The sequence below is a fragment of the Enterococcus sp. AZ048 genome (assembly GCF_051715125.1).
In the GTDB taxonomy this organism is placed as follows: domain Bacteria; phylum Bacillota; class Bacilli; order Lactobacillales; family Enterococcaceae; genus Enterococcus_A; species Enterococcus_A gilvus.
The window spans coordinates 57,672-173,014 of record NZ_JBIOTD010000001.1 but is presented as its reverse complement, the minus strand read 5'-3'; the positions used below and the strand labels follow the sequence as shown (position 1 = coordinate 173,014).

General features: G+C 44.9%; 117 protein-coding genes and 1 other annotated feature (1 of these 118 only partly in view). Of the genes, 17 read left to right on the top strand and 100 right to left on the bottom strand.

Annotation, left to right across the window (positions count from 1 at the left end; genetic code table 11):
* Nucleotides 1-812: 812 nt before the first annotated feature.
* From IGI66_RS00850 to ispE, 9 genes are all read right to left on the bottom strand, one after another.
* Complete coding sequence (locus IGI66_RS00850) at nucleotides 813-1,532, bottom strand: ABC transporter ATP-binding protein (protein WP_438847048.1); 720 nt, start codon at nucleotides 1,530-1,532, stop codon at nucleotides 813-815.
* A 4-nt stretch (nucleotides 1,533-1,536) separates the two neighbouring features.
* Entirely contained in the window at nucleotides 1,537-3,963 is a 2,427-nt protein-coding gene (locus IGI66_RS00845) for a hypothetical protein (protein WP_438847047.1), read from the bottom strand.
* 168 nt (nucleotides 3,964-4,131) lie between these two features.
* Nucleotides 4,132-5,103, bottom strand: a complete 972-nt coding sequence (locus tag IGI66_RS00840; RefSeq protein ID WP_010782088.1) for a ribose-phosphate diphosphokinase — start codon at nucleotides 5,101-5,103, stop codon at nucleotides 4,132-4,134.
* A 97-nt stretch (nucleotides 5,104-5,200) separates the two neighbouring features.
* Entirely contained in the window at nucleotides 5,201-6,568 is a 1,368-nt protein-coding gene (gene glmU, locus IGI66_RS00835; protein WP_086305901.1) for a bifunctional UDP-N-acetylglucosamine diphosphorylase/glucosamine-1-phosphate N-acetyltransferase GlmU, read from the bottom strand.
* 233 nt (nucleotides 6,569-6,801) lie between these two features.
* Nucleotides 6,802-7,620: a pur operon repressor gene (purR, locus tag IGI66_RS00830; RefSeq protein ID WP_010782090.1), complete on the bottom strand. Its 819-nt coding sequence runs from the start codon at nucleotides 7,618-7,620 to the stop codon at nucleotides 6,802-6,804.
* Between the two features lie 239 nt (nucleotides 7,621-7,859).
* Nucleotides 7,860-8,690: a metal ABC transporter permease gene (locus tag IGI66_RS00825; protein ID WP_010782091.1), complete on the bottom strand. Its 831-nt coding sequence runs from the start codon at nucleotides 8,688-8,690 to the stop codon at nucleotides 7,860-7,862.
* A complete protein-coding gene (locus IGI66_RS00820) occupies nucleotides 8,663-9,343 on the bottom strand; it encodes a metal ABC transporter ATP-binding protein (protein ID WP_010782092.1) in 681 nt (226 codons plus the stop codon). The genes IGI66_RS00825 and IGI66_RS00820 overlap by 28 nt, the downstream gene beginning before the upstream one ends.
* A gap of 55 nt (nucleotides 9,344-9,398) precedes the next feature.
* Entirely contained in the window at nucleotides 9,399-10,364 is a 966-nt protein-coding gene (locus IGI66_RS00815) for a metal ABC transporter substrate-binding protein (protein WP_438847043.1), read from the bottom strand.
* Nucleotides 10,365-10,602: 238 nt separating this feature from the next.
* Entirely contained in the window at nucleotides 10,603-11,454 is an 852-nt protein-coding gene (ispE, locus tag IGI66_RS00810; RefSeq protein ID WP_044925958.1) for a 4-(cytidine 5'-diphospho)-2-C-methyl-D-erythritol kinase, read from the bottom strand.
* A 242-nt stretch (nucleotides 11,455-11,696) separates the two neighbouring features.
* On the opposite strand from ispE, the gene IGI66_RS00805 reads away from it, so the two are divergent.
* Nucleotides 11,697-12,101 (top strand): Hsp20/alpha crystallin family protein, encoded by a 405-nt coding sequence (locus tag IGI66_RS00805; RefSeq protein ID WP_010782095.1) that lies wholly within the window; start codon nucleotides 11,697-11,699, stop codon nucleotides 12,099-12,101.
* Nucleotides 12,102-12,146: 45 nt separating this feature from the next.
* Here the strand turns inward: IGI66_RS00805 and mprF are convergent, their stop codons facing one another.
* The 9 genes from mprF to yfmF all read right to left on the bottom strand — a co-directional run bounded on the left by mprF (nucleotide 12,147) and on the right by yfmF (nucleotide 24,305).
* Nucleotides 12,147-14,708 (bottom strand): bifunctional lysylphosphatidylglycerol flippase/synthetase MprF, encoded by a 2,562-nt coding sequence (mprF, locus tag IGI66_RS00800; protein WP_438847041.1) that lies wholly within the window; start codon nucleotides 14,706-14,708, stop codon nucleotides 12,147-12,149.
* Nucleotides 14,709-14,928: 220 nt separating this feature from the next.
* Nucleotides 14,929-16,485: a ribonuclease Y gene (gene rny / locus IGI66_RS00795; RefSeq protein WP_010782097.1), complete on the bottom strand. Its 1,557-nt coding sequence runs from the start codon at nucleotides 16,483-16,485 to the stop codon at nucleotides 14,929-14,931.
* A gap of 258 nt (nucleotides 16,486-16,743) precedes the next feature.
* Nucleotides 16,744-17,790 (bottom strand): recombinase RecA, encoded by a 1,047-nt coding sequence (recA, locus tag IGI66_RS00790; RefSeq protein WP_010782098.1) that lies wholly within the window; start codon nucleotides 17,788-17,790, stop codon nucleotides 16,744-16,746.
* 262 nt (nucleotides 17,791-18,052) lie between these two features.
* Nucleotides 18,053-19,300 carry a competence/damage-inducible protein A gene (locus IGI66_RS00785; RefSeq protein ID WP_114525267.1) on the bottom strand — a complete coding sequence of 416 codons (1,248 nt, stop codon included), beginning with the start codon at nucleotides 19,298-19,300 and terminating at the stop codon, nucleotides 18,053-18,055.
* A gap of 96 nt (nucleotides 19,301-19,396) precedes the next feature.
* On the bottom strand, nucleotides 19,397-19,978 hold the full coding sequence (gene pgsA / locus IGI66_RS00780) for a CDP-diacylglycerol--glycerol-3-phosphate 3-phosphatidyltransferase (protein ID WP_010782100.1): 582 nt from the start codon (nucleotides 19,976-19,978) through the stop codon (nucleotides 19,397-19,399).
* A gap of 34 nt (nucleotides 19,979-20,012) precedes the next feature.
* Complete coding sequence (locus IGI66_RS00775) at nucleotides 20,013-20,879, bottom strand: RodZ domain-containing protein (RefSeq protein WP_010782101.1); 867 nt, start codon at nucleotides 20,877-20,879, stop codon at nucleotides 20,013-20,015.
* A gap of 151 nt (nucleotides 20,880-21,030) precedes the next feature.
* The gene (gene ymfI, locus IGI66_RS00770; protein WP_086305905.1) at nucleotides 21,031-21,756 is read right to left on the bottom strand and encodes an elongation factor P 5-aminopentanone reductase; all 726 of its coding nucleotides are present in this window, start codon (nucleotides 21,754-21,756) and stop codon (nucleotides 21,031-21,033) included.
* Between the two features lies 1 nt (nucleotide 21,757).
* Entirely contained in the window at nucleotides 21,758-23,050 is a 1,293-nt protein-coding gene (gene yfmH, locus IGI66_RS00765) for an EF-P 5-aminopentanol modification-associated protein YfmH (RefSeq protein ID WP_438847037.1), read from the bottom strand.
* Nucleotides 23,043-24,305 carry an EF-P 5-aminopentanol modification-associated protein YfmF gene (yfmF, locus tag IGI66_RS00760; RefSeq protein WP_086305907.1) on the bottom strand — a complete coding sequence of 421 codons (1,263 nt, stop codon included), beginning with the start codon at nucleotides 24,303-24,305 and terminating at the stop codon, nucleotides 23,043-23,045. The genes yfmH and yfmF overlap by 8 nt, the downstream gene beginning before the upstream one ends.
* Nucleotides 24,306-24,749: 444 nt before the next feature.
* Here yfmF and mscL point away from each other — a divergent pair, with 444 nt between their 5' ends.
* Complete coding sequence (gene mscL / locus IGI66_RS00755; protein ID WP_438847035.1) at nucleotides 24,750-25,202, top strand: large conductance mechanosensitive channel protein MscL; 453 nt, start codon at nucleotides 24,750-24,752, stop codon at nucleotides 25,200-25,202.
* 28 nt (nucleotides 25,203-25,230) lie between these two features.
* On the opposite strand, the gene IGI66_RS00750 is transcribed toward mscL, so the two are convergent.
* From IGI66_RS00750 to IGI66_RS00680, 15 genes are all read right to left on the bottom strand, one after another.
* The gene (locus IGI66_RS00750) at nucleotides 25,231-25,476 is read right to left on the bottom strand and encodes a Veg family protein (protein ID WP_010782106.1); all 246 of its coding nucleotides are present in this window, start codon (nucleotides 25,474-25,476) and stop codon (nucleotides 25,231-25,233) included.
* A gap of 110 nt (nucleotides 25,477-25,586) precedes the next feature.
* Nucleotides 25,587-26,117 (bottom strand): sigma-70 family RNA polymerase sigma factor, encoded by a 531-nt coding sequence (locus tag IGI66_RS00745; RefSeq protein ID WP_431380367.1) that lies wholly within the window; start codon nucleotides 26,115-26,117, stop codon nucleotides 25,587-25,589.
* Nucleotides 26,118-26,188: 71 nt separating this feature from the next.
* Nucleotides 26,189-26,716, bottom strand: coding sequence for an NYN domain-containing protein (locus IGI66_RS00740; RefSeq protein WP_010782108.1), 528 nt, complete (start codon nucleotides 26,714-26,716; stop codon nucleotides 26,189-26,191).
* Entirely contained in the window at nucleotides 26,713-27,549 is an 837-nt protein-coding gene (gene rlmB, locus IGI66_RS00735; protein ID WP_288227929.1) for a 23S rRNA (guanosine(2251)-2'-O)-methyltransferase RlmB, read from the bottom strand. The genes IGI66_RS00740 and rlmB overlap by 4 nt, the downstream gene beginning before the upstream one ends.
* Entirely contained in the window at nucleotides 27,539-27,937 is a 399-nt protein-coding gene (locus IGI66_RS00730) for a Mini-ribonuclease 3 (protein WP_438847032.1), read from the bottom strand. Before IGI66_RS00730 ends, rlmB begins: the two co-directional genes overlap by 11 nt.
* Nucleotides 27,937-29,346, bottom strand: a complete 1,410-nt coding sequence (gene cysS / locus IGI66_RS00725) for a cysteine--tRNA ligase (protein WP_431380366.1) — start codon at nucleotides 29,344-29,346, stop codon at nucleotides 27,937-27,939. Before cysS ends, IGI66_RS00730 begins: the two co-directional genes overlap by 1 nt.
* Nucleotides 29,339-29,872 (bottom strand): serine O-acetyltransferase EpsC, encoded by a 534-nt coding sequence (epsC, locus tag IGI66_RS00720; RefSeq protein WP_010782112.1) that lies wholly within the window; start codon nucleotides 29,870-29,872, stop codon nucleotides 29,339-29,341. Before epsC ends, cysS begins: the two co-directional genes overlap by 8 nt.
* Before the next feature lie 278 nt (nucleotides 29,873-30,150).
* Nucleotides 30,151-30,349 (bottom strand) — a binding site (T-box leader).
* Nucleotides 30,346-31,803, bottom strand: a complete 1,458-nt coding sequence (gene gltX, locus IGI66_RS00715) for a glutamate--tRNA ligase (protein ID WP_114525261.1) — start codon at nucleotides 31,801-31,803, stop codon at nucleotides 30,346-30,348. It overlaps the preceding feature by 4 nt.
* A 97-nt stretch (nucleotides 31,804-31,900) precedes the next feature.
* Nucleotides 31,901-33,055, bottom strand: a complete 1,155-nt coding sequence (locus tag IGI66_RS00710; RefSeq protein ID WP_010782114.1) for a PIN/TRAM domain-containing protein — start codon at nucleotides 33,053-33,055, stop codon at nucleotides 31,901-31,903.
* An 85-nt stretch (nucleotides 33,056-33,140) separates the two neighbouring features.
* Entirely contained in the window at nucleotides 33,141-34,514 is a 1,374-nt protein-coding gene (gene radA, locus IGI66_RS00705; protein WP_010782115.1) for a DNA repair protein RadA, read from the bottom strand.
* A 27-nt stretch (nucleotides 34,515-34,541) separates the two neighbouring features.
* Complete coding sequence (locus IGI66_RS00700; RefSeq protein WP_010782116.1) at nucleotides 34,542-35,048, bottom strand: dUTP diphosphatase; 507 nt, start codon at nucleotides 35,046-35,048, stop codon at nucleotides 34,542-34,544.
* 248 nt (nucleotides 35,049-35,296) lie between these two features.
* Complete coding sequence (locus IGI66_RS00695) at nucleotides 35,297-37,096, bottom strand: glycerophosphoryl diester phosphodiesterase membrane domain-containing protein (RefSeq protein ID WP_438847029.1); 1,800 nt, start codon at nucleotides 37,094-37,096, stop codon at nucleotides 35,297-35,299.
* A 411-nt stretch (nucleotides 37,097-37,507) separates the two neighbouring features.
* Nucleotides 37,508-38,464: a cation diffusion facilitator family transporter gene (locus tag IGI66_RS00690; protein ID WP_010782118.1), complete on the bottom strand. Its 957-nt coding sequence runs from the start codon at nucleotides 38,462-38,464 to the stop codon at nucleotides 37,508-37,510.
* 176 nt (nucleotides 38,465-38,640) lie between these two features.
* The gene (locus IGI66_RS00685; protein ID WP_438847026.1) at nucleotides 38,641-39,387 is read right to left on the bottom strand and encodes a TIGR03915 family putative DNA repair protein; all 747 of its coding nucleotides are present in this window, start codon (nucleotides 39,385-39,387) and stop codon (nucleotides 38,641-38,643) included.
* A 5-nt stretch (nucleotides 39,388-39,392) separates the two neighbouring features.
* Nucleotides 39,393-40,688, bottom strand: coding sequence for a putative DNA modification/repair radical SAM protein (locus tag IGI66_RS00680; RefSeq protein ID WP_010782120.1), 1,296 nt, complete (start codon nucleotides 40,686-40,688; stop codon nucleotides 39,393-39,395).
* A 293-nt stretch (nucleotides 40,689-40,981) separates the two neighbouring features.
* Here IGI66_RS00680 and IGI66_RS00675 point away from each other — a divergent pair, with 293 nt between their 5' ends.
* Nucleotides 40,982-41,197, top strand: coding sequence for a zinc ribbon domain-containing protein (locus IGI66_RS00675; protein ID WP_010782121.1), 216 nt, complete (start codon nucleotides 40,982-40,984; stop codon nucleotides 41,195-41,197).
* Between the two features lie 45 nt (nucleotides 41,198-41,242).
* On the opposite strand, the gene IGI66_RS00670 is transcribed toward IGI66_RS00675, so the two are convergent.
* The 3 genes from IGI66_RS00670 to IGI66_RS00660 all read right to left on the bottom strand — a co-directional run bounded on the left by IGI66_RS00670 (nucleotide 41,243) and on the right by IGI66_RS00660 (nucleotide 44,547).
* Entirely contained in the window at nucleotides 41,243-42,568 is a 1,326-nt protein-coding gene (locus IGI66_RS00670; protein WP_438847023.1) for a C39 family peptidase, read from the bottom strand.
* 169 nt (nucleotides 42,569-42,737) lie between these two features.
* Nucleotides 42,738-44,045 (bottom strand): glycosyltransferase family 2 protein, encoded by a 1,308-nt coding sequence (locus tag IGI66_RS00665; protein WP_438847021.1) that lies wholly within the window; start codon nucleotides 44,043-44,045, stop codon nucleotides 42,738-42,740.
* A 1-nt stretch (nucleotide 44,046) separates the two neighbouring features.
* Nucleotides 44,047-44,547: a hypothetical protein gene (locus IGI66_RS00660; protein ID WP_438847019.1), complete on the bottom strand. Its 501-nt coding sequence runs from the start codon at nucleotides 44,545-44,547 to the stop codon at nucleotides 44,047-44,049.
* A gap of 182 nt (nucleotides 44,548-44,729) precedes the next feature.
* On the opposite strand from IGI66_RS00660, the gene IGI66_RS00655 reads away from it, so the two are divergent.
* The 3 genes from IGI66_RS00655 to IGI66_RS00645 are packed head-to-tail and all read left to right on the top strand — an operon-like array spanning nucleotide 44,730 to nucleotide 46,577.
* Entirely contained in the window at nucleotides 44,730-45,197 is a 468-nt protein-coding gene (locus IGI66_RS00655) for a helix-turn-helix domain-containing protein (RefSeq protein ID WP_114525253.1), read from the top strand.
* The gene (locus IGI66_RS00650) at nucleotides 45,194-45,943 is read left to right on the top strand and encodes an ABC transporter ATP-binding protein (RefSeq protein WP_438847017.1); all 750 of its coding nucleotides are present in this window, start codon (nucleotides 45,194-45,196) and stop codon (nucleotides 45,941-45,943) included. Before IGI66_RS00655 ends, IGI66_RS00650 begins: the two co-directional genes overlap by 4 nt.
* Nucleotides 45,933-46,577, top strand: coding sequence for an ABC-2 transporter permease (locus tag IGI66_RS00645; protein ID WP_438847015.1), 645 nt, complete (start codon nucleotides 45,933-45,935; stop codon nucleotides 46,575-46,577). The genes IGI66_RS00650 and IGI66_RS00645 overlap by 11 nt, the downstream gene beginning before the upstream one ends.
* Before the next feature lie 39 nt (nucleotides 46,578-46,616).
* Here the strand turns inward: IGI66_RS00645 and IGI66_RS00640 are convergent, their stop codons facing one another.
* The gene (locus IGI66_RS00640) at nucleotides 46,617-46,928 is read right to left on the bottom strand and encodes a hypothetical protein (RefSeq protein WP_301517484.1); all 312 of its coding nucleotides are present in this window, start codon (nucleotides 46,926-46,928) and stop codon (nucleotides 46,617-46,619) included.
* Between the two features lie 160 nt (nucleotides 46,929-47,088).
* On the bottom strand, nucleotides 47,089-47,928 hold the full coding sequence (locus IGI66_RS00635; RefSeq protein ID WP_438847013.1) for an aldo/keto reductase: 840 nt from the start codon (nucleotides 47,926-47,928) through the stop codon (nucleotides 47,089-47,091).
* 194 nt (nucleotides 47,929-48,122) lie between these two features.
* Between IGI66_RS00635 and IGI66_RS00630 the strand changes: the two genes are divergently transcribed.
* Complete coding sequence (locus IGI66_RS00630) at nucleotides 48,123-48,416, top strand: hypothetical protein (protein ID WP_010782130.1); 294 nt, start codon at nucleotides 48,123-48,125, stop codon at nucleotides 48,414-48,416.
* A 17-nt stretch (nucleotides 48,417-48,433) separates the two neighbouring features.
* Here the strand turns inward: IGI66_RS00630 and IGI66_RS00625 are convergent, their stop codons facing one another.
* The 5 genes from IGI66_RS00625 to IGI66_RS00605 form a co-directional block, all read right to left on the bottom strand.
* Nucleotides 48,434-48,817: an MmcQ/YjbR family DNA-binding protein gene (locus IGI66_RS00625; RefSeq protein ID WP_438847011.1), complete on the bottom strand. Its 384-nt coding sequence runs from the start codon at nucleotides 48,815-48,817 to the stop codon at nucleotides 48,434-48,436.
* 9 nt (nucleotides 48,818-48,826) lie between these two features.
* The gene (locus IGI66_RS00620; protein WP_438847009.1) at nucleotides 48,827-49,069 is read right to left on the bottom strand and encodes a hypothetical protein; all 243 of its coding nucleotides are present in this window, start codon (nucleotides 49,067-49,069) and stop codon (nucleotides 48,827-48,829) included.
* 567 nt (nucleotides 49,070-49,636) lie between these two features.
* Nucleotides 49,637-50,683 (bottom strand): glycosyltransferase family 1 protein, encoded by a 1,047-nt coding sequence (locus tag IGI66_RS00615; protein WP_438847007.1) that lies wholly within the window; start codon nucleotides 50,681-50,683, stop codon nucleotides 49,637-49,639.
* Between the two features lie 225 nt (nucleotides 50,684-50,908).
* A complete protein-coding gene (locus IGI66_RS00610) occupies nucleotides 50,909-52,285 on the bottom strand; it encodes an MATE family efflux transporter (protein ID WP_438847005.1) in 1,377 nt (458 codons plus the stop codon).
* A gap of 80 nt (nucleotides 52,286-52,365) precedes the next feature.
* Nucleotides 52,366-52,785, bottom strand: coding sequence for a MarR family winged helix-turn-helix transcriptional regulator (locus tag IGI66_RS00605; RefSeq protein ID WP_086305926.1), 420 nt, complete (start codon nucleotides 52,783-52,785; stop codon nucleotides 52,366-52,368).
* A gap of 317 nt (nucleotides 52,786-53,102) precedes the next feature.
* Here IGI66_RS00605 and IGI66_RS00600 point away from each other — a divergent pair, with 317 nt between their 5' ends.
* Nucleotides 53,103-54,137, top strand: a complete 1,035-nt coding sequence (locus tag IGI66_RS00600; protein ID WP_438847003.1) for a thermonuclease family protein — start codon at nucleotides 53,103-53,105, stop codon at nucleotides 54,135-54,137.
* Between the two features lie 117 nt (nucleotides 54,138-54,254).
* Here the strand turns inward: IGI66_RS00600 and IGI66_RS00595 are convergent, their stop codons facing one another.
* The 9 genes from IGI66_RS00595 to IGI66_RS00555 form a co-directional block, all read right to left on the bottom strand.
* Nucleotides 54,255-55,586: a DUF438 domain-containing protein gene (locus IGI66_RS00595; RefSeq protein WP_438847001.1), complete on the bottom strand. Its 1,332-nt coding sequence runs from the start codon at nucleotides 55,584-55,586 to the stop codon at nucleotides 54,255-54,257.
* On the bottom strand, nucleotides 55,586-55,816 hold the full coding sequence (locus IGI66_RS00590) for a DUF1858 domain-containing protein (protein ID WP_010782140.1): 231 nt from the start codon (nucleotides 55,814-55,816) through the stop codon (nucleotides 55,586-55,588). Before IGI66_RS00590 ends, IGI66_RS00595 begins: the two co-directional genes overlap by 1 nt.
* An 81-nt stretch (nucleotides 55,817-55,897) precedes the next feature.
* Nucleotides 55,898-56,560, bottom strand: coding sequence for an HI_0552 family protein (locus tag IGI66_RS00585; RefSeq protein ID WP_438847000.1), 663 nt, complete (start codon nucleotides 56,558-56,560; stop codon nucleotides 55,898-55,900).
* Nucleotides 56,561-56,740: 180 nt separating this feature from the next.
* Entirely contained in the window at nucleotides 56,741-58,297 is a 1,557-nt protein-coding gene (locus IGI66_RS00580; RefSeq protein WP_438846998.1) for a WD40/YVTN/BNR-like repeat-containing protein, read from the bottom strand.
* A 101-nt stretch (nucleotides 58,298-58,398) separates the two neighbouring features.
* Complete coding sequence (locus tag IGI66_RS00575; protein ID WP_086305931.1) at nucleotides 58,399-59,289, bottom strand: sulfite exporter TauE/SafE family protein; 891 nt, start codon at nucleotides 59,287-59,289, stop codon at nucleotides 58,399-58,401.
* A gap of 189 nt (nucleotides 59,290-59,478) precedes the next feature.
* Nucleotides 59,479-59,844 (bottom strand): VOC family protein, encoded by a 366-nt coding sequence (locus tag IGI66_RS00570; RefSeq protein ID WP_438846996.1) that lies wholly within the window; start codon nucleotides 59,842-59,844, stop codon nucleotides 59,479-59,481.
* Nucleotides 59,837-60,187: an iron chaperone gene (locus IGI66_RS00565; protein ID WP_301516452.1), complete on the bottom strand. Its 351-nt coding sequence runs from the start codon at nucleotides 60,185-60,187 to the stop codon at nucleotides 59,837-59,839. Before IGI66_RS00565 ends, IGI66_RS00570 begins: the two co-directional genes overlap by 8 nt.
* Before the next feature lie 66 nt (nucleotides 60,188-60,253).
* On the bottom strand, nucleotides 60,254-60,562 hold the full coding sequence (locus IGI66_RS00560) for a hypothetical protein (protein WP_086305934.1): 309 nt from the start codon (nucleotides 60,560-60,562) through the stop codon (nucleotides 60,254-60,256).
* A complete protein-coding gene (locus IGI66_RS00555; RefSeq protein ID WP_301516453.1) occupies nucleotides 60,529-61,515 on the bottom strand; it encodes a helix-turn-helix transcriptional regulator in 987 nt (328 codons plus the stop codon). Before IGI66_RS00555 ends, IGI66_RS00560 begins: the two co-directional genes overlap by 34 nt.
* Nucleotides 61,516-61,661: 146 nt before the next feature.
* Between IGI66_RS00555 and proC the strand changes: the two genes are divergently transcribed.
* Complete coding sequence (proC, locus tag IGI66_RS00550; RefSeq protein ID WP_081633635.1) at nucleotides 61,662-62,474, top strand: pyrroline-5-carboxylate reductase; 813 nt, start codon at nucleotides 61,662-61,664, stop codon at nucleotides 62,472-62,474.
* Nucleotides 62,475-62,530: 56 nt separating this feature from the next.
* Here the strand turns inward: proC and IGI66_RS00545 are convergent, their stop codons facing one another.
* A complete protein-coding gene (locus IGI66_RS00545) occupies nucleotides 62,531-63,430 on the bottom strand; it encodes a LysR family transcriptional regulator (RefSeq protein ID WP_114525239.1) in 900 nt (299 codons plus the stop codon).
* Between the two features lie 200 nt (nucleotides 63,431-63,630).
* Between IGI66_RS00545 and IGI66_RS00540 the strand changes: the two genes are divergently transcribed.
* From IGI66_RS00540 to IGI66_RS00520, 5 genes are all read left to right on the top strand, one after another.
* Nucleotides 63,631-64,812, top strand: a complete 1,182-nt coding sequence (locus IGI66_RS00540) for an acetyl-CoA C-acetyltransferase (RefSeq protein WP_114525238.1) — start codon at nucleotides 63,631-63,633, stop codon at nucleotides 64,810-64,812.
* Between the two features lie 15 nt (nucleotides 64,813-64,827).
* Nucleotides 64,828-65,484 carry a CoA transferase subunit A gene (locus IGI66_RS00535; RefSeq protein ID WP_301516454.1) on the top strand — a complete coding sequence of 219 codons (657 nt, stop codon included), beginning with the start codon at nucleotides 64,828-64,830 and terminating at the stop codon, nucleotides 65,482-65,484.
* On the top strand, nucleotides 65,478-66,137 hold the full coding sequence (locus IGI66_RS00530; protein ID WP_114525236.1) for a 3-oxoacid CoA-transferase subunit B: 660 nt from the start codon (nucleotides 65,478-65,480) through the stop codon (nucleotides 66,135-66,137). Before IGI66_RS00535 ends, IGI66_RS00530 begins: the two co-directional genes overlap by 7 nt.
* Nucleotides 66,130-66,903 carry a 3-hydroxybutyrate dehydrogenase gene (locus tag IGI66_RS00525; RefSeq protein ID WP_438846992.1) on the top strand — a complete coding sequence of 258 codons (774 nt, stop codon included), beginning with the start codon at nucleotides 66,130-66,132 and terminating at the stop codon, nucleotides 66,901-66,903. The genes IGI66_RS00530 and IGI66_RS00525 overlap by 8 nt, the downstream gene beginning before the upstream one ends.
* A 65-nt stretch (nucleotides 66,904-66,968) precedes the next feature.
* Nucleotides 66,969-68,303, top strand: a complete 1,335-nt coding sequence (locus IGI66_RS00520) for a GntP family permease (protein WP_301516455.1) — start codon at nucleotides 66,969-66,971, stop codon at nucleotides 68,301-68,303.
* A gap of 46 nt (nucleotides 68,304-68,349) precedes the next feature.
* On the opposite strand, the gene lpdA is transcribed toward IGI66_RS00520, so the two are convergent.
* From lpdA to IGI66_RS00465, 11 genes are all read right to left on the bottom strand, one after another.
* The gene (gene lpdA, locus IGI66_RS00515; protein ID WP_438846990.1) at nucleotides 68,350-69,741 is read right to left on the bottom strand and encodes a dihydrolipoyl dehydrogenase; all 1,392 of its coding nucleotides are present in this window, start codon (nucleotides 69,739-69,741) and stop codon (nucleotides 68,350-68,352) included.
* 13 nt (nucleotides 69,742-69,754) lie between these two features.
* A complete protein-coding gene (locus IGI66_RS00510; protein WP_438846988.1) occupies nucleotides 69,755-70,972 on the bottom strand; it encodes a dihydrolipoamide acetyltransferase family protein in 1,218 nt (405 codons plus the stop codon).
* A gap of 13 nt (nucleotides 70,973-70,985) precedes the next feature.
* Nucleotides 70,986-71,963, bottom strand: coding sequence for an alpha-ketoacid dehydrogenase subunit beta (locus IGI66_RS00505; RefSeq protein ID WP_288226261.1), 978 nt, complete (start codon nucleotides 71,961-71,963; stop codon nucleotides 70,986-70,988).
* 126 nt (nucleotides 71,964-72,089) lie between these two features.
* A complete protein-coding gene (locus IGI66_RS00500; RefSeq protein ID WP_438846986.1) occupies nucleotides 72,090-73,094 on the bottom strand; it encodes a thiamine pyrophosphate-dependent dehydrogenase E1 component subunit alpha in 1,005 nt (334 codons plus the stop codon).
* 15 nt (nucleotides 73,095-73,109) lie between these two features.
* The gene (locus IGI66_RS00495; protein ID WP_086305940.1) at nucleotides 73,110-74,066 is read right to left on the bottom strand and encodes a sugar-binding transcriptional regulator; all 957 of its coding nucleotides are present in this window, start codon (nucleotides 74,064-74,066) and stop codon (nucleotides 73,110-73,112) included.
* Between the two features lie 287 nt (nucleotides 74,067-74,353).
* Nucleotides 74,354-74,632 (bottom strand): hypothetical protein, encoded by a 279-nt coding sequence (locus IGI66_RS00490; protein WP_010782156.1) that lies wholly within the window; start codon nucleotides 74,630-74,632, stop codon nucleotides 74,354-74,356.
* A 9-nt stretch (nucleotides 74,633-74,641) separates the two neighbouring features.
* Entirely contained in the window at nucleotides 74,642-75,379 is a 738-nt protein-coding gene (locus IGI66_RS00485) for an SDR family NAD(P)-dependent oxidoreductase (RefSeq protein WP_314579787.1), read from the bottom strand.
* A gap of 12 nt (nucleotides 75,380-75,391) precedes the next feature.
* Nucleotides 75,392-75,670: a PTS sugar transporter subunit IIB gene (locus tag IGI66_RS00480; RefSeq protein WP_010782158.1), complete on the bottom strand. Its 279-nt coding sequence runs from the start codon at nucleotides 75,668-75,670 to the stop codon at nucleotides 75,392-75,394.
* Entirely contained in the window at nucleotides 75,663-77,075 is a 1,413-nt protein-coding gene (locus IGI66_RS00475; RefSeq protein WP_010782159.1) for a PTS galactitol transporter subunit IIC, read from the bottom strand. The genes IGI66_RS00480 and IGI66_RS00475 overlap by 8 nt, the downstream gene beginning before the upstream one ends.
* Before the next feature lie 12 nt (nucleotides 77,076-77,087).
* A complete protein-coding gene (locus tag IGI66_RS00470) occupies nucleotides 77,088-77,552 on the bottom strand; it encodes a PTS sugar transporter subunit IIA (RefSeq protein ID WP_010782160.1) in 465 nt (154 codons plus the stop codon).
* Nucleotides 77,545-79,686, bottom strand: coding sequence for a BglG family transcription antiterminator (locus IGI66_RS00465; protein ID WP_301521246.1), 2,142 nt, complete (start codon nucleotides 79,684-79,686; stop codon nucleotides 77,545-77,547). The genes IGI66_RS00470 and IGI66_RS00465 overlap by 8 nt, the downstream gene beginning before the upstream one ends.
* Nucleotides 79,687-79,871: 185 nt before the next feature.
* On the opposite strand from IGI66_RS00465, the gene IGI66_RS00460 reads away from it, so the two are divergent.
* Nucleotides 79,872-80,903, top strand: coding sequence for a zinc-binding dehydrogenase (locus tag IGI66_RS00460; protein WP_438846981.1), 1,032 nt, complete (start codon nucleotides 79,872-79,874; stop codon nucleotides 80,901-80,903).
* 51 nt (nucleotides 80,904-80,954) lie between these two features.
* On the opposite strand, the gene IGI66_RS00455 is transcribed toward IGI66_RS00460, so the two are convergent.
* From IGI66_RS00455 to IGI66_RS00440, 4 genes are all read right to left on the bottom strand, one after another.
* The gene (locus tag IGI66_RS00455; protein ID WP_010782163.1) at nucleotides 80,955-82,673 is read right to left on the bottom strand and encodes an ABC transporter permease/substrate binding protein; all 1,719 of its coding nucleotides are present in this window, start codon (nucleotides 82,671-82,673) and stop codon (nucleotides 80,955-80,957) included.
* Entirely contained in the window at nucleotides 82,666-83,865 is a 1,200-nt protein-coding gene (locus IGI66_RS00450; protein WP_010782164.1) for a quaternary amine ABC transporter ATP-binding protein, read from the bottom strand. Before IGI66_RS00450 ends, IGI66_RS00455 begins: the two co-directional genes overlap by 8 nt.
* 182 nt (nucleotides 83,866-84,047) lie before the next feature.
* Nucleotides 84,048-85,397: an FAD-binding oxidoreductase gene (locus IGI66_RS00445; protein WP_438846979.1), complete on the bottom strand. Its 1,350-nt coding sequence runs from the start codon at nucleotides 85,395-85,397 to the stop codon at nucleotides 84,048-84,050.
* A 171-nt stretch (nucleotides 85,398-85,568) separates the two neighbouring features.
* Nucleotides 85,569-86,201 carry a GntR family transcriptional regulator gene (locus IGI66_RS00440; RefSeq protein WP_010782166.1) on the bottom strand — a complete coding sequence of 211 codons (633 nt, stop codon included), beginning with the start codon at nucleotides 86,199-86,201 and terminating at the stop codon, nucleotides 85,569-85,571.
* Nucleotides 86,202-86,568: 367 nt separating this feature from the next.
* Here IGI66_RS00440 and IGI66_RS00435 point away from each other — a divergent pair, with 367 nt between their 5' ends.
* Nucleotides 86,569-87,744, top strand: a complete 1,176-nt coding sequence (locus IGI66_RS00435) for a NupC/NupG family nucleoside CNT transporter (RefSeq protein ID WP_010782167.1) — start codon at nucleotides 86,569-86,571, stop codon at nucleotides 87,742-87,744.
* 100 nt (nucleotides 87,745-87,844) lie between these two features.
* Here IGI66_RS00435 and IGI66_RS00430 read toward each other — a convergent pair whose 3' ends face one another.
* The 8 genes from IGI66_RS00430 to rbsR all read right to left on the bottom strand — a co-directional run bounded on the left by IGI66_RS00430 (nucleotide 87,845) and on the right by rbsR (nucleotide 92,879).
* Nucleotides 87,845-88,162: a hypothetical protein gene (locus IGI66_RS00430; RefSeq protein WP_254908389.1), complete on the bottom strand. Its 318-nt coding sequence runs from the start codon at nucleotides 88,160-88,162 to the stop codon at nucleotides 87,845-87,847.
* A gap of 5 nt (nucleotides 88,163-88,167) precedes the next feature.
* Nucleotides 88,168-88,497, bottom strand: coding sequence for a hypothetical protein (locus IGI66_RS00425; RefSeq protein WP_114525226.1), 330 nt, complete (start codon nucleotides 88,495-88,497; stop codon nucleotides 88,168-88,170).
* A gap of 192 nt (nucleotides 88,498-88,689) precedes the next feature.
* Complete coding sequence (locus IGI66_RS00420; protein ID WP_010782170.1) at nucleotides 88,690-88,992, bottom strand: DUF5960 family protein; 303 nt, start codon at nucleotides 88,990-88,992, stop codon at nucleotides 88,690-88,692.
* 59 nt (nucleotides 88,993-89,051) lie between these two features.
* Nucleotides 89,052-89,453 carry a hypothetical protein gene (locus IGI66_RS00415; protein ID WP_435934412.1) on the bottom strand — a complete coding sequence of 134 codons (402 nt, stop codon included), beginning with the start codon at nucleotides 89,451-89,453 and terminating at the stop codon, nucleotides 89,052-89,054.
* A gap of 106 nt (nucleotides 89,454-89,559) precedes the next feature.
* Nucleotides 89,560-90,447, bottom strand: a complete 888-nt coding sequence (gene rbsU, locus IGI66_RS00410; RefSeq protein ID WP_314579801.1) for a ribose/proton symporter RbsU — start codon at nucleotides 90,445-90,447, stop codon at nucleotides 89,560-89,562.
* 24 nt (nucleotides 90,448-90,471) lie between these two features.
* The gene (gene rbsD, locus IGI66_RS00405; RefSeq protein WP_114525225.1) at nucleotides 90,472-90,867 is read right to left on the bottom strand and encodes a D-ribose pyranase; all 396 of its coding nucleotides are present in this window, start codon (nucleotides 90,865-90,867) and stop codon (nucleotides 90,472-90,474) included.
* Between the two features lie 15 nt (nucleotides 90,868-90,882).
* Nucleotides 90,883-91,788, bottom strand: coding sequence for a ribokinase (gene rbsK, locus IGI66_RS00400; protein WP_086305948.1), 906 nt, complete (start codon nucleotides 91,786-91,788; stop codon nucleotides 90,883-90,885).
* A 98-nt stretch (nucleotides 91,789-91,886) separates the two neighbouring features.
* Nucleotides 91,887-92,879: a ribose utilization transcriptional repressor RbsR gene (gene rbsR / locus IGI66_RS00395; protein ID WP_438846974.1), complete on the bottom strand. Its 993-nt coding sequence runs from the start codon at nucleotides 92,877-92,879 to the stop codon at nucleotides 91,887-91,889.
* 168 nt (nucleotides 92,880-93,047) lie between these two features.
* Here rbsR and IGI66_RS00390 point away from each other — a divergent pair, with 168 nt between their 5' ends.
* Nucleotides 93,048-93,980, top strand: coding sequence for an alpha/beta hydrolase (locus tag IGI66_RS00390; protein WP_010782176.1), 933 nt, complete (start codon nucleotides 93,048-93,050; stop codon nucleotides 93,978-93,980).
* 58 nt (nucleotides 93,981-94,038) lie between these two features.
* On the opposite strand, the gene IGI66_RS00385 is transcribed toward IGI66_RS00390, so the two are convergent.
* From IGI66_RS00385 to IGI66_RS00270, 24 genes are all read right to left on the bottom strand, one after another.
* Entirely contained in the window at nucleotides 94,039-95,001 is a 963-nt protein-coding gene (locus IGI66_RS00385; RefSeq protein ID WP_086305950.1) for a sugar-binding transcriptional regulator, read from the bottom strand.
* Between the two features lie 195 nt (nucleotides 95,002-95,196).
* Nucleotides 95,197-95,550: a PTS glucitol/sorbitol transporter subunit IIA gene (locus tag IGI66_RS00380; RefSeq protein WP_438846972.1), complete on the bottom strand. Its 354-nt coding sequence runs from the start codon at nucleotides 95,548-95,550 to the stop codon at nucleotides 95,197-95,199.
* 28 nt (nucleotides 95,551-95,578) lie between these two features.
* Nucleotides 95,579-96,649, bottom strand: a complete 1,071-nt coding sequence (gene srlE / locus IGI66_RS00375) for a PTS glucitol/sorbitol transporter subunit IIB (protein WP_086305952.1) — start codon at nucleotides 96,647-96,649, stop codon at nucleotides 95,579-95,581.
* Between the two features lie 13 nt (nucleotides 96,650-96,662).
* The gene (gene srlA / locus IGI66_RS00370; RefSeq protein ID WP_086305953.1) at nucleotides 96,663-97,196 is read right to left on the bottom strand and encodes a PTS glucitol/sorbitol transporter subunit IIC; all 534 of its coding nucleotides are present in this window, start codon (nucleotides 97,194-97,196) and stop codon (nucleotides 96,663-96,665) included.
* 63 nt (nucleotides 97,197-97,259) lie between these two features.
* Nucleotides 97,260-97,637: a transcriptional regulator GutM gene (locus tag IGI66_RS00365; RefSeq protein ID WP_431380350.1), complete on the bottom strand. Its 378-nt coding sequence runs from the start codon at nucleotides 97,635-97,637 to the stop codon at nucleotides 97,260-97,262.
* Nucleotides 97,638-97,701: 64 nt separating this feature from the next.
* The gene (locus IGI66_RS00360; RefSeq protein WP_086305954.1) at nucleotides 97,702-98,952 is read right to left on the bottom strand and encodes an NAD(P)H-dependent oxidoreductase; all 1,251 of its coding nucleotides are present in this window, start codon (nucleotides 98,950-98,952) and stop codon (nucleotides 97,702-97,704) included.
* 520 nt (nucleotides 98,953-99,472) lie between these two features.
* Nucleotides 99,473-100,114: an L-fuculose-phosphate aldolase gene (locus IGI66_RS00355; RefSeq protein WP_314579821.1), complete on the bottom strand. Its 642-nt coding sequence runs from the start codon at nucleotides 100,112-100,114 to the stop codon at nucleotides 99,473-99,475.
* A 12-nt stretch (nucleotides 100,115-100,126) separates the two neighbouring features.
* A complete protein-coding gene (locus tag IGI66_RS00350; RefSeq protein ID WP_438846968.1) occupies nucleotides 100,127-101,182 on the bottom strand; it encodes an S-methyl-5-thioribose-1-phosphate isomerase in 1,056 nt (351 codons plus the stop codon).
* 35 nt (nucleotides 101,183-101,217) lie between these two features.
* Entirely contained in the window at nucleotides 101,218-102,444 is a 1,227-nt protein-coding gene (gene mtnK, locus IGI66_RS00345; protein ID WP_438846967.1) for an S-methyl-5-thioribose kinase, read from the bottom strand.
* Between the two features lie 366 nt (nucleotides 102,445-102,810).
* On the bottom strand, nucleotides 102,811-103,164 hold the full coding sequence (locus IGI66_RS00340; protein ID WP_086305958.1) for a PTS glucitol/sorbitol transporter subunit IIA: 354 nt from the start codon (nucleotides 103,162-103,164) through the stop codon (nucleotides 102,811-102,813).
* Nucleotides 103,165-103,185: 21 nt separating this feature from the next.
* Nucleotides 103,186-104,190 (bottom strand): PTS glucitol/sorbitol transporter subunit IIB, encoded by a 1,005-nt coding sequence (srlE, locus tag IGI66_RS00335; protein WP_010782187.1) that lies wholly within the window; start codon nucleotides 104,188-104,190, stop codon nucleotides 103,186-103,188.
* A 42-nt stretch (nucleotides 104,191-104,232) separates the two neighbouring features.
* Complete coding sequence (srlA, locus tag IGI66_RS00330; RefSeq protein ID WP_010782188.1) at nucleotides 104,233-104,793, bottom strand: PTS glucitol/sorbitol transporter subunit IIC; 561 nt, start codon at nucleotides 104,791-104,793, stop codon at nucleotides 104,233-104,235.
* A 3-nt stretch (nucleotides 104,794-104,796) separates the two neighbouring features.
* Nucleotides 104,797-105,276, bottom strand: coding sequence for a transcriptional regulator GutM (locus tag IGI66_RS00325; protein WP_438846964.1), 480 nt, complete (start codon nucleotides 105,274-105,276; stop codon nucleotides 104,797-104,799).
* Between the two features lie 39 nt (nucleotides 105,277-105,315).
* The gene (locus IGI66_RS00320) at nucleotides 105,316-107,157 is read right to left on the bottom strand and encodes a BglG family transcription antiterminator (RefSeq protein ID WP_438846962.1); all 1,842 of its coding nucleotides are present in this window, start codon (nucleotides 107,155-107,157) and stop codon (nucleotides 105,316-105,318) included.
* 19 nt (nucleotides 107,158-107,176) lie between these two features.
* Complete coding sequence (locus tag IGI66_RS00315) at nucleotides 107,177-107,977, bottom strand: SDR family oxidoreductase (RefSeq protein WP_314579836.1); 801 nt, start codon at nucleotides 107,975-107,977, stop codon at nucleotides 107,177-107,179.
* A gap of 137 nt (nucleotides 107,978-108,114) precedes the next feature.
* Nucleotides 108,115-109,143 (bottom strand): NAD(P)-dependent oxidoreductase, encoded by a 1,029-nt coding sequence (locus IGI66_RS00310; RefSeq protein ID WP_438846960.1) that lies wholly within the window; start codon nucleotides 109,141-109,143, stop codon nucleotides 108,115-108,117.
* Entirely contained in the window at nucleotides 109,136-109,981 is an 846-nt protein-coding gene (rhaD, locus tag IGI66_RS00305) for a rhamnulose-1-phosphate aldolase (RefSeq protein WP_301516222.1), read from the bottom strand. Before rhaD ends, IGI66_RS00310 begins: the two co-directional genes overlap by 8 nt.
* A gap of 26 nt (nucleotides 109,982-110,007) precedes the next feature.
* Nucleotides 110,008-110,190 carry a hypothetical protein gene (locus IGI66_RS00300; RefSeq protein WP_301516221.1) on the bottom strand — a complete coding sequence of 61 codons (183 nt, stop codon included), beginning with the start codon at nucleotides 110,188-110,190 and terminating at the stop codon, nucleotides 110,008-110,010.
* Between the two features lie 25 nt (nucleotides 110,191-110,215).
* Entirely contained in the window at nucleotides 110,216-110,911 is a 696-nt protein-coding gene (locus tag IGI66_RS00295) for an L-ribulose-5-phosphate 4-epimerase (protein ID WP_086305965.1), read from the bottom strand.
* Between the two features lie 15 nt (nucleotides 110,912-110,926).
* The gene (locus IGI66_RS00290; RefSeq protein WP_438846958.1) at nucleotides 110,927-111,988 is read right to left on the bottom strand and encodes a galactitol-1-phosphate 5-dehydrogenase; all 1,062 of its coding nucleotides are present in this window, start codon (nucleotides 111,986-111,988) and stop codon (nucleotides 110,927-110,929) included.
* A 19-nt stretch (nucleotides 111,989-112,007) separates the two neighbouring features.
* On the bottom strand, nucleotides 112,008-113,429 hold the full coding sequence (locus IGI66_RS00285) for a PTS galactitol transporter subunit IIC (protein ID WP_010782197.1): 1,422 nt from the start codon (nucleotides 113,427-113,429) through the stop codon (nucleotides 112,008-112,010).
* 84 nt (nucleotides 113,430-113,513) lie between these two features.
* Nucleotides 113,514-113,816, bottom strand: a complete 303-nt coding sequence (locus IGI66_RS00280; RefSeq protein ID WP_010782198.1) for a hypothetical protein — start codon at nucleotides 113,814-113,816, stop codon at nucleotides 113,514-113,516.
* 22 nt (nucleotides 113,817-113,838) lie between these two features.
* Nucleotides 113,839-114,297 (bottom strand): PTS sugar transporter subunit IIA, encoded by a 459-nt coding sequence (locus tag IGI66_RS00275; RefSeq protein ID WP_086305967.1) that lies wholly within the window; start codon nucleotides 114,295-114,297, stop codon nucleotides 113,839-113,841.
* 226 nt (nucleotides 114,298-114,523) lie between these two features.
* A protein-coding gene (locus IGI66_RS00270; protein WP_438846955.1) for a PTS sugar transporter subunit IIA crosses the window boundary here: on the bottom strand, nucleotides 114,524-115,343 show its final stretch. It continues 1,271 nt past the right edge of the window; the window shows 820 of its 2,091 coding nt (coding positions 1,272-2,091); its start codon lies beyond the right edge, outside the window — the gene reads right to left on this strand; its stop codon occupies nucleotides 114,524-114,526.

Genomic DNA, 115,343 nt, shown 5'->3' with positions numbered 1-115,343 from the left:
TCGGCTTTTTTGTCTTTTGAAGTGAGTGCTCCCTGCTAAAAAGCCTTCTTGTTTCAAAAGAAAAAGTAAGTACACTCTTGTTTATACTAATTAGAAAGATTTATTTTCGCTAAAATTAATTGTTTCTCTAGTCTTTTATCACATTTTATTCATAACTACTTGCTAATATATAAGCATACCAACAAACAACCCTAACACTTTTTCATTTTTTAACTCCTTTGCTCATCGGCCACCCACCGATGAGCTCTTTTTTTATAAAAATAAGATTAAAAATACTTGTCAAGTTAATTAATAACCATATTCTTTATAAAATTTTTAATTTTCAAACAATCCTCGTTCACACTTTTTTCACATCTCCTTGCTATTATATAAGTATACCAACAAACAACCCTAACACTTTTTCATTTTTTAACTCCTTTGCTCATCGGCCACCCACCGATGAGCTCCTTTTTTTATAATAAGAAAAAAACAAATATTTTTAGACCTACTTTTTTTGATTTTCTGCCAATCTTCATTCACAAATAATTCACAACTAGTTGCTATTATATAAGCATACCAACAAACAACCCTAACACTTTTTCATTTTTTAACTCCTTTGCTCATCGGCCACCCACCGATGAGCTCTTTTTTTGTCCCTAGAATACGGCGGTGATTTCATGCGTTTCATTCGCATTTTCTCTGCTGGTTGAGGCTCAAAAAGCGTAGGATTGTCGCCAATATTAGCCATAACGGACCCGGTCCAATCCTTATTTTTAGACGCAGCAAAAAAGAAGTCTCCGATTGAACGGACACTTCTTTTCTTTATATTCCTATTAAACTTCTAACATTTTCTCCGATATTTGTGTTTCAGACCCCACACCATTTACCAGACGGTCATAAATTTTTCCATCCTTCAAAAAAAGCACCTCTTTAGCCGCCTGCGCGACTTTACTGTCGTGGGTGATCATGACGATCGTGATGCCTAGTTCTTGATTGATTCGTTTAAAAATATTAATGACTTCTGCTCCAGCATTGCTGTCTAAATTTCCAGTTGGTTCATCGGCTAAAATAATTTGCGGTTCATTTATCAGTGCTCTGCAAATCGCCGCTCGCTGCTTTTCTCCAACAGATAATTCCTGCGGCAGCTTGTCCAAGAACTGCTCGATCCGCAACAGTTGAAAAAATGGCGCCATTCGTTCTTCTGCTTTCGTGATGTCCTGTTTATCCAAAATCGCTGGCAAAAGAATATTTTCCTTTACACTGATACTTTCCATCAAGTTAAACTCCTGAAATACAAAACCGATTTTTCTCCTGCGAATATCCGAGAGCTCATCTGGAAAAAGCGACTGCGTCCATCTGGATTCGAAGGCAACTTCCCCGCTGGTCGGAGGATGCATCAGGCCTATTATTTTCAGTAAGGTCGTTTTCCCGCACCCGGAGCGCCCCATGATACACAGGAAATCCCCAGGAAGAATTGTCAGATCAATCCCTCTTAATACGTTCTGCTGTCCATAATTCTTCTTGATTGCTACCGCTTCAATGATCGGTTCCATCTAGTTACCTCCACTTTTCAATTCGACGATAAAGAAAGACCGCCGTCAGTGCCCAACAAAACAAATACAGACTATAGTCTATTAGAAAAAGACGGGTAAATTGCTGCCATTCATCTATCGCAAAGAAACGCAGCGTGCCCATGATCCAAATAAAGCCCAAACTGATTACTAACCCGACAAGTATGGGGACGAGCAGGAAAAGTCCAACTTGCTCTTTTATTAGTTTCCGCTGTTCCTTCTGACGCATCCCTAATTGATCCAACAATCGCCTGCGCGCAAGCAGATCGTCGTGATCACTTTCAAAATTTGCTGCAAGTATCCCGACACTGATGAACAGGCAAACGAACACGGTAAACAACAACAATAAAACGTGTAACTGATTTTCAGTGACTACGTTTCGTTTTCGTTGAGCTTTCTCATACACAGGTTCGATCGCTGCGTCCCAACGTTTATCCTCCGCGTACTGCTGCTTCAAAAAATGCAGCGACGTGCCGACGGCTTGATCCCCAGTGATCAAAAATAACTGGCGAGGGGTCTCCATTTTAGCGAATTCCGCAAATTCCTCATCGGCGAACACAAGAATATTTTCTTGCAGGCCCCGTTGAAACATCCCGGTTAATAGCAGACGCTCCTGACTCTTGATTTGGCGCATTGGAAAAATCTGATCGACATTGGCAGTATTGTAGCTTTCTAAAGGCGTCCCGATTCGCAAACGCGGACGGGCGCTTTGAGGGTCCCAGTCAATCGGTTGCCCACGAATACTGATCGCCTGTTGATAAACGACATGCCACTGCCCCTTTTTTAATCCCAAAGGATGCTTCCCCAAGTGATTCATCTGACGAAGCTGTTGATAGGTTGCTTCTGAAATCCCGATATGCTGTCCTTGAATGAACATCACTGGTCGTGAAGTCCCGAAAAATTCCCACTCAGGATCGCCATCCACAGATGTGACAGACACATAAGGATACGTTGTCCACTGCGCGTGTTCCTGTTTCAACGCTCGTTCTACCTTTTTTACTTCTGGCTGTTTGACTTTTGCGACGACGTCATAGGGAAATAAAGAATCCACTGTGGTCAATTGAAGGGTGATCAAACGCGGCAAAAAGAAGCCCACTATCAACAACTGCAAAAGTGTGGTTAGCACAAAAACATGGATACTCTTGCGGAAACGATAGAAAAGATCGTTTCGAGAGAGCAGAAACACTCGTTTCTTATACTTACGTTTGACATATGCGCCACCTGCGCTGTAAAACAGTAGAAATAGTGCGACCGTCAGAGGCCCGATCACCAGCAACGTCTCCGCTGATTTTCGACGATGAAACCACCAAAAAGTCACTGCAAAAAAAAGCAGACCGAGCGTCAGGAATACGGGTAACCAACGTCCGCTAGGTTGATCGGGGCTCAGCCGCTCTCGTGGTTGAAACTGGATCAGCCGTAAAATCTTTTCTTGATGCACAGCCATCGCAACTATCCACAGCCCTGTGGATAACAACACGGCCCAACCAAAGCCTTCCCCGCCCCGAGTTATCAACAAGCTGGCGATACTCCCCAATCCGATTCCCAGTAATCCACAAAGACTAAACTCCTCCAGCAGCAGAAGAAGAAATGTCTTTTTCCGAATCCCCAGTTGGATCAGAAGCTTCATATGCTTCGCCTTAAAATCAATAAATAAACCGTCCATAAAACTCAAAAACAAGAACAGCAACAGGAGTAAGACCCCACCGGATTCAATCATGATCCGAAGAAGGCCCGTTCGATCAAAGAGACTCTCCACGCTGTGCCCGCTGCTAAATTCGTGATACGTGAAAAAAAGCAGGCGCACTACGAAAAACACCAGCGCATTCGATAAAACCAACAGCAGATAGTCCTTATAGTAAAAGCGGATATTTTTACGAATAATCTGATGCACCACCGGTGGGTAGCTTCCCGGAAAGGCCAGCCGCCGATTCCGTTCTTTCAAATAGGCTTTTTCAACTTTTTGCGCTTCTGCATACTTTCGGTCCCGTTCGACTTTGTCCTCTAGGTACCGATTCAGTAGAAATTCCAACGCACACAAAATCAAAAAAAGGACCAGCCACATACTGCTGGCATAAAATTGAATAAAAATAAAATAGAAAAACATCGTAAAGTACAACCAAGCTGCTTTTGCTGATTGCACGAAGGAAACGTGGCGGTGACGAGTAATCAGCAGTGCGTCGAGTCCATACAGAAGAACTAAGACCAAAAAGAAACCAGATCCTACTAAAAGACCGACTCCTGCGGGAAAAGCGGTTTGCCAAAAGTGCAGAAAATGACCACTCAACAAACTGCGAACCCAGACCTCGATCAAGCTATACCGTTGACCTGTTCCGCCAATAAGTTTAAAAAATAAAGCAATGCTGACTACACCGTAGCCAACGACCATAGAAATACGATCCATCCACTTTTGCATATGTGCCTCCGTCCTCTCTGCTACGTCCTTCTACTTACTATCATATCAGAAGAACACTCAGGTGAAAGCGCTTGTCCAAATTTCTTACAAGTGATAAAAAAAGACACCCGGCAACTGAACGCACAAAAAAACTAGATACCCTTTTATAGAGTATCTAGTTCAACAACTTTATTTTTTATGTGTTTCAAACAATGGGCTAACTGGTTTGTTTTCGTGGATACGTTTGATTGCATCCCCCATCAATACACCCACACTGATTTCATCGATCTTGTCGATTTTACGTTCTTCAGATAAGTAGATCGAATCAGTTACGACTAAATGCTCGATCGCTGAATCTTGGATACGCTGCATTGCCGGACCAGATAAAACAGGGTGTGTACATGACGCATACACTTGTTTAGCTCCCGCTTCTTTCAGCGCATTCGCTGCAAGTGTGATCGTCCCTGCGGTATCGATCATATCATCGATGATGACACACGTTTTGCCATCGACTTTCCCGATAATATTCATGACTTCAGCGACGTTTGCTTTCGGACGACGTTTGTCGATGATCGCGATCGGCGCCTTCAAGAACTCTGCTAATTTACGTGCGCGTGTTACCCCACCATGGTCAGGTGAAACAACCACGACATCGTCGCCGTAGATTCCTTTTTCTAAAAAGTAATCTGCGATCAATGGTGCACCCATTAAGTGATCCACAGGAATATCAAAGAATCCTTGGATTTGAGACGCATGCAGATCTAGCGTCAACAGACGTGTTGCGCCAGCTTTTTCGATCATGTTGGCTACAAGTTTGGCAGTAATTGGTTCCCGTGCACGTGCTTTACGATCCTGACGGGCATAACCATAATAAGGCATTACGACGTTGATTGTTTTTGCACTCGCCCGTTTCAAGGCATCGATCATAATCAACAATTCCATCAAGTTATCATTTACCGGACTACTTGTTGACTGAACGACATAGACATGACAGCCACGAATACTTTCTTCAATGTTTACTTGAATCTCACCATCGCTAAATTGGGTAACGGAACTTTTTCCGAGTTCAACACCAACTTCTTCAGCGATTTTCTCAGCTAGGGGACGATTTGAATTCAAAGCAAAAATTTTCAATCTTGGATCAAAATAATGTTTCGACATGGGGACCTCCACTTTCTTTTTAAACGTACGCTACCGATTATATACCATTTCAAATAAAATACTAGTCATTTCCTTTTAAGAAATCAAGAGATTTTCCTTAAAATGGCAGATGATTTGCATACCCTTCTTTGTTCACTTGACGTGCACGGGCGATGGCCATGTCGCCTTCAGCGATATCATTCGTGATCGTTGAACCGGCCGCGGTCGCACTGTTGTCAGCGATCGTGACAGGCGCGATGATATTGGTACCTGAACCGATGAAGACATGGTCGCCGACATGGGTATGGTGTTTATTTTTGCCGTCATAGTTGACAAAAACAACGCCGCAGCCCACATTGATATCTTTTCCGAGTGTCGCATCGCCTACATACGTCAAATGACCGACCTTCGTATTTTCACCGATCGTTGCTTTTTTGATCTCCACATAATTTCCGATATGGGCATTTTCCCCAATGTCCGCTTGTGGACGTAAGTGAGCATTTGGACCTACATCTGCATTTTTTCGCACGATGCATTCTTCTAAAACAGATGCTTTGATCTCAACATTGTCTTCAATCGTACTGTCGACGATTTTTGAATGTGCTCCGATGACACAGTCTGAACCGATCACCGTGTTTCCTTGAATCTGCACGCCGGGTTCGATGATCGTATCAGAACCGATCTCGATTCCTGCATCAATGTACGTCGTTGCCGGATCAATAAACGTTACGCCATTGACCATGTGTTGACGGTTGATGCGGCGGCGCATACTTTCATTGGCATTGGCTAATGCAATACGGTCGTTTACCCCTAAAGACTCCTCGAAGTCTTCCGTTTGGTAAGCGGCCACTGTTTGATCTTCGTTTTTTAAGATCTCAACGATATCCGTCAGGTAATATTCTCCCTGTGCATTGTTCGTTCCGATTTTTTCCAGTGCCGCAAACAGTTGTTCATTGTCAAAACAGTAGGTTCCTGTATTGATTTCTTGCGTCCGCGCTTCTTCTGGAGTGGCATCTTTTTGTTCAACGATTTTCTCTACGATGCCGACATGGTCACGTAATATACGGCCATAGCCGGTTGGATCGTCGGCATGAGCGGTCAGGATCGTCGCACTGGCCTTCTTGCCTTGGTGATAGTCAAACAAATTGTTTAAGGTTTGGGTCGTAAGCAGCGGCGTATCGCCGCTGATGACCAACGTTGTACCTTTTTTTCCTTTTAAGAATTCGGCTGCTTGCATCACGGCATGGCCGGTTCCTAATTGTTCCGCCTGCAGCGCGTATTCACTGCGGTCGCCTAATTGTTCCTTGACCATTTCCGCACCGTGTCCCACGATGGTCACGATCTCTGTTGGTTGGGTCTCTACCACCCGCTCGATAATATGTTCAACCATTGGTTTTCCTGCAACAGGATGCAGGACTTTGTATAATTTTGATTTCATGCGAGTTCCTTTACCCGCTGCTAAAATAATCGCGTAACGATTTTCCAAAAGAAGTCACTCCTTATTCGTTTAAACTGTTTTTTATATTTTGGGAAGTTTCTAACGAGACAGACCGTGCAACAACAAACAAAAACACGTTTTCCTTCCATTTGCGGTCTTTCGTCGATCTGTCATTTTCCGCGCTTCTACCATTTTACTAGCCAGACGAAAAAAAGGCTAGCCCGTTAGACTCCATCCATTAAAAAATAAAGGGAGTCCACTCAGCATAGCACTTCTATATTTTAGTTATCGAAGCAATTTCCCGGTACGACGGTAATGGTTTTCGTACTCGTATCGACATCTTGGACGAACAGCAATGAATTATAATCATCGATGGCGCGTTCACCTTTGAACTTCGATTCTGCAAAAACGGTAATACCCACAAGCTCCGCTTCAAATTCTTCGATCAGGCTCTTCATTCCGTTAACGGTCCCGCCGCCCTTCATGAAGTCATCCACGATCAAAACTTTTGATCCGCGTTTCAAGCTGCGTTTTGACAGTTCCATTTTCTCGATTCGCTCTGAAGAACCTGAAACATAATTCACACTGACGGTTGAACCTTCCGTAATCTTTGAGTCACGGCGAACGATGACAAATGGCGCGTTCAAGTAGTAGGAAACAGCCTGCGCGATCGGTACCCCTTTTGTGGCAACCGTCATGACGGCATCCACATTTTTGTCTAAATATTGCGCTGCGATGATCCGTCCTACTTTGCGAAGCAAGTCAGGCTGCCCCAGCATATCGGACAAGTAAACATAGCCGCCAGGTAATAAACGGTCTTCTTCTGACAGACGTTCCGCCAAAGATTCGATATATTCTTGCGCTTCCTCGTCTGTGATACTTGGTGTGAAGACAACACCGCCCGCAGCACCAGGGATCGTTTCTAAAAAGCCGGTTCCTCGTTCTTTGAATGTTTTCTTTACGATGGCTAAATCTTCACTGATCGATGATTTGGCCGAACCATATCTAGCTGCAAAAAATGTTAGTGGAATCAAGTCATGGGGATGATCCAACAAATATTGTGTCATGTCGATTAATCGTTCACTTCGACGTACTTTCACGTAATTCACTCCTATTTCAATTTAATGTCCTATTTTTCAACCGGAAAATAATACTTGATTTTGAGCGTCTATCTGTTCATAGAAAACGAATAGCACGCATTTGATCGTCTTTTCTGATTTATCGTTTCTCATTATAAGGGTTTAGCGAATAAAATTCGAGCATTTTCTTGTTTTAAAGTCGAAAAGTTCGGAATTTATTAATTATTGCGCAAAAAAAGAGGAAAAGCTTTCGCTTTCCTCTACTTTTGAACCTGTCTACGTTGAATCATGATTCGGAATTGGCGAATCCCGTTAACGATTAGGAACAATAAGATGAAGCCCAGTGTAATCGTTGCGCCCGGCGGTGTGTCTAAATAGTACGAGCCGGTCAATCCGCCGATCATTCCTATGAAGCCGACGAAAACACTGACGAAAATCACGATATTAAAGCTTTTGCCGACGCGCATCCCGATCGCGGCTGGCAGCACCATGATCGCCGAGATCAGCAGCGCCCCTGCGATAGGGATCATTATGGCAATGGCTACACCTGTGACCACATTAAAGATCATGGACATCATGCGGACAGGCAACCCATCCACTGCGGCGATGTCTTCGTCGAAGGTCAACACGTACATCGGACGTTTGAATAATAGGAACAAAATACCTACCAACACAAATAAAATCCCTAAAAAGACGACTTGCTGCCAAGTGATCGTAACGATCGAACCAAACAGATACGACTGTATGCTGACTGCCGAACTCCCCGGAGCCAGACTCATCAATACTAAGGCTACTGCCAAACCAGCCGCCATTAAAATCGCAATCGATATTTCCGAATAGGAGCTGTACATATTTTGCAAATACTCCATGATGATCGCTGCGACGACTACGACTAACAAGGTCGTCCCGGTCGGGTTCAAATTCAAGAAGAACCCTAAGGCGACCCCTGCCAACGAAACATGAGACAGGGTATCTGCCATCAGTGATTGGCGGCGAATGACTAGGAAGACACCCAGCATTGGGGCAATTCCTGCAATAAAGATAGCGGCTAGAAAGGCCCGTCTCATGAACTCATATGAAAGCAACGCCATTTTGAATTCTCCTTTCGCACCAATCGAATATGACGATCCATGTATTTTTTTGTATCTTCATGATCGTGGGTGATCATAAGAATGCTTTTGCCATGCGCGTGGGCGCTGTGGCGCAGCAATTCATAAAAAGCATTGCGCGATTTCTCATCCATTCCCGTAGTCGGTTCATCCAAAATCAGCAAATCGGGATTTTTAGCGAACAAACGCGCCAAGCTGATGCGCTGTTTTTGCCCACCAGACAATTCTCCGACCTTTTTGTGGCGCATATTCCACATATCAACGGATTCTAGTGCCTTTTGCACATGCTCGTGATCTCGAGGAGAGAGTTTTTTAAACCATTTTCCTTGCGGATAACGCCCGGATTCTACTAATTCCAAAACAGTGCTGGGAAATCCTGCGTTGAAGGAAGCGACCTGTTGCGGAATATAGCCGATACTCAATTTTTTCCCTTGGGAATTTTTTTTCGCAATGGTTACTTTTCCACTGCTGGGTTTTAACAACCCCAATGTCGCTTTGATCAATGTCGATTTTGCGGCACCATTTTCTCCAGTTAAAATGACAAACTCACCGGGGTCTACATGGTAAGAAACGTTTTCCAATACCGGTTCGTTGTCATAATAAAATGAAAGATCTTCTACCTGGATATACGACATTTTTTTCGCCCCTTTTTCCTATAAATGACTCGCTTTTCCAAAAAACGGAAAGCTTCTATTTAATACTTTCTTTTAATGCGTCTAAGTTCTCTCTCATGACAGAAACGTAATTTTCACCGTTTTTGAGTTGCTTGTCCGTCAAGCTTTCCAGCGGATTCAAGACTTCCAGCTTCACACCGGTCTCTTTGGATAAGGTTTCTGCCACTTTTGAAGAGGCATTTTCTTCAAAATAGATGACCTTGACGTGATGATCCTCTACATAATGTTTCAATTCGCTCAAGCGGCTCGGAGACGGTTCTTGGTCTGGAGAAATTCCAGCGATGGCTTCTTGCGTCAGCCCATACTGATTGGCCAAGTAGCCAAAAGCCGCGTGTTGTGTCACGAATGTTTTGTTTTTCGCCTCTTTGAATGCGGACTGATAGTCTGCATCTAAGGCTTTCAATTCTTCGATATACTTAGAGGCATTTTTCTCAAAAGCTGCTTTGTCCTCTGGGTATTTTTTACTTAACTGATCACGGATCGTTTCCACTTCTTTGAGCGCTAACGCTGGGTCCAGCCAGACATGGGGATCTAGATCATGGGAATGCCCATGTTCGTCGTGCTCGTCGGAGTCATGATCGTGTGTATCTTCATGGTCATGCGCTGTCCCTTCCATCAGTTTGATGTCCTTCGACGCTTGGATAATTTCAGTCTTCTTCGTATCGACCGTATCTGTCAGGTTCTTCGTCCACGTTTCCAATTCTGGGCTGTTGTAAACAAATACATCTGAATCGGAGATCTTAGCCAAATCTTTCGCTGACGGTTCAAAGTCATGGGGTTCTGTACCGGCGGGGATCAACAACTCCACCTCGCCTTTATTTCCTACGACCTGCTTCGTAAATTCATACATTGGATAGAACGTCGTCATGACTTGCAGTTTTCCTTCTGATGACGCTTCTTTTTTCTCTTGACTGCCGCATGCAGTCAGCAAAATTGATAGTACCACAGTTCCTAATAAAAGTAGTCCTTTTTGCATCTTCATCTATTGAAACACCTTCTCTTTACTTTTTAAGACAAGAATCAATTTACCAAATGTTTTTCTATCCGTCAACACAAATCGTAAAATTTACGATTTACTACATAAAAACGCTGATAAACCGTAATACAAATGAGGTTTTGTTCATATGAAAAAGGACACCTGTATCCGGTTCATTTGTGATTTTCCGTTATTTAATCCTTGCTTATCGAGAAGAAGGCAAAAAAAATAGACCCCTGAGGATCTACTTCAGCGTGCGAACGAGATACACTTCGTCGCAAAACCCTTTTAATGCATTCAACACATGCTTGGCCCGCGAATATTTATGGCACAGTGCATAGACCGTTGGGCCGCTGCCGCTCATCATCGCCGCGTCGGCACCATACTTCAACATTCGATCTTTTAATTGTTGGATCACCGGATGCTTTTTGATGGTTACAACCTCCATCGAATTGCCTAGATTCTCAGTCATTTTCTGATAATCATTTTCTTCAATGGCAGACACCAGCGCCTCGATGTCTGGATGATACAGATCCTCCATGACGATCTTGGCAAAAATCGTACGCGTCGAAACACTCATTCGCGGCTTGACCACCACTACCCAGCATTGAGGCATTGGTGCGATCGGGGTCACCTTTTCTCCAAATCCTTCTACTAAAGAAGTCTGCCCATACACGCAATAAGGCACGTCGGACCCAACTTCCGCTCCAAGGGCCGCTAATTCCTCAATTGAGAGCCCCAAGTTCCAAAGGCGATTGACCGCTCGCAAAGCCGCCGCCGAATCCGTTGATCCGCCACCTAAACCAGCCGCTACTGGAATTTCCTTATGGATTTTGACCCGCAGTCCTTTATCTATGTTAAAACGCTCTTTGACCAGCTCCAGCGCTTCATAAACGTGGTTCTTTTTATCCGTGGGTAAAAAAGCCTTATTGGTCTCAATGATAATTTTATTTTCGGGAATCTCTTCCAAATACAAACGATCCGCTAGATCAATACTTGCCATGACCATCGCCAATTCATGCAAGCCATCCGGTCGTTTGCCTAAAATATCGAGGCCCAAATTGATCTTCGCTGGGGCCTTCTCCATAATCTCCATTTTCTCACCCGTTCAAATTTTTCACTAGACGATTCTATCATAGCCCATAGTAAATGTATAGATAATTCATTCTAGCATAGGCGCTTTAAATAAGTTGAATATTTTCACCTGAGGCTTTACCATGAAAGAAGGAGCTACTTTCAAAACTCAACAAGAGGATTACCCGCGACATGTTCCAGATTTTTAGCACACGTTCGATTGCCGTATGAAACAAGGCTATGACAAATGAGGAGGAATACTGTATGAATCTATTACCGAAAAATGACTGGTTGGATGGAGAAGATTTAGTTGGCAAACTGGTGAACACCTTTTGGGATGATCGCAAAATGAGTGTGGATATTCGCGACATGGATGACCACTATGAAGTAAAAGCGGATCTCCCTGGTTTTGAGAAATCAGAAATAGCGATTCATTACAACAATGACATTCTTTCAATCGACGCAGAACATTCTACCGAAAACGAAGTGAAGGATGATGGTCGTTTTGTTCGCAGAGAACGTGCCACCAGTGCGTACCACCGCCAATTCGCTGTGCCAGACATCGCCGACGAAGAGATCCGTGCGACCTTTGAAAATGGGGTCCTGACGTTGACCTTGCCGAAAGAAAACTACGAAGAGAAAAAAGGCAAAGCGATCACGATCGATTAATTTCTGCATACAAAAAATACGAGCGCGCTTTCGCGGCTCGTATTTTTATACTTCGATCATTTCTTCTGAGATCGTAGCACCCTTATTCTTTCCTCTACCGATCAAAAATAATAATTGCAAAGCGGAAAACAGGAAGCTGCTGTCTTTCATGTAGGCAAAATACCTTGGGCGCCATTGATCCACGTAGACATTTTTTTCCTCTGCTACCTGTTGGAAGGCGTAAATCGAGTGACCGTATTTATAAATCAAATTCATGATCCGCTCTCCTAAAAAGGCAAAGGACGTCTCGCCCACTTTTGCTAACGGAGCCATGCCTTGATAGACTTCTGTGTAGCCTTGTTTTTTCAGCTCATCCATCAAATGCAGCTTCAAGAACGTCGGCAGCTCATTCGGCACGTCATTTCGAAAACGCAGAAGATCAAAGGAAGCCTGTGCACCGTTAATCGGCTGTTCAGTAATGAAGCCGACGATTCGGTTTTGCGGATCACGTGCGATCCCCACATTGCTTGTTTTGATATAACTGCGGTCAAAACGTCCAACGGAGAAGCATTTCTCTTTTTCTCCATTTAACCATTCATCAGAAATTTCCTCTAACTCATCGAAAACTTCTTCCGGCAGCTTTTCAAAGTAAATGAACTGGTACCCCTCATTGGTCAACCGTTTGAATTCAAAGCGATCCGAGAAAACATCTAGCTTGTGCCGCGTAAAGTCCGTCACACCTGTTTCGCCGATCTTATCAAAATGGAAGCCAAGGTCATGCAAAAGCAGCACGTATTCTTCAGAGATCTTATAAAACGCCAACTGGTAGCCCAATCGATCCGCGTGCTCCATAAACGCAAACGTCGCGGCCTGCCACTTTTCAGGATTTCCCACAGGATCACCTAACACAAAACACTTATTGGCACGGGTTTGAAAGCCGAAAATAATTTGATCATTGCCATTTTCCTGATAATAAAAATACTGATACCCTGAAACGCGCAAGTAGTGACTAGCGGGTGTGCCGCCATACCGGTTGATTAAGTAATTGAATCGTTTTTCATCCCAGGCAACACCTAATTTGGTCTCACTTTGTGTTAAATAGTGGTACAAAATCGCCAAACACAAGATCGATAGAATCAAACCGATCAGCCCCGAGAACCAAATATCCCCTGAAGGAAAAGCAAAATACTTCGTCGACAAGCGTTCAGTGCTCCAAAGCTGCCCACTGTGATAGCCTGCTACCGCGTAGAAAATAAACAACAGGCCGAACAAAATCCCGTCAAACAGCAAGGCGCCCCAAGAATAAACAAAACGTTCCTTGTAAAACTCTTTCCGTGACATCCATACAATCAGCAAAATCACTACGTAAACAACGATCAGTCGAATCGAGGCTGTCCGTGCTACCGTATTGACGATGCCAAAAATCAATAGCAAGATCGTCGGCCAGAAAGCGCGCTTGACCTTTTGCGAGATGCCTCGCGCAAAGCCTAAGAGTAAAAAACCGACTAGCAGATTCAACGTTTGATCTAGAAAATCGAATGAAAAAGGCAGCAACACCTGAAACAAGCGATTGATGTTGGAGAGATTGGTCAGTGTCGATAATAGAATCATCATTATTCCGGCAAAATACACCGCCGTTACCATGACAACATGCGCGATTTTTTGCGAAAGCACACGTGGCAGATTATCAAAATAACGATTCATTTTAACACTGGTATTGGTCAAAAAGAGAACGATCCCTGTGAGAAACGGAACCAAATAATAAAAGATCCGGTAAAACAAGATCCACACGACCGCCGTGCTTTGATCCAGTCCCAAATGCCCCAGACCTAAGATCATCATCACGTCAAAGGTTCCCGCACCTCCCGGAACCATCGTCAGCATCCCTAAGCCAGTAGCAATCACAAACATCGGGTAAACTTCCCCGATCGCGATGCGTACCCCCATCAGATAGCCCACGAGTAAGAAGACTGCCAAAGCCCCCAGCCATTGTCCCAAAGACGCTAGATACAATTCAAAAATCTGTTTTACTCGAAATTCTTTAAAAATCGTTCGCCGACGTCCATAGACAAAGCCGAAAAGCAGCGGCGCAAACGCCCCGCCCGCAAGCAGCCAAAAGCGATAGCGAACAAAAGCATTCTCTGTTCTTAGGAAAATCAGATCCAGCGAGGTGATGAGGGCCATGATCGAAAGTCCCGCCAACATAAAGAGCGCGATCTTGGAGATCACCGCTAGGACCTTTTTCTTTTCCATTCCCTTGCCATAGAAGCTTGACCGCAGGCTCACTCCGACGACCCCGCCAAAGCCTGCCAAGTTATTGATCGTATTCGTGGTCCATGCAGACACGAACCACTCTTTGCGGTTCATTCGCGGCCGCCCCGTTGCTTCGAGAGTCGTGATAGCCACATGATCGTATAAGAGCATAGGCAGGACTCCGCACAGTCCAATACCTAACATGCTTAATAATGTTAGTTGATCTTGTTCTTTGATTGTTTGCCAAACCGTTTGCCAGCTCATTCCATGGGCAATATTTTTCACTTGATTTGCTACGAAAAATAAGACGATCCCAAAGAAGATGATTTTAAGTAACGTAGCATGTCGTTTGAACCAGCGACTGATAGTCGTCATCCTTCTACACCCATTCTTTCTTTTCTTGTACTCTATTTTAAATGAATTCTTGTTATGAAGCTATCCTTTTAGAAGAATGGGGACATTAAAAACATAATTTGTTATTTATTTTTTGAAATAAAACGCCCACTTTTTATGTGAAGGCGGCGTAAATGCCCACAAATAAAACAGTCAAACGAATTTTGACCATAAGAAAAAGCCTCAAAAATGAGGCTTTTTGCTATTTTGCATAATCGGTTGCTCGTGTCTCACGAATAACCACAACTTTGATATGTCCTGGGTAATCCAATTCGTCTTCGATTCTGCGGCGAATGTCGCGAACCAAACGAACAGAATCCAAATCAGAGATCTCTTCTGGTTTGACCATGACACGAACTTCACGTCCTGCTTGGACTGCGAAGCTTGATTCTACACCATCAAAACTGTTTGAAATATTTTCTAAGTTTTCTAAACGACGAATATAGTTTTCCAATGATTCGCTTCGTGCACCTGGTCGAGCAGCAGATACTGCATCGGCAGCGGCGACTAAAACAGAAATGACAGATGTCGCTTCTGTGTCTCCGTGGTGAGAGGCGATCGCATTGATCACTACTGGATTTTCACGATATTTCGCGGCAAGTTCCGCACCGATTTCCACGTGAGACCCTTCGATCTCGTGATCCAGTGCCTTCCCAATATCATGAAGCAATCCTGCGCGTTGCGCCAATTGAACATTTTCGCCAAGTTCTGCAGCCAATACACCGGTTAATTTGGCTACTTCAATTGAGTGATTCAACACGTTTTGACCATAGCTGGTACGGAAATGCAAACGGCCTAAAATCTTGATCAAATCTGGATGCAAGGTGTGGGCGCCCACTTCAAAGGCTGCCTGTTCCCCGTATTCACGAATACGTTCATCCATTTCCTTACGTGATTTTTCAACCATTTCTTCAATCCGAGCTGGATGAATCCGACCATCTTGAATCAATTTCTCTAACGTCATTCGGGCAATTTCCCGTCTGATTGGATCAAAACCAGACAACACGACTGCTTCAGGCGTATCATCGATAATCAAATCGATCCCCGTCAATGTTTCCAATGTCCGGATATTACGGCCTTCGCGTCCAATGATGCGGCCTTTCATCTCATCATTCGGCAACGTAACGACCGAAACCGTCGTTTCAGAAACAGCGTCAGCGCCGCAACGTTGAATCGCCATCGCTAAAAGATTTTTCGCTTTGCGATCGGCTTCTTCTTTCGCCCGTTGCTCAGATTCCTTGACCATTACTGTTAACTCGTGGTTCAATTCCTCTTCTGTCGTCTTCATAATAATTTCTTTTGCTTCATCTTTCGTTAAAGAAGCAACTTGTTCCAGTTTTGTTTGTTGTTCATTAATCAGTTGTTCTACATCTTTTTCTCGCTCGTCAATTAATTGCTGTCTAGCACTGATCTTTGTTTCTTTTTCTTCCAGTGAGTGCTCACGCTTCTCTAAAGAATCGTCTTTACGATCTAAAGTCTGTTCTCTTTGAAGCAAGCGATTTTCTTGCGATTTTAGTTCTTGTCTGCTTTCTTTCAACTCACTTTCAACTTGTGCGCGATACTGCTGGTTTTCTTCCTTGGCTTCCAACAAAGCTTCTTTCTTTAAGGTCTCCGCTTCTTTATTCGCATGCGTAATGATCCCTCTAGCTGTGTTTTGTGCCCCATCAATTTCTTTTTCATGACGTGCTTTCGCTGCCATGAAACCCAAACCAAGACCGACAATTAAACCGATGATAGCGAGGAGAATAGGAACTAACAACATTAAATCCACCTCCGTACTATCTTATTTACCTATCTGTAGTTTTTTGATAAACGAATGTCTAATATTATCAATATGCCTACTTGCATATGTGTGAGTGTCACACAACTTTATTCTAATGTTTGTCTGATAGCGTGTCAACTTTATTTCTCTTTTGTCAGACTCGATAATAAAGCGCTTTGATTTACGTGAAATCAATCGTAAAAAAACACTAATGACCGTACAAAAAATGTCTGGTCATTAGTGTCATTTCGTTTTTTATTCTTCCAATGGCAATTCTTCTTGTCCAGCCTCGTCTTCGACCGATTCGCCTTCCTCACCGATCCCGTATGCTGCACGCACACGTGTCGCAACTTCAGCCATCATTTCTGGATGATCAGCCAAATATTTCTTGGCGTTTTCACGCCCTTGTCCGATACGGTCCTCTTTATAGCCGTACCAAGCACCGCTCTTGTCGATGATGTCCTGTTCAACAGCCATGTCTAGCAACTCACCTTCTTGTGAGATCCCCAAACCGTACATGATGTCGACTTCGGCAACTTTAAATGGCGGAGCCACTTTGTTTTTTACAACTTTGATTTTTGTGCGGTTCCCGACGATGTCCGTCCCGTTTTTCAATTGTTCCGCACGACGTACTTCTAAACGAACCGTCGCGTAGAATTTCAATGCCCGTCCACCAGGAGTCACTTCTGGATTCCCGAACATCACGCCCACTTTTTCACGGATTTGGTTGATGAATACGGCGATCGTTTTGGTCTTGTTGATTGAACCCGATAATTTACGCAACGCTTGCGACATCAAACGAGCTTGCAGCCCAACGTGTGCGTCACCCATTTCACCATCGATCTCAGCCCGAGGCACTAATGCTGCCACGGAGTCAATTACAATGATGTCGACAGCGCCACTTGAGACCAGCGCATCCGCAATTTCTAATCCTTGTTCCCCTGTATCTGGTTGTGAAAGCAGTAATTCATCGATATTCACGCCCAAACGCTGTGCGTATTGAGGATCTAATGCGTGTTCGGCATCAATAAAGGCAGCCGTTCCGCCGTGTTTTTGAACTTCTGCGATCGCGTGCAATGCAACCGTTGTTTTACCAGAACTTTCTGGTCCGTATACTTCGACGATCCGGCCGCGAGGGTAACCACCCACACCTAACGCCACGTCCAATGCCAAAGAGCCGCTTGGAATCGTTGAGATTTTTTGGTCGACCTTCTCACCTAATTTCATGATCGAACCTTTTCCGTAATTCTTTTCAATCTTCTTCATTGCAGCATCTAAAGCTGCCTTGCGATCATTAGCCAATAGCTGATCCTCCTAATTCCTATTTTAATAGTTATTTTCAGAAAAATAATTTTGATGGTCCTGATGTACATCCATTCACTGCGCTGCTGGGGATTCGATTGGAGCAGTTCCCCCTCCTTCTTAACACCCGTTTTTGTGCTTCTTACTCGGGAAGACAGCGCTCAACTAATCATACGTTCGACACATTTTGCTTTTTCAATATCCCTAGTTTATCGGTTTGAAATCAAAAAAGCAAGCAAAAAACGAACAAACATTCGCATTTTTAATTTTTGTTTAGAATTGCTCGTCGCAACATGTCTAAGCCCTTCATCACGGAACTGTGGCGGACATAGTCTCGATCTCGAGCAAAGTGATTTTCACTGACAAGCGTGTCGCCATTTCTTTGTGCCAATGCGATATAGACGGTACCTTTAGGTTGTCCTTCTAATTCATCTGGACCCGCAACACCTGTAAAGGATAAGGCAAAATCTGTGTCTGCTAAGCGCCGTGCGGCTTCCGCCATCTCTCTGGCGCACGCTTCGCTAACGACCCCTACACGTTCTAATAACGCTGGATCAATGCCTAAGAAGCTGGCTTTTGTTTTTTCAGAATAGGTCACAAAGCCTCCCGGAAATACCTCAGAAACGCCTGGAATCGTCCCCAGAGTCGCTTGGAATTCTCCCGCAGTCAGACTTTCCGCCGCCGTAATACTTAACTTCTGCGCCTTAAGCAGATCCACAACGACTTCGACCAAACTATTCTCTTCCCCGTATCCGTAGAAGAAGGCGCCGACCTTAGCCATGACTTCTGCTTCTGCTTGGTCCAATAACGCATTGGCTGAGCGCTCATCCTCGGTCTTTGCAGTGATTCGCAAGGTGACCTCATTGGGTTTCGCATAAGGAGCGATCGTTGGATTCGACTGGTGCTCGATCATTTCTGCTAATTCCGTCACCAATTTTGATTCCCCGATCCCAAAGAACCGCAGCACTCGCGAGGTCAGCTTTTCCGTCGTTGGAAATTCTTTTTCCAGTAATGGGCGCGCTTGCTCCAAGAACATCGGCTTCAATTCACTCGGTGGTCCAGGCAATAAAATGTAATTGTTCTTTTCACCTTTGTACAGACAGCCAATCGCCAACCCTGTACGATTCGGCAACGGAATCCCATCCTGCAATGTCTCGATCTGACGCAGGTTGTTAGGCGTCATTGTCCCTTGACGTTGCGCAAAGAAGGCATTCAAAGCATCTAATCCTGCTTGATTTTGAACCAACGGTACCCCAACATGATCGGCTAAGACATTCTTGGTCAAGTCATCATCGGTCGGTCCTAAGCCGCCGCACAAAAGAATCAGCTCGCTGCGAGTGTCTGCTAATTGAAGCAGTTCTTCTAAACGTGTTGGATTGTCTCCAACGACTGTATGAAAATAGACTTCCACCCCCATATCCGCTAATTTTTCTGACAAGAACGTCGCATTCGTATTTACGACTTGTCCTAACAAAAGTTCTGTTCCTACCGCAATGATCTCTGCTCTCATTTCTTCCTCTTCTTTCTAAGATACGCCATTTTTTCTCAACTATAACAGAAAAAACGATCAGAACGATAGATTTTCATACCGTCCTGACCGTTTTTATTACATCGAGCCTTTAAATAGCGCCGTATTTTTTGCAAAGTAGTCGTATCCTGAATAAACGGTGAAGAATAAGCAGACATACAACATGATTTGATCCATCGGAATCCCGATGAAATTAAAAGGTACATTGTTTAAGTAAAGCAGTACGATCCCGACCATTTGAGTAGCGGTCTTGATTTTTCCGGGCATCGCTGCTGCCATGACACCGCCGCCTTGCTCTACGATCAAAAGGCGCAGCCCTGTGACTGCTAATTCCCGGCAAACGATGATGGCGATCACCCACGCTGGGGCTTTTCCTTGTTCAACCAAGATGATAAAAGCGGTCATAACCAGCATCTTGTCTGCCAAGGGGTCAGCAAATTTTCCAAAGTTCGTCACCAGTCCTCGCGCTCGGGCGATCTTACCATCCAGATGATCCGTGTAGCTGGCTACTGCAAAGATGATGGCACCTACTAGCTGCGTGACTGCAAGACTTGTATTCCCTACCTGCAACGTTCCCCAATCCCATGGAGCCAAGACGATAATCATAAATATTGGGATCATAAAGATCCTGAGAACGGTCAATTTATTGGGTAAATTCATTGTTGATTCCTCCTAATTCTGATTAACGACCACACTAAGACGCATAGGCAATATTCAGTGTCACATTTTTTTGCAACAATGAATCTCCTGGTTGGAAATCAAGCGCCTGATCATTGACTTTAACTTCCGCATATTTTGCCATACCAACAGTGATGACAGCCTGCGCAGCATCCGCAGGCAATTCTGTCGTTTGCGATTCTCCCTTTTGCAACGTGTATTGATACGTCAAAGCACCATTGATTTGGACTCCGACCCACACACGCTCTGTACCAGTAAAGGTGATTTTTAGTGGTTTTTCAGCGTGGTCTACTTTCATCGTCGCGGCATTAGCCGTATTGTTTTCCATCGCAAACGCCATTTTTGGTTTTTCCGGCTTCTTCGATGATTCCGTCGTTGGTTTTGGCTGTGACGACGACACTTTTTCTGCGGACGAGGAGGAAACATCTGAACGTTCGACTTGAACGGAACTATTTTCTGGAATGATTGCCGTTTCTTGATGATCCAGCCAAGTCATATAACCGACCACAGAAATGATCGCCACCGCCACCAATCCCAAAATAAGCATTGGCAATGTTGCTCTGAAGCGGGCGCGCGTAGGACTTTCCGCATGTTTATTTTTTCTCAGCCCATCCACCGTCTCCAGTTCAGGATACGTCGGCAACGGTCGATCCTTGCCATCCAGCACATCGATCAAATGATTGCCGTCAAGTTTCACCTCATCAGCATATTGTCGAATAAACGTCCGCAAATAATAGTCACTAGGCAATTCTTGAAAGTCATTCTCTTCAATTGCCAGCAAATAACGCTTTTGGATCTTTGTGCGCTGCTGCAATTCATCTAAACTGATTTTTTTATCGATACGGGCTTTGCGTAGCGTTTCTCCAATATTAATACTAGCCACTTGATTCTCTACTCCTATTTCGTAATTATGGAATAATTTTAGAAAAATTATTTCCGATTCTTAACACGTTTATCCTTCTACTAAACCCGGCTGAAGCCAAGAGTAGATTGGACATCCTATTGCCATTACAGAACGAGCATCGTTCCGCTTCTTATTCCATCCAGCCGCCAGCAACAGGTAACACAATGCCGGTGGTATAGCTGGCTTCTTTAGAAAACAAGTAGGTACAGGCGGCTGCGATTTCACTTGGGTCGGCGAGTCGTCCTAAAGGGATCTCAGACGTTAATTCTGCGATTTCCTGCAGGTCCCAATTTTCGTTCATCCTCGTTTGGACAGCCCCGGGAGCAACAACATTCACTGTGATGCCCAGCGTCGCAACTTCCTTCGCATAAGCTTTCGCGAAGGCCTCCTGCGCGCCTTTCACAGCACTATAAACGGTCTCCATACTACTGCCGCGATGGCCGTAAACCGACCCGATAAACACGACACGACCTCTTTTGCTCTTCGCTAATTTCTCCTGTAACCCTTGTAGTAAAAGCAGCGGTGTCTTCAAATGAACCTGCCATAAGGCCTCCATTTGATCTGCTTTTGTCTCTGGCAGCAACTCATAAAAAGTAAAACCAGAAGCAAAAACAATCCCGTCTACTTGGAATAATTGGTCTAGAAAGTTGGGGATTTCCGCTTCCCTCAACATGTCTAAGGATACCATAAAAAAATCTTGCTGAGGATAACGTTTCTGTAAGTCTGAAACGAAATTTAAGACTTTTTCTTTTTGCTGATTAAAGTGGCAATACAGGGACCAGCCTTGCCCCGCTAATTTTTCGCAGACGGCTTGGCCAATATCCCCGCTGGCCCCCATCACTAAAGCGTAAGGCATTTTATGCCTCCTTCTCCATATAAAAGCGTGTGAAGGCCTCTTCCTTGATAAAGAATCTTCCGGCCTCAAGCACATCGGTCAATTCAATCTCTTGAATAATTTTCGGCATGTCGAATAACGTCCATTCGCCAAACAACGATTGTGTGAATTGGTTGGCTACATACTCCAATGAGTTTAACGATTGGAAATATTTACCCAGCATTTTTTTCTTCAGCAGCGTCAGGTTCTCTTCACTCACTTCCGGATCACTGTCGAAATGCAGCAAGATCTCTGTCAATCGATCGGCCAACGTTTCTGGCTCTTCACTATCGCCGCCGAAATCAGCAAAATAGAAACTGCGATCCAATGAAAATTCATAACCGAAGCTATCATCCAATAGCCCTTCATTGTACAGTCGTAAATAATTTTGTGAGGTCGCCCCGACCAGCATTTGAAACAGCAGCTCTGCTGAAACCTTGAAAATCAATCGCTCTTTGTCGTCCTCCGGCAATTCGGAAAGACCTTTGACCCCAACGATCGCCTTTGGTATCATGATAGGCATTTTTTCTTCGCTGTGTTTGATGATCTCCTCTGGTCTTTCTTGTGGGAAACGACGTTGGATCGGTTCCGGTGTGTCAAACGTCTTCGCCGCTTGATTCTCCCGAATGACGGTCATCAACGCTTCCGGCTCCAAATTTCCGACAACGAACAATGTCATGTTGCTTGGATGATAAAAGGTATTGTAGCAAGTATACAAATCTTCCGCTGTGATCTCTGCGATCGAATCGATCGTACCTGCGATATCAATGTGCAGCGGGTGCTTTGGATACATATTCTTCAAAATAGCGAAAAACTGCTGCCAGCTAGGATCATCTTGATACATTTGGATTTCCTGTCCAATGATGCCTTGTTCTTTTTGCACAGACTCCTCCGTGAAATACGGTGCTTGAACAAAATCCAGCAACGTCCGTAAATTCAATTCCAATTGATCCGTTGTTGAAAACAGGTAGCTGGTACGCGTGAAGCTAGTAAACGCATTTGCGGATGCACCCTGTTCGCCAAATTTTTGGAAAACGTCGCCGTCTTCTTTTTCAAACATTTTGTGCTCTAAAAAGTGCGCGATCCCGTCAGGAACCTTGACATAGTCTGTCCCGCCGCGGGGAATAAATTCATTGTCGATCGACCCATAATTGGTGCTGAATAAGCCGTACGTTTTGTGGTAGCCTGCTTTCGGCAACAAATAAACGGTCAACCCATTCGGCAACACTTCTTTATACAGTGTTTCATTAATTTTTTGATAGGTTAATTTATCCATTCTGCTGTCCTCCATCTAAAAAGAAGATGGCTTGCAGACGAATATTCTTCGCGACTTTTTGGACATCTTCCGGTGTCACCGCGGTCAAACGCCCTAACCATTCTTCGTCTGTTAGTTTACTTTTCGGCAACCATTGCGCCAAGTAAGTTGTCTCGATCGTATGCTGCATACTGTCTAATCCTAATAAATAGTGATTTTTCAGCATGGCTTTTGTTTGTTGGAAGGCCAAATCTGTAAAATTCCCCGCTTGCAATTCAAGCAGCTGCTCATTGATCAAACGCAACACCTTGTCACGGTCGTTGCTGTTGATTCCCGTTTGCACCTGTAAATAGCCGCGGAAGGTATCAAAGGAGCTTGAGGCATAGTACGCCAAACTAGCCTTCTCCCGTACATTCATAAACAGCTTCGAATGAGGGAATCCGCCAAAAAGACCATTGAAGACTAGCAGCGCAAACCGATCCGTATCTTCGTAATAGACATCTGTTCCATACGCCAGATTTAATTTGCCTTGTGTGACCGTTTCTTGCATTTGCTGCTCGCGAATCACATTGTCGTTGTTCTGGTAGTAATAAATAGCCGGTGACGTTTCGTCCCGATCCGTAAATGGCAGTTGTTGGAACAATGCGGCCATCTCCGCCTCATCCACATCGCCGATCACAAATAGATCCACTTGATCTTGGGTGATCATCTCATGGTAATAGGCAGCCAAACTGGCACTCGTCTCTTTTTGAAGGTCCGCTACCGTGCCAAAGCTTGGTAATTTTTGGGCCTCGTCAGTAAAATAGGTTTCTTTGATCTTCAAAGAAGCCATCGTTTGTTTGTCTTCATGCAGACTCTCGATGTAGCTTTGCAGATTTTCTTTTTCTAATTGAAAGGTTTGCTCGTCAAATTTTCCTTCACGAATATTAGGATAAAATAGGACCTCACGCAGAAAGTCCATGGCTTCTGGCAAGAGACTCGGATCGTCCACATAGTTGCCATTGACCGTACCTAAACCAACATCTAGCCAGTGCAGGTTGCCTTTGCGTCCGACACTCAAGCCGAAACTCGCCCCATAAAGTGCCGCCAACTGCCCGCTTAATTTCGTTTGGTCAGCATAACGTAAAGAATTGGTTTCCAACAAGTTTGCCAAAAGTGCACGCTTCGTCATGATTTCTTTCGTTAACCGAGTAGTAAATCGTCCATACAGTTGGACCGTCTTATATTTTTTTGTTGAGAGAACATGCAAACGCACGCCTTTTTTAAGTTCAATCATTCTAAAGCTCCTTTTCCATCGTAATCAACGGGCGCTTCCAAGAACGCCGCGTTTTATTTTCAAGCTAAATAGACCTCGCCTGCCCACTGAAATCAGCAGATCAAGCGTCAGAATAGATAGACTGATTTTGTCTTATCACTAAGGCTAATTATAGCACAGGCGTGGTCTAAGAACTGAAATCAGCATTGACGGATAGTTTCTTTTATTTCAAATTTTTTTCTTCTTTCGTTATACTAAATGAAGCATGAGAATACCCGCCAGCGTTTCATCAGTTTTGGTGCTGCTCGTTGCTTTCACGTCTAGCCATAGGGTCAGACAAGCAGCCATTTTTTTAGATTTGCGCTAACGCATTCATTTTTTTGACGAGTGAAAGGATGAGTTGTTGTTGGAGGTATTCCCGTGAAAGGGATTCTTTTGGATCACTAAGAAGAGAGGAGTGACATCATGATTAAAGAATTTAAAGAGTTCTTGATGCGAGGAAATGTTTTAGATCTTGCGGTTGGTGTAGTTATTGGTACGGCGTTTACTGCTATCGTGACGAATGTCGTAAATGGGTTGATTACTCCGCTAGTCGGATTGATCGTTTCCTTATTTACTAACGGAAAAGATTTAAATGAGGCAATGTCTGTTTTAGACTGGAAACCTGTCAAAGGAGTGACCTTTGCATTTGGCGATGTTGTCAGTGCATTGATTACCTTTGTGATCACTGGTTTCGTTTTGTTCTTAATTGTCAAAGCTGCCAATAAAGCAAAAGATACCGCAAGCAAAGAAGATGCGGAAGCGGTGGTACCGGAAGTACAGATTCCAACAGCGGAAGATTACTTAGCGGATATCCGTGATCTTTTAGTTGAACAAAACAAGACTGCACAAAACACCGAAACCCCTAAAGATAAATAAAAACCATGGAGCCTTTGCTCCATGGTTTTTAAATTGCTTCTGTTAGAAATTCGATTTCTACTGTGCGAGTCAATACATCGGAATAGCTGTATGAAACACGTTCGAAAGAATTCTCTTCTGGGTCCAAATCAACGACGAATACGGAAGGGTATGTCTCAGTTAAGATCCCTTTACGCTGTGTTTGACGCTTGCGTCCTGTTTGAGCGACGAGCATGATTGGAGCACCAATACGATCTTCCAAGTTTTTCTTGATAGACGCTAAAGTTGTTGGCATACAGTTCACCTCAACATACATTATAGCACAAATTCAAAACTTTTCAATGTTATCATAAGATAAAAAAATTTGCAACTTTTCCTTCGATGAATCTTTAGGATATTCCTTACTCATTCCTCTTCTTCATACAGTTTCTCTTTTATTTTCTTTTTCGCACGACAGAGCGCATTGTTGATTTTCTTCACCGATCGATTCAGACGCTGCGCAATCACTTCCGGCTCTTCCCCTCTTAAATAGTAAAGCAAGACATGGTTTTCTAAAGGAGAGAACCAGATTTCCCCGGACAATAATACGTCACTGATGCAGACATTTTCCTCCATGCAATCATGGTACTTGAAATACGTGTTGTAACGCTCGCCGCTCACTTTTTCGATCGATACCGCCTGCTGATGGATCAAGCGTTTTTTTGCTTGCTGACGGCGTATAAGGGAACGAACACGGTTCTCAAAAATCATCTTATAGTAGAGTCCAAATGTCGTTCCGTAGCCCTTTTGGTAACTGCGCAGCGCATCATTTAGCGCGATCCGCCCTTCTTGCAGCCAATCATCAGAATCGAATCCCTTGATCAAATAACGTGACTGCATTTTATACACAATCGGCAAATATTGAATAAATGTTTTCTCAAAAGCCTGTACTTCCATTTTTCCCTCTCCTTTCTGATATGTAAGAGCATACACATTAAAAAGGGGAGATTGGAGAGCAAACGGGCAATTTATTTTTTATTGCTCAATTCGTCCAATTTGTGGGACAATTTTTGCAATTGTTCATTATTCCACGGAGAATTTCGGCGAAAATTTTTAAAATGCGTATCTTTTGTGTCCCCAGTAATCAGGTCCTCTGTCTGTTGGACCGTCTTGTACAGTTCACGCGCAGAGGTACGCAGCGCCCCTTGAGAAAAAATGGTCCATTGCTCGGCAAGGTCACTCGTCGCTACCGTCACTTGGGTCAGTCGATCGTTTAATTCCCCCGCGATACGTTCAATATAGCTGTCGGCTGTCTCGTCCTCTTTTGTAAAGACGACCGTCAGTTGGTATTTCTTATAGCTTTGCGTAACCCCAGGAACAAACTGCGCATCAAACACCACGATTGTTTCCAATCCTTGGTATTTCGCGAAATTTGATAATCGAAAAAGCAAGGCTTCCCGTGCTTCTTCTAAACGGTCTTGATTTTTCAATGCGGTCAGCTCTGGCCAGGCACCGATCATGTTGTAGCCGTCAACGATCAACAATTGTTTTTTCATTGCGTACCACTTCGCTTCCGAAAGACTTCGTACATCAAAAGACCTGCCGCCACACCCGCATTCAAGCTTTGAACGTGACCTGTCATGGGAATCGTCAGCATCTCATCGACATCTTTTTTCAATCCCGCGCTCATGCCTTTGCCTTCATTTCCAATGATCAGAGCGATAGGCCCCGTCACTTTCCATTGACGATAATCCGTGCCGTCCATATCCGTTCCGAAGACCCAATAGCCCGCTTCTTTTAACTGCTTGATACTCTGAGCTAAATTGGTCACCCGCGCGATCGGTACGTATTCTACGGCCCCGGTGGACGCCTTCGTTACAACAGGCGTGATCCCTACTGAACGGTGCTTCGGAATGATCACTCCAGAAACCCCGCTGGCATCTGCTGTACGTAAAATCGATCCGAAATTATGCGGGTCTTCTAAACTGTCTAAAATCAGCAAAAAGGGCGCTTCTTCCGTCGCTGTCTTCGCCATCAAATCCTCCAGCGTCAAGTATTCATAAGGCGTGATCCCTAAAACGATCCCTTGATGCACACCGCCATCACTTAACGTATCTAATTTTTGTTTTGGTACCCATTTGACGGGCACTGCTTGCTCTTTCGCGAGACTCTTTAATTGGTCGATCTTGTCTCCATGAGCATCTTCTTGCATGAATAACTTGTTTCCTCGACCCGCTTGTAACGCTTCGACACTGGCATGATGCCCAAAAACAAAATTATTTTCTTCTACTTCGGCGAGTTCTGCCGGTTCTCTGCGCCGATCGTTTGGCCGGTCATTTTTTCGCTGATTGCGACGGTCATTTCCTCGTCGTTGTTTTTTATCCTTCATTTGCTTCGCCCGCTTTCTCTAAACACCACGCGATCAGTTCTTCCAATCGCTCGTTTCGTTCCAATAAATGCAGATAACCCATCAATGCTTCAAATCCAGTAGACATGCGGTACGTCATAATATCCGTATTCTTAGCGGAGGTATAACTTTTCGCATTGCGTCCACGGCGATAGATTCCCTGTTCTTCTTCTGTCAGCATACCATCATCCATCATTTTTTGGATCAGTGTTGCTTGAGCCTTAGCGGAAACATAGTGTGTAGCCATATGGTGCAGCTTATTCGGACGGGTCTGACCGTTTCGTACCAGAAAATCCCGTACATACGTTTCATAGATCGCATCGCCAACATAGGCAAGTGCTAGTGCGTTTAACTGTTTATAATCTATCATTATGCTCGTCTCCAACGGACGCCTTGAGGGGTGTCTTCTAAAATAATTCCTTGTTCCTTCAACTGATCACGGATCTCATCACTGCGGGCAAAGTTTTTGTCTTTGCGCGCTTGATTGCGTTCTTCGATCAATTGATCCACTTCTTCGTCCAGTAATCCGGCTGTTTGGAATTCGATCCCGAAGACCGCCAGCATTTCCGTGAATTCTTCTAGCGCATTCGTTAATACGGCTAGCGAGACCGTTTCCTGTTCGCTATAATTATTCAACCATTTTGCGGCTTCATAGACGACGGTGATCCCATTTGCGGCATTGAAGTCATCATCCATCTCTTCAATAAAACGCGCTTTTAATGCAGCCAATTCAGCCAATTTTTCTGGGTCATCCGCTAATGCTGCTTCCGCAGTTCCTTGGCGGAAAGTTGCGTTCTCAAAGGCTGTGCGTAATTTTTGTAGATTCGCCTGTGCATCCTTCATCGTTGCTTCGCTGTAGCGGATCGGACGACGGTACTGCGTCGTTGCCATGAAGAAACGCAAAACCTGCGGATCGATCTCTTTGACTAAATCATGGACTGTTACGAAATTGCCGAGGGACTTGCTCATTTTCGCGTCGTCTTCTCCGATCGTCACATAGCCATTGTGCATCCAGTAATTGGCAAATCGCTGGCCTGTCTTCGCTTCGCTCTGTGCGATCTCGTTTTCATGATGCGGAAATTCCAAGTCTTGACCGCCGCCATGAATATCGATCGTGTTCCCTAAATGCTTCGTGGCCATGACCGAGCATTCAATGTGCCAGCCCGGACGTCCTTCGCCCCATGGCGATTCCCATGAAATCTCCTCCGGCTTCGCACTTTTCCATAGCGCAAAATCCAATGGGTCTTCCTTGATTGCTTGTTCTGCTCCTGTACGCTGACTCGCTCCGACTTCTAGCTCATCAATCGATTGGTCGCTTAATTCACCATAATGTTCAAATTTGCGTGTACGGTAATAGACATCGCCTTTCGCCTCATAAGCGTATCCTTTTTCCACCAACGCCTCGATGAACGTGATGATATCAGGAATATGATTGATCACTCGCGGATGCAAAGTCGCAGGCTTCACATTCAATGCTGCCGTATCCTCTTCAAACGCCGCGATGAATCGATCCGCAACTTCTGGCGCAGTGATCGCTAATTCTTTCGCTGCTTTAATGATTTTGTCATCGACATCCGTAAAATTCGATACATAATTCACTTCATAGCCGCGGTACTCAAAATAACGTCGGATCACGTCAAATGCAATCGTACTGCGGGCATTGCCGATATGGATATAGTTATATACGGTAGGTCCGCAGACATACATACGGACTTTATTTTCTTCGATTGGTTTAAAAAGCTCTTTTTCTCGTGTCATTGTGTTGTGTATTTTAATCATGTTTTACCTTCTCCCCTTTTATTCTAACTACTTTTGCCGGTACCCCTACCGCAGTCGCATCTGCCGGTATGTTATTCAAAACGACAGCACCAGCGCCAATTTTTACCCGTTCACCAATTTCAATCGGTCCCAATATTTGTGCATTCGCCGAGATAAAAGCGCCGCGACGTACCGTCGGATGGCGTTTTCCCGTGTCTTTTCCCGTTCCGCCTAAGGTCACCCCATGAAATAAAACAACGTCCCGCTCAATTTCCGCTGTTTCACCGATCACGACACCCATTCCGTGATCAATAAAAACCCCGGGCGCGATCTTGGCACCTGGATGAATCTCGATCCCTGTCAAAAACCGCCAAAATTGAGAATGCATTCGTGCCAACAAAAACCATTGGTGCCGATAAAGAAAATGTGAGAGCTTATGAAAAAATAACGCATGCACTCCCGGATATGTAAGTACCACTTCTGCACCTGTTCGAACTGCCGGGTCATTTCTTTTTGCTGCCTCGATCGCTTCTTGCCACCATCCCATGTACTTCAACCCCTTTTTTTATTTTTAGTTTCCCAACTCCTAAAACCTTCAACAAAGTTACAATTTGCTACTCACGCTAACGCGTGAAGAAAAACTGACAGCTAATTCTGTTTGAGGCAATCATTTTTCAAAGAGCGAAAAAGTTTGTTTCATCTTCATCACGCCTATCATTATGCTAAACAGCTTGTTCCTTATTGTGCTAAGTATCTATAGATTCCTATCAAACCTTATATACTGCAAAAAGCATAACTGACAAAAAAAGCGTCTTTTGAGTTTCCTCAAAAGACGCTTTTACGTGGTCCCACTTTTGTTTGCAATTTCTGCCTTGAAACAGGTAACGTCTGTGAACCGTCCTTGACTACGTGTCGCCAAGGCCACTCGGAGATGCATTTCGTAAGCGTTGATATGATTGCTTCCACCATCCGCAATCTCTCTGGAACATCTCCGCTTGCTACTTCTTCTCTTCTATGTGTTTACATAACTTGATCTAAATGTGATAAGGCTTTTTCTTTGCCTAATAATTCAACCGTTTCTGGCAATTCTGGTCCATGTGTCACACCGCTGACTGCTACACGGATCGGCATCCAAAGGTTCTTTCCTTTGATGCCTGTTTCTTTTTGTACTGCTTTGATCGCTGCTAAGACGCTGGCAGCATCGACTGTATCCATCGCTTCTAATTGCGCCTTGAATGCCGCTAATACTGTCGGAACACCTTCTCCGGCTAAGACTTCTTTTGCGGCTTCATCCAACTCTAGATGGTCTTGGAAGAAAAGACTGGATACTTCCGTAATTTCTGCAGCGTAGCTCATTTGTGGTTGGTATAGGCTAACGACGCGTTTTACCCATTCTTTGTGTTCAGGTGTTGGATTTTCTTCGACTTTACCAGCCTTGATTAAATAAGGCAAGCATAGTTCAGCGAATGTATCCAAATCCATCGCTTTAATATAATGGTTATTGACCCATTCAAGTTTCTTCGGATCAAATGCTGCTGGTGATTTGCTCAAACGATCGGTATCAAAAATCTTGATCAGTTCTTCTTGCGAGAAGATTTCGTCTTCGCCTACCGGTGACCAGCCCAATAATGTAATAAAGTTGAACATCGCTTCTGGCAAGTAGCCCAATTCGCGGTATTGTTCGATAAACTGCAAAATGCTTTCATCGCGTTTGCTTAATTTTTTACCTGTTTCACTATTGATGATCAGAGTCATATGACCAAACGTTGGACGCGGCCATCCGAAAGCATCATAGATCATCAATTGTTTTGGTGTATTGGCGATATGGTCATCCCCACGTAAAACATGAGTGATCTTCATCAAATGATCGTCCACTGCTACCGCAAAATTATACGTTGGCATGCCGTCACGTTTTTGAATGATGAAGTCGCCGCCGACGTTATCCGATTCAAAACTGATCTCGCCTTTGACCATGTCATCAAATGCAAAGCTCGTGTTGCGAGGAACACGGAAACGAATCACAGGTTCTAACCCTTGTGCTTCCTTTTCCGCTTGTTCTTCAGGAGTCAGATTGGCACATTTGCCTGAGTAATGAGGCATCTCGCCACGGGCACGCTGCGCTTCACGCTCTTCTTCCAGCTCTTCTGATGTACAGTAGCATTTATACGCTAAATTGCTGGCAAGTAATTGGTCGATCAAGGGTTGATAAATTTCACGACGCTCAGATTGACGGTAAGGACCATATTCTCCAGGATTCGCTGGTGATTCGTCCCAGTTGATCCCTAACCAAGCCAAATTCTCTAACTGACTTTTCTCGCCATCCTCGATGTTTCTTTTTAAATCAGTATCCTCGATCCGAATGATGAACTCCCCATCGTTATGACGGGCAAACAGATAGTTGAACAATGCTGTTCGCGCATTTCCAATGTGTAGGTGTCCTGTTGGACTTGGTGCATAGCGCACACGAATTTTTGACATATATTAGTTCCTCTTTCCGCTTATTTAGCAAATTGAAAAGCATTTGCTACTCACTCCAAATTGTACAATCAATCCACTGTTTAGTAAAGCTGGACTGTTATTTCCCTGCCTTGTCATTGGTATAATCCAACTTTTCCTTCGGTGAATCGTCTTTGATGTTGCGGCTGGAATGCGCCGGTTTTGCAAAAATCATTCGACCAGCGGCTGTCTGTAACGCACTCGTTACGACCACTTCGATGTGTTCGTTCATATAATGCTGACCGTCTTCGACAACGACCATCGTTCCATCATCCAAATACGCCACCCCTTGTTGGCGCTCCGTTCCAGCTTTTACCACTAAAACGTTCATGTTCTCGCCTGGGATCACGACTGGCTTGACGGCATTTGCTAAGGCATTGATATTCAAGACCGCCACGTTTTGGAACTCAGAAACTTTGTTTAGATTGTAGTCATTCGTAACGATCACGCCATCTAACAGCTTCGCCAATTTGATCAGCTTGCTGTCCACTTCGCTGATATCTTCAAAGTCGCCATCGTACATCTCAACTGAGATGCCTTCTTCTTTTTGCAGCGAATTCAAAATATCCAGTCCGCGACGCCCACGCACTCGTTTCAAACTATCTCCAGAATCAGCAATGTATTGCAATTCATACAGCACGAAATTCGGAATCATCAAAACGCCTTCCAAAAATCCTGTCTTTGCGATGTCATAGATCCGCCCGTCAATGATCACGCTCGTATCTAAGATCTTATATTTATGGAAATGATCGTCGGCCTTGCGCTCAAGCACTTCGCCTTCATTCGACTCGGCTTTTTTGCTTCTGCCGCCGAAAAATTTCTTCAACTCATCGATCCGTGTCGTTCCCATTCGGAAACCTAGGTATCCTAATAGAAGCATGATCAAGATCGGTAAGGCGCTGTTGATAAACGGAATCGGAATTTGATACAGGGGTGTTGTCCCGATCAATCCCAGCGTCAGTCCTAAGATCGCACCGACCACTCCGAATAAGATATACGTCAAACTCAATTCATTTAATTGTTTCTCGATTTTTTTTACACCAACTGTGATTGGTTCTACGATCGCCAAAGAAATAATATAAAAAATAATTGCACCGATTAGGCCATTCGTAAATGAATTATTCAACCACATGTTGTCTTGATAACCGATCGCCAGCCATGCCACAGGTAAAAATGTGATCCCTAAGCTGATCCCGATCAACGCGATGATTATTGTTAACACACGTTTTTGCATGCCATCCCTCCTAAATTCTATTCCTTGTATTTGTAAAACTTTTAGTTAAAGGGCGTGCCGGAATGGTTGCCGGCACTGCCGCTTATTAACGGAATACTTTTCTTAATGTTTCTCCTAGCGTCGCCACGGGAATCAATTCGATCCCTTTCGGCGGCTTCCAATCGCCCATATTATTTTTAGGCAGATAGATTTTTTTAAATCCTAATTTGCCGGCTTCTTTTACTCGCTGCTCGATGCTGTTGACCCGACGAATCTCACCAGTCAGACCAATTTCGCCGATAAAGCACTCTGTCGCTTCCGTTCCATTTTCTTTGTAGCTGGAAGCAATGGCGATCGCTACCGCTAAATCGATCGCGGGCTCATTTAATTTTACGCCGCCGGCTGCCTTCAAATAGGCATCCTGATTTTGCAGCAGCAGTCCGGCACGTTTTTCTAAAACAGCCATGATCAACGACACGCGGTTGAAATCCAGACCCGTCGTCGTTCGCTTGGCATTGCCGAAAACCGTGGGTGTGACTAAGGCTTGCACTTCGACCAAAATGGGCCGGCTGCCTTCCATCGCAACAACGATCGCTGATCCAGTCGCCCCCTCCAAGCGCTCCTCTAAGAACACTTGAGAGGGATTCGCGACTTCTACCAGGCCGCGCTCCCGCATTTCAAAGATCCCGATCTCGTTGGTCGAGCCAAAACGGTTCTTGACTGCTCGCAGGATACGGAAGCTGTGGTGCTTCTCCCCCTCGAAATACAGCACTGTATCTACCATATGCTCCAACATACGCGGACCGGCGATATTTCCTTCTTTTGTAACGTGACCAACGATAAAAATGGCGATCCCGTTCGTTTTCGCCAGCTTCAATAATTCGGCTGTCGTTTCACGAACCTGACTGACCGAGCCTGCCACACTCGTAATGTCCGGTTGGGTCATGGTTTGGATCGAGTCGATGATTACATAGTCAGGCTTCAAATTCTCGATCGTTCGACTGATCTCTCCCATGTCTGTCTCTGCATATAGGTAGAAATCCGTGTCGCTTGACCCTAGGCGTTCTGCCCGCAGCTTGATCTGCTGCGCGCTTTCTTCCCCCGAGACGTATAGCACATTGCCCCCCGTCGCCGCTAATTGATGCGAAACTTGCAGCAGCAAGGTCGACTTTCCGATCCCAGGATCTCCGCCGATCAAAACCAAGGACCCTGGAACGACGCCGCCGCCTAAAACCCGATTCAATTCTGCTAATTCTGTTTGAATCCGCGTTTCTTTTTTAAAGACGACATCTTTTAACTTGGTCGGAGTCGCACGTTCTCCCGTTAGACTGACACGATTTCTTCGGTCTTCAGGGTGATTGGGTTCCACTTCCTCCACCATCGTATTCCAATTGCCGCAACTCGGGCACCGACCTAAATATTTAGGCGAAACATACCCACATTCCTGACAGATAAACTGTGTCTTGGATTTTTTTGCCAAAACATTCGCCTCACTCGTTTAATTTATTTATTGTTTTCCTGACGAACCAAATCCGCCTTTACGTTCTGTATCTGCATCATCATTGTCTGCTTTAAGAAACGGTAAGAAAATTCCTTGCCCGATTCGTTCACCTTTTTTGATCGTGATATCCGTCAAGCCGAAGTTTGAAAATTGGAACATGATATGGCCTTCGTTGTCTGGATTATTGTAGTAATCGCTGTCGATCACGCCGATCCCGTTACTTAATGTAATGAATCGTTTCAACGGATTGCTTGAACGATTGGCAAGCTGCAAGTATTCATCTTCTCCCATATATGCCTTGATTCCTGTTGGGACAAGCACGGGTTTCACGATTTTTTCTGATGCTTCTGCACCTTTGGTAAAGTGTGCGATCACTTGCTTCCAAATCGCTGGGATCACGACATCTTCTCCAGCTTCAAAATCATAGCCTGCGGCGTTCTTTGTTGCTCGTTTTGGCAAATGGATCGCCTTATCTTGATACGCTTTAATTACTTCAAAACCACGTTTGCTCATCGTAAACCCCTTTTTTTACTTCCTATTTAAAGAATTTTTCAACCTGGAGATCCGCCGACTCCTGCGTGTCCTCTTGCATCTGCCTCTGTCGAAACCGTTCTGAGACAGACAAATTCTTCGACAACACCCGCATGACAGGTCGAATTTCCTTTGTGAAATATATTGCTATTCTACCATAGAGCAGGCGGCTGTTAGAAAATCTTTTGCGAAAACTCTATGGAAATTTAATGATTTTTTCTTGTACTAGATTAATTTTCACTGATCCGCTGATCCAGCGCCGGCAATCGATTGATGTACATCTCGATTCGTTTGGCATACGAGGGATTTTCCTCATAGGTCTTAATTTGCTCCTGCAGCGTCTTGAGGTCATCGGTCACGATCCCGTTGACGTTCAGCGAGACCATTCGATCCATGGCATCAGCGTTATTGACTGTCCACGCATACACTTCCTTATCCTCTTGATGGGCTCGTTGAACAAAATCGCTGGTCAACGTCGTTTCCTCCATCGTATAGGCATTTGCCGGTGTCTGCGGGAAGACTAAATTATAAGGCAAGATATAACTGACATACAACTTTGGTGCCTTGTCTTTCAACGCTTTTACCACATTGTAATCCAAAGAATGGATACGGTGATGATTAGCTAAAATAGTCTGCTGGTACTTCTCGATGAAGTGATCCACCATGTCTTCGGAATCATCAGCGTTCGTTTTGATCTCGATCAGCAGTTTTTGATGGTGCTCATTCGCAAAAGCCAAATAATCATCAAAACTTGCCACAGGCGCCACATGACCGTTCTCCACCGCTTGCAGATCTTGCAGCTCGATCAAGGTCATTTCATGAGTCGTCCGGTCTCTTCCCGTGAGATTTTTCAGATTTTTATCATGGAACACGACAAATTGACGGTCCTTGGTTTCTTGAATATCCATCTCGATGTAGTCCGGCTTTTCTTTGATCGTAGCCGCCATCGCGGGGATCGTGTTCTGTACGCCATTGCCATTATCGACCCCTCGATGGGAAATGGTAAACGGCGTGGAATCCTCCAGCCCCGTCAAATACATGACATTGCTAAACAGGATCGACCCGCCAAAAAATACACATAGCGCTGCCGCAGCGATTCGCGTCCACAAGCTGGGACGGATCATACGCAATGGCCGTTCCCCGCTGATCACCAGCGGAAAGAATTTTTGGACTAGAACACTGAAATACAGCACCGTCGCCCAAGCCAGCATCAATTGACTGAAAAATTGGATGCTCGTTAATGTGACCATTGCCCCGATCGCAGGAATCGGACGCGGAAATAGATCCAGCAGCACTTGCAACACGTAACTTGCCCCGTACCCTACAAAAGAAACAATGGATAAAAAGGTGGTCAAAAGAAAGATACGCCATGCATAGTGCCAAAACCGATGATGCGTCAACTCTAAACTTTTGCGCACGGCTTCTTTAGGAGCGGCATCCGAAAAAATCATCAGGGGAAGGACAAACAATAACCGAATCCCAATATAGGACACGAGCAACGAAAGAACCATTAATAATAGAAGGAAGGTCAGATGCTCATTCAAATACTCTATTATAAAAACCGGGATCGTTACTTTGCTCAACAACGGAGTACGGAAAATGGCATTGGCAAAGGGAAGGATCAATACAAAATAAAATAGGAAGAAAAAGAATGTTGTCGGACGCAAATGCCGCATATGGTAAAGTGATTGCTTAAAAATCTCCCATAACGAGCGGTCCTCTTTTGTTTGGATGCTTTTGATCCCAAACAACTGGAACGTAAACTGCAAGAAAATCACCGTCAATATGACTGCCAGCAACAATAGCAGAGCAATCAAAACAGCGGGATGCTGGGTGATTATCGTGACAATATTCGTGTTAGAAACATACGGGATCTCTCCCTGTTTCAAAATGAATGCCGTTAGAAACTGAAAAAGCGGGATCGCCAACATCTCTAAAACAATATTCGTTCCAACAATCAAAAGGATATAGCTCCCCCAATGACGCAGAAACTCTCGTGAATAGGTGAAGAAAAAACGCAGTGAAGACATCTTATTGACCCTCCCTTTAAATAAAGTTATCGTTGTATACCTATTAACCTGCTAAAGCAGGAAGTAGAACTGGCCGCTATTTCCAGACCTGAGGTAGTCATTTTTCCTGAGAAAAAATGAGCCCTATTCTCATCACGCATACCATTCTACTAAACCTGCTGAAGCAGGAAGTAGAACTGGCCGCTATTTCCAGACCTGAGGTAGTCATTTTTCCTGAGAAAAAATGAGCCCTATTCTCATCACGCATACCATTCTACTAACCTGCTGAAGCAGGAAGTAGAACTGGCCGCTATTTCCTGCTCGAGGTAGTCATTTTTCCTGAGAAAAAATGAGCTCTATTCTCATCACGCATACCATTCTACTAAACCTGCTGAAGCAGGAAGTAGAACTGGCAAAAAATCGGGCACAGGGTTATGTGTCCGATTGGTTTTGACGTTTGCGATCGTAATCTGGATCGAATTCGTCGGTTTCGATGTAAATATACGCCTTCTTATCCGGCAAGGCTCGGCGAATCACTCGTTCGATTTGATTGACGATATCATAACTCACGCCTTCGTAGGAATCGGCGATGTCGATCTTGGCGGCGATCATGACTTCTGTTGGACCTAAATGGACCGTTTTAATGTCGATCACTTTTTTTACTTCGTCGCGTTTAAAGGCATCTTGGATTTTCAGCAAGTCATTTTTAGAGACACTTTCTCCTATGATCAAGCTGTAAAACTCCCGAGCCAAAAAGATCGAAGCAAATAGCAGCATCATCCCGATCAGCAGACCGCTCAATGCATCAAACATCGGATTCCCAGTGACCATCGTCAACAGCGTCCCGATAATCGCGATCACCAACCCGATCACGGCACAAAAATCCTCCGTAAAAATAATCAAGATCTCGCTGTGACGGCTTTCATGTAAAAACTTAAATAATGGCAATTTTTCTGTATTTAATTCGTGGATTTCTTTCACCGCCACACGCAGCGAACTGCCTTCGACGAGAATACCGAAAACCAAAATACCTAACACGATCAATGGGTTGGCGACTTCGTGACTGGGATGAAACAGCTTCTCCACTGCTTCCCAGATCCCCAATGCACCCCCACCAAAAAATAACATCGTAGCAACGATCGTACTGAAAAAGTATTTGGCACGTCCCTCACCAAACTGGTGCAGCTCACTTTGCCCGCGAGCGGCCCGTCGATCACCAAACAACAGTAAGATTTGATTGCTGCAATCTACTACACTATGAATGCTTTCATTCATCATTGCTGCACTGCCGCTGAGCATGTAGCCGATAAACTTGCTGACCGCCACCAGCACGTTGGCAAATAGCGCCGCCAGGACCGCCATTGATCCTTGCGTTTTTTTCTCTTCCATGTGATTCACTCGCTTCCTAATAGTTCCCATTATAAAGCAGAATCAAAAAATCATGAACGCAAAGCTCTTAGGAACCTTACTTATTGTTTCAGTAGCTGTCGAAAGCTGATCCAAGGAGAAAAACTGGCCCGTTTGACCTCTGAAACTGTTCAAAAAAATCTATCCATAACCAGCAGCTACGTTTTAAATTCTGTCATATTCCCGCGGAACCGCAACGGCAAATGATTCCGCTGGGCTCTATAATTTGCCCGCGCCTCAATCGTGACCGCCTGTAAGAATGTCTTCCATTGGTGTTGAATGGCCTGTTCGTCGCCTGCTTCAGAAAATTCTGGACAGGTGGTGTTTTCCATGAGGTGGATACTGCCATGATCGATGATCCCTAAAACTTCATGGGTCTCGTCGTAGATCATGATTTTTTCCTGCGGATAACGCTCCGCAAAGTGGGGGCAAAGGTACGGCATCACATAGTGCTTCGGGGCGATTTTACTGAATAGCACCTCACCGACGTATTCAAAACGAACAAAGCCGGTCAAGGCGTGGTTTTCTCCCAGCAGTGTTCGAATGCTTTTCCGCAATGCCAAGACGGATGGATGCCCCAAATGATTTTCCAATAGGTCTTTGGTTTGCAACGCAATTTCGATGGCATCCAATAAATAACGTTCTTTGCCTTCAAGCGTGGCATAAAACCCATTTTGAATGAACAAAAAATTTTCCGGTCTCACTCGCTGCCGCAAACGACGGTAAATTTTCTCGCCGCGAATCGGATCTGTCTTTACCCATTCCGTTAAAAACAAACTTTCCACCGCAGTTTCCGGCGATAAAATCACTGCCGGAAACTGCTTCTCACGAAAACTACGATCCACGATCGTCATAAATCCAAGGAAGCTGCCATCATATTCCCAATGTTCTGCTGACTCGCGCATGGACGTCACCTACTTTTCGCATGTTCAAACCGCTCCACATCAAAGAGCGACAGTTGTTCACTCGTGGATTGTGTGTTTTGTTTTTTCAGTACATTGTATTGCTTTGAAGAAATCAACGAAGCGATGATCCACTCAGGGTCCTTGATCAAACCGGCAGGTGTCTCATGGTTGCAGGCGATAAAATACTGTGCCCGTTTGATCACGATGCCTAGTTTTTTTAAATCCGTCAGATGCAGCCGATAATACTTTCGTGCTTTGACGATATTTTGCGCACTTTTCGGTCCGATCCCGGGGACCCTCAGTAAATCATCATAGGTGGCGGTCTGGACATCTACGGGGAAGCGCTGATAGTTTTGGACCGCCCAATTGGCTTTCGGATCAAGGTAAAGATTAAAGTTCGGCTTGTCTTCTGACAGAATCTCATCCGCTGTGAATTTGTAGTAGCGAAGCAGCCAATCTGCCTGATACAAGCGATGCTCCCGCAGCAATGGCGGCTCTGTCGTCACAGCAGGCAATAAATTGTCCTGATTGACTGGGATATACGCCGAATAATAGACCCGTTTCAATTGATACTTCTGATACAAATTCTCTGAGATTTTCACGATCGAACGGTCACTCTCAGGGCTGGCCCCGATGATCATCTGCGTAGACTGACCGGCGGGGACAAAGCTTGGACCGCGTCGAACCGCTGGCAAAAATTCCTGTTCTTTTTTTACCGTCGTGATTTGCTTCATTGGTTTATATAAGTCAAACGGGTCTTTGTCCGGCGCCAGTAACTTCAAGCTCTCGCGGGAAGGCAGTTCAACATTGACGCTCATCCGATCCGCCAGAAAGCCCAGTTGCTCGATCAATTTTTCATCCGCGCCAGGTATCGCCTTGACATGGATGTAGCCGCGAAAGCCTTTTTCTTCACGCAAAATTTTCAAGGTCTTGATCAAAAGCTCGCACGTATAGTCCGCATTCTTTATGATCGCTGAACTTAAAAACAAGCCCTCGATATAATTGCGCATATAAAAATCCATCGTTAGATCCGCCACTTCCTGCGGGGTGAACGTCGCCCGCGGAATCGCATTGGATTTACGATTGATGCAATAGTGACAGTCAAAAATACACGCGTTCGTAAATAATAATTTTAATAACGAGACGCATCGGCCGTCGGGGGTAAAGGAATGGCAGATCCCGGATACCGCCGTACTGCCGACTGTTCCTGATCGGGTATTGTTCTCCACGCCGCTGCTGGAACAAGAAACATCATATTTCGCAGACTCCGCTAAAATTTCTATTTTTCTTTCCAGTTCCATCGAAAATCACTCCTTATTCGTAGTCGCGGAATCGCTCCACACGATACGAACGTATGTTCTTATTTAACCAGATAACTGCTGTTTTGTCAAAAAAGAATTTGATAGATACTGCTAAAGACGGATGAAGCGGGTCCAAGACTTCCCTATAATTTAAAGCAATAGAAGGAATGCGCATCGAACCTTTCACAGGCGATAAAAAATACGGACTACGAAAAATGGCCTGATTCATACACGGTGTTCGGTCGTATACTGCTTGAACATACAGGCGCCAACCTAAAAGGAGTGTGATAAAAATGGAAAGAAAACAATATGTTTGTGAGAAGTGTGGGGGGCAGCATTATCTATCCGATCAGTTCCAAGCAACGGGTGGGAATTTTGCGAAGATTTTTGATGTCCAAAATAAAAAGTTTATTACGATCAGTTGTAAAACATGTGGATTTACAGAGCTTTATCGTGGGGAAACGTCAGATGGCTGGAACATCCTCGATTTCTTGATGGGTGGAGGCTAAACAACAAAAAAAGCGGCGCGCGCCGCTTTTTTTGTTTGTCCAGGATTATCGAACCACTACTGCGTATTTTCTTGCATTGTAGATATTTTCAAAGGTCGTACGGTTCACCCAGTAAGAGCCGCTGATCGGATCGGACACATGGACTTGGTTGCCCGCCTTGTTGTAGCCGTCTAGCGTAACTGCATGGTTGTTGTTGGCAGCGACACCGAAGTTCCAATTCCCCCAACGGATCGGTTGGAAGTTGATCGTCACCCACGCCACTACGGGATTGCCATTTTTGACTTCGTTGATCAATGTATTCATTGAACTGCCTGAAATGTTTTGGACGTTCCCATATTTTTGTCCCCAGCTCGTTAACGGTGCTGGATAGATCGCTGAATACGTATAGGAATTTTCAACAAACGGAGATCCTACAAAACCGTTGTTCGGATTCCCATTCGGTGATTTCGGAATCGTGTTCAAAAACGAACGCAGGCTCCAGCCGCCTAGCTTGCCTTTGTATTGCAAAGCTTGAAGCAAGGACGCGCCTTCACAGCCGCTAGGTGCTCCCAAGGCATATTGATTGTAATTCTTCACACCCAATAAGCGATAGTCTTCATGACTTTGTTCACCGCCGCTGACCGCGTACCAAGCAATTCCTTCGTCACGCCAACCCGCTCGTTTTAGATTGTCCCGTTCCGAAGTGATGGGGGTATAATGATGCGCTCCTGATCGCGCATTTGGATTGTACAGCCGATACAATGGAATCCCTGAGCTTGGTGAATACCAAGAGATTCCCTCGTCACGCCAACCTACTTTTTTCAAATGATCTCGTTCGCTGGCGAGCAAGGTGTAGTGATGGTCTCCAGCGTTTGGATTGTAGAGTCGATACACGGGATTTCCGCCAGTCGGCGCTTGCCAGCCGATCCCTTCATACCGCCAGCCCACAGAACGCAAATGGTCCCGTTCACTGGTTGTCTTCGTGTAAAAATGCTCCCCGCTGTTTGGATTGTACAGACGGTACATGGGAACCGATGCCACAGCGGCGCGGAAAGATCGGGCATTGCCTTCTCGCAGCTCCTCCTTCGGTGCTTGCGTCGCATTCGCTTCATCTTGTCCGTCTTTATGCGGCGGCTCCACTTCCACGACTTCCCCGTTGACCACGGCGGTCTGAGTTTCCGCAGCTGTCTCTGGCTCTTGAGACGCTGGTGCGCTCTGCACAGTGCGTTCCCCTTCAGCCGGTTGGATAGCGCTTTCGGAAGTGTCACTCTCACTCGGTGCAGAAGGTATTTCCGATAGGCTCGTTTGCGCAGCATCTTCAGCTTGGATGACCGTTGGTGCGGCAAAGGCTGATAAGGTAACCAAACAAACCAGTAATACACGCTTTTTCATTTGAACATCCCTTTCCTCATTCTATACTTCAATTGACAACTTTCATTTAGAAATCAACATATTGATTATATCAATTATTTCATTATACTTTGTATCTTTTTTTTCGTCGTTTAATACGCTTTCCAATAAAAAAACTCCGCGAGTTTACGCGAAGTTTAAACGAATATTGTTATTCCTTACTGATCGAAACACGGGTCGGGCTGACCCACGTCCCTGTGCCGAATCCTAAAATTGTTTTGATAGCCGGGATGAAGGTCGTCGCGATCGTCAGCACATTCATCATCCAATAGATCAACATATAGAATGGCGCAAAAATCAGGTATTTCAATTTTCGCCCACTGTCATCAATGATCAGTGCTGCGGCCACTTGCATGAACCCTGCCAGCATCTCAAAATTCACAAAGATAAAGGACAGCGCCAGCATATGGAAGATTCGATCGTAGTCTCCCAAGACAAACGCATGGAGCATCGTTCCTAGAAAGACCGCTAAAAATACCCAGTAATACAAACTCCAAAAAATACTGAAGGTTTGGTCAATGAACAGTAAAAACTGTTCAAAATATTTGATGGGATGCAGCGGCACCTTCTTCATGTTCGTCAACCACACTTCTGTACCGCCTTTTGCCCAACGTTTCCGTTGCCGATAGAGCATCTTCAAGGTGTTGGGCACCCCCATGAAAAACATGATATCTGGTGCAAAGGTCGGAATCCAACCGTTTAATTGTTGATCCCACGCAATACTGATGTCCTCTGTTGCCCGGTCTTGGCGAAACAGGCCGACATCGATCAACGCATCTTTCCGGTACATCGTATTCGCACCGCTATAGGCATACATCGTTCCTAATGTACCGAGCTGCCCGCGTTTGATCACTCCGACGATGCTGGAAAATTCAACTGTCTGCGCCTTTTCAATGATCTTCGAGCGATTTTGAACATCCATATTGCCTGTTACTGCCGCCACGTTTTGATCTGCTTCGGTCATGAAATAATTCATGTATTTCCAAAGTGCATCCGCCTCTGGGATCGTGTCAGCATCGTTGCTTAATATGTATTCACCCTTCGCAAAACCTACTCCGATGTTGAAGGCATGGGCTTTTCCTTTGTTTTTCTCGATTCGCAGAACCCGCAACCGAGAATAGTTTTTTTGCAGACGCGCCAATATTTCAGGTGTCTGATCGGTCGATCCGTCGTCTGTCACGAGCACTTCATAATTGTGGTAGTTCAGTTCATTCAATAAATACGTTAGCGTCTCCTCGATCACCACTTCTTCATTGTGCGCAGGCACCATGATCGTAACAAAGGGTTCCTCAGAGACGGGAATCTCTTCGAACGTCGTCTTTTTATGACGAAAGAGCACTCGGTAAAAAATGACTTCGATCAGCCAAACAAAGGCGCCGAGAACAGGGTAACTGACTAAAATAAACAACAGGACATTCAACACTGCACTTAAAACGGGGTACCCTGTATCAATCGCCATCTTACTCTGCCTCCTTATAACGTTCACGTATTGTGTCATCTGCTAGATTTTTATCCTCTGGGACAGAATAATAGCGCACCTCGTGACGAAGCGCCTCCGAGCCAAAGCGTTCTGTATAGAAGGCATCCAACGCCGCCTTTCGAGTCTGCAAGCCTTCCTCATCATACAATTTTTCTACTTTTTCATGGTGCGTGATTCGATGATTGTTTCGCACTGTCAGAAAAAATACGCCCAGAATGATAATGCCTAATGAAACAAGAAATTGAAACCCGGTATGATAATAGATGGCTTCTCCAGCACGATCATTCCACACATGGTAAAACGCCGAATCATTCTTTAAAAGTGTGGATGAGACGGTCCAATAGATAGGGATCGATACAGCAATCCAACCAACGATCGTCAGTAGACCAATATAGAATTTGTTCCACCAATGTCCTTTTTCGAAAAAGTGATCACTTACAAAACGCTTCTCTGCCTCATGGCGATTCTCTTGATTTTTCATGCCTATCCCTTCTTTCTCCACCATTATGACTCCGTTTTCTGAAAACACAACATTTATGCTTTCATAAATTAAGGCGGCTTAATTTTATTCACTGCAACGAAACCGAACCAATTTTGTTACAAAAGGTTTATTTCCTTTTCCTGACCTCTACGCTAAAGTGGAATCAAAGGGGGATGAAAAAAATGAAAAATCAGAAAAATCCGATCGCGAACAACTTGCGGTCCTTAAGAAATCGAAACAAGTGGTCATTGGAATATGTGGCCGAACGCTTGGAGGTCTCGCGTCAAGCCGTTGCGAAATGGGAGAATGGGGATTCTTTACCAGATATTTTGAAATGCGATGCGCTTGCCAGTCTCTACGACGTTACTTTGACCGATCTGATCCGGCACAACCAGGAGGAGGAAGGTCTGCCCATCGGTCCGGCAGGCAAGCACATCTTCGGGATCGTTCCCGTCGGTGCCCGCGGTCAGCTCGTTTTGCCTAAAAAAGCCCGAGACCTGTTCAATATCCAGACTGGCGACACGCTGGTCGTTCTTGGGGACACGAACCCTGCCTCCAAGGGCATCGCTTTGATCGACAGCACGACCTTCATGCAAATGACTGGGAATATGATGGAAACGATCTTTGAACCAAAGGAGGAGGATGCTTGATGAATCTGTTGGAAGTTTCGGAGCTCTCAAAAAAGTATCCTACGTTTTCATTGAACAATGTCAGCTTCCATATCCCAAAAGGGGAGATCGTTGGGTTGATCGGTGTCAACGGTGCGGGGAAAACCACGATTTTAAAAGCCTTGCTGAATTTGATCCCTGTAGATCACGGGAAAGTAACGATGTTCGAGCAGCTCTTTTTGGAAAACGAACGTGCCTGCAAACAGAAAATCGGGGTCGTTCTAGGCGGCATTGATTTTTATAAAGAAAAGAAAATCAGCGATATCACAGCTGTTACAAAAAGATTCTATACTGATTGGGACGAAGCCGCTTATCAAAAATTCTTGACGCTCTTTTCTTTGGAGCCAACGAAAAAAATCAAGGAGCTTTCCGCCGGGATGCGGGTAAAGTACTCAATTGCCCTGGCGCTCTCCCATCAAGCGACGCTCTTTATTTTTGACGAACCTACCAGCGGACTCGATCCTGTATCTCGCGAAGAGCTGCTAGCGATTTTTCAGCAGATCGTCAAAGACGGGGGAAAAAGCATTTTATTCTCTACCCACATTACTTCAGATCTAGAAAAATGCGCTGATACGATCATTTACATTAAAGAAGGAGTACTGGTCAAAGCCGCGCCGAAAAAAGAGTTTATTGCGTCTTTTCAAACGCTAAAACGCCCCGAGGATGTCGGAGACCTTACGTTGGAAGCGATTATGGTTCGGATGGAGGAAAAACACTATGATTTCTAACTTACTATATAAAGAGATTCGGTTAGCTGCACATCCCAATTTGTTTATCTTTTCACTGATGGGGCCGCTGGTATTGGTTCCCGCATACCCGTATACGATGGTCTTTCTCTTTAGTCTGATCGGGAACTTCGTAAATTTGATGTATACCCGAGAAACCAACGACATCTACTACTCTGCACTGCTTCCGTTAAAGCGCTCAGAAGTCGTTTTGGGAAAATGGCTGGTCCTGCTGGTCTCCCAACTGTTGACGATCGTGCTCTCTATCCCCTTTGCCTTTTTGCGATTGCAGCTCTTGTCCCACCCCAATCCAGTAGGCATCGAAGCAAATACGGCTTTTTATGGATTCGGACTGATCCTTTTTGCCTGCTTCAATTTTCTCTTTTTAACAAGCTATTTCAAGACTGCATATAAAGTAGGGATCTCTTTCCTAAAGGGCCTGATCCCAGCAACGATCCTCGCCATGATCGTAGAGGCGCTGGTCCATTTTCCAACGCTTGCGTGGCTAGAGGACGTTACCCTTAAAGGACAACTCAGACAGTTGCCTATTTTAGCTGCTGGAATACTGATTTACGTCGTCATGATGTGGGGGACCTATCGCGTCTCTGTCCGCCGCTTCCGTCAGGTAAATCTTTAACAGAAAAAAACCGTTTCGATCCATCCGATCAAAACGGTTTTACTTTTCGAAATATCCTGACCAAGAGCGGCCATCTTCGTTTAAGCTTGCGCCTACAAAGACCTTTTGCGTTGATTTCCTCACACGTTCCCCTTCGCCCGTCAAGTCCTCCATCAACTCTTTGTGATGCGAATAGGTCACTTGATCCAGCTCGTTCAAGTCACGATTCGTACAGGTTGCCTCACTGCGCTCGGTTGGCTGCGAAGTCGCTGCCTTTGGAACAGCCGTTTCTTCTACTTCGCCCTTTTGCGTGACCTGAAAAATCAAAAACGCCGCCACCACCACTCCAACTAGTAACACGATTTTCTTCATTGCGTCCCCCTTGCAGCATACTCTTCCTTTTTAGTATGCCACAATTGAAAACGTTTTTGAATAAAAATATTAATGACTCATATAATCAGATTTTTTTTCGAACAAAAATTTTATAACTGATTATTTTTTAGTTAACTATGGATTTTCCACTGCCTCTATACTACTCAAACTCTTCGTATTCATTTGGGTCTTGGTCATCGATTCGTCCATCTGCTTTTTCCAGTAAATTGATCCGACCCACTTCTTCTTGCGTCAATTCAAAATCGAAAATAGCCAGATTTTCCCGTTGATGGATCAGGTTGCGGGATTTTGGAATAGGAAGGATGCCCCGTTCTGCGTGCCAGCGCAAAATAATTTGGGCCGGTGTCTTTCCATGTTTTTCAGCAAGCTCCGCAATGACGGTTTTCTTCAGCGCGTCATTGCCGCGGCCAAGCGGACTCCACGCCTCCGTTAAGATGCCCCGCTCCTTGTTTGCCTTCAGCATGCGCTCCTGCACCCAATAAGGATGGATCTCGATTTGGTTGACCGCAGGCGTAACACCGGTTTCTTCGATGATTGTATCTAAATGCTCCGGTTCAAAGTTCGAAACGCCGATAGAACGGATCAAGCCCAGCTTTTGAGCACGCACTAATGCTTGCCAAGCCTCCACATACAGCCCGCGTTTTGGCAAAGGCCAGTGAATCAAGTACAGATCAAAATAGTCTAGCCCCATCCGAAAAAGCGATTCTTGAATCATCATTAACGCATCTTCGTAAGCATGGTACTTTCCTGGAAGCTTGGTCGTCACAAAAAATTCCGAGCGAGGAAGCCCCGAACGACGAATCGCTTCTCCCACGACGCCTTCACTATCATAGTTTGTAGAGGTGTCCAACAAGCGATACCCATCCTGGATAGCCGTCAATACTTGATCGACCCCTACGCCACCGCGAATCTGAAATGTTCCTAAGCCAACTGCTGGTATCTGATGGCCGTCATTCATAGTAATCAATGGTGCTTTCATCGATAAATTCCTCCTTGTGTTACAAACATTCTCATTCATTCCGTTCACTGATTGTACGTATCTACCTTAACACCTCCCTCTCCTTGCTGTTAAATCCTCTGCTCATTCCAAAAGAATTTCTTTCAAAATCACGAGAAAAAAAAGCCGGAAAGAGGTATACTACAGATTGAACACGTAAAAAGGAGAAGATTCCGATGGATTCAATTATATGTATCATCTTGGGTATGCTGTTTGCGAACGGAGTCCCTCATTTTGTTAAAGGGATTACCGGTGAAAAATGGGATGTCCCATGGAAAAAATCCGCCTCTGCCTCCACAAATGTGTTATGGAGTATCCTGAACTGGCTGATCGTCGTGGTCCTCTATGCGCTCTTCAAACCCGCTTTGAACAGTTTCGATGCCGCCTGTTTCTTGATTGGTATGGGTATCACAGGCTATTACCTTGCCTTGCATTGGTCCGAAAAAAAGAATGAAAATGACGCTGCTTAATTAAGCAGCGTCATTTTTTACGCGTCAATCTCCGCTTTTTCCTTCTTCGTCAGCTTCTGATACACCAAACGGTACGACGTCTCGATAAGCTGCTTGATCGTGTCATCGTTTAGTTCATCGCTGGCTACCTTGATCGAGTTCCAATGATTTTTGTTGGTATAATAACCCGGAATCACAACACCCGGATACATCTCCCGTAGCTCTTCGTTTTTTTCAGGTAGATTTTTCAAGGTAATGATCGTCTCCTCCGTCGCTTGCTCGGTCATCAACCCAAACATCTTGCCTCTCAAATCAAAATAAAGCACGCCCCAATCCTCTCGATAATACACCGTCGCACCTTTCAACGCAGCACCAAAAGCTTTAAACGTTTCCATTCGTTGTTGAATAGCTGACTTTTCCATGATGGCCTCCTAAGTGATTTTTTTGACCCAATCTTTGTGTAGTCTTGTGGTTATTCCTTGTATCGCTCCAGGTTTCTCATTTCTTTTCAATTGAAAAATGCGTTCATACCGATCAGATTCATCAGGTTCATTCTCCCATAACCGATTTAATACAAGATGCCACTGATAAAAATCTGACCACAAAATAGCCTTTTTATAATAATGGGCGGGTATTTCAAACGTAAAAAACGCGTAACGACCGAAATCAAGCATCTCTTTCTCCTACAGATAGTGATAACTATCTGGCCAAAGCCAAAACAACTCACGATCCAACGGAGAATCTATCCGCCGACAAAATTGCTCTTCCATCCATTTTAATGTCCATAAAGTATTGTAGACCTTCATGCGTATACTTCGTTTTGGGCTGTCTTAAGCAGTAGCGATTTTATGGCATTGCCTAAGTTGGGAACTTTTTTGAATAAAACCACTTTTAGTTAAGTAAGAAAAAACTGGTGTTCCTTTGTTTTTAGATTTAGGCTCGTCGGCTGATTGGCCGTAGGACGCGATTTAAAATTATTTACTTTCCCCTAGTTTAAAATTCCTGCCTATCTTAAATTATACCCTCTACCGCATTGTCTTAATAGCTCTTTCTACTGATCTCAGATTTAGAATGGCGTCTTCGGTGTACATAGCTGCTTCAACTCGAAGGGATCTTTTTTATTTCAATAGTTTTGGTTCATTGTCGTAACGACACAGTTTTTAGTTTTTACGGCTGACAAATAGGGGCAAAAATACGGCTTTCTACCCTTTTACAAGATTCAGTCCGTCTCGTCCTTTACCTCACCGTTTTTTCTTTTTCCTTGAATGGCTCTTTCCCTTTTTCGTCTGTTTATAGAGTTCGTCTTTCCGTTCACGATTTTTTTGCTTTTCACTTTTTGGTTTTCGGAAGTCGATATAGGGTTTCTTTTCCGCAGAAAGTGCCAATGACTGCTCCGGTGCAGGCGTGTTCGTTGTTTTTTCTTTTCGTTCTTCGCGGGCTTTAGAGCGATCCTCGTCATTGGCTGGCGGACATTCTTCCGCTGCGGTAGGCGTCGGAATCTCTGGCTGCGGATTTTCGCGGTCGTCTCCACGCATATCTGTTAAAACGATACCTTCTGGCAACAGTTGTTTCGCGAGTTCTAGTTTTTCATCCACACTCAGGTTCATCAAATCGGCCATCGAGACAGTCGGTTCAACAGGAATCTGCACCTCTGATTCCTCAACGATCTCCCCTTTTTTGATCTTGAGATAGCGTGTGCAATTGTCGATCTCCGAATTTTCCAGTTTAACAAAACGGCGAATCCCGTCTTTTTCAAAAATCTTCAATGTAGACAACAGCTCTAAAACGGCATCGATCTTCAAGGCGGAAGAATGCGGATCTGCATCCCGCAGACTCCAAGAATGGCTCTTTCCCACAGCATCCTCAAATGTGGAGACTAGTTTGTATTGCTGCCCTCCCATTTCTTCAGGAGACGTGGTCTTTCCGAACAAATATTTTTTGCTGTCGCTTAATCGATTGTTGTAGCGGTGGTATTCTTTGGTGTTTTTATACAATCGGCGAGTGGCCTGCTCCCACTCTTTTCCACTTTTAAAGGCCTCACGAAACAACGGGAAAAATTTTCGCAGAACATCCGTCGGTTCCTCAGATAAAAAGATATCCCTTACCAATTCGCTGCAGATTCCCGAAAAGTCGCTTATACACAAACAATGACGAATCAGCACAGCAACAATATACTGAATCGCAGCATCTGAGTCAGATAGATCCGCATACGTTTTCAAAATTCGTTTTTCCAGATTGTCTCTTCCCATCGTAAATAGTGTGATTTGCGTCAATGGTTTGGTTGGCATAAGTATTCTCTCCTTTTTAAGTGGAACATCCCGTTTATTTTTTACTTCTTGAATTTTCTCTTATTCATCATACCTCAAAATATGGTCAATTTCCGTAAAAAAATAACTCTTTATTTTTCGTTTTATGAATAAAAATGAGTATTTATTATTTAAAATCGCTTGTAATCTATTTAAAAAAAGTGACCTTGATTTTCAAGACCACTTTAAATAACACTTATTCAGATATTATTGTTCGTGCATCGCTGGCAATTCATTTCTATTTAATTTGTTTACATAGGGAATCACCATGATCACGCCAGCGACGAACGCGATCCCTTCTGTAATCGTCATAGACCAGATGAGGCCGTCTAATCCGTAGAAATGATGCAGCAGTAAGACGACTGGAATAAAGAATGTCCCTTGGATCGTTGACATGATCCCTGTCTGAGCACCCAATCCAGAGGCTTGAAAAATCCCTGTAAACAGACCAGAAAAGCCATTAAAAACAGAGGAGACCAGTTGGGCTGCCAAGACGACCAATCCAACGTGGATCACTCGAGGATCATTGGTGAACAGATGCAAGACGGGGGCGCGAAATAAGTAAACTGCCAATGCAAAAACAATTGAAATGCCGCCGATCCATAAGGAAACTTCCTTCAACGCTTCCTTCAGCCGCTTCGTATTATGAGCCGAGAAGCTGTAAGCGAACAAGGGCATCGCCCCTAAAAATAGCCCCATCGTCAGAAACTCAGGCAATTGTGTGATTCGTACAGCAATTCCAAAGCTGGCAACAACATTGTCGCCATATGCAACAGAAAAGTTATTTAATAACAAGGTCGTGACGATCATAAACGCGGATTTGAACAATTCCGAAACACCAATCTTATAAATTTCTATTTGATCCTGAACAGAAATTTTCACATGCTTCAAGAATCCTTTTAACGATTCACTTTTGTTTTCCAGAAACCAAACATAATAGCTCGTTGCTGCGAGGTTCGCCACTACCGTGGAGATTCCCGCTCCGATCACGTGTAGGTCAAAGACTAAAATCAATAGCGCGTCTAAGGCAATACTGACCGCGACACTGATAAACATGCCATACATGGATTCTTTAGAAGCCCCCTCCGAACGAACTAGCTGTTCCAAAGCGAAATTCAGAATAAAGGCAAAGCCGCCGGCAAAAAGGATCGTTGAATATTGTTTCGTATAAAGCAACGTTTGCCCGTCTGCCCCCAGTAGATGGACTAAGGGATTCATAAAAAGAATCGCGGCGATTCCCAGAACCACACCTAAAGCAATGCTCATGTAAAAGGAGTACCCCGCTACCTTTTTGCCTTTTTGAGTCTCCCCGCTTCCGAGTAATCGTGTAATAAAGCTGCCTCCGCCAACACCAAACATATTTCCAACAGCCATCAACACGATCGTGATCGGCATCGCCAAAGTAATCGCAGACATCATATTGGTATCGTGGATCACCCCGATAAAGTACGCATTGATCAGGTTGTAGATCGTCGTCGCTGAGATGCCCACCATCATCGGGATCGATAAATGAGCGATCGCTTTGCGAATAGGGCTTTCTTTTAAATAGTAAATCGTTGATTCGTTTTCTTCAAATTCTTCCATGGGAATACCTTCTTCTATTAGAAATATAATTGTTAGATTTCTAACTATGAAGCCGCAAGCAGGCCATTCCTGCTTGTGTATTAAAGGCTGCGGTCTATCTTTGTGAGCAGCGCAGTTAATTGTTGGATTTCTGCTTCACTCAAGGCATGAAGCAATTCTTTTTCTGCCGCATAAAAAGCTTCATTGGTCTCCGTCACCAAAGCCTTGCCTTTTGGTAAGGCGTAGATATTTTTCTGACGTTCATTATCTGCCGGAATTCGCCGTTCGATATAGCCTTTTTTCTCCAAGCCTTGCAGCATACTGGTGATACTTGCTCCACGGCGCTGAAAGACTTCTGCTAAATCTTTTTGGATCAATCCCTTGTCTTCATTTTGCGCAATATAGGCGATCATTCGTCCCTGTTGTGGACTGACCCCCATATCCTTCACGCGATGATCCATTGATTCTCGAGATTTGTTCATGATGGAACGCAACAAATTAGAAACTACTAGTTTATCCAAACAAATACCCTCCTCGCTAAAAATTAGATATCTAACTGTTCGAACAGAATATACACGCACTTAAAACGAATGTCAATCAAAATAATTCGCTACCTAATAATTAGGTATCTATCTATTAATAGATAAATAAATCTATTCCTGATCAGAACTTGGTTATTATTAAAAAAATGACCGCGAGCTGCCTTCTAAACTTTATTAAACTTACTATTAAAAAATCACTTTCTCTAATTTTTTTATTTATTTACATAAAAATATAGTATTATTTAAGTATACACATTGGTTTTAGTAATTATTTTTAGGTATGAGGAGGGTATTACATGAAAAAGGGAATTGGGATCAAGGTTGGGGTCACATTGGCACTTTTGGCTAGCTTTCTATTTGCGACCCCCACACAACAGTACCAAGTAACTGCGGCTAAAGAAAAGACAGAAAAAACCACGGCTACCAAACGAAAAGCGAATAAAAAGGTTACTGTAAAAGTTAAAAAGTATGTTGATGGGAACACTACGCGTTTTAAATTGAAAAACGGCAAGAGCGTTACTGCCAAGTATTTGTTGACGCAAGCACCCAAGCTAAAAAAGGACAATCCTTACGCGCAGGAAGCGAAAGACCGAACAAAAGAAATTCTGAAAAACGCTAAAAAAATCCAGATCGAATATGACAAAGGTACCAAACGTGACAGCAAAAAAAGAGAATTAGTCTATGTTTGGGCTGATGGTAAGCTTCTTCAAGAAACACTTGCTGACGAAGGCTTGGTCATGGTTCGCGACACTAAAGGAAAAAACACAAAGTACCTTGATAGAATCAAAAAGGCAGAAAAAAAAGCAAAAGAACAACAGCGAAACATATGGAGTATTGAAAATTACGTTCAAGCGGGAAAAGGTTATGACCAAGCAGCCGCTGATGATTATAAAAAAGCACGTGCAGAAGCAGAAGCTGCAAAAGCAGCCCAAGCAGAACAGCTACGCAAAGAGCAAGAAGCGAAAGAAGCAGAGGCGAAACGAGCAGCCGAACAGGCGGAAGCCGCTCGAAAGGCCGAAGAAAAACGGCTCGCAGACGAGGCAGAGGCCGCCCGAAAAGCAGAAGAACAACGAGTCGCTCAAGAAGCAGAGGCAAAAAGACAGGCAGAAGCACAACAGGCTGCAGCGGCTCAAGCGCAGGCAGAGGCCCAAGCACAGCAACAGGCGCAGCAACAAGCACAAGCAGCCGAACCTGCACAGGGACAAACGGTTTACGTTACGCCGACCGGCAGCAAATACCACACCCACAAATGTGGAAATGGTACGTATTCACCGGCTTCGCTGGAATCTGCACAAAATAGCGGTCTAACACCTTGTTCAAAATGTTATTAAGATAAAGGGTGCCTCTTGGCATCCTTTTTTCTCTATCTTCTTCTACTGATGTCGGAGGTGCTTTAAACGTAGAAAAAAGAGTTGCCGCATACACGAAAACTCTTTTTTCTACGTTAATTAGTTTGTTTTACCTTCTAGCAATCGATTTTGTCCTTCGATCGCCTGAATGTCTGTAATGTCTTGTGTGACTTCTAAGCAGCCTAGATAGTCATTCGATTCATTTTTTAAAGCAAAGTAACGGATATAGATTTTTTTCCCACGCATGTCGATCCAAAAATCAGCTTCTGTACGGACACCCGAGCGAAAATCATCTAAGATCTGCTGCACGATATGCATACTTTTTGGCGGATGGCAGTTGACGACTTCTCGTCCAATAACTGATTTTGTACGGGGGAAGACTCGGCTTTTTCCTTCTGAGAAAAAGCGCACCCGATCTTCTTTGTCTACAAAAGTCAGATCCACAGGCAAGACTTGGAACAAGGCGATCATTTCTTCCAGCTTCATTGTTCCCGTTGGCAAAACGATTGTTTCTGTCGACGTTTCATTTTCCCAATCATAATGCTCTTCGGCAGAGACATCTGCGGTTTCTGCCGCAAGACCAGCTGCAATCCCTTCCGTTGTTTCCTTGGCTTGTTGGATGGCGAGCTGCCGAGCCGGTTCTCGTTCCTGCTCTTGTTCTAGTGAGGCTTGGCTCGCTTTCCACGGCAAAGGTTCTGGAATAAAAGAAAAGCCGATATCAAAACTATCTTCTGCGATTTTTTCCCAATCCTTTAGGCTGAAAACATCTAAGGTCATAGGTGCCATGATTTCTTCCTCTTTAAAAATCATTTCTTCCAGCTCGTTTTTTGTTGCTTCCCATTTTTCAGCGATAGGGTTATAGGCTATCTTGTCTGCTTTTGTCAATTGGATCAGTGCCTTGATCTGCTCACGAATCTCATCATCGACACCCCACATAACTTTTGGCGGCGCAGTGATGCCGTACTTTTCCATATAAGAAAAAATCAACGTTTCCTTCCGAGCATAGTGCTTATCAATCTGCAGCAGATCTTCCAGCGCATGGATCAGGCGCGGCTTTTGAGACCAATCCCCCGCTTTTATTTTAACCAGAAGACCATCGATTTCATCCGTCAGCAACGACTGCAGCACTTGATTTTCCAATTTCATCGTTTGGATCGGATGGCCTGGCTGTTCGTGTTCGAGGTTCGAACGGTGTATCTCGTTGATTGCCCCTTTAAATACAGAGGCATGGATGTTGCACAATTTCTGGATTTCCTGCGGATTCAACCCACTTTGTATCAGCGCCTTTTCTGCAGCCGTGATCTCCGTCACGTCGACCCCTTCAAATTCTTGATTAAACAATGTTTTGGCTTCTTCAAAAGAGCCCCCTTGATGCAGCAGCGACAAGATTTCGACAATTCTTTCCTGACGCTGCTTCCTTGTTCGTTCCATTAAAATTCTCCTTCCACTTCAAAGCCATTTGCTTCGAATGTTTGAATGATTTGATCCATTGGAATATGTTTCATTTTTGCGCCTTTAGGAATCGTGACGTACCGTCCAGCCGTCTGCAGCATTCCCGGTTTTGCGATGGCATCAAAACCTAATTTATACATTAAATCCTTGATTTCAGGATAAAGGGTGACTAATTCATACAAAGATTTGGACAAATCGAGTTTCTTCATTGTCAAACGCTGCTCCTTTCTTATTTGATAGGTCTCATTATACGTGCATCCTCCGCTTTTTACACGGGTTCTTTTAACCGATTACCTGTCTGTACGATCCAATGCAGCATATAGCGGTGCCAGATCCTCCATCGCGTGGATGGTTTCCTCAACAACATTAGAAAGAGCGTCTGTTTGAAAGAATAACTTTCCTAATTGAAAGCTTCGTCCCTTCATCGAATCTGTCCATTTATCCGACTGTGACTTCCCCTCCAAGAACGCTGTCAGCGGAAGATGATCGTCCAATTCATGTTCTGTTTGCGGCCAGATAAAATAGTTTTTGCTCTCCACCTGTAAATACCATTCAGCCAAAGTCGGCAGCAGGTCATTGTACGCTGCCAAGCTTCCTGAACGTTCCTCACTTTTATAATGCTGAAACATTAGATACACTTGAAATTGCTTTTTATTCAGCAGAACTGCTAAACAGGCATTTTGATTGCGATGTGCAGGATCACGATACGCACACCAAAAATGATTGCGCAAATTCCAGCCATTCGTCCAGCTTTCAATTTTCGGCTTTTCCATGTGAAATTCTTTCGGCAAGCCGTCCGCGACAGCCATCTGTATAGCTTTCCACTTTTGCCAATGTTCTTTATACTCTTTTTTGATTTTCTCAAGCTCTTTCTCTGAATGCTGCGCCTTCAGTTGTTTGAAAGTAAAATACTCCCGATCAAATAATTGAAAATCCGCGCGCACGGTCTCCATAGTCCTCACCTCTCCATTCAGTCGTCCCTATTGTAAACAGCCCATAGGATTTATTCAAACGAAATCCTATGCAAAAAGGCACTTCCTCGTATTGAGAAAGTGCCTTGAATTCTTCCTGATTCAGTAATTTCTTCGATAGCTGCTAGTTCATTTATTCTTATGCTCCAATGGAAGTTCCCGTTATTCATTTGGCATGACTTGCGACAATTGCTCGGCGAATTGCCAGGTCTCGCCATTATCCGAAGACCGGTACAAGCAAGCGAACATTTTCCCTTGATCGATCCCTTTCATTTTCAACAAATAGAATTTCGCTTCTAGCTGATTTGTGCTAACTTGAGTCACCTCATTTGGTGATTGAAAAAGATCCAATCCCCCTGTTTGGTATTCTTCGGGAATCGTCACCACCGCCTCTTTGAAGGAACTGCCGCTGTTGTTGGTGTAATACAACTTCTCCCTCGTCGAAACAAATCCTAACGTTGGGTTCACGAAGCTGACATTTTGGACAGGTTGACCGATCGTGGTACTGTTCATTTGTGACCAACTTTGCCCATGATCGTTGGTTTGAAAAAGGATTAAGCCTTCCGAAGAAACTTCCGGTGAGGCGCTGGAGTAGGCCAATATGCCGCTTCCATCAGCAAAGAATTGTGCTTTGCGGTAACGCATGCGCTGTGCGTTCTCAGATACGAGAGCTTTTTGCCACGTTTTTCCGTTGTCTTTTGAAGCTAGAAAAAACAAGTCCTTCTCGTTTTCAGAGTAAATAAACCAAGAGAAATCCTTTGAGACAGTGTAGGTTTTATCCATCCAATAGCCCATTGGAATCTCACCGGTCGTCAATAAATAACTGCCTGCCCGCAACCACTCCGGCTTCAACGGGACAAACGTCCAAGCCGCTCCGCTATCTGTCGTCATGTACAGTTCATGAGTCTCATTATTCAACTCCAATTGATTGGCTTGATTTACCTGTTTGTTCGGTGCCTTTCCTTGCTGCGTCAGTAAGCCAGCGCTTGACCGCGGCGCCTCGCTAGACGCTGTTGAATACGTACTAGGTCCCTCGCTCTCGCCATAAAGCATGCGATGCCGCGTCAGGCCCTCATAACCAAATACTCCCGCCGCCCCTAGAAAGACCAAACTAATCAGCAAGAGCGGCCATTTCGAATTCATCCTGTGCGCTTGAGGAAACGCGACTGGGAGCAGCGGCGGTTCGCTTGTTAATACAAATAATTGCATCGAAGAAAAACCAAAAAATTCTTGGCGATCTCCTAAACAAACCGAAGCACCGTCAAAGGTCGTGGTCAATTCGAGACAGTCGTCCTTCAATAAACGAATCATCGGCTTTTTGGGCTCTTCCGCTAAATAATACGCTTCACGGTCTTGATAAATAATCGGATATTTGGCTGCCCGTCTTACCAGCCGTTCCAAAAATTGCTGGAAAGATCGGCGTACCCATACCCCTTGAATCTCATTCACGATGAAAAATACCGCGACCGCAGCTACACTGAGAATACCTAATACTAGTGAAAAGTGGTAAAATCCCCGCAGCCAATAGCGAGTATCCATCGCGTGCGCGAACCCATCCATCCATTGATAGACAATACTCCCGATCCCAAAAAACAGACCACTCGATACTACTAAAAACAGAAACGCCGTGATCCTATTTTTTTCTCGCTGCCTCTTTGCACGTTTATAGATCGGCTCCCCAGAAGAGAGCAGCTCGATAATCAATAATTCCTGATCCATAAGTCCTCCCGTTCAACTTTTTTTCTCCTCTATTATCCGCCTAAAAAGATTGGATATCTAGCAAATAAACGAGGTTTAAAAAAAGCCCTAGAGATCACTCTCTAGAACTTCTTCAACCGTCCCACTTGTTCTGGCAGACCTTTGCGAATATAGGTGAAGCCTGAGTAAAGAACGACTGCGATCACGATCCAAGTCAGTACAGTCATATCTAATCCTGTCACGAAACGAGTCGCAACGATCACACCAAAGATACCGCCGATCGTAATCGCTAAGCTGACTTTTCGTGAGTAATCTCCCGATTTAATAAAGTTTGTTCCTGCAACTGGCATCAAGCCCGCACACGAAGCCATCATGATAGGAAACGCCACTAAAGGGCTTAGCCCAAGCATATAGACGAGTGCCATACAAGGCGCGTACAAACCAACACCGATCGTCATCAGCGCCCCTAAGATAAAATTCCCAACGATCCCGATGATCAATTTAATCCCCGTCAACCCTGTCAGGTGATTGCCCGTGCCTAATAAATCCAATAAGCCCAACTGCTTCATCGCCATCAAGGCAGCCGTGACGATCAAGGCGATACCCATATAAAACTGCACTTTCTTCTCCGGCAGCTTGCTGACTGTTTTTGAACCAATGTAAGATCCGGCGATCGCTGCGATCACCAAAGAGAACAACGTCAACGGTGCCACCTTCACCACAGTGATAAAGATGAAGGCCTCGATAATTACCGGAACAGTATGAGAGACGTTCAGGGTGCCTGGTAATTGACGGTCATTGTCTAATTGCTTCGTCATTTCTACCAACATCGTCGTCGGTGCAAAGCTTCCGATCCCCAACGTATCCATCGCGTCTGTAACAAACCCGATCACACCAGACACCAGAAAGTTTCCGCCGCCCCAATTTCCACGTTCTGCGATCAGATCGCGAATAAAATAAAACAAATAATAAACCAATAAGACTGCCAGCAGTCCCAACAAAATTTGTACCATCATTTTCTCCTCTGAATAAAATAATCAATGAAAGCTCTTTTTCCTTCTAAGATAATACAACAATTCACAAGGATTTTGACTGAAATCCACTAATAGTTTGATGATAGCCGTCCAAGAAACCTTGAAGGATTCTATGAGCGAGTACTCGACGAATCTTTCCAAAAAAAAGAACCTTCAATCGCTTGAAGGTCACTCACTCAACACAAAATAATTATTTTCAAAATCCGCGAAATTAAACAGCCGCCGATCCCCTTGTTCCATGATCGGATTCACATTCGGGCTTACGATTTTTAGACGTTCATGATAGGCCGCTAGATCGGACACCCTCATTACTAACGACGGGAAATTGTCCACCACTTCAGGTGAGACTTCCTCAATGAACTTTCGGTCGAACAAAACAAGCTGGACACTCTCCAGTAGTTGGACTGTTGCCTGCAGGCTTTCCTTCGTCACTGGCTGCTGCGAGACGAGCGTCCCATCGAAGCCTTGCTGCCAAAAGGCGACGGCGCTTGCGACATCATTGACATACAGCATGATCTCGATTCCTTTAAGCATGTTTCTCCGCCACCTCCTTCAAACGAAAACGCACCATGTCCGTGATGAGAGCCGTCGGCAATTCTTGATCATACGGGAATTGCACCGCGCCTTTGGAGGTTTTATAGTCCGTTAGCTCCTCGCTGAAGGCCTCTATCGCACTAGGCGCCGGGTAAAACCCTAAATGCTTTTTCATTCCGCCAAAGTGAACGAGATTTTCCTTTAAATAAAAGGTCGGCATCCCATAAGAGATTTTTTCAGTCGTTTCTACTGGCACTATTTCTTTGATAAGCTGATAGATTTCATTGAGCTTCGGCTGCTGCTCTTGGTTCGCCTCGTGGATGTATTTTTCGATTGAGGACATTTGATCACTCCTTTTTATCTTTTACCCAGTCTAGCTGAAAGAATTGAAAAGGGATACAAAGTTGCTCTATTCGTCCTTCAACAGGTCTCCTAATGAAAAGCCGTCGAAGGTCTCGCCATCATAATATTTCAACAATTGATCTGCCGTTAATAATGAAGACGTCATTTCTTCCTCTTTATCCTCCACTTGATTCAATGCGGCATACTCTTGATATTGTGCCGCTAATTGCTGGTACATCGCTTTTTTCGAGGGGCCTTCCCCTGTGATGAAGGGCAATTCCTTGAGATGTCCGCGATAAAGCGGCAGGTCCTCTACCCATTCGATCGGTTGTTCTACTACGGTCAATTGCACTTCGGCAAAAAGGTCTTCATACATTCGTTTTCTTCCTCTCGCATTTTCCGATACTGACGTGGTGTGAGTCCTTCGATTTGCTTGAAGCGTTTATAAAAGAAGGCTTTATCTTTATACCCCAATCGCTCCACGATCGTCTGCACCGTCAGGTCTGTCTGTTCTAAATATTTTTTGCAGCGTTCGATTCTTCTCAATAAGACGATCTCCGTAAAGGAATGACCCGTCTTCTCCTTCAATAAGCTCGATAGATAATTCGGATGGAAATGAAATTTTTCCGCCACCTCTTCCAATGTCACCTGCTCCAATCGCGCATCGATATACGCCAGCAACTCTTCAGTCAACTGACCATTCGACACGACACTGTCCTTTGCGATCAAGCCCTCAGGAGGGGCTTGGCTGATCTCAACAATCAGCAGCACAAAGGCGGCCTTCGTCACTTTGTTATTGAAATAGGCCATTTTGACGACCTGCTTCAATAAAAGCAGGGCATAAAAATGAACGTCGGTCTCTCCTGCAAAATCATAAACCAGAAAGCGTGAAATGCCAACAAATTCCTCACTTAATGCTTCGATAAAAAAACGGTACAATAGAGGTTCCTCGAAAATTTGCCCTAGCAAGGATTCGGTGAAGTAGCTCGCTTTAAAATAAAACGTCAGCACTTGCGTCTCTAAGCTCCCTGTATAAGAGAGCTGCGCAGCGCCATTCACTAGCAGCAGCCCACCTGCTGTCAGGCATCTCTCCGTATTATCTAGCTGTATCATCGCCGTCCCCTTCATCACATAGAGGATGCGAAGGAAGCCGTCTGGCACTTCGATTCGATCTGTCGAATCCTTCGTCACAAAAGCCGCGATCTCTCGCTGCGGATTCTCGGCAAACCGCTGAACCTCCCCTAGCATCTGTCCGTCATCTCCTAAGTAGCAATCCAGCGTCTTCAAAAATTGATAAAAACGCGTATCCTGCGTCGTTGTTGCATCCATCCTGTCACCACCTTATAATCGAACACTTTCTTCTTTTCCTACACTATTTAAAACAACCATGAAACAGCATATACTTTCTTTATTGATTGTACCACTATTGAAGTGTTCGTACATTTGATTCAAACACTCTTGAGGAGGAATTTATGATGAAAATTGGTTTTATTGGAGCCGGCAATATGGCCTCCGCGATCGTGGAAGGCATCGTTCAAAACGGCTTTAGCCAACCAGAAGATATTTATTTATACGACATTTCCAAAGAAAAGGTCCAAGCATTTGCGGAAAAAGTCGGAGCCCATGCATTAAACGATCCGCAGGAAGTCATTCAAACGGTCGATACACTGATCTTGGCTGTGAAGCCGAATGTCATTAAAGGCGTGCTATTGGAAGCCAAAGAAGCAATTCTGCAAAAGGACCCGTTGATCGTCTCGATCGCAGCAGGAACCAGTACAGAAGCGATCTATGACGTGTTTGAAACCGACCAACCGATTCGAATCGTACGGGTAATGCCCAATATGAACGCGATGGTCGGTGAAGGCGCAGCAGCTGTTTGCGGAAACCCAAGCGCCACAAAAGAAGATGTCGCAACGATCATTGATCTATTCAATGCCGTCGGTAAAGCATGGCCCTTAGAGGAGAAATATTTCTCCATCTTCACCGCGATCGCTGGAAGTTCGCCAGCGTACACCTTCCTATTCATCGATTCGATTGCTCGTGCAGCGGTGAAGAATGGGTTGCCGAAAGACATCGCCTTGGAAATGGCGACGCAAGCCATTTTAGGCAGTGCGCAGACCTTGGCTCACAGCGATGAAAATCCTTGGACGCTGATCGATCGCGTAAGCTCCCCTGGCGGAACGACTGTCGCAGGAATCGTTGAATTAGAAGACAATGCCTTCATTTCAACAGTGATCAAAGGCATTGATGCTACGATCCGTAAAGACGAGGAGTTAGGGAAGAAATAATCGTTTAAACTAATCTGATAAAAGCCTTGGCAGTAATTGCCAAGGCTTTTTCAGGATTAGTTTGCGTGGAATAGCTCCAACAACGTATCGTAGATGTATTTTTCTGTGTTCGTATAATTATTTTTCTTCAATCGACAGATCATGACCTTCCAAATGATCGGCTCATTCATTCGACGAGCCACAAAATCAGCAGAAGCATACTGCTCCGCCATCGGCAGCGGAAGGATCGTCAGCAGTTCTTCGTTGATCTTCGTAGAATTCAGCATAAAATCCCATGAACTTGATTTTAAAATAATATTCGCGTAAACATTGTTCCTCTCACAGGCGTCTTTGAACAAATGATGGATCATAAAGCTTTCATCAAAGATCGCGATTTTTTCATTGTGGAGGTCCTTCCAGTCAATCGTCTCTTTCGTTGCCAAATGATGATTGGGCGATAAAAATACGGCCAGCTCTGAACACTGGATCTCAAAGGAGTCAATGATATTTTTAGAAATCCCCTCTGGCGAAAGCAAAACAGCAATATCGATATTTTCTAACAGCAATTCACTTTTTAAGCGATGAGCACCTTGCTCTTTTAGCGTGAAATTGATCGTCGGATTGTCTAAGATCAATTTTGGCATGATCGTAGAGAAAATAACGGACAAAATCAACGGCGGAATACCAATCGTTATACTGCCTGCCATCGTTTCAGTTGCCTCATGAAGATTCACTTGCATCTCATTGTATTTTTTTATAACCTCTTGTGCATCATAATAATATTTCTCGCCCACGTAGGTCAGACCGATGATTTTTCCATTCGTCCGTTTAAACAGATTTGTGCCTTCACGGCTTTCAAAATCATTGATCATAATGCTTAATGTTGGTTGTGAAATATAGAGATTCTGAGCGGTTCGACTTAAATTGAAATCGTTGTTTACAATTGATATAAAATAACGAAGATGCTTTATATCCATAACAGACCTCCTAAGTGTATTCTCTCTTCTTTCTAGAATAGGCAGATTCTTTAAAATTGTCAAAAGCAAATTCCATAAAAAAAATTTATAGCTCGTTAAAAATTTCCTATTTTCCATTGCTATTTTTTCCTGCTATGCTAATTACGAAATCAGTTGAAAGCGCTTTTAATTGACTAAATTATTTTTAAGGAGTTTCTATCATGAGAAAAATCGTCATTACTTCTGCTCTACGAACACCGATTGGGTCGTTTGGCGGCACGCTAAAAAACATTTCCGCTGTTGACTTAGGCGAACGTGTCGTAAAAGAGCTTTTATCTCAATCTGGAATAACCCCTGAAGCCGTTGATGAAGTCATTTTTGGTAATGTGCTCCACGGCGGGCTCGGACAAAACGTAGCCCGTCAAATCGCGGTCAACGCTGGGATTCCTGTAGAAAAAGCGGCCTTTACTCTGGATATGGTTTGCGGCTCAGGCTTAAAATCGATCGAGCTGGCTATTCAAGCAATCGCTTGTGGAGACGCGGACGTCATCATCGCAGGCGGCACCGAGAACATGAGCCAAGCCCCTTATGTACTAAAAGATCATCGTTGGGGCGGCCGTCTAGGTGACGGGAAAATTATCGATACGTTGACCCATGACGGACTTACAGATGCCTTTAACCACTATCACATGGGCATCACCGCAGAAAATATTGCAGAAAAATACACTATCTCCCGTGAAGAACAAGACAAATTTGCTGCGGACAGTCAGGAGAAAGCTAACGCTGCTTTAGAACAAGACCGATTCGCTGATGAGATCGTGCCGGTCACGATCCCTCAACGACGCGGAGACGACCTCACCTTTACAAAGGACGAATACCCTAAAGCAGGAACGACCTTCGAGAAGCTGCAAAAACTGCGCCCGGCTTTCAAAAAGGACGGGAGCGTTACAGCTGGAAATGCTTCAGGGATCAACGACGGCGCTGCCGCTGTCTTGATCATGAGCCAAGAAAAGGCTGAGGCCTTTGGATTGCCGATTTTAGCAGAGATCGTCAGCTACGCAAGTGCTGGCGTTGCGCCTGAGATCATGGGAACAGGACCGATCCCAGCAACAAAAAAAGCGTTGAGCAAGGCTTCCCTTACAATGGCTGATATTGATTTGATCGAAGCAAACGAGGCCTTTGCCTCACAAGCGATCTGCGTAATGTCTGAACTCCAGATGGCTCCTGAAAAAGTCAATGTCAACGGAGGCGCGATTGCATTGGGTCATCCGATCGGTGCTAGCGGTGCTAGAATCTTAGTCTCATTGGTTCATGAAATGAAGCGCAGAGAGGCGGCGTATGGTTTGGCAACACTATGTATCGGAGGCGGTCAGGGAACTTCTTTGATCGTGAAGAAAAGGTAGAAGCGAGGGAATAGCATGAAAAGAATTGAGCTAACTAAAGCTGTCGAAATGGTGCATGACGGAGATGTCGTTATGGTCGGAGGCTTCATGGCAAACGGCACTCCAGAAGCATTGATCGATGCGCTAGTCGAAAAAGGGGTGAAAAATCTTACCCTGATTTGTAATGACGCTGGTTTTGTTGATAAAGGGGTTGGTAAGATGGTGGTGAAGAAGCAGTTCGATAAGATCATCGCCTCTCACATCGGACTGAATCGCGAAGCTGGTCGTCAAATGAACGAAGGTGAAACGATCATTGATCTAGTTCCGCAAGGCACATTGATCGAGCAGATTCGTTCGGGTGCCTATGGATTAGGCGGCTTTCTAACACCCACCGGCGTCGGGACCCTCGTGGCAGAAGGAAAAACAGTATTGACCGTAGATGACCGCGAGTTTCTTTTAGAAAAACCATTAAAGGCTGACGTCGCCTTGATCCTTGCAGACGTGGCAGATGAATCGGGCAATCTCCAATATACCGGTTCAGAAAACAATTTCAATCATCTCATGGCAGCGAATGCAAAAACAACGATCGTGGAAGCTCGTAAAGTCGTTCCAACTGGGACGATCGATCCAATTTTTGTCCACACACCAAATATCTTTGTTGATTATATCGTGGAAGGAGGCCCAGCATGTTAACTAAAGAGCAAATGCAAGAGCGCATCGCTAAACGAGTCGCTCAAGAATTGACCGATAACTCCCTTGTCAACCTGGGGATCGGCTTGCCTACGAAAGTAGCAAATTATATTCCTGAAGGCATCCATGTCACCCTGCAATCCGAAAATGGATTTATTGGTCTCGGACCCGTACCAGAAGAAATCGATCCAAGCATCGTCAACGCTGGTGGTCAGCCTGTTTCGATCCAACCTGGAGGCGCCTTTTTCGACAGCAGCACCTCCTTTGGGATCATTCGCGGCGGTCATGTCGATGTGACTGTTTTAGGCGCGTTGCAAGTGGACCAAAACGGCAATATCGCCAATTATCTGATTCCAGGAAAGATGGTTCCCGGGATGGGGGGCGCAATGGACCTGCTAACTGGTGCTAAAAAAGTCATCGTCGCGATGGAGCATACAAGCAAAGGGACCGCAAAAATTTTGAAGAATTGTACCCTTCCTCTGACTGCACAAGGGATCGTTGATTTGATCATCACCGAAATGGGTGTCTTTCGAGTGACCCCAGAAGGCGTTGAAGTATTAGAAATCTATCCAGATTTTACATTCGAAGAAATTCAGGCGGCTACTGAAGTGCCGTTAATCAAAAACATAAAAAAGGAGCACATACAAAATGTCTAAACAAGTCGTATTCGTTACAGGAGCTGCGAGCGGGATCGGAAAACAAATTGGAGAAACATTCTTAAAGGAAGGAAAAATCGTCGTATTCTCAGACATCAATAAAGAAAAATTAGACGAACAAGTGGCCGCCTATAATCAACAAGGCCATGAAGCACTAGGGCTCGTCTGCGATGTCACCAAGGAAGAACAAATCAATGCGGCAATCGATGAAACCGTCGAAACTTATGGCCGCTTAGACATCTTAGTAAACAATGCCGGCTTACAGCACGTGGCTATGATCGAGGATTTTCCTACTGAGAAATTTGAGTTTTTGTTAAAGGTTATGTTAGTTGCACCGTTTATCGCAATCAAACGAGCATTGCCAACTATGAAAAAACAAAAACACGGGCGCGTGATCAACATGGCTTCAATCAATGGCGTGATTGGGTTTGCAGGAAAATCGGCCTACAATTCGGCCAAGCACGGCATCGTTGGGCTAACAAAAGTAGCAGCTTTAGAAGCGGCCGACTCAGGCATCACAGTAAACGCTATTTGCCCAGGTTATGTAGATACACCTTTGGTCCGCGGTCAATTTGAAGACTTGTCGAAAACACGCGGCATTCCTTTGGAAAATGTTCTAGAAGAAGTGCTTTATCCATTAGTGCCCCAAAAACGACTGATCGATGTCCAAGAAATCGCCGATTACGTTTCCTTCCTAGCCAGCGACAAGGCAAAAGGCGTCACTGGTCAAGCCGTATTACTTGATGGCGGCTACACCGCTCAATAAACGGGGAACAGCGAGCGGAAATCACACTTTATTTTCGCTCGCTGATTCTATGAAGGAGGAAAATCATGAGTATGCTTGGTTCACTCGGCGTCCTGCTTGGCGTTGCTGCCATCATTTACTTTTCACTTAAGGAGATCAATATCATCATTGCTGCCCCTTTGGCAACCGTGATCGTTGTTCTTTTGAATCAAATGGATGTCGTAACTTCTCTATTAGGAAATCAGCCAAATAACTATATGGGCGCACTGTCCACCTATATTCTAAATTATTTCGCCATTTTCTTACTCGGATCGATCTTGGCTAAATTGATGGAAGCCAGCAATGCGACGGTCTCGATCGCCGATTTCATTTTACAAAAAGTCGGGTATGACAATCCCTATCGAGTATTAGTAGCAATCTTTATCATTAGTGCGATCCTAACTTACGGCGGGATCAGTTTGTTCGTCGTCATGTTCGCAGTGCTGCCCTTAGCAAAATCACTGTTCAAAAAAATGGACCTTGCTTGGAATTTGATTCAAGTACCTTTATGGCTGGGAATAGCAACGATCACGATGACAGTCTTACCGGGAACACCCGCGATCCAGAACGTGATCCCGATCCAATATTTGGATACCTCCCTCACTGCGGCGGCGATTCCTAGTATTTTAGGCGGGATCGGCTGCGTGATCTTTGGTTTGTTTTACATGAACTACACGCTGAAAAAAAGTTTAGCCAAAGGAGAAAACTTCTCCACTTACACATCGGGTGCTCAAACTGAAGCTTCCGATCGTAAACAGCCCCCGTTTATTGCCAGTATCATGCCATTGACCATTCTAGTTCTTATCGCGATCTCAGGCAGTGTATTGGGGAATGATTTCATCAAAAAAAATATCATCTACGTTGCTTTGATCGTGGGTATTTTATTGGCATTGATTCTCTTTTACCGTTATATTCCAGATAAAATCGGTTCATTAAGTGTCGGTGCGACTGGTTCCGTTGGGCCGATCTTTGCGACTTCTTCTGCTGTGGCTTTTGGTGCGGTAGTGATGATTGCGCCTGGCTTCAAAATCTTCTCTGACTTGATTTTGAATATTCCCGGCAGTCCCTTGATCAGTTTGACCGTTCTAACTTCTGCGATGTCCGCGATCACAGGATCTTCTTCTGGTGCATTGGGAATCGTGATGCCAAACTTTTCAGAATATTATTTATCCACTGGGTTGAATCCCGAAATGATCCATCGCGTTGCAGCGGTTGCTTCAAATATTTTGACGATTGTTCCCCAAAGTGGCGTATTATTGACCTTCTTGAGCTTGACTGGGTTGAATCATAAAACTGGCTTTAAGCAAGCCTTTACGACTGTTTTTATGGGAACCCTGATTGCTGAGATAATTATCATCATTGTTGGTTCATTGATGTATTAAAAAATCTTCCGCTTAAAGTCCTGCTTTAAGCGGAAGATTTATTTTTTTACATATGAATCGGCAGTCCCAGACCAATCTCACTGGCATCCATCACCATCTCAGACAATGTCGGGTGTCCGTGGATCGTCAGAGAGATGTCTTCCAATGTTAAATAGGCTTCGATGGCCAGCGTGAGCTCCGCCACTAGATCACTGGCATTGACCCCAACGATCTGTGCCCCTAAAATCAATTCGGTCTCTGCTTCAAAAACCAATCGGACAAATCCTTCCGTGGCATTCAATGACAACGCTCGACCATTGGCCTGCATCGGAAAATTCGCTGTCTTAGCCTTGATTCCGGCGGCTTTTGCTTCTGCTTGCGTATAGCCGACCGTCGCCACTTCTGGATCAGTGAAGCAGATGGCCGGAATCGCCCGATAATCCTTCGCGACATTTTTCCCGCTAATGACTTCTGCGGCGACTTTTGCTTCGTAGCTGGCCTTATGCGCCAGTGCCAACCCTTCGACAATGTCTCCGATGGCAAAAATCGTTTTCTGGGAGGTTCGGTATTGTTCATCCACTTTGATCAGGTTTCTATCCGTCAGCGTAACTCCGGCTTTTTCCAAACCTAAGTTTTCCGTATTCGGTCGCCGCCCAACCGTGACCATCACATAATCCGCTTCGATCGTTTGCGTCTTGCCTTTGATTTCAACTTCTACCGCCACACCGTTTTTCGTTTCGACGGCTTTTTTCGCCTTCGCATTCGTGAAAATTTTTACGCCATTTTGTTTAAAGCGTTTCGCAACGATTTCGGAAATATCCTTTTCAAAATTCGGTACGATAGTCGGACTGCCTTCGATGATCGTGACTTCTGAGCCGAGATTGCGATACGCGCCGCCTAGCTCTGAGCCGACGATCCCGCCGCCAATAATGATCAGCTTCTTCGGGATTTCCTTCAAATTCAATCCGCCAGTGGAATCCAATACACGCCCTTCAAACTTGAAGCCTGGAATCTCGATCGGGCGGCTGCCGGTTGCAACGATCGCCTGTTTGAATTCCAGTTTTTCTTCGCCGTTTTTGGTGGTGATCGTCATACTTTGCGGACCGGTAAATTGCCCCCGACCCATGATCACGTCTACACCATTCTTCTTTAGAAGCATCCCTACGCCAGAGGTCAACGTCTTCACGACTTGCTGGTCTTTCCATTGCTGCGTCTTGGTAAAGTCCAGTTGTGCATCCTTCACACTTAAGCCTAGAAAATCAGAATGCTGCGCTTCTTGATAACGATGTCCCGCCGTGATCAGTGCCTTGGACGGAATGCAGCCCACATTCAAGCAAACGCCGCCGATATGCTCTGCTTCTATTACCGTCACTTTTTGTCCCAATTGTGCCGCACGAATGGCCGCCACATACCCGCCAGGTCCAGCGCCGATCACGACTGTTTCTGTTTTTTTCGTCATATTCGCAATCCCCCTACAGTAACAAACTCATTGGATTTTCCAACAGCTCAACGATCATACTCAAGAATGCTGCGGCAGGCGCGCCGTCAGCGACCCGATGATCGAAGGATAGGCAAAGATTCAAGGCTGTAATCGTTGCGGCCTGCGGTCCTTCCGGCGTGTTCTCCACTACCAATTTTTCGTAGCTTCCGCCAACGCCTAGGATTGCCACTTCTGGTAAATTGATGATGGGATTAAAGGTTTGCACTTTGCTGCGGCCCAATGAACTGATGGTAAAGGTCCCCCCGCTCATTTCCGCCGGCAGCAGCTGCCCATTGCGCGCCTTTTTCGTGGCCGCTTTTACGGCTGCAGTCAACGCACTTAATCCCTTTTGATCCGCTTTTTCTACGACCGGCACAACTAAACCTGCCTCCACAGCAACTGCGACACCAAGATTGACGTGGTCAAAACGCTGAATCCCGTCTTCGTAGGCATTCGCATTAAACTCTGGATAGGCTTTTAGCGCGACCATCGCTGCTTTTGCGATGATTTCTAAGAAGGACAAGCGTTCGTCGGTCCGTTCTTCCACCATCGGCACTAATTGTTTTCGTAATTCGATGACGTTTGTCAGATCGACTTCGGCATTCATAGTGACATGTGGAATCGTCTGCTTGCTTTCTGACATCTTGTCTGCGATCGCTTTGCGCATGCCGCTCCACGGAATTCGTTCACCTTCCGCGGCTTTCGGCATTGGCGCCGCAGCTGCAGGTGCTTGGTATTCCTTCACATCTAACGCTTGGATTCGGCCTTTTGGTCCCGAGCCTTGGATCGTCTGTAGATCAATGCCCTTTTCACGGGCGATTCGGCGAGCTGCGGGTGTTGCGCGAACATTTGTTGTCGCCACTGTCGTTTCTTCGACTGGTGCACCTGTTTCCGCTACTTTCTCAGCTTTGGCTTCTTCCGCCGCTTCTGGTTCAGCTTCAGCGCCTGGCATCTCCGCCGGAACGTCTTCCCCGGCTTCACCGATGTAGGCGATCACGGAGTTCACTGGCGCACTATCCCCATCGCCGATATATTTTTTGAGTAAGATTCCTTCATCATAAGCTTCCACTTCGATCGCGATTTTATCCGTCATGACTTCAAAAATCGCTTCACCGACCTCTACGGAATCGCCTTCATTTTTCAGCCATGTCGTGATCGTTCCAACATCCATCGTGGAACTCAACTTTGGCATCAATACTTCATTCGCCATTTTTTCCGCCCCCCTATGCCATCAGTCCGCGACAAGCGTCGACAATGTCTTCAACCTGAGGAACTGCTTTTTTCTCAAGCTCTGGATGGTACGGCATCGGAATTTCTTGGCCGGCTAAACGAATGATCGGCGCATCTAAGAAATCAAAGCATTCTTCCTCTGCGATCACACTAGCTAATTCGGCACTGAATCCGCTGCGCTTGACTGCTTCCGTCACAACGACCGCTCTCCCTGTCTTAACAACCGAATCAATAATCGTTTGCTTGTCCAACGGAACCAACGTGCGTGGATCGACCACTTCGATTTGGATGCCTTCTTCTGCCAAAATATCGGCTGCTTCCAGTGCTTTATGCACCATGATCCCTGTGGCTACGACAGAAATATCTGTTCCTTCTCGTTTCACATCTGCCACACCGATCGGGATCGTATATTTTCCCTCTGGCACATCCGACGTCGTCCGATAGCAGAGCTTGTGCTCATAAAACATGACTGGGTTGTTGTCTTCGATGGCTGCGTGCAGCAGACCCTTCGCATCATAAGCCGTTGCCGGTTGAATGACTTTTAGACCAGGAACATGAGCTGTCCAGTTTTCCAAACTTTGCGAGTGCTGCGCTGCAGCGCCTGTTCCTGAGCCGCCAGGAGTCCGCATCACCAATGGAATCTTGGCTTTTCCGCCATACATGTAGCGAATCTTCGCTGCTTGGTTGACGATTTGATCCAGAGCGATCGTAATGAAATCCGAAAACTGAATCTCAAAAATCGGCCGCATCCCCGTCATCGCGGAACCCACGGCAGCGCCCGCGATCACCGATTCAGAGATCGGCGTGGAACGAACCCGCTCTTCCCCGAATTCCTCTACCATCCCGCGACTCACACCAAACGCGCCGCCATAAACGCCGATGTCTTCGCCTAACATGAAAATATCTTCATCTTCTCGCATCGCTTCAGACATCGCTTCTCTGACTGCTTCCGCGTAAGTGATTTCTCTCATTATTTTGCTCCTCCTATTTCGTACTAAAGTATTTATTTTTCTAAAGGAAAAATAAGTTTGATCGTCATCGCGCATCCCATTTTACTAGCTTGCTAAAGCAAGAAGTAAAACTGGCAAACCGGTATCCTAATCCGAATAAACGTCTTCAAACATCGTCTCGATCGCCGGCATCGGGCTTTCTTCTGCAAAGGTCACCGCGTCTTCGATCGCTTGTTTGGCTGCTAAACGAATCTCTTCTGCTTCCTCTTCCGTGAAGATCCCTGCTTCCACAAACTTCTCACGAGCCAATTTGATTGGGTCATGATTCTTGCGCCAGTCTTCTTCTTCTTCCTTCGTGCGGTATTTCTTCGCATCGGATTTTGAGTGGCCTTTCCAACGATAGGTCATGGCCTCGATCAGGGTTGGACCTTCCCCCCGACGGGCTTTTTCGACCGCATCATAGGTCGTATTGATGACCTCGATCACGTCATTTCCTTCGATCGTGATCCCTTCGATCCCGTAGGCTTTCGCCCGCTCTGACAAACGCTCCACATTCATCATGGTTTTGAAGGGCCCGCTCATTCCGTATTGATTGTTTTCAATAAAGAAGACCACAGGCAATGCCCAGATTGACGCCAAGTTCAAGGATTCATGGAAGCTCCCCTCATTGGTCGAACCGTCGCCAGCGTAGGCCAGCGCCACCTTGTCATCCCCTTTGATCTTTGAAGTCAACGCAGCGCCCGTTGCGATCGGAAATCCGCCGCCGACGATCCCGTTTGCGCCAAGATTTCCTGTATCTAGATCGGCGATATGCATGGAGCCGCCTTTCCCATTGTTGGTTCCCGTCGTCCGACCGAAGAGCTCCGCCATCATTTCATTGATATTCGTCCCTTTGGCGATGGTTTGTCCATGCCCGCGGTGCGTGGCGGTGATCCAGTCCGTTTTTCTCAAAACAGCGCCACTGCCCGCCGCGGTGGATTCTTGTCCGACTGCCAAGTGAGTCGTTCCGTGGATCAAGCCTTTCGCAAATAATTGATCGACCTTCTCATCAAAGAATCGGATTTCCCACATTCTGCGGTAAAGCGTTATGAACGCTTCATCCGTCAATCCTGCTCGATTCGGAATCGAGATGTTTTCCGTTGCTGTCATCATTTATGCGCCTCCATTTTATTTATCTTCTTCTACTAACGTTTTCGCTGTCTCTTCATCGGTGATCAGCACATTGACCAAATTCCCTCTCAGTGCCGCCCGTATCCCGCTGACTTTTTCCTTGCCGCCAGATATGCCGATCCGCTTTGGTATCTTCTTCAATTCTGTCAAACTGATCGCTAATACGCGGTCGTTCCACGTACACTCTGCAAGTTCGCCCTCCTCATCAATAAAGTTGTAGCAAATATCTCCCGACACATTGCCAGCAGATAATTCCTTTCTCAGGGGTACTTCTTCATTTGGCAAATATGCTTTGGTCATCGTGGAATAGGCAGGCAGGCCGCCGATCCCGACTAACGCGATATCTGCTTTTTTCCCTTTATCAAACACGTTCTTGATAAACGATTGTGCCATAAATACTTGTTTGGCTTCCGCTGAATCCACTGTGATCGGCGCATGCAGCTCCAACACCGAGCCGCCGCTCTTTCTGGCAAAAATCTCGCAGACCACGTTGGCTTGTAAAGCGGTGTGCTCTTGCCCTAATCCGCCAACCAGCGGAATAAAACGAACATTCTCCATTTGATTCTTCGGCAAAAAATTTTGCGCCGCTTCATGGACCACCATTCCGGCTGAGACCCCGACCGTTTCATTTCCTGTCAGGATGCGAGACAAGTATTTACCCGCTGCGATGCCTATGCGTTTGTTCAGCATTTCTGCCGCTGCCGGTGCAATGCAGATCACTTCTTCCAACTCAAACTTCTCTACCAGTTTTTCTTCTAATAGACGATACGGATGAACCAGATCGTCATGAATAATAATTTCTACCAATCCTAAAGAACGCGCCTTCGCCAAATATTTAGAAACCAGTGAGCGGCTGATGTTGAATTTTTTCGCCACTTCCGATTGCTTGGCCCCTTCTTCGTAATACATTGAAGCAATCTCCGTCAGTAATCGGGCATCGTCGGAATAACTCATCTTTATTCCCTCCTATAACGATTCTCTTTTATTTGCGACCAGATATTATCATATGTTCCTATATTTAACATATGTCACACTGTCATCATAAGAGTCGACGTCGCAAGTGTCAACGCTTTCACCAAATGATTTCGTTCACAAGCGCATCTTTATCCGATGTTCCAACGGCGCGGTTTTCGGAACAAATGTCACGGCATTTCACAATGATAGAAGACCAGCGATTTTCCTTTGCTGCAGGTCGCCCGACAGAAAAAATAAATCACTGGCCTTCATTCATTCGTATTTTGCTAGGAAATTTTCTCAAGCAGCTGCTGGCAGCAAGTATCCATATTGAATTTCGTAATGAACGGGGTGCCGTCAATGATTGGCCGCTCGGTCGTAAATTGAGGCTGACCGATCGCCACGATCGCTGAAATGTCTTCTCCCACTTCTGTCACATCATAGATGCTTTCTCCGACGACAGAAACATCGGAGATTCCTTGTTCCTTCATATAGGTGTCAATGTAGGTTACTGCAAAGTTTCGTTTGTTTTCTGACGTCCCCGTGACCACTAAAATAGTTTTCATATGCTCTCCTTAATAGGTTCTTCCCCCATCTGCTAGAATGATCTGTCCATGGATATACGAACTCTCTGGACGTGCCAAGAACAAGGCCAAGTTCGCGATATCCTCTGGCTGACCGATCCGCTGAATCGGGATTTTCTTTACTAACTCTTCTCGACTGGCATCATCTGGATAGAGGGTATCCAGTATATCCGTCTGGATCACCCGCGGCGCGATCGCATTCACGTTCACTCCTCTTGGTCCAAATTCCTTCGAAGCAGCCCGCATCAAGCCATGCTGTCCCGCTTTGGAAGAAGCATAATGCATGCCGCCGCCGGTCCCTGTGATCGCTGAACCAGAAGTAATAAAGATGATTTTCCCTTCCTGTTCCAGGATCGGCCCAGAGAATGCCTTCAAGGTGTAAAACGAGCCGTCCAAATTAATACGCAAGACACGCTGCCATTCTTCAATCGAAATATCCTCCATCGTATGCAAATAACTGATGCCGGCATTGATAACTAAAATATCGATCCGCTTGAAATGCGCCATCGCTTGCTGGCTCGCCTTTTTGACCGCTTCAGGATCTGAAACATCGGTTTTGATGAATAGCGATTCAGAAAAACGTGCGGAAAATTCGGCCGCCGTCTGTTCACCGCTGTCTTGGTCAAAATCTACGATCACTGTCTTCGCGCCTGCTGCGGCGAATGCTTCGGCGATCGCTTTGCCGATGCCCTTAGCGGCACCAGTGACTACTGCTACTTTCCCTTTCATGCGCCTGCTCCTTTAGCTCAAAATATCCACGATCTTTTGTACGTCTGCTTCGATCCCGATCCCCGTCAAGAAAGACAGCGCGCGAATCACTGGGATATCCTCACTCTCGTAGGCCGTCGTCGTCACGACAAGATCCGCACCATGGATTTTCGACGGCAGCTCGGATACTTTACACTGCTCCACTGTTGCCGGGATATTGTTCTTTTCTAACTCTTCTTTGACGCGCATACACACCACGGTCGATGTGGCGACACCTGTGCCGCAAGCAATTAAAATATGTTTTTTATTCATTCAACTCGGCTCCTTTGATCGTATTGTCTGGGTCATCTTTTCCTGTAGGCAACCCATACTGCTTTTTAATATCGTTGCGTGTCCAGAACCATAAGGCACCGTACATCACTAAGGCGATTGCCCCTGCCATAAAGGCCGGCAGATTGGACGGATCGATCAGCTTCAGCATGATCCATAACGTGATATGACTGCTCATGTCGATCCCTGAGATCATCGTTGCCCCTTCAGGAAAAGCAAAGCCTACCGCGTGAGCCATCGTCGTCGTCAAAGCCCCTAAATTGGTCGCGATGAACAAGACGATACAAACAGAAGCGATCGAATTCAACAGCCCTCTGAAAATATTTCCCTTTGACGCTGCCACCGACCAAATCACCGTAAACGGCAGCACGGCCAAATCAGCGAAAGGCAAGAGACGATTAAACGGTAAGACAGCCGCGAGTAAAATCGTGATCGGTACCATCAGCAGCGCCACTGTAATGATCGCCGGATGTGCCGTCACTACCGCTGCATCTAGCCCAATGTATACTTCTTTTCCTGGGAAACGTTTTTGAATAAAGGTTTTCGCTCCTTCTGCGATCGGAGAAAGCCCTTCCATTAATAGTGCCACCATTCGCGGCATCAAGATCATAACTGCCGACGTTTGGACACCCAATTGGATGATCGCTTGCGAATCATAGCCCGCCAGCAAGCCCATCCCAACTCCTAATACCAGGCCGATCATCATCGGCTCGCCGAAGATACCCAGGCGGTCCTTCAAGTTTTTCGCGTTGATATCGATTTTATTGATGCCCGGTACCTTGTCCCACACACGATTCAGCGCATAGGTCAAAGGCGCAAAATTCACCGTCTCCCCGTGGGGCAATGATATGCCCGGAAGACCAAAGAAATGCTCCACCGCTGGCGCCGTCCAATCGGCCAATTTAAAGATCACAAACGTATTGATCAGTGAGCAGACGATCGCGATCCAAATCGAGTTTGTCGCATAATAGATCATCGCACCGGGGAAAATCAAATGCCAATAATTCCACAAATCCACGTCCATCGTTTTTGTCAGGTTAAATCGCAATAGAATAATATTAAAAATAAAAATTACTGGGATCAAAACCACTGCGATCGGTGTTGCAAACGTGATGGCTGCTCCGATCGGCCACCCGACATCCAAAATATCTAATTGCAGTCCCAAGCGTTCGATCATGGCTTGAGAGGACTTGCCGATAGAATCTGAAAGCAAGCCGATGACTAGATTCAAGCCCGTAAACCCGATCCCTACCGTCAACCCCGCACGAAACGATTTACTCAGTTTTTGACCGAGCACCAACCCAAAAACAGTCAAAATAATTGGCAGCATCGCGGCTGCACCAAGATCCAGGATATAGTTAACTCCCGCTTTTAACATATCTACCATTGTTATTCTCCTTTACTGAATAGTTTTCAATAATTGTTCCACCTCAACAACCTTCTCTTTTGACTTGAGCAACTGTAAATTTTTTTCATCCTGACATAGCAGCATCAGCTTTTGCAACATCGCCAATTGATCTTCTGGCTCTTTGATCGCCAGCATAAAAACAAGCTCCACTTCTAAAAAAACATCCTTGCTGGCCATCATCTCAAAGCGCACAGGCTTCTCCAGTACTCCTACCAGAAACCCTTCCTTTTTCACATGGTCCGAATCTGTATGAGGGATCGCAACGCTGAGTCCTTGCGTGGGAAGGCCCGTCGGAAAGACTCGTTCACGCTCGATGACCGCTGGTTGATAGCTCTCATAAACAAAGCCGGCATCAATCAAAACCGCACTCATTTCAGCGAGCAGCGCTTCTTTTTCCTCTTCATCGAAGGAATAATATAAAAATTTCTCATTCTCTTTTCTCAGTAATTTATTCATAAGGAAATCCCATCACTTTATCTTCTAATTTTTTTAACTGACTCATGACCGCTTCTTCCGATCGACACTGGTCCATCAATGTTAAAAAATCCTCTGTTGCTAAAATCTCTGTGAAATAGTACAAACACGTCCCGATCGACACACCCTCCGGCAGTGAAAAAGCAATCACGTACTTTACCGGATCATTCTTTTGGTGATTGAAGGCGACAGGCTCTTTTAAACGAACAAAGCTTGCGCCGATTTTCTTCGCCCCATGAGAAAATTCGGCATGGGGGATCGCTACTCCCGGAGAGATCACGATATAGGAATCGTAATCAACCACCATTTGGATCATGGCTTGGATATAATCGGGGGTGATCAGATCATCTCGCAGCAGCAATTTCCCTGCGGCTTCCACGGCAAATTGCCAGTTGCTGCTGTGTTGCTCCAACAGGACACGGTCTGGCGTCAGTATGGAGGTCAACCGACAGATCTCTTCGCTTTCCTCCGTTAGACGTTCGTTCAATTGATTAAATGTTTCGATGTCACTTAGAAAATTTTGGTATTCGCCATCGTCAATGTATTTTTGGATGATCGGCAAAAATTCTTCGATCATCGCCTCTTCTTTCGTGATCAAGTAGCCTTTATCAATAAAATGACGCGGCTTGATCTTATACAACACCTTTTGGATACGCACAATATCCTGTTCTGTCAAAATCGGGTTCACCAGAACCACCGGAGAATGCGCGACAGTCAATGGGACTGTACTGACGATCAGATCTTGGTCTTCTGGTTGACTCTTTTGAAGTGCGTGTGAGGAATCCACCGACACAATGTCGATTTGCGGAAATGCCGAGAGCAGCTTTACTTTGATCAATTGCGCGGTCCCGCTGCCAGAATTACAGACGATCCGTAAACGAATGGGACCTTTGGAATGGGTGTTGTGGCTGTTTTCTACGATCGCCATGACATACATGACGATAAAGGACAATTCATTCGGCTGCACATCAATCGCTAAAAACTGTTCGATTTTTTCCAAGTTTCGCTTTACGACCTCAAACATTTCTGGGTACGACTGATAAATCTCATCAAAGAGGACATTCACGACGCTGTCATTCAACGACAGACGATAAATCAATAATTTCAAATGATTTTCCAGCAGATCAAACAAATCGCTGTTCAAATAGTATTTGATCTCCATTTCCCTCGCCAAATTAAAAATAAACTCATTGATAAGAATTTGAATCTCGATCGAATCGATCTTCCGTCCATTATTTTTTATATAGCTTTTTCTCCGTAAAATAGAGATCAGATGGCCGAGCTCTCCCTCTCCAGCCGAAATGGCGTAACACGTTTCGATCTTTCTTGCGATCGTCTTGGCAAAATTGGATTTCGAGCTTTCCATCATGTCATTCAAGCGTTCGGAAGCCTCGATCGGATGATTGAATTTGATTCGTTCAATCATGATGATCAAGTAGCAGATCATCTCTTGGTAGGAAAAATCAGACAATTGCAGCTGTTCTTCTTTTTCGGCCTCCATCAACAGCAGGCTTACCGTTTGGTACCGATTGTCTGGATCAATGATGTCCAGCAATAAATTTTGGAAGATGTTGTTCTCCCATCCCAACGCGTAATCGTACCCATAATCAAACAGACCGTTGAAGATGATCAGTTTTGTCATCGCGTTTCGGATCTTCAGCTCATTTCCTGCCACCTTGTACCCTTTACCGATATGAGAAAGCAAGACGAGGTCATTCTTCGCAAACCATTTTTTTAGCGCTTCGATATCGCTGACCAAGGTATTTCGACTAACTAAGAGGTATTCGGAGAGATAATACGTCGTTACATAATCATGACTGGTGATCAGAAGCAGTGCCAATATGGTCCGGCGTTCGTCGAGGGTTAAGTGATACTGTTGAAAAGAAGCATAGGTTTTGAAGAGTTCTTTTACATTGACCTCCTTTGGTATTTTCAAATAGCCGTCTTCTAAGTAGATCCCCTTGCCTACATGGCTATTCTCTAATTGATAATTGATCTCTTTCAGATCGTTCCGAATCGTTTGTTCAGAAACCTTAAACAACTTGGCATAATTGACCAAGGAGTCTTCCTTTTTATGCAAAGCATCCAATAAAATTTTATTGATCCTTCTGTTCATCCCTCTCACCTCTACACATTTAATTGTATCTGCCTCCTATTATTTCACAAGACCAATCCTTTTTGTTCGATTCTCAAAAGAATTGTGATAGCTCAAAAAAGGCGGGCTGTGCTACTCTTGGGATACTAGTTGTCTGGAATATTTTTTATAACAATTATAAAAAGAAAGAAAAGGAGGGTCTACCATTGAAAGCCTTGAGAAAGCTAGCCAGCGGTTTTGGAAATATGGCTCTTTGTTCGGTTAAAAAGCCAACAGCAGAGGAAAACGACGTTATTATCGATGTTCTTTATAGTGGGATTTGCGGATCAGATATTCATGCATTGAAGGGAGAATATAACAAAAAAATACCTTTGACACTCGGTCATGAGTTCATTGGTATAGTTTGCGAAACAGGAGATAAAGTGACAAATCTACAAATTGGAGACCGCGTTGTAAGTGAGACAACCTATGAAGTTTGTGAAATTTGCCCTTACTGTCTAAAGGAAGAATACAATCTATGCAGCCAACGTAAAGGCTTAGGCACACAAGTAGATGGAAGCTTCGCCAACTTTGTTTCCGCAAAAGCGGCGCGCTGCCACAAGCTTCCCCCGGAAGTATCTGATGAAACTGCTGCCTTGATGGAGCCCCTTGCTTGCTGTATCCATGCAACGATGGAAAAAACAAGCATTCGATCCGATGAGAAAATTGCCGTTTTCGGACCCGGACCGATCGGTGTGTTGCTGGCCTTAGTCGTACAGTCACTAGGTGCAGAGGTCACGCTCATCGGGATTTCAAAGGACCAAAAAAGATTGGCTAAAGCCAACGATCTAGGTCTCTCCCAAGTCATCGACAGCCAAGTGACCAAGCTGTCGACACTTGTCAGCGATCAAACAGACGGACATGGTTTTGATCAGGTCTTTGAATGCTCCGGCAGTCCAAAAGCCTTGCAGCAGGCGCTAGAAATCGTAAAGAAAAAAGGAACGGTCATTCAAGAAGGCTTGTTTGCACAAAACCCGGTACCGTTGGATATGAGTCTTCTTCTGAACAAAGAAATCCAGCTCATCGGTTCCCGCACACAAAAACCAAGCTCTTGGAAAAAGACCCTCGAATGGTTAACAACAGCAAACGTTGATCCTTCCTTGATCGTTACGAACATCCTGCCCCTTTCTGAATGGGAAAAAGGCTTTGAATTGGCAATGAATGGCGACGAATTGAAAATCTTGTTGAAGCCCGAATAAAAACGCTGGTTTATCGAGGAACCTCGATAAACCAGCGTTTTTTTATTTATGCTATTTCTTCCATTCGTCGACTTCTTTTTGGTGTTCTTTGATCCAGTCTTGTGCTGCTTGAGAAGGGTCTTTGCCTTCATTGATCGCTAACATGACACTTTCCATGTCCTTTTGCGTCCAATTGAAGTTGTCCAATACCTTGTACGCTTCTGGCTGATCTTTCTCCAGCCCTTTGCGTGCCATTGTATGGATCGCTTCTTCGGTTCCCATAGCGCCTTTTGGATCTTCTAAATATTTCAACCCATATTTTGCGAACATCCAATGTGGCGACCAGCCTGTGATCACGATTGGTTGTTTTTTCTTGATCGCTTGACCAAGAGCAACGGTCATCGCACCAGATGAAGACGTAGAAACGTTCCAATCCGCTAGATTTGGATAAGCCTTCACGGTATTTTCAGCCGCATTCACAACACCTGCGCCAGGCTCGATCCCAGTGATGGTCTTGTTGGCTTGATCTGTCAGGTCCGCGATGGAATTCACATCCATGTAGTCAGGAACAACGATCCCAACTTTCGCCCCTTTCAGATTCACGCCAAGATCATCGACTTGATCTTTGTATTGTGCAAATTGAGATTTGTGCGTGTTTGGCAGCCAAGCGGATACCATCGCGTCCGACTCCCCTTTTGCGACAGATTCCCACATGATCGCATTGTCTAACGGTGTCATGTTGACGTTGTAGCCCATTTCCTTCAATACTTCTCCGACGACGTGTGTGGAAGCAACTTCTGTGTCCCATTCCACGTAGGTCAAATTGATCGTCCCTTTGTTTTCTTTTGAGGCTCCGCCTAATCCAAAGGAAGCCAGTAAGACGATCGCTGCAACGACACCTGCTGCGATACCGATCTTTTTCTTCTTCGGCATTTTTTGAGCAGATTGTTGTTTTGGTTTGTTGATGTTTTGTGTGAAACGGTCAATGATGATCGCCAAGATAACCAAAGCCAAGCCGTTTACGAAACCATTCCCGACTTGTGCACGCTGCAAGGCGGACAAGACGCCGCGACCTAGACCGGGTGCACCGATCATAGAGGCGATCACGACCATAGATAAAGCCAACATCGTTGTTTGGTTGATACCGGCTAAAATCGTGCTTTTCGCTAATGGCAATTCTAACTTGAATAATTTTTGTTTCGCTGTTCCACCGAATGAATCAGAGGCTTCCACCAATTCTTTCGGAATTTGACGAATCCCTAAGTTGGTAAAACGAACTGTTGGCGGCAACGCGAAGATCACTGAGGCGAATACCCCTGGGACCATCCCGATACCAAAGAACGCGACCGCAGGAATCAAATAAACGAAACCTGGCATCGTCTGCATAAAGTCCAAGATCGGCGTGATGATTTTCTTTGCTGTCTCATTTTTCGCCATCAAGATCCCCAATGGTACCCCGATGATGATCGATAACACACTCGATAAAAGAACCAATGTGACCGTGCTCATCAAGTCTGTCCATAACCCTTGATTATAAATGAAGAGCAATCCGATCAACGTGAAGCTCGTCAATCCCCATTTCTTATTTGAAATGAAAAAGGCGGCAACTGTTAATGCTAAAATAAACAATAATGGCGGGATCATCGTTAATAGACTGGTCATCCCATCCATTAAAAATTGACCAATGTGCTGTAAGGCTGAGAACAATCCGGAGAATGTTCCTGTCAACCAATCTGTAAAGCTCTCTACCCAATTTGCGACGGGCAAGGCTTGTTGTAAAATATTAAACATCCATCTTCACCTCTTCTGTCTCTGTATCTGCCAATGCTTCTAACACACTTCCCCGAATAACGACGCCGACTAAGCGATCGCCTTCTACTACGGCCAAGGGTGCTGGCGAATCAAAAATCAGATTAAAAATATCAGTGACCAACATATCTTTTGGTATCCGACGGACATTTTTATCGATGACGTCTTTAATTTCTAAATTATTCTTCCGTGCTTCACGGGCTTTGTCTGCTGTCAGACTGCCCTTCAGCTTACGCTTGCGGTCTACCGCTAAAAGCATGCTGACTTCTTCTTTCCGCATCCGATTCAAGGCAACATTTGGACCGTCGACTTCGATATTGGTCGTCAATGCCGGTACCATGATGTTTTGTGCCGTCAGAACCTTCGAACGATCGACATCCTCTACGAAATCACGAACATATTGGTTCGCTGGATGTGTCAGAATTTCTTCCCCTGTTCCGATCTGCATGATTTGTCCGTCCTTCATCAAAGCGATGCGATCGCCGATGCGTAACGCCTCATTCAAATCATGGGTGATGAAAATAATTGTTTTTTGCACGTTGGCCTGCAAATCCAACAATTCATCCTGCATCTCGCGGCGGATCAATGGGTCCAACGCTGAGAACGCTTCGTCCATCAACAGGATCTCTGGATCGTTGGCTAACGCCCGCGCCAATCCAACCCGCTGCTGCATCCCACCGGATAGTTGATTTGGGTATTGATCTTTAAAGGTCAATAACCCTGAGTTGTCTAATGCTTGTTCTGCCTTGGCTTGGCGCTCTTCTTTCGGCACGCCTCGCACTTCAAGACCATACTCTGTATTTTCTAAAATCGTACGATGAGGAAACAGTCCGAAATTTTGGAAAACCATATTGATTTTATGGCGGCGTACTTCTCGCAACGCTTCTTTATCCATTTTGGCAATGTCTTCACCATCGATATAGATCTCTCCAGAGGTTGGATCGATCAACCGATTTAATAAACGAATCATTGTGGATTTTCCGCTGCCAGAAAGTCCCATGATAACAAAAATTTCCCCTTCATTGACTTCAAAACTTGCATCATATACACCAACAGTCGCACCTGTTTTTTCTACAATTTCGTTTTTGCTGCGATTCTCTTGAATCATCGCAAGGGCTTGTTGCTGTTTTTTCCCAAATATTTTAGTCAGATGTTCTACCTTAACTTTACTCAAATTTATATCCTCCTTTAACAAAAGTGACCATACAACACTAACATCATGTGGTCACTTTGTCAAAGAAGATGCTGAAAATTTTCAGAAATAGTGGAAATACGCCCTAAAATGCCGCCTCCTTCAAAAATTGCCAAAAAAAGAACCTAACGTCAGACACTAGGTTCTTCACATATAAAAACAGCTCATGCTTCACGATTTTCCGTAAATACATTCATCGGATCATACTGTTGCTTCAGCCCTCGCAATTTATTCGCCGTCGGTACAGACCAGACACGCATCGTTTCCTCATGACTGGTATCACTGGAATAGGCACCATAGACCCCTTGACCAAATTCCAAAATAGGCTGGAACAATTGGATCGCCTCCGCCGCGGAGTCCTTGTTGAACCAATAAGCGATCATGATCTCCGCATCCCTAAATGACCACGCATTGAAATCGGAAGTTTTCTCATTCACAGCGCCGCCAAGTGCACGCAGTTCAATGCCATAAACAAAATCTAGCTCAAGAAGCTTTTCTATTTCAGCAACGATTTCATACGGAATATCCGCCACCAAGGTATTTTTCCCAAAAGCGGTATTTTTCCCTTCGATCCGTGCATGCTCGTCTGGGAAAAAGTCTGCATAGTTCATCGCAACTTCCGTATTCGCGGTGCTATCACTTAATTGAAGTGCCTGTGCCAACACTTCTTTTGCTTGCGGTGTCTCTTCCCCGTACCAAAAGTTTCTCGCTTGGACTGTGACCGTTTGGTCCGCGCCTCGATTCAACAACATGATACTCGTTAGTTGGTTGGAGGCCTGCTTGAACCACCCATGCCACGCTTGGATGAATTCAAAAAGGTCCGTTACCGTGTAGCTGATCGTTTGAACGATGATCGGTGTAGTGAACACGGGATTTGTCGATACGACCGTATCCGCCTGGAAAAGAAATTCCGTCACCACGCCAAATTGCCCGCCGCCGCCTCGGATTCCCCAAAAAAGCTCCGGCTCGTGTGCGGCATCCACGACATGTTTTTCACCATCCGCGGTAATGATCGTCGCACCGACCACGCAATCGATCGTAAGTCCCATGGCCCGTACGACTGTTCCCATCCCGCCAGAGACGGCCAGACCGCCAACGCCTGTATCTCCATGATCGCCACTGGAAAGAACCAAGTGATCGGCGTGCAGCTTCGTCGCAACGTCTCCCCAAAGAGCACCTGATTGGATACGGACGAGGCCTTTTTCTTTATCGACAACGGTTATTTGGTTCATTTTCGAGAGATCAAGAATCAGTCCGCCATCATTGACTGACGTCGCAGACAACCCATGGCCTCCGCTTCGCACGGAAAATGGAAACGGCGCTTCCTGCCCGTGCTTCACACTTGCGGCATAGGTGATCGCTTCACTGACCTGTTCTTCTGTTTCTGCTAAAAGGACGATTTTTGGCTGGCCGACTTTATAATCATTTGAACGAACGGTATCGTAACGAGGGTCTTCTGGAAATATCGCGATTTCTTTGAGCGAATGCGGCAATTCGTATAGATTTTTTCCCATGATACATCCTCCATTTCACAAAAGGGTCGTTTATTAGGAAATTGTCTCATGCTCGCTAAGAATAGTAAAAGAAGAAGGCTTCAAATTAAAAAGCGTTATCATTTTCTTGCGATTCAATTCTGACCAATCAAAAAAAAGACCCCTCACGGTCCTTTTTTTGATCCGGCAACACTAGGGATAAAACAACCGCTGCATCCGTTGCAAGACCAATTCGTTCCCTACAAAAAACAATGTGTCGCCGGCACAGATCTTCGCATACGGACCCGGTGACAACAGCAGCTCATCCTTTTGCTGGATCGCAATGATCGTCGCCCCGGTCTCGTGCCAAATGTTCAGCTCATTGACCGTACTTTCGAGGTGGGCCGCCTCGGATGTCAGGGTCAATTCATACGGAGCGAAGGGCGCACCGTTGTGGACGCGTTTTGTCTGAGACAACAATTGATTGAGCAAGTGGCTGACATTGTCCAATTCTTGCTTTTGCTTATCGACACTGGCCTGAATGTCGTTTTTGATTTCTTGAATCGTTTGTACGTCTTGGTACTTTTCAAAATAGGCCTGCGCTTTTTCCCGCGACAGAACGTAAGCGCCGCTGCCATGACGCACTTCCATGATCCCAAGATCGACTAATACATTGATGGCTTTTCGAGCCGTTTCCGGCGACACATTGAAGTTGCTGGCAAGTGTCGAACGCGCGTGGATTTTTGAGCCTACTTGGTACCGTTTGTCCGCAATTCGTTCAGCGATCTCTACTGCTACTTGCTGATACCGCGGAAGTAAGACCCGCTTTTTGTTTTCCCCTTCCATTTCGATCCCTCCTAGTTCGTCTATCATTCCGTTAAAGTGACTTAGCCTTAAATAAAGGAGGAAGTATATAGCTTACTTTGTACTCTATACACTGCGAAAAACGGAACTGACAGCTTTTTCTGCAGAATTCTTTTCAAGCATAGCATATTTTTTTTAGAAAATCTGTACTCAGATCAAAGGAGCAAAAAATGAAGTTGTTAGTGCTTTCGTCTTTAGAATTTATTCATAGAAGCTGATTTTTTGAGTTAATCTTCGCAATTTATTCTTAAAACAGCTAAGATAATCCAGATTATTTTTTTGCTGTTCTGTTTTTCTTCGCTGAAACGTGTAGGAAATTCAGTTGAATTCATATATTAGGAGTGATTTTTTGCATTTTGTGATAGGTATTATTGGGCTGATCCTTGTTTTGGCTCTAGGTTTTTTGATTAGCAGCGACCGTAAGAACATTCGTTATTCGCCTATTCTGGTCATGTTAGTTTTGCAATTTTTATTAGGCTTTGTTTTATTGCGTACAACGGTAGGAACGACGATCGTTGGCAGTCTGGCTGGCGTGTTTGATGCTTTGCTGCGCTTTGCAGGAGCAGGAGTCGAATTTGTTTTTGGCGGCATCGCCAACAAGGGCAGCTTCCCTTTCTTTCTAAATGTCTTGATGCCGATCGTCTTTATCTCTGCCATTATCGGGATCTTGCGCTACATCAAAATCTTGCCCCTCTTCATGAAGGGCGTCGGCCTCGGTCTTAGTAAAATCAACGGCATGGGAAAATTGGAATCTTATAACGGGATCGCCTCCGCTATCTTAGGACAATCGGAAGTCTTTATTTCCATTAAAAAGGAATTGCCTACCTTAACGGAACAGCGTCTGACCTCTATGAGTATTTCAGCGATGTCCACTGTTTCTATGTCGATCGTCGGTTCATACATGGCACTGATCCAGCCACGTTATGTGATCACGGCACTTGTGTTGAATTTATTCGGCGGGTTCATCATCGCTTCCGTCGTGAATCCTTACCAATTGGAGAATGACGACTTGGTGATCGAGGAGGACAAGGAACAAACCTTTTTCCAAATGCTGGGGGAATACATCCTTGACGGCTTCCATGTCGCGGTCACTGTAGCGGCTATGCTGATTGGCTTCGTCGCATTGATCGCCATGATCAATTTTATTTTCTCCAAGCTCACAGGCCTGACCTTCCAAGAAATTTTAGGGTATGTCTTTGCACCACTGGCGTTTCTTACAGGAATTCCTTGGAAAGAAGCCGTGGATGCCGGAAGTTTGATGGCCACAAAGCTTGTGACCAATGAATTTGTCGCTATGACAGAATTGGCTAAAGGAAGCTGGGATTTTACCCCGCGTACAACAGCCATCCTTTCGGTTTTCCTAGTTTCCTTCGCGAATTTCTCTTCTATCGGGATCATCTCTGGTGCGATGAAGGGACTGAATGAAGAAAAGGGCAATCTAGTAGCAAAGCATGGCTTGAAAATTTTGCTAAGTGCCAGTTTAGTCAGCTTTTTAAGCGCGATCATCACAGGTTTGATCTTTTAACCCACGCAACCCTTCAGCTTCCTTTAGTGCTGAACGGTTGTTTTTTTATTGAAAAAATCGCTCTTTCCAAAAAAAGAGCCGCACACCTGTGCGACTGCTTTTAAATGGTTTTTATTAGTTTTAACTTGATGTAATACCCTTCTGCTGATTCGACGATCTGCTCGACTTTATGATGAGGGACAAACACAGGCTCATCTACTTCTAACAGTGTCACTTCTTTCCCATAGCCAGGAATGCCGACGACTAAATTCTCTGTTTTTAAATGCAATTGCATCACACGCTGCAGGTGCTCAGATAGTTCCAGCAGCGCCTTTCTATCCTTGCCTCGGTACCATGCAGGTTGATGCAGCAGTCGCAAGCCGCTTCGCAAGATCGTGTTTTGAACCGTCTCTTCTCGAATGACCTCTTTCCACATCATTGGATTTAAGCAGCCGCTTCTGCCACTGTGACGGTGACCCGCACGCCTGAAGCACGTCCAGCGTCGATCAACTGCTCCGCTACTTCTGTTGAGCACGCGACATAAAAGACAAACGCAGAATAATCCTTCGCAAAGCTGTCTAAAAATTTCTTTCCTTCTTCTAACAAAGAATTCTCCGTCAGACTTTCATAAAAAATAACTTGCTTGTTTCGCAGGAAGGTTTGCGGCAATTGCTTGTTTACGCCAACAACTGCTACTTTTTCTCCCTGATAGTGCCGTTTGATATGGGTCCATATTTGTTGCTTGGATTCCGCTTTCTTTTCAAGAATAAACAATGGATTAGCTCCTTTTCAGTTTTAATTCATTGCGTACAGGAAATAGCCCTGCTGCTCGTTGGTCATGCAAGACCATCACCTCCCATTCTTGCTAAAAAATAACAAACCATATTATATCTATCATACCAGCTTCTTTTTTTAAAGCAAGTCAAAAAAAGCCGTTCAAGCATTTCTGCCTGAACGACTGAGGTATTAGCGTTGCTCTTCATCTAAAACTTCGTATTCCACGGGAGAGCCTTCGTAAAAGAATTGCGTCGAAACCGTGGCTTCCTGATCCATCGCGATCAGTTCTTTACGAAATGGGAAACGTACAGAACGCCCGCTTACGGTCTCTGAACCAGGCAGAATGTACGACAATTTGTCGTCCGGTGTTGGCTTGTTCAATTGATCCATCACCGCATCGATCACCTTTTGGGAATCGATCGTTTCTGCTTTTGCGGCTTTTTTATAATCTTCTAAAAATACGTCTTGTCCTTCAAAATAGGTCATATCCATTTTCTTCACCCTTTCTCTTTCACTTTACCATCTGACGGCCGTTTACTGAACTAACACGCTTACGCTTCTAAATCTAACTGCCCTGCCTCCGTTTGGAAAACAGGCCAGCTGCCCGTAAGCTCCACTCGAATGACGTTCAACTCCGGCGCACTTTGAAAGGCTGTGATCGTTGCGTCCATCAAGTGGCCTTGCTTCGTCAGATGCTCTTGCGGCGTCAGTACCGTATCGTTATCTAACGCTTCACGGTATTCCTGATTTTTCTGTAGAATCTCATGAAATGCCGTTTTGACTATCCGTTCCGTCTTACGAGCAAACTTCGCTTCATTTTCCGCCGTATAAGCCACCTGAGATTTTTCTGCTAAAAAAGTGACGTAGATCAGCGGCACCGTCGAAACTGGCTTGACCGGTGAAACATAATAAAAGGCCTCTTCTAAAATATCCATTGAAACCGTCAGCTTCATAACCTCTCCCCTTTTCTTCTAATTGATTATAGCATTCAGCGGAAAATTCTTAGTCCATTTGCTCTCCAAATAAAAAAGCCGCCAAGACACGGCAGCTTTCCTTCTTTTAGATCATCACTGTCATCGCAGCGGCAGCCAAAATCAGGACCAGCCCGATGATCGTAACGGTCATTTCTTTTTTTGTTTTCTTTTGTCCCAAGAACCAGATCCCTGTCAGTGTTGCCAGAACGACGGAGGTTTGAGATAAGATGAAGCCCGTCGCCAACCCATTCATATCTGGTTGCGCGGAGATCAAGTAAGTCAATGCGGCGAAGGCGAAAAAGAATCCTGAGAAGATATGCTTATACGACACCGTCTCTGCTAGTGCAGATTTTTCTTTGTCCTTCACACTTAAGATCACTGAATACACAAGGGCCACTAGCAGCATCCCGATCGCTTGCGGCAAGAATGCGTGCATGCCATCGATACTCGTTGCCTGCGGTGCCGCTGAATAGGCCCAATAGCCAATCTCACCGACGGCCAACAACAGAACAGCTTTTTTCAAAATGCTGGCCTTTTCTTGTGTTTTTTCTTCCGTCCAAACCGTCATCCAAGCACCCAAAATGATCAATACCAACGCCAATCCGCCTAACAGTTTCGCGCTCACACCCGGCCAGTCGCCTAAAGCGATCACGCCCCATAAAGAAGCGCCTAATAATTGAAAAGCTGTCGTGATCGGCATCGCACGAGAGGAGCCGATCAACGTAAAGGATTGGAAGGTAATGATTTGAGCAATCGCCCAGCCCACACCTGACAAGATCGAGAAGACCAGATCCATGCCCGATGGGAGTCCCATGCCGTTGACCATGGCAAAGATCAAAGCAAAAATCAAGGTGCCTAACGTCGACCCTAAAATTTGATTGACCGGACGGCCGCCGATTTTTGAGGCGATCGTAGGATAAAGCCCCCAACCAAGTAACGGCCCTAAACCGATTAAAATCGCTGTTGTATTCATAGTTGTTCCTCCTTCTATCGACGTTTAAAAGACGACGCCGCTTTCTAATAGGATGTTGGCATAGGGGGTCATTTCGCCTGTTCGGATGAATGCTTTGCTGTCATTCAACGCCGCCTTCATCTCGCTATGAGGAATAAAGGATACCGGTGTTTCAGGCAATCGTTCTTGGATTTTTTTCAACATATCAGGGTTTTCTGTTTTGATCTCTTCTGCCAAATAAATGCGTTGTACTTCAAGTTCTTCCAATACATTGTTTAGAACATCCATAAAACTAGGAATCCCGTTATCGACAGCGAGGTCGATTTTTTCTGTTGTCATAGGGACGGGCATGCCGGCATCGCCAATACTTAATTGATCAAAGTGACCCATTTGAGCGATGACACGAGAGATATCTGAGTTGATGACTTTACTTTTTTTCATGAGAAGGTTCCTTTCTTAGTTCAATTCATTTTTATAAGGGATAGAAGGTTGTGCACCGAAACGTTGAACGGTAATTGAAGATGCTTGATTTCCATAGTGGATCGCCTCTTCTAAATTGCTGAAATCTTTTTTCAAGATGCTGCTCATGGCACCGATGAAAGTATCTCCTGCCGCAGTAGTATCTACGGCGTTCACTTTGAACGCTGGAACCACTCCGCTGCGACCTTGCACATCGTAAAAAGCGCCTTTGCTGCCGATCGTAATGATCACCGCTTCGATGCCCAATTGGTGCAACTGTTCTGCTGCCGCCTTCATGCTGGCTTCATCCGTCACAGTGATGCCGGTGATGATCTCTGTTTCAGTCTCATTTGGAACGATCATGTCGGTCACCTTCAAGAGTTCCTCTGGCACATGCTCCAACGCTGGCGCTGGATTTAAAATCGTTTTTACTCCCGCCTTTTGAGCGATCTCGAAGGCTTCGATCGTACTTTCTAAAGTGCTTTCAAATTGCGCAATGACAAAATCACTCGCTTCGATCAGATCTGCATGGTCTTGAACGTCTTTTGGCATAAATGCATTATTGGCACCTGAATGGATCATGATGCTGTTTTCTCCTTGATCGTCCACGATGATGTAGGCCTGTCCAGTCGCTTGATTCTCCAATGTTTGTACACCGGCTAAGTCGATGCCTTCTTCTGATAATAGCTGATGCATCATCTCGCCTGCCGCGTCATTGCCGATCGCGCCAATAAAATTCGTCGCTGCTTCCGAACGTTTCGCCGCAACGGCTTGATTGGCTCCTTTTCCCCCGCCAGCAGAAAAAATTTCTTTTGTGTGCATCGTTTCGCCAGGTTTAGGCATTTTTTTCACACGAATCGTGCGATCCAAGTTGATACTTCCAATAATCGTAACCGTATTCATTTTAGTCACTCCATTTCAGATTCGTTCATTTGATTTAAATTAAAACGTTTTATTAAAACGTTTTAATTCGACACCAAAAATATAGCACAGCTTGAAAGCTATTTCAAGTGTGCTGTTGAAAAACGTTTGATCAATTTTACCGGCAGGGTCTTTTCTTCCCAATCTTTCGCGGGCTGCTCCACTCTTTCCAATAATAATGCGGCAGTGGTTTGACCCAATTCATAGATCGGCTGGGCGATCGTAGTCAGTTGCGGCGTGACATATTCGCACATATCGATATTGTCGTACCCGATCACACTGTAATCCTCTGGAATTTTTTTCCCCAGCTCAGCCAATCCTAAATACAACCCAAAGGCCAATTCATCATTGACTGCAAAAATAGCCGTCGCTTCTGTCTGTAAAATGTTCGCCGCCGCATGACGCCCACCGATTTTCGTTAATTCACCAAAGATCAGGTCCGCCTTTGGATAGATTTGTTGAAAGCCCATCAGACGTTTTTGGATGTTCGCCGGCGCGTCCTTTGGCAGCACGATGGCGACCTTCTCATGCCCCAGCGTCTTCAGGTGTCCCCCCGCGATCCGCCCGCCAGAAAGATCATCGGTCAGGACGGCATCGCTGAATCCTTCCGCCTTCTTTTGATCCAACACGATATAGGGCAGATTTTTTTTCCGCAAGGTGTCATTGATGGCTTGGTTAGAGATCACCGAACTGGCGATGATGTAGCCGTCAACGCCGCGGCGGCTCAATTCTTCCAAATAATCGGTTTCCTTTTTTGTGTCTAGATCCGCGTTGCAGAGCATCGTCACAAAGTTTTCACGGTACAATACGCCTTCGATCCCCCGAACCAATGTACCGAAAAAGGGATTGGTAATGTCTGGCACCAATACACCGATAGTCTTGCTTTTCTTCATGATCATACGCCGGGCAAAATAATCAGGCTCGTAATTCAGTTCAGCCTTTGCGGCCAGAACCTTCGCGACTGTTTTGGGGCTGAATTTATTTTCATTGCCGTTTAAAATCTGGGAGACGGTGGCGATGGAGACTCCCGATTGTTTGGCGACATCTTTGATGGTAATTTTTTTATTTTTCATGCGATTTCTCCTGCTTCAAACTTCGCTACATTTTCTCATGAATACGCGGAGCTGTAAATATGCCTGTCCATGAACTTGCTATGGGGACGAATTTTTTTTATACTGCTAATGATATCCCTCGTGATCGTCTACTTAAAAAGAATTATCCCAGAAGAAAGAAGGAAACAAATGAATAGAGCCACAAAAATTATTCTAGCCATCGTTCTAGTCTTAGTGATCGGGCTGATCGCCGCCGGAAATTACTTCTACTCATACGCGGTGGTTCCTGCGAAAAAAGATTTCTTGGCAGGCAGCTCCTCCAATAAATCGACGGAATTAGTAACGGCTGAGACTTGGTTCAATGATAAAAATAACCGCACCGATTGGCAGCTTGATTCAAAAGACGGCTTGAACCTGTCTGCTTACTATCTGCCGGCAGAAAAAGAATCGCATAAAACAGTGATCATCGCTCACGGCTACATGGGGCAAGCCTCCGATATGCCTCAATACGCCAAAATCTACCATGACCTTGGCTACAATGTTTTAATGCCGGATGCGCGTGGTCACGGACGGAGCGAAGGCGATTATATCGGATTTGGCTGGGATGAACGAAAGGATTACCTTCAATGGATCGATCGCGTCATCAAGAACGATCCTGCCTCCGAGATCGTTCTGCACGGTGTCAGCATGGGCGGCGCGACTGTCATGATGACCAGCGGTGAAAAATTGCCGGAGAATGTCAAAGCATTCATCGAAGATTGCGGGTACAGCTCCGTCAATGGAGAGCTCAGCTATCAATTGAAAGAAATGTTCAATTTGCCCGCTTTCCCCTTGATCCCAGTCACCAGTCTCGTCACAAAGGTCCGCGCGGGCTATTTCTTTGGGGAAGCAGACGCTATCAAGCAACTGCATAAGAACACGCGTCCAATGCTCTTTATCCACGGTGACAAAGACGACTTTGTGCCTTATGCCATGTTGGATGAGGTCTACAACGCTACAAAAGGACCGAAAGAAAAATACGTCGTACAAGGCGCCAAGCACGCGGAAGCCTTGAGCAAAGATCCTGCGATGTATCAGAAAAAAGTCACTGATTTCCTACAAAAATACGTTCCTAACAACTAAAAAAAAACTATAGACAGCATCCATAAAATGGACGTTGTCTACAGCCTGAAACGAGATCCTAACAGGTCTCGTTTTTTGCTTGCTCCAATAGGTATTCTGCTAAACTATCTGTCACGGTGATATGGGTGAAAATGTTTGTCTTAGTCCCTACATAAAGAACATCTTTCTTGCTTTCTTCATAGCAGGCCACCGCGACATTGGGGATTTTACGAACATCCTCGACCCCTAGCCCAATCACATTTTCATTGATCTCACACGGGACCTCTTTCCCCGCCCGATCAATGAATTTCGAATTGACATCGCCGATCACATTCAATGTCTCCAGCCCGTCGATATCCTGCTGATCCACATAGCCGATCTCTGTCATCGTATTGTTTTTAGAAAACGGGCTGGCGATACCGACGAGGGCAAAATCCACATTTTTCCCCGCTTCTAGCACATCACGGATGCCTTCATTTTCAACCAAGCTCTTTTTGATAAAGGCATTGTCTACCAATGCGGGGGCATACAAATATTTACATTTCGCCCGCAGCTTTTTCGATAGATCATACGCCAACTGATTCGAATGGACGTCCACCATCTCAGAGCCTAACCCGCCGATCAATGGAATGATCGTCGCCTCTGCATGATTCTCATACGGGTATTCATCGACGATCCCCCGCAGCATTTTTCCCCAGGATAGACCGATCGTTTTTGCTTTAGCGATTTCTTTTTGGAAGGCTGTGATCGCCGTTTGGACAAGCAAGCGTTCAACTTCGTCTTTTCGCAAACTGCTGGTGTCCAGGACCGTCGCCTTCTTTAATCCAAAAGCCTCTTCCAAAGCCAGCTCCAGTTCAATAGAGTAGGCACTCTCGCTCTTGATGAAGATATCCACGATGCCTTCATTTTTCGCATCATTCAAATACTTTGAAACCAGTGAACGAGAGATGCCCAGGTATTTGGCGATCTCCGACTGCTTCAAGTTTTTCTTGTAATACATCGTCGCAACTTTTACGATGTCTCGATTGTGTTTTATAGCCATTTTGATCCCATCCTCTGAACAACTTTTTCATCTTATCCACTATACGGGTGATTTTCTAGGCGTGCAAGTGGGACTAGTGGAGGACAACGCTCAGTTTTCGCAGCTTTCTTAGAGTCTCACTCTTTTTTGCTGAAACAAGACCTGTTTAGACACATAAGAGGATGTACCTTTTTTGGCACACCCTCGTACATTGGGCTAACGGATCTCGATGACATCACCCAGTTCAAATTTTGGAAATTCACCTGGGCTGACAATGATCGCTCCCGGTAAAATTTCTCCGACCGCATTCCGAAAATAGATCGAAATGTGCCCCAATTCTTCAAAATTCGTATTTGCCAGCGAACCAACTTCTTCAATCGTGAATTCCTGATCGCCAAAGATCACTTTACCGCCGATCTTCAATGCGTCTTTCGGACGATCCTCAAACTCATGGATCACACAAATGTCTCTTAATTCTGCAGTGGCAGAAGGGCCAAACAAAATGATCAATCGTTCTTCTTCAAATGCTGGAACCATGCTGCCGACCTCAATAATTTTAGATTTTACCATCAATAAATCCGCTCCATTCAAACAATTTTTAATACATTCCGAAACTAGCTAACCACGCCAAGATCACGGCGGTGAAGCCTGTCAGCATCCGACTATATAAAATCGCCGGCACACCGATTGAAACCGTTTCCGGTTTTGCCTCTCCTAATGATAACCCAACTGGAATAAAGTCGCATCCCGCATGTGCACTAATCGCGAACAATGCTGGCAGTGCATACTGTACTGGGATGGAGCCATTCGCGATCTGCGTACCGATCAATACTCCGATAACCTGAGAGATAACGGCACCCGGCCCTAAGATCGGGGACAGGATCGGAATACTACAAACAAGGGACAAGACAATCATTCCAGGTAACGAACCCGCCAATGGAGACAGGACTTTTGCCAACCAATCACCGATCCCGGTATAGTTGATGATCCCTACGATCATACTGATGAAGGCCATAAACGGAATGATGTTCTTCAAAAGCATATCTACCGCGTCACGCCCTGATTGATAGAACGTGCTCATCACTCCGCCGATTCCCCGAGAGAAACGAACTAAGAAACTGTCTTTTTTCGCCTGCTGCTCTGCGTGGTTTTCCTTAAGCTTGGAATATCTTTCTTTAAATTCTTCGTCCGACTCTCGTCCTTCTTGCTTCGTTACGATTTTTTCCGTCGCTGCTGCGGATGCTGCGTCACTCTTGTGGGCATGATCGATCGCTGCCATTTGGCGTTCCTCTAAATCTGAATGTTCAACAAGTGCCACGTCTTCTGGACGAACACCAGATACGAAAATATCTTCTGTGATATGTTTAGACAATGGCCCCGATGGCGAAGATGGCAGAATATCCACTGTTGGAATTCGTTTCATTGGATACACACCGATCCGTGCTGTCCCGCCGCAGTCGATAACGGCGCAAAGCGTTTCATCCTCTGGAATTTGATTTTTAAACCCATCGCATGCGATCCCGCCAGTCAAATCCGCGATCTGCTGCGCAACCGGATGGATACCGCCGCCGGTAACAGACACAACTTTATTCATTTTTTCTGTCGGTGTTAACGTCAAGCCGACACCCCAACCTTTATTCCCAGGTTTTACAAATACTGTTTTGTACATTCCGATTCCTCCTTTACGCCGTCGCTTTTTTTGCTTCTCTGGCCATCATAAATTTCGTCAAGCGTTCCGTAACGATCCCTCGCATCAAGATCACGACGATCCCCACTAAGAAATACCGCACCGCCAAACTTGATTGGCTAAATCCGGCTTTGGTCACGCCATTTGCGATCCCCAGATACACAAACAACTCTCCTGCATTCGCGTAAGGGAACAAGCCCGTCACTGGATGGACGAAAGATACCGCAGCATCATAAAATGCAGGCTTTTCTTCTTCTCTTACGAATTTCCCAAAGGTATACGCCATCGGATTGGTTAACATCAAAACAGCCAAGACAGGCATTAATGAATACCTTAAAATCATATATTTTGAACAATACCGAATCGCTCTGTCTACACGCTCTTCACCGATAAAGGAGATGACGGAATAAGTAAAAGTCAAAAGGACGATCAACAGCGGCACGATCCCTGTCATGTATCCCATAAATTGCTCCCCGCCAGCCTCAAACATCCCAATAAAGTTTTTCCCTGCCCACTCGATGTATTTCATAAATAAAACCTCCTCATTCACTTTTTAAAATTTAACCGTTTGACTTTATAAAAACTACCGCTCTTAGGTAACCGCTTCCAATTTCCGCGAATAAATTTGCCCTAATCCTTTTTCAACATGAGGTGTCCCTTTCTCTTTGACCCCGTGATGATACGCAGCTAAGTGAGCACCTCTATACGACGGTTCTTCCTTGAAGCGTGCAAAAATCGTCAAGCCTCTGCAAATATAGCAATGGATGACTTTTCCTTCCGTATCCACCACCACAGCAACGACCGTCCGCAGCACTTTTCCCTTAACGACTTCCGTGTAAAATTCATACTCCGTTCCAGCCTGTTCCGTCGTGATTTTTTTGATAAAACCCTGATAATACTTTACCTGCACGATACTCAGCAAACTTTGACTAAGCATCAACACGATCAGCACGATCACTAAGCCGCTCATACGCTACATCCTTTCCAAAAGCAGCTGAGGAAACGAGCTTCCCCACCTGCTCCAACGTTCTTTTCTAGTCACCAAATGTTGAATCTTGCAGCTTCCGTAAACGATAAACCGTGGTTGATTCATCAATCTCAATATCTTCATAAGTCAAGAATGTTCCGTCTTTGATGTCGCGCTTCGCAACAGAAGAGCCGCCCACTAAACCGATCGGTACATTATTATTTTTGACTAGATCTTCATGCGTTTCCAGTACGCCGCGAACACAATACCCGCCGATGCCGTCGATTTTCTCACCGGCTTTGATATCCTTTTTCGCTACAGCCACCGTTTCTGAGATCGGTGCACCTAATGGCACGATCGCATGGTCATGATTCAGTACAGCTTTGGCGATCGTGATCGGTGTTTCTAAACTTGCTAAGTGATACGGACGATACAAGATGTGGTGATCGCGATCCCCCTTCTTCATCAAATAGCTCAACTCATGACGAGCCCCTTCATTTTGCCCTTTGACGATGACAAATACCCCTGGAGCCAAGCCGTCTACATATTCAACGACGCCATACTTGCTTAAAACACCGCCATTTTCTTTCAAATCAAGATCCTTCACGACAGAATCAACATCTCCGCTGATCCCGTGCATGCCCACCTTATCAGGAACAAAACCAATCGCATTAGACAATAGATTCATCTCCGCCATGGTTTTCGTGCCATCTTGGAAAGCAGCCAGCATATGGCTAGACATTTGTTTGGCATCCGCTTCTGCTTGGGCAGTGTCAGGATTCGCGCCTACCTTCAATTTATTATTCTTCCCTTTACCAGCAACAAGGACTTCCATCCCCATACTCTTGGCAAATTCGAACAATTCGGTCGTTGCTGCAGGCTCATCGCCATCAGAACCTGTATAGACCAAGTTCGCAGAATCATACATTTTTTTCATCAATGGCCCGATCGTGATGTCTACTTCCACATTCAATAGAACGATGTGCTTCTTCGCCAGCAGCGTTTCTAATGAAATCTGTGCACCTACCTCTGGAACACCTGTCGCATCCACAATAACTTCTACCTTGTCTGAATGAATAATTTCTTTAAAATCTGAACTGACCAGGATGTCCACTTTCTTCTCTGCACTGGCATTGTAAGCATCTGCCGCACGCTGCGCTGCCTCCTTGTGAATGTCACTGATCCCTGTCACTGCCATGCCCGGAATCGTTGAGATCTGAGCAATCATTCCAAAACCCATTTGACCTGCACCAATTACCCCAACTCTGATCGGTGCACCATTTTTTTCTCTTTCCAAAAGCTTCCCATAAAGTGTCATTATTACCCCTCCATACTTTTTTGACATATGACAAAGCTTTTGACATATGCCTTAAAACACTTTTAGTATAACATCGTAAAACAACATGTCAACGCTTTCTTTTCACAAAGTATCTTTTTCTATCAATTGGAACATATGTGAATGAAGAATTGAATTCCGTAAAAAACGTGATATATAAGCAACCAAATGATAATAGTTATTAAAAGGAAAATCTGTGAAAGAAACTATCGTATTCTATGCACATTCTTAAAATAACTAATGATTAAATAAATCAACAAATCGAGAACCAACTATCTTTAAGGTAAACCACTTAAATTGAATGCTTCTTCACAATCGTATGAGAAGTTTTTCACTAACAATTGGAAGCCGTTTCAACAGATAGCACTTAGACCAATTAAAAAGTAGATGTTTCTTTTTTATATTGTGAATTTTTGAACTGCCAAAACTTCTTCCTTCTCCCTCTTACCTTAGAGGAAAAATAAAACCGCACCATCGGCTCACGCCAACGTTGCGGTTCCTATTATTGTTGCCCGTATGTCTCGAATTTCTCCAAGACTTCCTTCATCTGCTCTTGATTTAATAGTTTTGGCGTGCCGATACAGCGGGCACGATAGTCCAGTTTTGCCAAAAACTCTATGTCCTTGGCGACACCAAAGGCACTGGAAAGATCTGGACCGATCGTCAACACCCCATGATTTCCTAATAAGATTCCGTTGTCCTTGTGGATAAAATTGAAGGCTTCTTCAGCCAGCTCACGCGTGCCAAAAGTTTTGTAGTCGCAACAGCGAACTTTTTCCCCAACAGAACCGATAATATAGTGCAGCGGCTCGATCTCTTGCTGGAGGCAGGCAAAGGTCGTTGCATATTCCGAATGTGTATGCACAACGGACCGAACCTCCGGGCGATTGCTATAAAAGATACTGTGCAGCTCATATTCGCTGGAGGGTTTGCGTGTGCCTTCCAGTACGTTGCCCTGAAGATCCATCAATACGATATCTTCAGGCTTTGTATCAAAATAAGGAATGCCGCTTGGACTGATCAACAGGGCTTCTTCTTCAGGCAAGTAGATACTAATGTTGCCCCCCGTTCCCGTTGTTAACTTTTCTGTAATGAGTTTTTTACCGTACTCGACGATCTGCTCACGTTCTTTTTGATGTTTCATCGTATACTCCTATCAATAAAAATTATTTTCAGGCTGTTCCTTGATGTACCGCTTCAGATCATAGGGTGAAAAGATCCCACGGTCCGTCACGACAGCGCCGATCAGTTCTGGCGGCGTGATATCAAAAGAAGGATAGATTGCTTTGACACCTTCTAATGTATGTTTGATACCGTTCAGTTCCATGACCTGCGCCGGATCACGCATCTCGATCTTGATACTTTCATGACTTGCTTTGTCTGTATCAGGGATGCCGGTAACAAAATACGGAACACCAAAATGCTGCGCCAAGAGTGCGATTTGATACGTCCCGACTTTATTCGCGATGTAGCCGTCTTGAGCAATCGTATCCGCCGCCGAGGTAAAGAGGTCGATCTTCTCGTGTGACATCAGGTACGCGATCATATTGTCAGAGACAACGGTGGTATCAAATCCCATTTCCTCACAACAGCTAGCTGTCAACCGAGCTCCTTGAAGATACGGACGGGTCTCTGCACAAAAGAACCGCAGCGTTTTTTTCTGTTCGATCGCTTCACGCAGCAGCATTCCGATAATGGTTTCACCAAAGCATTGCGTCAGTACCGTCCCATTATCAGGGATTTTTTCAATCAAGTATTTGGCTACTTGAGCCATCGTGAAATAGCGGCGATTTAAGGAATCGATCGTGTTTTGTTTGATTGCTTCTGTCGGATCTTCCTTGTTTTCCAGTGCTTTTTCTGCCACAGCGACGCATTTTTCTGTGATCAATGTCATCCGGTTCGCCGTTGTCGGACGGGCATTCGCAATGGTCGACGCGGCTTTTTTCAAATAAGCGAGCTGTTCTTTATGTCCTAATCCCTTGCTCTCTTCTGCTGCAAGGGCCATCCCCATGCCTGCCGCAGTGTAGGGACCCGCACTTTGTGTCACCATGTCCGTGATAGCTTGCGCCACCGCTTGATGCGTCTCGCACTCGACATACTCTAGCCGAGTTGGGTAGATACGACGGTCTAAAATTCGAACCTTTCCGTCTTCGTACCAGGCAACGTGTTCATATTGCAAAAGCGTTGGCATTGTATAATCTTGTCTTTCCAACTTCTTCACCTTCTATTTTATTCTCTTGATCTTTTTTAGCGACGGGTTCCTTCGTCGATACCAGCTACTAGCTGACTTCCATTAGTAACCTGCTGCCGATTGATGATGAGCTGGATGCCCAGCTTGATCAATACCCGTTCCGCTTCGATTTTTTTCTCTGGTGCAATCATAGCGAGTTCTTTTACCTTTGAATCTCCGACAACTCTGCGGATGATCTCTGTTCCAGCATAACCCACAGCATCCGTCACTATCTCCTGGATCATTGTGTCTTTGAACACCTGATTTTTATACAACGAAAAGGTCACAGCTTCGTCGTAAAGAGCGGACAGCTTTAGTTTTACCTTATCGTAGACATCGCTGATCGTCTGTTTGCTCCATTGATGGAATGCTTGATCTACTGTCGGATCAAATAGATTTTTGACCATCGGAAAATACAAATGGGCTAGAATATTGCCGATATCATAGCCCGCTGGCCCGTAAAAAGCAAACTCCGGATCAATGACCTTCAACCCTTTTTGATTAATAAAAATCGAACCCGTATGAAGGTCCCCATGCAGCAATGATTGTGCATGATTCATGAAATTGTCCCGCAGCATTGCGACTTCGACCTGCAGCGGTTCATTCATATAAAGAGTATCTGCCACAAATTCTTCATTGCCTTCAGTCAAAATATTTCGTTGCTTGTAGTCATCATAGGGTTCAGTAAAAACTAGGTCTTCACTGATATCGCACATTTCTGGATTGATGAATTCCTTGACCTGCTGCTTTTTCAGCCTACGATCCATCACAAGATCACTTGTCAGCAGCAACGTCCGTGACAAATAATCTGCGATCTCTTCACTAAAATTAGGAAAGGTCTTCTTTTCGATCAATTCATAACGCATATTCTGATAATCCGAGACATCCTCCATAGCCAAGGCGTGCATCTTGGGATCGTAAGAATACACTTCTGGCACGAACTGCGGCGCCAATGTGTTTTGCAGCTGAAGAATCTCCGCTTCGATCCGATTTCGATCAATGTCTAATGGACGGCCCGAAGAACGCAGCACACGATCCGCCTGTTTGATGATCAGGCTTTCCTGTGTCGCCTCGTTCACCACACGAAAAACATAATTGATGTTGCCATCCCCGATCTCCGTCACTGTTAACGGCGCATCAGACGGAAACGCACCGATTTTTTCAACCACATAGCGCTTGACCATGTGCGGGTCCATTAGAAAATGCTGCTGATAATCCTCCGATTTTTTGGGTGTATGTTTCATAGTATCGCCTCATTCATTTAAATTTTGCTGGTTCGCTCACAGCTAGTTCAGTTAGCGGTATTTATTTTTCGAAAAGCGTGAAAAATAATCGTATTTTCCTACGCATACGATTCCGCTAAACATGCACCTTCATTTTTATGTTTAAGCATTTAGAAAAGGCTTCTCCTCTAACGAACTGTGAAAAGCGGCACTCGCAGCTACCTCCGAAGTAAGGAAATCATTTTTCAAAAACCGAAAAATGATGTCATTCTCGTCACGCCTATCATTTCTCTAGTCACGCATACGCGTGAAGAGAAACTGACAAAAAAACACTCACCTAAAAGTGTACATTTAAACGAGTTAAATGCAACTTTTTGGTGAATGTTCTTAATGAATCGCAATCTTTGTTCCGACGGTGATTGTGGGCATTTCTTTTTCTTCTACATATAGTGTTCCTGGCAGCTCTGCGGTTTGAGAGCCGTCAAAGCGTAAGGTTATGTGACCTAAATCATCGAGGTTCTTCTTTACGACGTCTCCGACTGCTGTGATTTTGTAAAGCTGATCATCGAAGGAGAAGGTCATTCCTGCTGTGATCTCATCCGTGGAGGGCGTCAATTGGATGTTGTAACAATAATCTGCTAACGTCTCCGGGGCGTCGTCTCCGAAAAAGATCAGCATTTTCTCTTGCTGGAACATCTCAGCTTCTGGTCCAATGTTCGTCACTTGCGTCTCAAAAATCATCTTTCATCTCTCCAAACATTTTTAACTGTATAATCCGAAACTTGCTAACCATGCAACAACTACACGCGGCACACCATTTAAGAAACGTGAATATAAAACAGAAGGTACACCGACTTCAACGGTTTCTGCTTCCGCCTCTTCTAGCCCTAAACCTACTGGGATAAAGTCACAAGCATTTTGTGTATTGATGGCAAACAACGCTGGCAGTGCCAATTGCGGCGGGATATTTCCTTTACCGATCTCAACACCGATCAAGGTTCCCAAGATTTGGCTGATAACTGCTCCAGGGCCTAATAATGGTGATAAAAATGGCAGCGAGCAGATAAAGCCGATAATGATCAAACCGAAAACATTTCCCGCCAACGGTTTCATCAAGTTCGCAAACACCGTTCCGATGCCTGATCCTTGAATGATCCCGATCAGCAGTGATACGAAGGCCATGAAGGGAATCACGGTATTGATCATCGTCTGCACGCCTTCACGTGCGGATTGGTTGAAGGTTGCTACGACTTTTCCGGCACCCATCCCGATTTTCGCGATAAAGCTTTTTTGCTCCGCCCGTTGTTCTGTAATCTTTTTATCTGTTGAATATTTGAATTCACGCTCAGGCTTTTCTTCCGTAACGAATGCGGGCTTGCTGGCCGCTTCCGATTCATCGGCTAACATGATTTGGTTTTCACCGACAGCCGAAACATAAATATCTTCATGGATGTACTGTGCCAATGGGCCGCTTTTTCCAGTAGGTACAATGTTTACTGTGGGGATATTCTTTTTAGGATAGATCCCGCAGCGTAAGGTGCCGCCGCAATCAATGATAGCTAAAGCGATTTCATTGTCTGGGATCGATGTTTTGAAGCCATTGACCGACTCCATCCCAGTTAATTCTTCGATCTTATTAACAATACTCGGCTTGTCCCCGCCGCCTGTCACATAAACAAATTTATGCTTTTCTTCTGTTGGTGTGATCACTAAAGGCCCGCCGTAGCCGCCTGAACCTTTTACAATTTTGATACTATTATAAGCCATTTTTGCTCCTCCTAGTTCTTTTTAACGTACTTATTTTTTCAGCTATTCTGTAACTGCGACGTCATCGGCTGTTTTACTTAATTGAATGCCTTGCTGTTTACAAACAAGTGCAGTCGTAAAGTCAGTCGTCCATCCGCCGATAAAGTTCATGACCAGCCCAACGAACATATAGCGAATCGCTAGTTCCATCGAATTCAGGCCTAATTGTGTGATCCCTTGTGCGATCCCCATCCAAACGAACAGCTCTCCTGGGTTGATATGAGGAAAAACACCGTTACTAGTATGACAAAATTGTGCATTCGCTGCGTAATAGCTTGGCTTATAGAATTCTGGCAAAAAGCGCGCCATTGTAAAGGACATCGGATTCCCTAACATAAAGGCTGAAACAAATGGAAGTACGAGATAACGAGTTACTGGGTTTCTTGAGGATACTTTTGCGACTTTCGTGACCCGCTCTTCTCCTAGAAAGGCGATCAAGGTGTTCATTGCGACCATCAGCATCAACACAACAGGAACGATCCCTGTCATCCAACTGATAAATGTTTCGGCCCCTGTTTGAAAAAGACTCATGAAGCCTTCCGCGAAACTTGTAATATAATCCATTTTTTAAACGCTCCTTTTTGCAAATTTAGTTTGAATTGACAATTTCATTAGTGACAATTGATTCCCTATGTTGAAAATAGGTGATACTGGCGCTTTGTCTTGATGATTTCCTTTTTCTACGTCTAAATAAATTTTCTGTGCATTCGCCGCCGCTTGGCGAGTAAGCTTATTTTCCTTTACCAAAAATGCCGCTTCAGATAGCCGATGGATATCCACTCCTACAAATTGCGGACGTGCTTTGAAACTTGCCAAGATCGAGATTCCCTGCATCATTTCCGCTTCTTGCACGATCCCCTCAGCGTCGACGCCTAGTAATAAGATCGTTCCTGAAGCGATTTTCCCTGGGCGTCGCCCGATTGCTACTTTTCCTTTGCGTTTCATTCGAATATAAACGGTATTAAAATTCTTGATCTGCTTCATTCCTAAAAAAATTTGAAGCCCGTAAGCCATAATTGCAATTGCTCCTAAAACAAAGATGTTCATCTCTTGTCCGCTCCCTTCTGAGCCATTCCTTGTACGCGACTATCCATTTACCAATAATTGGCGGTATTCCTCTTTGCTGGTGATTCCTTTGACCTGCTCCCGCAATTCTTCATTAGAAGAAATCACAAAAATCGTGTCGTAAAAGCTTAACAGTTCATCTTCCATTGCCAACGTCAGATTCTCTGGAATTGCGACTAGAAAAACAAGCTCGATCTCTTCAACGGATTTTCCTGCCGGATAGCTGCCGATCGTCACTAGAATTTCCTCACTTTGACGATTGATCCCATGGGGAAAGGCAATGCCGTTATCGATCACCGCCGATTCTTCCTGCGCCTTTGTCAAAATGTAGTCCTTGAAAGCATCCTCGATCTGTCCGTTGGCAACAAGCTTCTCTAACAAATCAACGAGGTTCTCTTCATACGATTTTCTGCTATCTAAGTCTTCAAAAGAAAACTGGATGTGTTCAAACGCGGCGGCCTTTGAGGCAACGATCCGTTTCCATTCACTTAAAAGCCAGTTTTCATTGAATAGATCCGTCAGCTTGATCACCGCCGTCGTTGCTTTCGTGTGCTTCAAGGGAATCGTCGTAAATACAGCGAAATAACGATCCAAATCCTTTGTCTCATATTCTTCTTCGGAATAATGGGCGATTCGGATGTTGGGCCCTAAAACAGTTTCTAACTGTCGCTTGATCATCAACGCTGTTCCCTTGCCGGTATTGCAGACAACGGCGATTTCCTTCATCTTCGGTTGCGCGTCTGATTTTAACGCCAATTCAAAATAGATCGCCAAGTAGGAAAGCTCCGACTGTTGCGTTGGCTTTTGCAAAAACGTCGTCAATGCCGAAATCCCTAATTCCGCCAGCTCATGTGAAAAGGCGTGCTTCTGCTTGAATTCTTCCCGAAAAATATCATAGGTCTCGATTTGAAAAATAAGACGGTTGATCAAAAACATAAAATGGGCACGGATGTTGTTGAATAATTGCTCTTGATCCAAATGAATAATGACTGCCGCATTGATTTGGTTCATCATGTATTGAAACAAGACCTTGACTTCTGGATTGTCCGCCTTGCTTTCGGACACCAGATTATTATTGAAAATATTCAACGGGAAACAGAGAAAGTCAAAATCAAATTGACTGATCGTCAGACTGTAGTCGGTCGCCAAACTGACAAACAACTCATCCAGCAAATCATCTTCCGAAAAATAATTGACGTAATACGGAACTGCCTGAATCAACGGATGCCCCTTTTTGATCCGCTGAATCGTCAGAACGATCGTTTTTTGCAGCAGACCCAACGTCCGAAAATCCAGCTTCTTATCTAACGCGATTTCATCGATACGCTGCAACAGCTCGTCACTTAACGCCGGCTGCTCCAAATAATCATAGGCATGCTGCAAATAGAGTAAACGCAACTGTGCTTCTGCACCAGCTATCCGCAATCCTTTGTTAGGTGTACCAATTAAAGAAATTTGATAATTTAAAAGAATGGCTTTCAAATTCCGCAGATCCTTATTGACCGTTGATCGACTGACACCCAGCATTTCTGACAAATCATCAATGACCACATAGCCTTCCTGCTGCATAAAGCAATCAATCAATACCGCGATACGCTTCGTACTCGAATTAAAATCCGTTTGTTGTTTTAAACTGCCATTCATGATTTCTGAGAACTGTTTAGAATCCATGATTTTCAATGAATAAATATGGTCGATTTCTTCGATCATGGCAATATGTTCCATTTGATCATTCAACAATTGAATAGCCTTTTTGGTGGTTTGCGGGCTCGTATCCGTTATTTTTTGCAATTCATTCAAACTCAAACGATCATGAGTCATAAACTGCTGCAATAATTGATACCAGCGATTGATCAATGCCATCTCATCCCCCCACCTTCTTTTATCCTCGTGTTTTCCCTCCGGCAACATTGGTTGTAACACCTGTAATATAGCTAGACCGGTCAGATAAATAATAGCATACTAGATCCGCGACTTCACTGAGCTTTCCACTTCTTCCCAAGGGGATCGTCGTTGTTTTGTCGTAATTTTTACGAAGATCCTCCACCGTGATTCCACGCGTGTAGGCCAACGCTGTTTCATAAGCTTCTGTTCTTAACCCTGTTTCTTCCATGATTCCAGGGGCGATCCCTACTACTCTGATTCCCTGTTTGCCTAGCTCTTTTGACCACGAACGTGTGAAGCTGTTTACCGCGGCCTTCGTAGCTGCGTAGGGGCTTTGTCCTTCTGACCCTTCAAGACCGCATTCTGAGGACATGTTGATGATCACCCCTGCTTGATTTTTCACCATTGTTCGTGCGACTGCTTGTGTCATTAGAAACAACCCTTTTTGGTTGATCGCCAACATTTTGTCAAACACGGCATCTGACAGCTCAAACGGGCCATGGGGATCTTCCTCATCCACTAACAAGCGAGGAACATTGATTCCAGCGTTGTTCACCAATCCATCAATTTGACCGAGCGCCTCCTCGACTTTCGCGACATTTTCTTCTACTTGTTTTCGATCTGAAATATCTGTCTGGAAGTAATGAAGATTCTCATGCGCGACTTTCCCAGGCTGAAGATCAAAATTCGCAACAACGACCCCCTGACCCAGCAATTCATCAATAATACTGGCACCAATTCCTGAAGAACCGCCTGTAACGATCACTTTTTTTCCTGCAACGTCTAACCAATCTGACATTCTGTGTTCCCTCCTCTTAATTACACGCCAAGTATAAAGCGCTTTCCACAAATGATTAATACGCTCTTTTTTTATTCGTCTGAAAAAAAGGTGTACTAATTTGTGAAAAGTGAACAAAAAAAGCATGAGTAGACATTCTACTCACGCTTTTTCAATACACGATTGATTTCTGATTGTAACAGCTGCGGCGACCGTTCGATGGCGTCGATCGTATCCCCTGCAATGTGGGAGGTGACGAGGAGATTGTCTAATCTCAGCAGCGGATCATCGGCTGCCGCCGGCTCTTCCCATAAAACATCTAGACCTGCCCCAGCAATTTGTTTCGTTGCCAAACACGCGATCAAGTCCGATCGATTGATAATATCTGGTCGAGCCGTATTGATCAGATAGGCACTTGGTTTCATCAGTTTTAGCAACGATTGATCAATTAAATTCTGCGTTTCTGGTACGACCCTCAAATGCAGCGATACCACATCTGATTCGCTGAATATTTCCTCTAACGGCTTCCATTTGATACGAAAGCCTTCCTTGTCCAATGCAGCTTGATCCAACAGTGCATCATAAACACTGACATCCATCCCTAAAGCAACTAAACGCTTCGCAACGATTTTCCCGATATGTCCTAAGCCGACCAACCCGACTTTTAAATTCGAAAAAGAGGTTTTATACGCATCATTGGAAAAATTTTGCGGCCATTCGCCCTTCTTAACCTGAATCGCAGAAGCAGCAATATTTCTTACCGTTGCGTACATCAAGCCAATCGTGAAATCAGCCACAGGCTCGGCATTACGGATCACATTAATTACTGAAAGTCCCTCTAGTTCCTTTACGGCCTCTAAATCAATGTGCTCCAATCCGCCACGACACGTGCCGATCATCGTTAACTTTGTCGTATGGGTCAGTAATTTCTGTGAAACAGGTGCCAAATGTACCAACAAGCAGTCTGCCTCCGATGCCGCTGTCAGTACCTCTGGAGACCATTCAAAACCATTCGGCCCTTCCTGTTCCAACTGTTTGATCACCTCGCGAAATGCGGAACGAGATTTTCCTGCCTGCCACTCAAACGTCTGGATAGTTATGGGTTGGGGAAGCGACAAGCCTTTCGCTGCTTCGGCTAATGAATCTGCGGAGACAAAAGGGTCTCCGATCACAACGATATTAGTCATTTTGTTCGCCTTCTTCCAACAATACCCCTGCTTTCGGTTTCACGTGAAACTTTTTAGCCAAGTCTAAAAGCTGTTGGTCTGAGATACGTTGTTTGATTTCTTGTCTGGTTGAGGAGATTTCTAAATAGATCTTTGCAGCCTTTTCTGCCGTTTCGACCAAGCCAAACGCATCGTCCATCGTTTGCCCTGCACCCATGATCCCATGATGCGGCCAAACGACGATTCTAGCGTGCTGCATTTTTTCTGCTGAAGCGGCGCCTAATTGGCGGGTTCCTGCCACCATCCATGGTACCACGGAGACACCATCTGGAAAGACGACTAAACATTCGGTGATCATCTGCCATAACGTTTTCGTAAATTTCAGTTCATCCAAATCATGAATGAAGGTCATCGCCGATATCGCTGTGGCATGGGTGTGCAGGATCACCCGATGTGCAGGATCTTGCGCGAGGCGAACGGCGTGGCATTGGAGATGCGATGCCAATTCACTTGTTGGCAAATCGCCACCCTCCAATCCCCACAGCAGCTCATACTTATCCCCTTTCGCATTTATGCGAATGATCGCTAAACTATCGGCAGGATTCTTATAGATATTTTTAAAATACTTGCCTGATCCTGAAACGAGAAACAACTCTCCGGCCAAACTTTTGACAGTAAAATCTAACGCTACTGTTTTTTTAATTTGGTCAGTATTGAGATAATAGCGAACTTCCTCCTGTGGCAACCGGTAGCTGATATTCCCGCCGTTCCGCTCTGCCCAGCCGTAAGCCCATAGCTGGCTAGTGGCTTCGCACATTTCGCGGATAAAGGGCGCTTGGCTGATCTCATGAAGTTTCATTTTCTCATCCTCCGTTATTTAAATGATTAAAGGAGGATCGTAATTAGCCGGGCGACGATCAGAAAAGCCACTCCTAGCCCACCATGAATCCAATACGTTTTGCTCTTAACAACATCTCCATTCGTGCCAATAACCAGTTTTTTAGCACCATCAAAAAAGAGTTTGATAAAAAAGGCCAATCCGATCAATACAAGCAACTCGCTAATCATTGCAATCCTCCTTTCCATTCACTATTTATTTTTGCCCATAATACGCATTCGCACCATGCTTACGCAAATAATGTTTGTCCAGTACACGTTGCGGCAGTTCCTCCGCAAACGAATTTAATTGGCGCGTCAACAGGTTCATTTTGCAGACTTCTTCCAATACCACCGCGTTCATCACGGCACTATGGGCGTCCTTGCCCCAAGTAAATGGCCCATGCCCGTGAAGCAAGACTCCTGGAACTTCTAGCGGCTTGATCTCACGCTGTTTGAAGGTCTCGATAATGACACAGCCCGTTTCATGCTCATAGCCTTCATCGATTTCATATTGACTTAAAAACCGCGCGCAGGGAACAGAGCCATAAAAGGTATCCGCATGAGTCGTTCCCATTGCGGGTACATCCAGACCAGATTGCGCCCAAGCCGCCGCCCAAGTCGAGTGCGTGTGTACGATCCCTCCGATTTCTGGGAACTCTTTATATAAAACCGCGTGAGTCGGCGTGTCAGAGGAGGGATTCAATTCTCCTTCGATCACATTGTTATCAAGATCGACCACGACCATATCCGAAGCCTTCATTCCTTCATAACTGACTCCGCTAGGTTTGATCACAAAATACTTTGTCTCGGGATCATAAGCGCTGACATTGCCCCAAGTATATTTAATTAAGCCATGCTTCGGTAAAGCTAGATTGGCTTGAAACACTTCTTCTTTTAATTGTTCTAACATGGATTCGGTCCCCTTTTACTCTGGATTGACTGCAACAACGATTTTGTTATAAGCAAGCTCACGTTTAAACATTTTAGGCAATACCTTCGGCAAATCCGCCATCGTGATCTCATGACTGACCATCTCTTTGAATTTGATCCGATGTTTCGACATTTCTTCTAATGTCGCTTCCCATGCACGCCCTGGATAAGGCGCTGTATAAGAATTCCACGAACCAGTGATCGTCAATTCCGCGCGCATGATCCGCTCGGCTTCCTGTTCGGATAACGGCAAATCTTGATGGGAGATTCCCACTAATACGACGGTTCCATGCTTGCGGGTAATCAACAATGCCTGCTTTTGCGTAAATTTACTGCCGGCTGTCTCGATCACTACGTGTACCCCTAATCCTGTTTCTGCTTTGATTGCTTCTTCCAAATCTTGCTCTTTGCTATTGATGATCACATCTGCCCCCAGCTGTTTTGCCAAAGCCAATTTTTCATCAAAAATATCAACAGCGATCACCTTTTTCGCGCCAAATATTTTCGCGATTTGAATCGCAAATTGTCCGATCGGGCCGCAGCCAAGAACCGCAACGGTATCCCCGACCTTCATATTTGCGCGCTGCATCGCGTGCCAACTGATCGTCGCCGGCTCTACCCCTGCTGCGGACAACAGGTCCAACTCCTCCGGCATGATGACACAATGGGCTTCCGGGACTTTCACGTATTCTGCAAAGGCACCATTACTGCCAGTACCGATTATGTTATAATTATCACTGAGACCATAGTATCCTTCTTTTGTATATTCAGAATTAGGATCTGGGATCAGTGGTGCAACAGCGATCTTGTCTCCGACGTGAACTTTAGTGACGCGTGATCCTACCCGATCTACCGTGCCGCTGAATTCATGTCCTAAAATGAGCGGGTACATTCTTGCACCATCTTCTAAGTTTGCGCGGGGTACATCTGAGCCGCAGATTCCCGCGTAAGCGACTTTGACTAACACTTCTTCCTCACCGATTTCTGGCACCTCTACCTCTTGCACTTCCAACACACCAGGCTTTACTAAAACGCTGGCTTTCATCTTTTCTGTCATACTCTCTCACCCTTTTCTATTAAGCGACCTTTGTTTTGGCCTCTGGAACCTCACCGTTATTTTTCGCCGCAGCCCGTTCAACATACCCGTAAAAGGCTTCTTTGTTTTTGCGGAACAAGAAGTAAACGACAAAGTAGGCGACGATCGTCAAGCCAATCAACAATGGATTTTGACTTAAAAAGGCTAAGAAAATCAGTCCAAAAATCGGTTTTCCCAAAATATTGAAGCTTGTAACCATCAAGGCCCCTGCTGGCAACGTAACGCCAACGGTCTGCGCAATTTCTGTAAACATCGGTGCTGTATAAGAACACATGTATAAGCCTAAGCTGAACCAAATCACACCATTGATCAGTGTTTTGGCAATATTTCCGTTAGATAAACATACCAATGCCTGCACCATATACGGAATCGCCAACAAGTCAACGACTGGTAAGGTTTGGTTACCTGGCAGGATCATTGCGATAAAGACCATGATCGGGATCAACAGGATTCCAGAGATCAATGTCGCAGGCTCCCCATACCCTGTTGCATCATTGACGCCAAGGTACCATTCGCGTCCTTCGTTATTGCCGCGAACATTTTTACTAGCCGCTTGCGAGATCGGGTTGAACGCTTGAGAGAAAATACCTGCTACTTTCGGGAAGATCGCCATTACCGCACTCGTTGCGATCGCGACTTCTGTGATTTGACCCCATGCAGACAATTCTGCCAAATTACTGATATTTCCCAAGATTCCTAAAAACAGTCCCAAGAACAAGCCCAATGAGATTGGTTCACCTAAGAATCCTAATTTCTTTTGTAGTCCTTGAGGATTCAAACGAACTTTGTGCAGACCAATCATATTCCAAATCGGGTCCATTAACAGCGCGAAGATCCCCGGCTCAATGTTGTGCATCGCGATGATCGTACAATTCGGATAATGATAATAGCTGGACCATCTTCTAGCCAACATTTCTGATAACAATAAGCTGTACATATTCAGCAAGCACATTAAAACAACTGCTAAGATCATATTTTTTGTTGCTAGATAGACCATCGAACCCCAAACCATATAAGAATAATTGTTCCACAGATCTGAAGGCTGGAAGACGTTGGTCCATTTGACTAGGAACAGCACCGTCTGCAAAACTAATGCGATCACTAGATAGATCATGCCCGCTTCTGTCGAGTAGGCCACTAGTGCCGTTGCTTGCCAACCCACGTCGAAAGCAGGAAGATTGATTCCCGTTTGATCCACCATCTGTTGAACGACTTTAGAGATAATGGGGGTGTATGAGTTCAAAATCAATGTAAAGCCCATCAATCCTACACCTGCATACAATCCAGATAAAAATGCTTTTTGAGTCTTTACCTTCAATACTTTGGCAACCGCAAAAATCATCACAGGAACAAAAACAGCCGATCCAAACGTATCAAAAACGCTCTTTAACGTATCTAACATCTCATTACTCCTTTTTCATATTTATGTTTTTATTTTATCCATTGCTTTTTGTTCGCAAGAAACCAAAACAACCTTTTCGACTGATTATTTGTCTAATGTTAGTAACACACCGTCTACTTCTTCTAAAAATTCTTCTTCGCCGAAGCCTGTTAAAAAGCCGATCGCATTGACTACTGGAATTCCATAGTCGCCATCCGGCAAAGGGCTGGTATACGTAATAAAATCAAACTTTCCTGTTTTTGCTAAAGACAGCGCCTCGTTCGGATTCGCTTCTGTCGTATCGACGATATAGCCCTTTTCTTCTAGTGTTTCTCTTAATTTTTCTGCCACCATTGACGATGTCACTGTTCCTGATCCGCAAACAGATAATACATTGTATCTTTTCATTATTGTTCCTCCTTAGTTTTTTTTAGACGTTTTCTAACGCCATTTTTGCCACGATGGTATACATTTCTTCGACAGAGGATGCTTGCTCTAACCGCTTCAATGTCTCGACGTCTTGAAAGAGCCCCATCAATTTACTCAACATTTTAACTTGACCATCTGGGTCTTCTACCGCCATTAAGATCACCAATGATACTTGGACCTTGTCTTCTGGATTGATCATTGAACGGACTTCGATCGGTGAGGCCAAAGTCGCGATCGCTAACGCTGACTGATACACATGCTCGCGGTCCGTATGTGGAATCGCAATGCCATAATCCCCCATTTGCAGCCCTGTTGGAAATCCTTTTTCCCTTTCCAAGACGGCTGAGGTGTAGCTGGGTTTGACATACCCCTGCTCCTCCATTTTTTTCCCCAAAAATGCAATCATCTCTTCATAATCCTGCGGTTTCATTTTGCTAAAAAGCAACTCTCGTTTGATCACTCGATCCCTCCTACTCTGTTTTTTTGCTTCTTGCTTAAAGAAAAGATACCACGGAAACGCTTTCTTTAAAATTTCTTTTGAACTCATTTTTTACTGAACCTGTTCCTGAATATTTGTATGACTTGCTGAAAACATTGATTTCACAAGCCTTTGTTCTTCCTTGATTGTCCTTCTATATCATAAGTGCACAAAAAATCCCGCTCATAGACGAGTGGGAAAGTGACGCTCATTTTTTATATTCTCGAATGATTGATAGGAGAGCTTGTTTGTCTGTCGCCTGGTCTAAACGTTGGATTACCTTAGGATCACTGGCAATTTTCAGTAATTGCATCATAGGCTGGATATGCATCTTCTTATCAATTGCAGAAATAACGACTACGTAACGGTACACCTGCCCTTGGCTAGTAAATCCCTGAGATACCTTCGCCAAACACATTCCCAATTCTCGAGCGCCGTTTTCAGGAACCGTATGAGGAATCACTATTTGATTTCCCAACACGATGTTCGGTGTGACTTCTGGAAACTGTTCTTCAAGATGCGTTAAGTAACGGGGCTCAACGATCCCGCGATCAATCAAATTTTGCGTTGCCTTCTGTAAAATCGTCGGCCAATGACACGTGTTCGGTAAAAAGATAATGCTCTCTTCCGTGATCAAATCGCTTAAATTCAGCTTCGCTTCGTTAGTCAAAATGTCCTGATCTTGAATTTGAAAAATCGAATTGTACGAGATCATCAATTCTTTGCGAATTTTCCCTTCCGTTTCTTGATTCATCGCGATATGTTTTTTGACGATCGATAAAATGTGCTCGGGCTGCAGCTTGTAACTATCGATTTTATAGATCAATCGAATGACCTCGTTGACGATCAATGTCTTATTCATTGCTGACAGATCATTGCCTACAACGATCACTGGCAGCGCCGTTGCCAATGGGTTCGTCGAAAAAATCAATTGGACATCGAGGTGGGCTTCTTTTTCATAAAATTCACGGATTGAAAAGGAACTGACAAAGTGGATCATAGGGAACCAGTTATCCAGTGTCCGCTCT

Excerpts from the sequence above, each read along its gene's own strand:
- IGI66_RS00630 (WP_010782130.1), top strand. The coding sequence starts at position 48,123 with ATGGATTCAATTATATGTATCATCTTGGGTATGCTGTTTGCGAACGGA.
- IGI66_RS00590 (WP_010782140.1), bottom strand. The coding sequence starts at position 55,816 with ATGAAGAAACTCGATTTGTCCAAATCTTTGTATGAATTAGTCACCCTT.
- IGI66_RS00300 (WP_301516221.1), bottom strand. The coding sequence starts at position 110,190 with ATGATTAGCGAGTTGCTTGTATTGATCGGATTGGCCTTTTTTATCAAA.
- cysS (WP_431380366.1), bottom strand. The coding sequence starts at position 29,346 with ATGATTAAAATACACAACACAATGACACGAGAAAAAGAGCTTTTTAAA.
- IGI66_RS00470 (WP_010782160.1), bottom strand. The coding sequence starts at position 77,552 with ATGAATAAATTACTGAGAAAAGAGAATGAGAAATTTTTATATTATTCC.
- IGI66_RS00610 (WP_438847005.1), bottom strand. The coding sequence starts at position 52,285 with ATGGAAGAATTTGAAGAAAACGAATCAACGATTTACTATTTAAAAGAA.
- IGI66_RS00495 (WP_086305940.1), bottom strand. The coding sequence starts at position 74,066 with ATGAGTTATTCCGACGATGCCCGATTACTGACGGAGATTGCTTCAATG.
- IGI66_RS00840 (WP_010782088.1), bottom strand. The coding sequence starts at position 5,103 with ATGTCGAAACATTATTTTGATCCAAGATTGAAAATTTTTGCTTTGAAT.
- yfmF (WP_086305907.1), bottom strand. The coding sequence starts at position 24,305 with ATGATTGAACTTAAAAAAGGCGTGCGTTTGCATGTTCTCTCAACAAAA.
- IGI66_RS00740 (WP_010782108.1), bottom strand. The coding sequence starts at position 26,716 with ATGAAAAAACAATTGTTGATCGTTGACGGCTACAACATGATCGGTGCC.
- IGI66_RS00295 (WP_086305965.1), bottom strand. The coding sequence starts at position 110,911 with ATGTTAGAACAATTAAAAGAAGAAGTGTTTCAAGCCAATCTAGCTTTA.
- mtnK (WP_438846967.1), bottom strand. The coding sequence starts at position 102,444 with ATGAAACATACACCCAAAAAATCGGAGGATTATCAGCAGCATTTTCTA.
- rbsR (WP_438846974.1), bottom strand. The coding sequence starts at position 92,879 with ATGAAAAATAAAAAAATTACCATCAAAGATGTCGCCAAACAATCGGGA.
- IGI66_RS00665 (WP_438847021.1), bottom strand. The coding sequence starts at position 44,045 with ATGGCGATTGATACAGGGTACCCCGTTTTAAGTGCAGTGTTGAATGTC.
- IGI66_RS00600 (WP_438847003.1), top strand. The coding sequence starts at position 53,103 with ATGAAAAAGGGAATTGGGATCAAGGTTGGGGTCACATTGGCACTTTTG.
- IGI66_RS00805 (WP_010782095.1), top strand. The coding sequence starts at position 11,697 with ATGAATCTATTACCGAAAAATGACTGGTTGGATGGAGAAGATTTAGTT.
- IGI66_RS00750 (WP_010782106.1), bottom strand. The coding sequence starts at position 25,476 with ATGCCAACAACTTTAGCGTCTATCAAGAAAAACTTGGAAGATCGTATT.
- IGI66_RS00645 (WP_438847015.1), top strand. The coding sequence starts at position 45,933 with ATGATTTCTAACTTACTATATAAAGAGATTCGGTTAGCTGCACATCCC.
- rbsU (WP_314579801.1), bottom strand. The coding sequence starts at position 90,447 with ATGAATACAACAGCGATTTTAATCGGTTTAGGGCCGTTACTTGGTTGG.
- IGI66_RS00675 (WP_010782121.1), top strand. The coding sequence starts at position 40,982 with ATGGAAAGAAAACAATATGTTTGTGAGAAGTGTGGGGGGCAGCATTAT.
- IGI66_RS00540 (WP_114525238.1), top strand. The coding sequence starts at position 63,631 with ATGAGAAAAATCGTCATTACTTCTGCTCTACGAACACCGATTGGGTCG.
- IGI66_RS00490 (WP_010782156.1), bottom strand. The coding sequence starts at position 74,632 with ATGAAAACTATTTTAGTGGTCACGGGGACGTCAGAAAACAAACGAAAC.
- IGI66_RS00455 (WP_010782163.1), bottom strand. The coding sequence starts at position 82,673 with ATGTTTAATATTTTACAACAAGCCTTGCCCGTCGCAAATTGGGTAGAG.
- IGI66_RS00465 (WP_301521246.1), bottom strand. The coding sequence starts at position 79,686 with ATGAACAGAAGGATCAATAAAATTTTATTGGATGCTTTGCATAAAAAG.
- rbsK (WP_086305948.1), bottom strand. The coding sequence starts at position 91,788 with ATGAATACGGTTACGATTATTGGAAGTATCAACTTGGATCGCACGATT.
- IGI66_RS00850 (WP_438847048.1), bottom strand. The coding sequence starts at position 1,532 with ATGGAACCGATCATTGAAGCGGTAGCAATCAAGAAGAATTATGGACAG.
- IGI66_RS00325 (WP_438846964.1), bottom strand. The coding sequence starts at position 105,276 with ATGAACATCTTTGTTTTAGGAGCAATTGCAATTATGGCTTACGGGCTT.
- srlA (WP_086305953.1), bottom strand. The coding sequence starts at position 97,196 with ATGAAATACATCGAGTGGGCAGGGAAAAACTTTATTGGGATGTTTGAG.
- IGI66_RS00625 (WP_438847011.1), bottom strand. The coding sequence starts at position 48,817 with ATGGAAAAGTCAGCTATTCAACAACGAATGGAAACGTTTAAAGCTTTT.
- IGI66_RS00545 (WP_114525239.1), bottom strand. The coding sequence starts at position 63,430 with ATGGATATAAAGCATCTTCGTTATTTTATATCAATTGTAAACAACGAT.
- IGI66_RS00505 (WP_288226261.1), bottom strand. The coding sequence starts at position 71,963 with ATGAGAGAAATCACTTACGCGGAAGCAGTCAGAGAAGCGATGTCTGAA.
- IGI66_RS00285 (WP_010782197.1), bottom strand. The coding sequence starts at position 113,429 with ATGTTAGATACGTTAAAGAGCGTTTTTGATACGTTTGGATCGGCTGTT.
- IGI66_RS00700 (WP_010782116.1), bottom strand. The coding sequence starts at position 35,048 with ATGAGCAAACGTGGTTTTGAAGTAATTAAAGCGTATCAAGATAAGGCG.
- IGI66_RS00440 (WP_010782166.1), bottom strand. The coding sequence starts at position 86,201 with ATGGAAGGGGAAAACAAAAAGCGGGTCTTACTTCCGCGGTATCAGCAA.
- rbsD (WP_114525225.1), bottom strand. The coding sequence starts at position 90,867 with ATGAAAAAAAGTAAAGTCATCAACTCAGATATCTCTCGTGTCATCGCT.
- IGI66_RS00785 (WP_114525267.1), bottom strand. The coding sequence starts at position 19,300 with ATGAGAGCAGAGATCATTGCGGTAGGAACAGAACTTTTGTTAGGACAA.
- IGI66_RS00315 (WP_314579836.1), bottom strand. The coding sequence starts at position 107,977 with ATGTCAGATTGGTTAGACGTTGCAGGAAAAAAAGTGATCGTTACAGGC.
- IGI66_RS00535 (WP_301516454.1), top strand. The coding sequence starts at position 64,828 with ATGAAAAGAATTGAGCTAACTAAAGCTGTCGAAATGGTGCATGACGGA.
- IGI66_RS00415 (WP_435934412.1), bottom strand. The coding sequence starts at position 89,453 with ATGAAGCTGACGGTTTCAATGGATATTTTAGAAGAGGCCTTTTATTAT.
- IGI66_RS00635 (WP_438847013.1), bottom strand. The coding sequence starts at position 47,928 with ATGAAAGCACCATTGATTACTATGAATGACGGCCATCAGATACCAGCA.
- IGI66_RS00660 (WP_438847019.1), bottom strand. The coding sequence starts at position 44,547 with ATGAAAAATCAAGAGAATCGCCATGAGGCAGAGAAGCGTTTTGTAAGT.
- IGI66_RS00280 (WP_010782198.1), bottom strand. The coding sequence starts at position 113,816 with ATGAAAAGATACAATGTATTATCTGTTTGCGGATCAGGAACAGTGACA.
- IGI66_RS00560 (WP_086305934.1), bottom strand. The coding sequence starts at position 60,562 with ATGTATGAAGACCTTTTTGCCGAAGTGCAATTGACCGTAGTAGAACAA.
- rlmB (WP_288227929.1), bottom strand. The coding sequence starts at position 27,549 with ATGAAGGATAAAAAACAACGACGAGGAAATGACCGTCGCAATCAGCGA.
- lpdA (WP_438846990.1), bottom strand. The coding sequence starts at position 69,741 with ATGACGAAAAAAACAGAAACAGTCGTGATCGGCGCTGGACCTGGCGGG.
- IGI66_RS00580 (WP_438846998.1), bottom strand. The coding sequence starts at position 58,297 with ATGGATCAGGAATTATTGATTATCGAGCTGCTCTCTTCTGGGGAGCCG.
- IGI66_RS00290 (WP_438846958.1), bottom strand. The coding sequence starts at position 111,988 with ATGACAGAAAAGATGAAAGCCAGCGTTTTAGTAAAGCCTGGTGTGTTG.
- yfmH (WP_438847037.1), bottom strand. The coding sequence starts at position 23,050 with ATGGATAAATTAACCTATCAAAAAATTAATGAAACACTGTATAAAGAA.
- rhaD (WP_301516222.1), bottom strand. The coding sequence starts at position 109,981 with ATGAAACTTCATGAGATCAGCCAAGCGCCCTTTATCCGCGAAATGTGC.
- IGI66_RS00695 (WP_438847029.1), bottom strand. The coding sequence starts at position 37,096 with ATGTCTTCACTGCGTTTTTTCTTCACCTATTCACGAGAGTTTCTGCGT.
- IGI66_RS00520 (WP_301516455.1), top strand. The coding sequence starts at position 66,969 with ATGAGTATGCTTGGTTCACTCGGCGTCCTGCTTGGCGTTGCTGCCATC.
- ymfI (WP_086305905.1), bottom strand. The coding sequence starts at position 21,756 with ATGCCTTACGCTTTAGTGATGGGGGCCAGCGGGGATATTGGCCAAGCC.
- IGI66_RS00340 (WP_086305958.1), bottom strand. The coding sequence starts at position 103,164 with ATGATTTTTGAGACGCAAGTGACGAACATTGGACCAGAAGCTGAGATG.
- IGI66_RS00385 (WP_086305950.1), bottom strand. The coding sequence starts at position 95,001 with ATGGCTATAAAACACAATCGAGACATCGTAAAAGTTGCGACGATGTAT.
- IGI66_RS00570 (WP_438846996.1), bottom strand. The coding sequence starts at position 59,844 with ATGCTTAAAGGAATCGAGATCATGCTGTATGTCAATGATGTCGCAAGC.
- IGI66_RS00730 (WP_438847032.1), bottom strand. The coding sequence starts at position 27,937 with ATGATAGATTATAAACAGTTAAACGCACTAGCACTTGCCTATGTTGGC.
- ispE (WP_044925958.1), bottom strand. The coding sequence starts at position 11,454 with ATGGAGATTATGGAGAAGGCCCCAGCGAAGATCAATTTGGGCCTCGAT.
- IGI66_RS00690 (WP_010782118.1), bottom strand. The coding sequence starts at position 38,464 with ATGGAAGAGAAAAAAACGCAAGGATCAATGGCGGTCCTGGCGGCGCTA.
- IGI66_RS00680 (WP_010782120.1), bottom strand. The coding sequence starts at position 40,688 with ATGGAACTGGAAAGAAAAATAGAAATTTTAGCGGAGTCTGCGAAATAT.
- IGI66_RS00500 (WP_438846986.1), bottom strand. The coding sequence starts at position 73,094 with ATGATGACAGCAACGGAAAACATCTCGATTCCGAATCGAGCAGGATTG.
- IGI66_RS00475 (WP_010782159.1), bottom strand. The coding sequence starts at position 77,075 with ATGGTAGATATGTTAAAAGCGGGAGTTAACTATATCCTGGATCTTGGT.
- IGI66_RS00845 (WP_438847047.1), bottom strand. The coding sequence starts at position 3,963 with ATGCAAAAGTGGATGGATCGTATTTCTATGGTCGTTGGCTACGGTGTA.
- IGI66_RS00355 (WP_314579821.1), bottom strand. The coding sequence starts at position 100,114 with ATGAAACATCAAAAAGAACGTGAGCAGATCGTCGAGTACGGTAAAAAA.
- srlE (WP_010782187.1), bottom strand. The coding sequence starts at position 104,190 with ATGGCTTATAATAGTATCAAAATTGTAAAAGGTTCAGGCGGCTACGGC.
- IGI66_RS00390 (WP_010782176.1), top strand. The coding sequence starts at position 93,048 with ATGAATAGAGCCACAAAAATTATTCTAGCCATCGTTCTAGTCTTAGTG.
- IGI66_RS00655 (WP_114525253.1), top strand. The coding sequence starts at position 44,730 with ATGAAAAATCAGAAAAATCCGATCGCGAACAACTTGCGGTCCTTAAGA.
- IGI66_RS00480 (WP_010782158.1), bottom strand. The coding sequence starts at position 75,670 with ATGAATAAAAAACATATTTTAATTGCTTGCGGCACAGGTGTCGCCACA.
- mscL (WP_438847035.1), top strand. The coding sequence starts at position 24,750 with ATGATTAAAGAATTTAAAGAGTTCTTGATGCGAGGAAATGTTTTAGAT.
- IGI66_RS00485 (WP_314579787.1), bottom strand. The coding sequence starts at position 75,379 with ATGAAAGGGAAAGTAGCAGTAGTCACTGGTGCCGCTAAGGGCATCGGC.
- IGI66_RS00585 (WP_438847000.1), bottom strand. The coding sequence starts at position 56,560 with ATGGAGACCGTGCGCGCGGATTTTCAATTATTTGATCGGGAGTATTTT.
- IGI66_RS00670 (WP_438847023.1), bottom strand. The coding sequence starts at position 42,568 with ATGAAAAAGCGTGTATTACTGGTTTGTTTGGTTACCTTATCAGCCTTT.
- IGI66_RS00815 (WP_438847043.1), bottom strand. The coding sequence starts at position 10,364 with ATGAAGATGCAAAAAGGACTACTTTTATTAGGAACTGTGGTACTATCA.
- IGI66_RS00595 (WP_438847001.1), bottom strand. The coding sequence starts at position 55,586 with ATGGAACGAACAAGGAAGCAGCGTCAGGAAAGAATTGTCGAAATCTTG.
- srlA (WP_010782188.1), bottom strand. The coding sequence starts at position 104,793 with ATGGATTATATTACAAGTTTCGCGGAAGGCTTCATGAGTCTTTTTCAA.
- proC (WP_081633635.1), top strand. The coding sequence starts at position 61,662 with ATGAAAATTGGTTTTATTGGAGCCGGCAATATGGCCTCCGCGATCGTG.
- srlE (WP_086305952.1), bottom strand. The coding sequence starts at position 96,649 with ATGTACAAAACAGTATTTGTAAAACCTGGGAATAAAGGTTGGGGTGTC.
- IGI66_RS00565 (WP_301516452.1), bottom strand. The coding sequence starts at position 60,187 with ATGTCCTCAATCGAAAAATACATCCACGAGGCGAACCAAGAGCAGCAG.
- IGI66_RS00575 (WP_086305931.1), bottom strand. The coding sequence starts at position 59,289 with ATGGTACAAATTTTGTTGGGACTGCTGGCAGTCTTATTGGTTTATTAT.
- IGI66_RS00640 (WP_301517484.1), bottom strand. The coding sequence starts at position 46,928 with ATGAAGAAAATCGTGTTACTAGTTGGAGTGGTGGTGGCGGCGTTTTTG.
- mprF (WP_438847041.1), bottom strand. The coding sequence starts at position 14,708 with ATGACGACTATCAGTCGCTGGTTCAAACGACATGCTACGTTACTTAAA.
- IGI66_RS00685 (WP_438847026.1), bottom strand. The coding sequence starts at position 39,387 with ATGCGCGAGTCAGCAGAACATTGGGAATATGATGGCAGCTTCCTTGGA.
- IGI66_RS00710 (WP_010782114.1), bottom strand. The coding sequence starts at position 33,055 with ATGCAAAAACGTGTGTTAACAATAATCATCGCGTTGATCGGGATCAGC.
- IGI66_RS00365 (WP_431380350.1), bottom strand. The coding sequence starts at position 97,637 with ATGAGCGGCTTAGTGATCGTGCTGATCGTGTTGATGCTTAGTCAAAGT.
- IGI66_RS00615 (WP_438847007.1), bottom strand. The coding sequence starts at position 50,683 with ATGCCAACCAAACCATTGACGCAAATCACACTATTTACGATGGGAAGA.
- IGI66_RS00320 (WP_438846962.1), bottom strand. The coding sequence starts at position 107,157 with ATGGCATTGATCAATCGCTGGTATCAATTATTGCAGCAGTTTATGACT.
- IGI66_RS00530 (WP_114525236.1), top strand. The coding sequence starts at position 65,478 with ATGTTAACTAAAGAGCAAATGCAAGAGCGCATCGCTAAACGAGTCGCT.
- IGI66_RS00820 (WP_010782092.1), bottom strand. The coding sequence starts at position 9,343 with ATGTCGTATATCCAGGTAGAAGATCTTTCATTTTATTATGACAACGAA.
- pgsA (WP_010782100.1), bottom strand. The coding sequence starts at position 19,978 with ATGAATTTACCCAATAAATTGACCGTTCTCAGGATCTTTATGATCCCA.
- gltX (WP_114525261.1), bottom strand. The coding sequence starts at position 31,803 with ATGTCAAAAATTCGTGTGCGCTATGCACCAAGTCCAACAGGACACCTA.
- IGI66_RS00430 (WP_254908389.1), bottom strand. The coding sequence starts at position 88,162 with ATGATGTGGAAAGAGGTCATTCGAGAAGAGACGGTTCAAAACACGATC.
- IGI66_RS00310 (WP_438846960.1), bottom strand. The coding sequence starts at position 109,143 with ATGACTAATATCGTTGTGATCGGAGACCCTTTTGTCTCCGCAGATTCA.
- IGI66_RS00620 (WP_438847009.1), bottom strand. The coding sequence starts at position 49,069 with ATGCTTGATTTCGGTCGTTACGCGTTTTTTACGTTTGAAATACCCGCC.
- IGI66_RS00555 (WP_301516453.1), bottom strand. The coding sequence starts at position 61,515 with ATGGATGCAACAACGACGCAGGATACGCGTTTTTATCAATTTTTGAAG.
- IGI66_RS00420 (WP_010782170.1), bottom strand. The coding sequence starts at position 88,992 with ATGGATATGACCTATTTTGAAGGACAAGACGTATTTTTAGAAGATTAT.
- IGI66_RS00745 (WP_431380367.1), bottom strand. The coding sequence starts at position 26,117 with ATGGAAGTACAGGCTTTTGAGAAAACATTTATTCAATATTTGCCGATT.
- epsC (WP_010782112.1), bottom strand. The coding sequence starts at position 29,872 with ATGGGATGGTGGCAAGAAGCGATCGAGGCAGCAAAAAGAAATGACCCG.
- IGI66_RS00360 (WP_086305954.1), bottom strand. The coding sequence starts at position 98,952 with ATGACACTTTATGGGAAGCTTTTGGAAAGAGAAAAAAATGGTGCACCG.
- IGI66_RS00825 (WP_010782091.1), bottom strand. The coding sequence starts at position 8,690 with ATGGCGTTGCTTTCATATGAGTTCATGAGACGGGCCTTTCTAGCCGCT.
- IGI66_RS00380 (WP_438846972.1), bottom strand. The coding sequence starts at position 95,550 with ATGGTAAAATCTAAAATTATTGAGGTCGGCAGCATGGTTCCAGCATTT.
- IGI66_RS00525 (WP_438846992.1), top strand. The coding sequence starts at position 66,130 with ATGTCTAAACAAGTCGTATTCGTTACAGGAGCTGCGAGCGGGATCGGA.
- IGI66_RS00510 (WP_438846988.1), bottom strand. The coding sequence starts at position 70,972 with ATGGCGAATGAAGTATTGATGCCAAAGTTGAGTTCCACGATGGATGTT.
- IGI66_RS00445 (WP_438846979.1), bottom strand. The coding sequence starts at position 85,397 with ATGGGAAAAAATCTATACGAATTGCCGCATTCGCTCAAAGAAATCGCG.